The organism is Streptomyces sp. NPDC058284 (assembly GCF_042881135.1).
Taxonomy (GTDB): Bacteria; Actinomycetota; Actinomycetes; order Streptomycetales; family Streptomycetaceae; genus Streptomyces.
Map to the genome: position 1 here is coordinate 1 of NZ_JBHVYE010000031.1, position 93,079 is coordinate 93,079.

81 protein-coding genes and 7 pseudogenes are annotated in these 93,079 nt (G+C 68.8%); 45 read left to right on the plus strand and 43 right to left on the minus strand.

Annotated features, from left to right (window positions below; all coding sequences use genetic code 11):
* Positions 1-165: 165 nt before the first annotated feature.
* Positions 166-1,080, plus strand: coding sequence for a transposase family protein (locus tag ACFVYR_RS31735; protein WP_384259529.1), 915 nt, complete (start codon positions 166-168; stop codon positions 1,078-1,080).
* A gap of 60 nt (positions 1,081-1,140) precedes the next feature.
* Here the strand turns inward: ACFVYR_RS31735 and ACFVYR_RS31740 are convergent, their stop codons facing one another.
* The 3 genes from ACFVYR_RS31740 to ACFVYR_RS31750 all read right to left on the minus strand — a co-directional run bounded on the left by ACFVYR_RS31740 (position 1,141) and on the right by ACFVYR_RS31750 (position 2,400).
* The gene (locus ACFVYR_RS31740; RefSeq protein WP_384259504.1) at positions 1,141-1,473 is read right to left on the minus strand and encodes a hypothetical protein; all 333 of its coding nucleotides are present in this window, start codon (positions 1,471-1,473) and stop codon (positions 1,141-1,143) included.
* Between the two features lie 423 nt (positions 1,474-1,896).
* Entirely contained in the window at positions 1,897-2,025 is a 129-nt protein-coding gene (locus tag ACFVYR_RS31745) for a hypothetical protein (RefSeq protein WP_384259502.1), read from the minus strand.
* Between the two features lie 132 nt (positions 2,026-2,157).
* Positions 2,158-2,400 carry a hypothetical protein gene (locus ACFVYR_RS31750; protein WP_384259500.1) on the minus strand — a complete coding sequence of 81 codons (243 nt, stop codon included), beginning with the start codon at positions 2,398-2,400 and terminating at the stop codon, positions 2,158-2,160.
* 122 nt (positions 2,401-2,522) lie between these two features.
* On the opposite strand from ACFVYR_RS31750, the gene ACFVYR_RS31755 reads away from it, so the two are divergent.
* The 4 genes and pseudogenes from ACFVYR_RS31755 (at position 2,523) to ACFVYR_RS31770 (ending at position 4,535) form a co-directional block, all read left to right on the plus strand.
* Positions 2,523-3,308, plus strand: coding sequence for a GntR family transcriptional regulator (locus ACFVYR_RS31755; protein WP_384259497.1), 786 nt, complete (start codon positions 2,523-2,525; stop codon positions 3,306-3,308).
* A gap of 239 nt (positions 3,309-3,547) precedes the next feature.
* Positions 3,548-3,808: pseudogene (locus ACFVYR_RS31760) on the plus strand (hypothetical protein); the annotation flags it as partial.
* A gap of 28 nt (positions 3,809-3,836) precedes the next feature.
* Positions 3,837-4,142 carry a transposase gene (locus tag ACFVYR_RS31765; protein ID WP_384259495.1) on the plus strand — a complete coding sequence of 102 codons (306 nt, stop codon included), beginning with the start codon at positions 3,837-3,839 and terminating at the stop codon, positions 4,140-4,142.
* Positions 4,143-4,292: 150 nt separating this feature from the next.
* Positions 4,293-4,535 (plus strand): winged helix-turn-helix domain-containing protein, encoded by a 243-nt coding sequence (locus ACFVYR_RS31770; protein ID WP_384259493.1) that lies wholly within the window; start codon positions 4,293-4,295, stop codon positions 4,533-4,535.
* Positions 4,536-4,650: 115 nt separating this feature from the next.
* On the opposite strand, the gene ACFVYR_RS31775 is transcribed toward ACFVYR_RS31770, so the two are convergent.
* Both ACFVYR_RS31775 and ACFVYR_RS31780 read right to left on the minus strand, forming a co-directional pair.
* On the minus strand, positions 4,651-5,790 hold the full coding sequence (locus ACFVYR_RS31775; protein WP_384259491.1) for an ISL3 family transposase: 1,140 nt from the start codon (positions 5,788-5,790) through the stop codon (positions 4,651-4,653).
* Positions 5,763-6,242 carry a transposase family protein gene (locus ACFVYR_RS31780; RefSeq protein WP_389613337.1) on the minus strand — a complete coding sequence of 160 codons (480 nt, stop codon included), beginning with the start codon at positions 6,240-6,242 and terminating at the stop codon, positions 5,763-5,765. Before ACFVYR_RS31780 ends, ACFVYR_RS31775 begins: the two co-directional genes overlap by 28 nt.
* Before the next feature lie 64 nt (positions 6,243-6,306).
* Here ACFVYR_RS31780 and ACFVYR_RS31785 point away from each other — a divergent pair.
* A pseudogene (locus ACFVYR_RS31785) lies at positions 6,307-6,558 on the plus strand (IS630 family transposase); the annotation flags it as partial.
* Between the two features lie 663 nt (positions 6,559-7,221).
* On the opposite strand, the pseudogene ACFVYR_RS31790 reads toward ACFVYR_RS31785, so the two are convergent.
* Both ACFVYR_RS31790 and ACFVYR_RS31795 read right to left on the minus strand, forming a co-directional pair.
* Positions 7,222-7,516: pseudogene (locus tag ACFVYR_RS31790) on the minus strand (transposase family protein); the annotation flags it as partial.
* A 160-nt stretch (positions 7,517-7,676) separates the two neighbouring features.
* Positions 7,677-8,090, minus strand: a complete 414-nt coding sequence (locus ACFVYR_RS31795) for an SsgA family sporulation/cell division regulator (protein ID WP_384259486.1) — start codon at positions 8,088-8,090, stop codon at positions 7,677-7,679.
* A 500-nt stretch (positions 8,091-8,590) separates the two neighbouring features.
* On the opposite strand from ACFVYR_RS31795, the pseudogene ACFVYR_RS31800 reads away from it, so the two are divergent.
* The 3 genes and pseudogenes from ACFVYR_RS31800 to ACFVYR_RS31810 all read left to right on the plus strand — a co-directional run.
* Positions 8,591-8,746 (plus strand): annotated as a pseudogene (locus ACFVYR_RS31800) (ATP-binding protein); the annotation flags it as partial.
* Between the two features lie 65 nt (positions 8,747-8,811).
* Positions 8,812-9,660 carry an IS5 family transposase gene (locus tag ACFVYR_RS31805; RefSeq protein ID WP_384259527.1) on the plus strand — a complete coding sequence of 283 codons (849 nt, stop codon included), beginning with the start codon at positions 8,812-8,814 and terminating at the stop codon, positions 9,658-9,660.
* Between the two features lie 101 nt (positions 9,661-9,761).
* Positions 9,762-10,610 carry a hypothetical protein gene (locus ACFVYR_RS31810; protein ID WP_384259483.1) on the plus strand — a complete coding sequence of 283 codons (849 nt, stop codon included), beginning with the start codon at positions 9,762-9,764 and terminating at the stop codon, positions 10,608-10,610.
* Between the two features lie 647 nt (positions 10,611-11,257).
* On the opposite strand, the gene recA is transcribed toward ACFVYR_RS31810, so the two are convergent.
* Positions 11,258-12,334: a recombinase RecA gene (recA, locus tag ACFVYR_RS31815; protein WP_384259481.1), complete on the minus strand. Its 1,077-nt coding sequence runs from the start codon at positions 12,332-12,334 to the stop codon at positions 11,258-11,260.
* Positions 12,335-13,319: 985 nt separating this feature from the next.
* On the opposite strand from recA, the gene ACFVYR_RS31820 reads away from it, so the two are divergent.
* Positions 13,320-14,009 (plus strand): methyltransferase domain-containing protein, encoded by a 690-nt coding sequence (locus tag ACFVYR_RS31820; RefSeq protein WP_384259478.1) that lies wholly within the window; start codon positions 13,320-13,322, stop codon positions 14,007-14,009.
* A 399-nt stretch (positions 14,010-14,408) separates the two neighbouring features.
* Here ACFVYR_RS31820 and ACFVYR_RS31825 read toward each other — a convergent pair whose 3' ends face one another.
* The 3 genes from ACFVYR_RS31825 to ACFVYR_RS31835 all read right to left on the minus strand — a co-directional run bounded on the left by ACFVYR_RS31825 (position 14,409) and on the right by ACFVYR_RS31835 (position 16,887).
* The gene (locus ACFVYR_RS31825) at positions 14,409-14,945 is read right to left on the minus strand and encodes a DoxX family protein (RefSeq protein ID WP_384259523.1); all 537 of its coding nucleotides are present in this window, start codon (positions 14,943-14,945) and stop codon (positions 14,409-14,411) included.
* A gap of 137 nt (positions 14,946-15,082) precedes the next feature.
* Positions 15,083-15,508: a hypothetical protein gene (locus tag ACFVYR_RS31830; protein WP_384259476.1), complete on the minus strand. Its 426-nt coding sequence runs from the start codon at positions 15,506-15,508 to the stop codon at positions 15,083-15,085.
* Between the two features lie 221 nt (positions 15,509-15,729).
* Positions 15,730-16,887 (minus strand): amidase domain-containing protein, encoded by a 1,158-nt coding sequence (locus ACFVYR_RS31835; protein WP_384259474.1) that lies wholly within the window; start codon positions 16,885-16,887, stop codon positions 15,730-15,732.
* 216 nt (positions 16,888-17,103) lie between these two features.
* Here ACFVYR_RS31835 and ACFVYR_RS31840 point away from each other — a divergent pair, with 216 nt between their 5' ends.
* Positions 17,104-19,191: a transglycosylase domain-containing protein gene (locus ACFVYR_RS31840; RefSeq protein WP_384259471.1), complete on the plus strand. Its 2,088-nt coding sequence runs from the start codon at positions 17,104-17,106 to the stop codon at positions 19,189-19,191.
* A 51-nt stretch (positions 19,192-19,242) separates the two neighbouring features.
* Here the strand turns inward: ACFVYR_RS31840 and ACFVYR_RS31845 are convergent, their stop codons facing one another.
* A complete protein-coding gene (locus tag ACFVYR_RS31845; RefSeq protein WP_384259521.1) occupies positions 19,243-20,490 on the minus strand; it encodes a hypothetical protein in 1,248 nt (415 codons plus the stop codon).
* 339 nt (positions 20,491-20,829) lie between these two features.
* Here ACFVYR_RS31845 and ACFVYR_RS31850 point away from each other — a divergent pair, with 339 nt between their 5' ends.
* A complete protein-coding gene (locus ACFVYR_RS31850; protein WP_384259468.1) occupies positions 20,830-21,546 on the plus strand; it encodes an MIP family channel protein in 717 nt (238 codons plus the stop codon).
* 160 nt (positions 21,547-21,706) lie between these two features.
* On the opposite strand, the gene ACFVYR_RS31855 is transcribed toward ACFVYR_RS31850, so the two are convergent.
* Complete coding sequence (locus ACFVYR_RS31855; protein WP_384259466.1) at positions 21,707-22,684, minus strand: DUF1648 domain-containing protein; 978 nt, start codon at positions 22,682-22,684, stop codon at positions 21,707-21,709.
* A complete protein-coding gene (locus ACFVYR_RS31860; RefSeq protein ID WP_384259464.1) occupies positions 22,681-23,028 on the minus strand; it encodes a GntR family transcriptional regulator in 348 nt (115 codons plus the stop codon). Before ACFVYR_RS31860 ends, ACFVYR_RS31855 begins: the two co-directional genes overlap by 4 nt.
* Positions 23,029-23,209: 181 nt before the next feature.
* Here ACFVYR_RS31860 and ACFVYR_RS31865 point away from each other — a divergent pair, with 181 nt between their 5' ends.
* A complete protein-coding gene (locus ACFVYR_RS31865; RefSeq protein ID WP_384259461.1) occupies positions 23,210-25,486 on the plus strand; it encodes a hypothetical protein in 2,277 nt (758 codons plus the stop codon).
* Between the two features lie 612 nt (positions 25,487-26,098).
* Here ACFVYR_RS31865 and ACFVYR_RS31870 read toward each other — a convergent pair.
* Together ACFVYR_RS31870 and ACFVYR_RS31875 are read right to left on the minus strand one after the other, a co-directional pair.
* Positions 26,099-26,518 (minus strand): SgcJ/EcaC family oxidoreductase, encoded by a 420-nt coding sequence (locus ACFVYR_RS31870; protein ID WP_384259459.1) that lies wholly within the window; start codon positions 26,516-26,518, stop codon positions 26,099-26,101.
* Positions 26,519-26,656: 138 nt separating this feature from the next.
* Positions 26,657-28,207 (minus strand): MFS transporter, encoded by a 1,551-nt coding sequence (locus tag ACFVYR_RS31875; RefSeq protein WP_384259456.1) that lies wholly within the window; start codon positions 28,205-28,207, stop codon positions 26,657-26,659.
* A 112-nt stretch (positions 28,208-28,319) separates the two neighbouring features.
* On the opposite strand from ACFVYR_RS31875, the gene ACFVYR_RS31880 reads away from it, so the two are divergent.
* Positions 28,320-28,793: a MarR family winged helix-turn-helix transcriptional regulator gene (locus tag ACFVYR_RS31880; protein WP_384259518.1), complete on the plus strand. Its 474-nt coding sequence runs from the start codon at positions 28,320-28,322 to the stop codon at positions 28,791-28,793.
* Between the two features lie 586 nt (positions 28,794-29,379).
* On the opposite strand, the gene ACFVYR_RS31885 is transcribed toward ACFVYR_RS31880, so the two are convergent.
* A complete protein-coding gene (locus ACFVYR_RS31885) occupies positions 29,380-29,892 on the minus strand; it encodes a cupin domain-containing protein (RefSeq protein WP_384259455.1) in 513 nt (170 codons plus the stop codon).
* Between the two features lie 271 nt (positions 29,893-30,163).
* Between ACFVYR_RS31885 and ACFVYR_RS31890 the strand changes: the two genes are divergently transcribed.
* Positions 30,164-30,799, plus strand: a complete 636-nt coding sequence (locus tag ACFVYR_RS31890) for a DUF4386 domain-containing protein (RefSeq protein ID WP_384259453.1) — start codon at positions 30,164-30,166, stop codon at positions 30,797-30,799.
* Entirely contained in the window at positions 30,796-31,518 is a 723-nt protein-coding gene (locus ACFVYR_RS31895) for a DUF4386 domain-containing protein (RefSeq protein WP_384259450.1), read from the plus strand. The genes ACFVYR_RS31890 and ACFVYR_RS31895 overlap by 4 nt, the downstream gene beginning before the upstream one ends.
* Before the next feature lie 203 nt (positions 31,519-31,721).
* Here the strand turns inward: ACFVYR_RS31895 and ACFVYR_RS31900 are convergent, their stop codons facing one another.
* Both ACFVYR_RS31900 and ACFVYR_RS31905 read right to left on the minus strand, forming a co-directional pair.
* Positions 31,722-32,468: a hypothetical protein gene (locus tag ACFVYR_RS31900; protein ID WP_384259447.1), complete on the minus strand. Its 747-nt coding sequence runs from the start codon at positions 32,466-32,468 to the stop codon at positions 31,722-31,724.
* Positions 32,469-32,513: 45 nt separating this feature from the next.
* Positions 32,514-33,926 (minus strand): hypothetical protein, encoded by a 1,413-nt coding sequence (locus ACFVYR_RS31905; RefSeq protein ID WP_384259444.1) that lies wholly within the window; start codon positions 33,924-33,926, stop codon positions 32,514-32,516.
* A gap of 405 nt (positions 33,927-34,331) precedes the next feature.
* Between ACFVYR_RS31905 and ACFVYR_RS31910 the strand changes: the two genes are divergently transcribed.
* The 4 genes from ACFVYR_RS31910 (at position 34,332) to ACFVYR_RS31925 (ending at position 40,759) form a co-directional block, all read left to right on the plus strand.
* On the plus strand, positions 34,332-36,200 hold the full coding sequence (locus tag ACFVYR_RS31910; RefSeq protein ID WP_384259441.1) for a potassium transporter TrkA: 1,869 nt from the start codon (positions 34,332-34,334) through the stop codon (positions 36,198-36,200).
* A 158-nt stretch (positions 36,201-36,358) separates the two neighbouring features.
* Positions 36,359-38,269, plus strand: coding sequence for a flavin monoamine oxidase family protein (locus ACFVYR_RS31915; protein WP_384259438.1), 1,911 nt, complete (start codon positions 36,359-36,361; stop codon positions 38,267-38,269).
* A gap of 313 nt (positions 38,270-38,582) precedes the next feature.
* Complete coding sequence (gene uppS, locus ACFVYR_RS31920) at positions 38,583-39,290, plus strand: polyprenyl diphosphate synthase (RefSeq protein ID WP_384259435.1); 708 nt, start codon at positions 38,583-38,585, stop codon at positions 39,288-39,290.
* Positions 39,290-40,759, plus strand: coding sequence for an oxygenase MpaB family protein (locus ACFVYR_RS31925; protein WP_384259433.1), 1,470 nt, complete (start codon positions 39,290-39,292; stop codon positions 40,757-40,759). Before uppS ends, ACFVYR_RS31925 begins: the two co-directional genes overlap by 1 nt.
* Positions 40,760-40,965: 206 nt before the next feature.
* On the opposite strand, the gene ACFVYR_RS31930 is transcribed toward ACFVYR_RS31925, so the two are convergent.
* Positions 40,966-41,307, minus strand: coding sequence for an FAD-dependent oxidoreductase (locus ACFVYR_RS31930; RefSeq protein ID WP_384259430.1), 342 nt, complete (start codon positions 41,305-41,307; stop codon positions 40,966-40,968).
* Positions 41,308-41,465: 158 nt separating this feature from the next.
* Between ACFVYR_RS31930 and ACFVYR_RS31935 the strand changes: the two genes are divergently transcribed.
* The 3 genes from ACFVYR_RS31935 to ACFVYR_RS31945 all read left to right on the plus strand — a co-directional run bounded on the left by ACFVYR_RS31935 (position 41,466) and on the right by ACFVYR_RS31945 (position 45,010).
* The gene (locus ACFVYR_RS31935) at positions 41,466-42,008 is read left to right on the plus strand and encodes a hypothetical protein (RefSeq protein WP_384259428.1); all 543 of its coding nucleotides are present in this window, start codon (positions 41,466-41,468) and stop codon (positions 42,006-42,008) included.
* A 375-nt stretch (positions 42,009-42,383) separates the two neighbouring features.
* On the plus strand, positions 42,384-42,851 hold the full coding sequence (locus tag ACFVYR_RS31940; RefSeq protein WP_384259425.1) for a MarR family transcriptional regulator: 468 nt from the start codon (positions 42,384-42,386) through the stop codon (positions 42,849-42,851).
* Between the two features lie 314 nt (positions 42,852-43,165).
* Positions 43,166-45,010: an APC family permease gene (locus tag ACFVYR_RS31945; protein ID WP_384259422.1), complete on the plus strand. Its 1,845-nt coding sequence runs from the start codon at positions 43,166-43,168 to the stop codon at positions 45,008-45,010.
* Between the two features lie 18 nt (positions 45,011-45,028).
* Here ACFVYR_RS31945 and ACFVYR_RS31950 read toward each other — a convergent pair whose 3' ends face one another.
* Complete coding sequence (locus tag ACFVYR_RS31950; RefSeq protein ID WP_384259515.1) at positions 45,029-47,008, minus strand: amino acid transporter; 1,980 nt, start codon at positions 47,006-47,008, stop codon at positions 45,029-45,031.
* A 447-nt stretch (positions 47,009-47,455) separates the two neighbouring features.
* On the opposite strand from ACFVYR_RS31950, the gene ACFVYR_RS31955 reads away from it, so the two are divergent.
* From ACFVYR_RS31955 to ACFVYR_RS31965, 3 genes are all read left to right on the plus strand, one after another.
* The gene (locus ACFVYR_RS31955; RefSeq protein ID WP_389613374.1) at positions 47,456-47,527 is read left to right on the plus strand and encodes a TetR family transcriptional regulator; all 72 of its coding nucleotides are present in this window, start codon (positions 47,456-47,458) and stop codon (positions 47,525-47,527) included.
* Between the two features lie 4 nt (positions 47,528-47,531).
* Positions 47,532-47,744: a hypothetical protein gene (locus tag ACFVYR_RS31960; protein WP_384259419.1), complete on the plus strand. Its 213-nt coding sequence runs from the start codon at positions 47,532-47,534 to the stop codon at positions 47,742-47,744.
* Positions 47,745-47,837: 93 nt separating this feature from the next.
* Positions 47,838-48,566 (plus strand): hypothetical protein, encoded by a 729-nt coding sequence (locus ACFVYR_RS31965; RefSeq protein ID WP_384259416.1) that lies wholly within the window; start codon positions 47,838-47,840, stop codon positions 48,564-48,566.
* A 322-nt stretch (positions 48,567-48,888) separates the two neighbouring features.
* Here ACFVYR_RS31965 and ACFVYR_RS31970 read toward each other — a convergent pair whose 3' ends face one another.
* Together ACFVYR_RS31970 and ACFVYR_RS31975 are read right to left on the minus strand one after the other, a co-directional pair.
* On the minus strand, positions 48,889-49,530 hold the full coding sequence (locus ACFVYR_RS31970) for a nucleotidyltransferase domain-containing protein (RefSeq protein WP_384259413.1): 642 nt from the start codon (positions 49,528-49,530) through the stop codon (positions 48,889-48,891).
* Between the two features lie 388 nt (positions 49,531-49,918).
* The gene (locus tag ACFVYR_RS31975) at positions 49,919-50,422 is read right to left on the minus strand and encodes a GNAT family N-acetyltransferase (protein ID WP_384259411.1); all 504 of its coding nucleotides are present in this window, start codon (positions 50,420-50,422) and stop codon (positions 49,919-49,921) included.
* Positions 50,423-50,835: 413 nt separating this feature from the next.
* Here ACFVYR_RS31975 and ACFVYR_RS31980 point away from each other — a divergent pair, with 413 nt between their 5' ends.
* Positions 50,836-51,000: a hypothetical protein gene (locus ACFVYR_RS31980; RefSeq protein ID WP_384259409.1), complete on the plus strand. Its 165-nt coding sequence runs from the start codon at positions 50,836-50,838 to the stop codon at positions 50,998-51,000.
* A 407-nt stretch (positions 51,001-51,407) separates the two neighbouring features.
* Positions 51,408-52,052, plus strand: a complete 645-nt coding sequence (locus ACFVYR_RS31985; RefSeq protein ID WP_384259406.1) for a hypothetical protein — start codon at positions 51,408-51,410, stop codon at positions 52,050-52,052.
* Positions 52,053-52,166: 114 nt separating this feature from the next.
* Here ACFVYR_RS31985 and ACFVYR_RS31990 read toward each other — a convergent pair whose 3' ends face one another.
* Complete coding sequence (locus ACFVYR_RS31990) at positions 52,167-52,454, minus strand: hypothetical protein (protein WP_384259403.1); 288 nt, start codon at positions 52,452-52,454, stop codon at positions 52,167-52,169.
* Between the two features lie 186 nt (positions 52,455-52,640).
* The gene (locus ACFVYR_RS31995; RefSeq protein WP_384259401.1) at positions 52,641-53,615 is read right to left on the minus strand and encodes a helix-turn-helix transcriptional regulator; all 975 of its coding nucleotides are present in this window, start codon (positions 53,613-53,615) and stop codon (positions 52,641-52,643) included.
* A gap of 139 nt (positions 53,616-53,754) precedes the next feature.
* Here ACFVYR_RS31995 and ACFVYR_RS32000 point away from each other — a divergent pair, with 139 nt between their 5' ends.
* From ACFVYR_RS32000 to ACFVYR_RS32040, 9 genes and pseudogenes are all read left to right on the plus strand, one after another.
* Positions 53,755-54,150: a RidA family protein gene (locus ACFVYR_RS32000; protein WP_384259398.1), complete on the plus strand. Its 396-nt coding sequence runs from the start codon at positions 53,755-53,757 to the stop codon at positions 54,148-54,150.
* Positions 54,151-54,615: 465 nt separating this feature from the next.
* Positions 54,616-54,786 (plus strand): annotated as a pseudogene (locus ACFVYR_RS32005) (pirin family protein); the annotation flags it as partial.
* 38 nt (positions 54,787-54,824) lie between these two features.
* On the plus strand, positions 54,825-55,166 hold the full coding sequence (locus tag ACFVYR_RS32010) for a GNAT family N-acetyltransferase (RefSeq protein ID WP_384259396.1): 342 nt from the start codon (positions 54,825-54,827) through the stop codon (positions 55,164-55,166).
* A gap of 30 nt (positions 55,167-55,196) precedes the next feature.
* Complete coding sequence (locus ACFVYR_RS32015) at positions 55,197-58,100, plus strand: AAA family ATPase (protein WP_384259393.1); 2,904 nt, start codon at positions 55,197-55,199, stop codon at positions 58,098-58,100.
* A 326-nt stretch (positions 58,101-58,426) separates the two neighbouring features.
* The gene (locus ACFVYR_RS32020) at positions 58,427-58,690 is read left to right on the plus strand and encodes a hypothetical protein (protein WP_384259391.1); all 264 of its coding nucleotides are present in this window, start codon (positions 58,427-58,429) and stop codon (positions 58,688-58,690) included.
* Between the two features lie 683 nt (positions 58,691-59,373).
* Positions 59,374-59,721, plus strand: coding sequence for a hypothetical protein (locus ACFVYR_RS32025; protein WP_384259388.1), 348 nt, complete (start codon positions 59,374-59,376; stop codon positions 59,719-59,721).
* 365 nt (positions 59,722-60,086) lie between these two features.
* On the plus strand, positions 60,087-60,353 hold the full coding sequence (locus ACFVYR_RS32030) for a hypothetical protein (RefSeq protein ID WP_384259386.1): 267 nt from the start codon (positions 60,087-60,089) through the stop codon (positions 60,351-60,353).
* A gap of 84 nt (positions 60,354-60,437) precedes the next feature.
* The gene (locus ACFVYR_RS32035) at positions 60,438-60,614 is read left to right on the plus strand and encodes a hypothetical protein (protein WP_384259383.1); all 177 of its coding nucleotides are present in this window, start codon (positions 60,438-60,440) and stop codon (positions 60,612-60,614) included.
* A gap of 34 nt (positions 60,615-60,648) precedes the next feature.
* Positions 60,649-61,080 (plus strand): hypothetical protein, encoded by a 432-nt coding sequence (locus tag ACFVYR_RS32040; protein WP_384259380.1) that lies wholly within the window; start codon positions 60,649-60,651, stop codon positions 61,078-61,080.
* Positions 61,081-62,742: 1,662 nt separating this feature from the next.
* Here the strand turns inward: ACFVYR_RS32040 and ACFVYR_RS32045 are convergent.
* A complete protein-coding gene (locus ACFVYR_RS32045; protein ID WP_389613377.1) occupies positions 62,743-63,228 on the minus strand; it encodes an MFS transporter in 486 nt (161 codons plus the stop codon).
* 416 nt (positions 63,229-63,644) lie between these two features.
* Here ACFVYR_RS32045 and ACFVYR_RS32050 point away from each other — a divergent pair, with 416 nt between their 5' ends.
* Positions 63,645-65,123 (plus strand): MFS transporter, encoded by a 1,479-nt coding sequence (locus ACFVYR_RS32050; protein WP_384259378.1) that lies wholly within the window; start codon positions 63,645-63,647, stop codon positions 65,121-65,123.
* An 848-nt stretch (positions 65,124-65,971) separates the two neighbouring features.
* On the opposite strand, the gene ACFVYR_RS32055 is transcribed toward ACFVYR_RS32050, so the two are convergent.
* Positions 65,972-68,698 (minus strand): ATP-binding protein, encoded by a 2,727-nt coding sequence (locus ACFVYR_RS32055; protein WP_384259375.1) that lies wholly within the window; start codon positions 68,696-68,698, stop codon positions 65,972-65,974.
* A 134-nt stretch (positions 68,699-68,832) separates the two neighbouring features.
* Here ACFVYR_RS32055 and ACFVYR_RS32060 point away from each other — a divergent pair, with 134 nt between their 5' ends.
* Positions 68,833-69,726 carry a helix-turn-helix domain-containing protein gene (locus ACFVYR_RS32060; protein ID WP_384259507.1) on the plus strand — a complete coding sequence of 298 codons (894 nt, stop codon included), beginning with the start codon at positions 68,833-68,835 and terminating at the stop codon, positions 69,724-69,726.
* A 38-nt stretch (positions 69,727-69,764) separates the two neighbouring features.
* On the opposite strand, the gene ACFVYR_RS32065 is transcribed toward ACFVYR_RS32060, so the two are convergent.
* A complete protein-coding gene (locus tag ACFVYR_RS32065) occupies positions 69,765-70,748 on the minus strand; it encodes a helix-turn-helix domain-containing protein (RefSeq protein ID WP_384259373.1) in 984 nt (327 codons plus the stop codon).
* A 293-nt stretch (positions 70,749-71,041) separates the two neighbouring features.
* On the opposite strand from ACFVYR_RS32065, the gene ACFVYR_RS32070 reads away from it, so the two are divergent.
* Positions 71,042-72,052: an alpha/beta hydrolase gene (locus ACFVYR_RS32070; protein ID WP_384259371.1), complete on the plus strand. Its 1,011-nt coding sequence runs from the start codon at positions 71,042-71,044 to the stop codon at positions 72,050-72,052.
* 22 nt (positions 72,053-72,074) lie between these two features.
* Here ACFVYR_RS32070 and ACFVYR_RS32075 read toward each other — a convergent pair whose 3' ends face one another.
* The 3 genes and pseudogenes from ACFVYR_RS32075 to ACFVYR_RS32085 form a co-directional block, all read right to left on the minus strand.
* Positions 72,075-72,989, minus strand: coding sequence for a helix-turn-helix domain-containing protein (locus tag ACFVYR_RS32075; RefSeq protein ID WP_389613360.1), 915 nt, complete (start codon positions 72,987-72,989; stop codon positions 72,075-72,077).
* A gap of 205 nt (positions 72,990-73,194) precedes the next feature.
* A pseudogene (locus ACFVYR_RS32080) lies at positions 73,195-73,608 on the minus strand (transposase family protein); the annotation flags it as partial.
* 318 nt (positions 73,609-73,926) lie between these two features.
* Positions 73,927-74,262, minus strand: coding sequence for an ArsR/SmtB family transcription factor (locus ACFVYR_RS32085; RefSeq protein ID WP_384259366.1), 336 nt, complete (start codon positions 74,260-74,262; stop codon positions 73,927-73,929).
* A gap of 170 nt (positions 74,263-74,432) precedes the next feature.
* Here ACFVYR_RS32085 and ACFVYR_RS32090 point away from each other — a divergent pair, with 170 nt between their 5' ends.
* Positions 74,433-75,575 carry an FAD-dependent monooxygenase gene (locus ACFVYR_RS32090; RefSeq protein WP_384259365.1) on the plus strand — a complete coding sequence of 381 codons (1,143 nt, stop codon included), beginning with the start codon at positions 74,433-74,435 and terminating at the stop codon, positions 75,573-75,575.
* 569 nt (positions 75,576-76,144) lie between these two features.
* Here ACFVYR_RS32090 and ACFVYR_RS32095 read toward each other — a convergent pair.
* From ACFVYR_RS32095 to ACFVYR_RS32135, 9 genes and pseudogenes are all read right to left on the minus strand, one after another.
* A pseudogene (locus ACFVYR_RS32095) lies at positions 76,145-76,507 on the minus strand (LysR substrate-binding domain-containing protein); the annotation flags it as partial.
* A 488-nt stretch (positions 76,508-76,995) separates the two neighbouring features.
* Positions 76,996-78,228 carry a cytochrome P450 gene (locus tag ACFVYR_RS32100; protein WP_384263656.1) on the minus strand — a complete coding sequence of 411 codons (1,233 nt, stop codon included), beginning with the start codon at positions 78,226-78,228 and terminating at the stop codon, positions 76,996-76,998.
* A gap of 13 nt (positions 78,229-78,241) precedes the next feature.
* Positions 78,242-79,450 (minus strand): cytochrome P450, encoded by a 1,209-nt coding sequence (locus ACFVYR_RS32105; RefSeq protein ID WP_384263653.1) that lies wholly within the window; start codon positions 79,448-79,450, stop codon positions 78,242-78,244.
* Entirely contained in the window at positions 79,447-80,058 is a 612-nt protein-coding gene (locus tag ACFVYR_RS32110; protein WP_384263651.1) for an ATP/GTP-binding protein, read from the minus strand. Before ACFVYR_RS32110 ends, ACFVYR_RS32105 begins: the two co-directional genes overlap by 4 nt.
* The gene (locus ACFVYR_RS32115) at positions 80,036-80,392 is read right to left on the minus strand and encodes a DUF742 domain-containing protein (protein ID WP_384263649.1); all 357 of its coding nucleotides are present in this window, start codon (positions 80,390-80,392) and stop codon (positions 80,036-80,038) included. Before ACFVYR_RS32115 ends, ACFVYR_RS32110 begins: the two co-directional genes overlap by 23 nt.
* Positions 80,389-80,805 carry a roadblock/LC7 domain-containing protein gene (locus ACFVYR_RS32120; protein WP_384263646.1) on the minus strand — a complete coding sequence of 139 codons (417 nt, stop codon included), beginning with the start codon at positions 80,803-80,805 and terminating at the stop codon, positions 80,389-80,391. The genes ACFVYR_RS32115 and ACFVYR_RS32120 overlap by 4 nt, the downstream gene beginning before the upstream one ends.
* A 2-nt stretch (positions 80,806-80,807) precedes the next feature.
* Positions 80,808-82,136 carry an ATP-binding protein gene (locus ACFVYR_RS32125; protein WP_384263644.1) on the minus strand — a complete coding sequence of 443 codons (1,329 nt, stop codon included), beginning with the start codon at positions 82,134-82,136 and terminating at the stop codon, positions 80,808-80,810.
* A 796-nt stretch (positions 82,137-82,932) separates the two neighbouring features.
* Positions 82,933-83,745 carry an SAM-dependent methyltransferase gene (locus ACFVYR_RS32130; protein ID WP_384263641.1) on the minus strand — a complete coding sequence of 271 codons (813 nt, stop codon included), beginning with the start codon at positions 83,743-83,745 and terminating at the stop codon, positions 82,933-82,935.
* Between the two features lie 565 nt (positions 83,746-84,310).
* A complete protein-coding gene (locus tag ACFVYR_RS32135; RefSeq protein ID WP_384263639.1) occupies positions 84,311-85,360 on the minus strand; it encodes a hypothetical protein in 1,050 nt (349 codons plus the stop codon).
* Positions 85,361-85,646: 286 nt separating this feature from the next.
* Between ACFVYR_RS32135 and ACFVYR_RS32140 the strand changes: the two genes are divergently transcribed.
* Positions 85,647-86,021, plus strand: a complete 375-nt coding sequence (locus ACFVYR_RS32140) for a WhiB family transcriptional regulator (protein WP_384263658.1) — start codon at positions 85,647-85,649, stop codon at positions 86,019-86,021.
* A 114-nt stretch (positions 86,022-86,135) separates the two neighbouring features.
* Positions 86,136-86,555, plus strand: a complete 420-nt coding sequence (locus tag ACFVYR_RS32145) for a pyridoxamine 5'-phosphate oxidase family protein (protein WP_384263637.1) — start codon at positions 86,136-86,138, stop codon at positions 86,553-86,555.
* Between the two features lie 103 nt (positions 86,556-86,658).
* Here ACFVYR_RS32145 and ACFVYR_RS32150 read toward each other — a convergent pair whose 3' ends face one another.
* The 3 genes from ACFVYR_RS32150 to ACFVYR_RS32160 all read right to left on the minus strand — a co-directional run bounded on the left by ACFVYR_RS32150 (position 86,659) and on the right by ACFVYR_RS32160 (position 89,910).
* Complete coding sequence (locus tag ACFVYR_RS32150; RefSeq protein ID WP_384263635.1) at positions 86,659-87,000, minus strand: STAS domain-containing protein; 342 nt, start codon at positions 86,998-87,000, stop codon at positions 86,659-86,661.
* 483 nt (positions 87,001-87,483) lie between these two features.
* Entirely contained in the window at positions 87,484-88,200 is a 717-nt protein-coding gene (locus tag ACFVYR_RS32155; protein ID WP_384263633.1) for a helix-turn-helix transcriptional regulator, read from the minus strand.
* Between the two features lie 120 nt (positions 88,201-88,320).
* The gene (locus ACFVYR_RS32160; protein ID WP_384263630.1) at positions 88,321-89,910 is read right to left on the minus strand and encodes an ISL3 family transposase; all 1,590 of its coding nucleotides are present in this window, start codon (positions 89,908-89,910) and stop codon (positions 88,321-88,323) included.
* 596 nt (positions 89,911-90,506) lie between these two features.
* Here ACFVYR_RS32160 and ACFVYR_RS32165 point away from each other — a divergent pair.
* Together ACFVYR_RS32165 and ACFVYR_RS32170 are read left to right on the plus strand one after the other, a co-directional pair.
* A complete protein-coding gene (locus ACFVYR_RS32165) occupies positions 90,507-90,932 on the plus strand; it encodes a hypothetical protein (protein ID WP_384263628.1) in 426 nt (141 codons plus the stop codon).
* A 154-nt stretch (positions 90,933-91,086) separates the two neighbouring features.
* Complete coding sequence (locus ACFVYR_RS32170) at positions 91,087-91,809, plus strand: VOC family protein (RefSeq protein WP_384263625.1); 723 nt, start codon at positions 91,087-91,089, stop codon at positions 91,807-91,809.
* Positions 91,810-93,079 lie beyond the last annotated feature (1,270 nt).

The following is a 93,079-nucleotide window of genomic DNA, read 5'->3' on the forward strand; positions in this document are numbered from 1 at the left end:
CAGACGACAACACCAAGCCCGCATCAGTCACTACAAACGACGCGGGCACAGCCCATGACAACTGCCCAGCAATCAGAACAAGCACCGTTGCAGTATTACGAGTTGGTGCGTGATAGCGGGTGAGGTGTCGTGCCAGGTGGATGGCATGATCCCGCTGTGGCGATCATGGTCAATCGGGCGGTACTGGCGCATCGGCTGTTCACGGGGATCTCTCGGTCTCATCTTGCCTGTCTGGTCGAAGAGTTGGCCGAGCCGTGGCAGGCCGGGGTCGAAGGTCGTCGGCATGCGACGCGGGGCGGGGCCAGGAAGCGGGCCGCGGGTGCCGGCGCCCGCCATCAGCTGGTGTTCGTCGACAGGCTGGTGGCCATACTGATCCATCTGTGGCACGACCTGCCGCACTCGGTGCTGGGCCTGCTGTTCGGTGTCGACCGTTCCACGGTCATCCGGGCGATCGGAGAGGTGCGCACGCTCCTGGCGGAGCGGGGGTGCGCGGTTCCCGACCGTCCCGGCCTGCGGCTTCGGACGCTGACGGATGTATTTGCCTATGCCCAGGCCGAAGGCATCGAGCTGCGGCTGGACGCCACCGAGATCCGGGTCCGCCGGCCACCGGCCGGCCGCGGCGGACGTCGTGCCTTCGTCTCGGGCAAGAAGAAGCAGAACACGATGAAGGCCACCGTGATTGCCGACTGGCGAGGCCGCACGTTATGGGCCGATGCCCTGCGACCTGGGCGTATGCACGACGCCACGGCCGCCCGCGACGAAGGCATCTGCGTCTGCTTCCGGCACTTCCCCGACGTCGAAGTCCTCCTGGACGACGGCTACCTCGGCCTGAGCCGCGACCACCGTGGCCAGGCGATCGCACCGCCCAGAAAACCGTGGCCGGGAGCATTGCCCGGCAGAGTCGAGCAGTGGGAACGGGACCGCCACGGGCACTCGTCCGACCGCATCACCGTCGAACACGCCCTTGCCGATCACAAACGCTGGAAGCAACTGACCCGCTGGACACACCAGCGAGATGTCCTGCCCGACACCTACCGCGCCATCACCGGCCTCGTCTCCGACCGCACCGCCAACATCTGAAAACCGGCCACGGCACAGCCGAACACACCTCACCCGCTATCACGCACCAACTCGTTAGCCTCAGCTCTGTCCAACGGGGACGGACGCCGTAAGAGCCACCGTTCTCACGGCGTACAGGGCGGGTCCGGCGGGCAGTCGAAGGATGCCTGAGCCGGTGGGACGGTCGCACACGGCATCCGTGAGGCCGGGGTCCTGGAGGTCGCCGTGGCGGTCAAGGATCTGTTGGGTGAGGGTGAGGACGCCGAGGGTGAGCCGGACTCCGTTCAGTGCGAGGACAACGGCCCGTCGCGCGCCGCAGTACACGGTGGCGGCCTCGCAGAGCCAACGCGCCTTGGAGCCGGCCAGGACAGCGTCGGGCAGGCTGACACCCCACCCGATCAGAGACTGCTGCACAGTCAGACGGACCTGTAGCGGGAGTTCGGCGTCTGCAGCGGGCAGCGTCCAGATTGTCTGCATGGGTTTCCGGACGGGGCGCAGGCGGCCGTGTGGCGGCAGCCTTACCAGGTCGGGCGGCCAGGGGCGCTCTAAGCTGGGGGACAACTCCGCGTGGAGCGCGCGGCCTTCAGGGGTGCTGTCGGGGGTCATCGGCGATGTCCTCACAGGGCGGGGAGGCTGGCAGCTCCCGGTGCTCGGCAGGGTGGCAAGGCTTCGAGGTGGTGTCGTCGTCGGCCGGACGGCGGCAACAACAGGCCGGCAAGGGGCGACGAGTTGCATGCCTCGTCCACGCTGTCGTCCCGTCCGGCCTTGTGTGTCTGCGAGGGGGGATGGGAGCCGCAGTGCGCCCTCGGAGTGCGTCACGGTGAGGACGATCTCGACTTACCGGGTCTTGCCTAGAGCGTGGAGCACGGAGTTGGCCGCGAGTTTGCTGACGATGAGCTGCCTGTCGGTGCGTGCAGCATCGGGGATGCCCCAGTCGGTGATGTCGCTGGCGACGTGGGTGCGCACTTCGCTCACCGTGCGCGAGCTGGGCCGGGACGAACGCAGGCAGGCAATCGCGGAACAGGATGGAGCGGCGCTGCGGGGTTGCGGTGGGTGTGGCGGGGCGAGAAGACATGGCCCCCGTTTTCCGGGAAGGCGTCACGGTTCACTCACCAGGTCGACTTCAGCCCATATGGTCTCGGTGCCGTCTTTGTGGATGCTGTGGCCAAACTGTTCACCGGTTTCGACGAGTAATCGAAGAAGCCTGAGACGGTCGGGGTCCGCGAGGGAGGCGGGCAGCTCGGCCTCGATGCGGATCCGCCCACCGGTCCGGTTCTGGCTTGGCGGCGTGTTGAGGGTGGCCATGAGCATGGCGACGATGTCGGTGGCCTTCGAGTTCACGGTTCTCCCACCCACGTCGCATCACTCAACGTATTTCTAATGCATTAGGTTGGGGCTGATGCATTAGGTTGTCAACCGATATGCGTGAAAGGGAACTTGAATCACCCGTACAGGGAGTCCGCATGGGCCTCGTCGAGCCGCCGCAGCACCAGCAAGTCGCTGACGACCTGCGCCGTCGACTCGCCGCCGCAGAATGGCGGCCCGGCGACCGCCTGCCGTCCCGGGCTCATCTCGCCCAGCAGTACGGTGTCGGTACCAACGTGTTGCAGAAGGCCGTGGAACGCCTGATCACCGAAGGGGTCCTGGAAGGGCGGGCCGGATCGGGCACCTACGCCGCTCCGCTGCGCGAGCGGCGCCGCATGGTCCGCTCCCGGCCTCGCGAGCACCGCGGCGGAAGCCCCTTCCTCGCCGAGATGGACAAAGGCAGCCGCAGTGGTGCGTGGGAAGCCCATACCAAGGTACGTACGCCGGCCCCCAACGACATTGCCCGCCGTCTGGGGATCGCGACAGGTGATCTGTGCGTACGCACCGATTACGAGTTCCTCGCCGACGGGCGCCCCGCCCAGCTCTCGGTCAGCTGGGAACCCATGGCCATCACCGGCCAATCCCCCATTATTCTCCCTGAGATGGGGCCGCTGGCCGGCAAAGGCATCGTGGAGCGAATGCAGTCGATCGGCGTCACCATCGTGCGAGCTGTCGAAGTGCCCCGTCCGTGCCGAGCCAGCCAGGAGCAGGCAAATCTATTGGGTATCAACCTCGGTGACCTGGTCCTGAGCATCGAGCGCACGTACTACGACGACACCGGACGCGCGGTCGAAACGGCGGACATCACTGTCGCAGACGTCCGCTGGGAAGTCGCGTACGAGATCAGTATCGACCCGCTGGACTCCAAGCTCTTCGCGCCATAGACCAAACACCATTCAATGAGGCGCAGCCACCCCCGACGTCGATGGGGGACGGCGGACCAGTTGCGCCAGGTGTCGTTTGGGCCCGGTACACAGTGCGGGCAGTAGGTGATCGCATCGCCCCAGAACGCGGCACCCCCAGTCGGAACGTGGGTGAGGCATACGTCGCCGAAACTCAGCAACAGGGGCGAACAGGAGCTTCTCGTTCCCTCAAGTACGTAATAGATACCTTCGGTGCCCGTGTGCAGAGGTTCCCCGCTCGCTGCTTTCGGTGGCCGCTGTTCCTTGGTCGACCGCGCCCCGACACCCGCACCGACGGACGCAAAAGCTTCACCTGGACCGACTACAGAGACCTGCTCCAGGCCGCCCACCAGCAGCTCGGCGGCCCGATCGTGCTCATCTGGGACAACCTCAACACTCACCTGCCAGCCGACCTGCGCCGCTACACCGCCGACCGCGACTGGCTCACCGTCTACCCGCTGCCCTCCGTTGCTGCCGCCCTGGCCCGAGCGGTCACCCGGGCCGAAGTCTGTGGCCGACCGGCTGTGCCTGCAGGGCATCCTGTACGTCCGGCACCAGGACATCGCCTGGCAACTGTTGCCCTTGAAGCCCGGCTTCGGCTCCGCACAGACATGCTGGCGACATCTGGAACGCCAGCAACAGGCAGGCGTGTTCGACCAGTCGCACCGCGTCCTGCTCGCGAACCTGAGAGCGGCCAGCGACCTCGACTGGACTCGCACGTGCAAGACGGCTGTACGCCTTGTCGCCCAGGAGGGACTCGGAGCGACGGTGGGGTGGACCGGACGTCCGGCGAGCGTGATGCCGCGTCCATCGTAGATCGGGTGGCGACTCCCGGGCTGCCCCCACCGCGAACTGCGCAAGCGTCGGATCGTCCGGTCGGTGCAGCGGTGGCGACGGGCGTGGGACAAGGACGGTCCACGGGCCCTGCAGTCGACCGGCTCGGTCTCAACGCCGCGGCTGGCTGCGGTGCAGTTCACCCAATTGGAGCGGGAACTGGCCAAGGGGCCCGTCGCGCACGGCTGGCCTGCCCAGCGCTGGACACTCTCGCGGGTCAAGACCGTGATCGGGCGGCGCTGCCATAAGAGTTACACCCTGCAGGGTGTGCCCAAGCTGTTGATCAGGAACGGTACTTCCTGCCAGGTGCCGGCCAGACGGGCCGTCGAACGTGACGAGGCGGCCATCACCGGCTGGGGGGGGAAGGAGACCTGACCGCAGGTGGAAGCACCGCGGCGGCGCTCGACGCCCGGATCGTCTTCGAGGACGAGGCCGGAATCGCGATGGGCTCTGCCAAGATTTCCGTGAGAGGTGACATTGGGTCACTTGCTCAAGCGAGCAGTACCCGCTTTCGGAGCAGCGCGAAGCTGGCTCGTCCGTACATCTGACGCTTGAGCATCTTGATCCGATTTACGTGTCCTTCGACGGGCCCAGAACTCCAGGAGAGAGTCAGTCCAGCAACGACAGCTTTCTCGTCACGCCGTAATCCGTCAGCCAGGGCGACCATTGTGGGAAGCCCGCTGGAACTGACGGCACTGAGCCATTCTTTAAGGTTCTCGCCGGACAGATTGCAAAGCATGCGGGCGAAGGTATGGACGTGGTCGCGGACAGTTGCCAACTCCGGGCAGCGGTGCAGGGCTTCATCGAGTTGTTGTTTCTCTGTCGGGTTCAAACGATCTGGATGCCACATGATCCAGTTGGTCACCTGTTGCGGCTTGAGGACGGGTATTGGTGAACGGATCGATCCCAGAGATGTCCGAAGGGGATGCAGGTAGTGCCGAACTGCTTGTGCAGTACGCCCTGGGTAGCCTAGCTCGCATATTTCGCGATACAGGAGTGAGGCGTTGGTGCAGCCTTCGTTCCAACGGCGAATTAGATAAGGCTTGTAGTCGTCCAGTGGTGTTGTGCGCATCGCCCCGTCGATGAGTCCATCCGGTACCTCTGCGCGGGCATAGCGCCGTGCTGTTGACCGGCCCATTCCAAGTTCCCGGCTGATATCGCTGATTGAACGGCCCCGTGCGAACAGTCGCTGAACCTCTCGGTGGCGTTGACGGGTTCGAGTCGCGAGCCACTTCTCACGGCCGGTGTCAGGGTCGACCGTGGATGGAGGAGCGGTGGCCAAGCGTCTGGTAGAGGGGGCGGTCAGCGCCGGTGGGACGAGGCAGGCGCGGTGGGCGATGACGGTTCTCTCGACAGCGTGCGCGAGGTTGTCCCATAAATGCCAGCGATCAGCTACTTGTAGTGCTTGAGGCGCACCCGCTTTCGCCGCTTCAGCGTAGCCGCCTGCCCGGTCCCTGCAGAGTATTTCGACACCCGGATGCTCGGACAGCCAACTGGCTACCAGTTCTTTCTCTCGCCCTGGCAGCAGATCCACGACCTCGTGACTTTCGGCGTTGACCAGGACGGTCCCGTACTTCCTGCCGCGTTTGGTCGCGAAATCGTCTACCCCGAGAACTCTTGGCTCCAGCAAGGGAGGTCAGGCAATGCAATCACCATGTTGAGCAAGGTGGTTCGGCTGACGGTGACGTGGAGTGCCGCTGCCAGTCTGGCGCCAGCCCGGCCGGCGAGGGCCAAAGCTATTTCGTGAAGCATGGCAGCCAGTGTGGTAGTGCGCCGTCCGTAAGGAACAGTCAGGCCGTCAATCTGTTCAGTAAAGGACCGGCGTCTGCACTCAAGTGCATCGCAGTAAAGTCGGCGCACGGATAGTTGAACAACCACGGAGCGTCCGCCTACGGGAGCGTCATCCAGACTTCGTTGATACCAGCTGTGCACACGAACGGAATTCGCACCGCAGTCTGGACATGGACGCGCAACTTCACGGGCACGCGCATCGACCCGTACTACGCACCCGACTAACGACACCCTCCCCACCAGCACCGCAGCCAGATGCGGGAACAACACACGAAGCAAGTTGTCGCACACACTCGACGATGCCAGCGAAGTGACCCAATGTCATCTCTCACGGAAATCTTGGCAGAGCCGCTCGATGACGCCGCCCGCCTCCCGCACCTGGGCCCGGCGCGGGCACACCTTCGTGATCGGGGCCCGCGGACGCTCCCGATGCAACATCTCCATAACGGCGCTGACCTGCTACAACCCCGGCGAATGCTCCAGGCTGATCTACCGGCCCCGCCGTGACGAGGGTCGGCACGACGGACACAAGAGCTTCGCCTTGACCGACTACCGCGACCTGCTGATCGCCGCCCACCACCAACTCGGCGGCCGGATCGTGCTCGTCTGCGAGTTCAATCTCAGTAGTAGTTCACCGCCATTCCCTGCCCGTCGCATCGAAAGGCAGCATCACGACGACAGCCCACAACTCCAACACCCCGCGGAGGTTGGCGCCTCCAGGCGAGACCTCTATGCCGCGGCGTAGCTGAGGAGGAGATCCTGAGTGCGCTCCAGGTCCCGCTCCGTGCGCAGCTGCAGTTCCAGGTCTCCCGGGCCGTGGTGGCCGAGCCACGTCACGTCCCGGGTGAAGCCAAGGATGAGGTCGACTTCGTTTGGGGTCGGCCTTGAGGTAGACGAGGATCTTGGTCTGCTGCGGCGGACAGACGCTGGCGAAGTTCCGCAGCCGTCGGTAGGCACCGTACTGCTTGTGCTGGACCCGGGCGAGGCCGTCCCCGAGCCCGACCAGGACCTCGTCGACCGCCTGGGCCAGCTTGGCCATCGCACCGTCCTGCTTCCGCACCGGCACCCCGGCCGCACGGAGGCGTACCGGCTTTTGCCGGGGTGGGTGCTCCGACACGGAACCCACGGTCTCAAGGCCGAAGTGGTCGCTGCCGAAGTGCCGGTAGCGGACCAGGTCGATCGAGCGCCGGTGCTCGCGCACGGCATGCGCGTCGTAGCGGGTGAAGTCGTCGGCCACGCAGATCAGCCGGGGTGCGCTCCACAGGGTCTGGGACTTCGCCCGGATCGCCGTCATCGCCTCGTCCAAGGAAGCGGCGAGGGCGGCCGGGGCCTCGACGGGTGCACGTATGTAGCGGTACACGGTCGCGATCCCGATGCCGAACCCGGCGGCGAGCTGGGCGTAGGTGTCACCGCACCCTAGGCGGGCCAGGGCGAGCAAGACCTGACGTGCGGCGGGAAGATGCCACCACCGCGTCCCGATCTCTTGCCGCCGGGCTGTCAGTTGCCTGAGTCAGGAATCGCCAGATGTGGCTGGGCAGATCAATCGAGGACGGGTAGGCACGCATGCGAAGCTCTTGGCGGACACGGGTGATCTTGGTCTAGAACCCGACTACCAGGAGCTTCGTCGTTACGCAGGATAATCCAACTCGCGATCAGCGCAGCCAACTTGGCAAGTGCTCACCGTTGCCTTCCCTGTCGCTGCTGCTCGCTCAGGTCGCTGCCGCCTCAGGCGCCGCCGAGCAGGCGCGAGAGTCCCTGGTCGAGGGCGAGGCTCTCCTCCTGGCCACCTGCGGGCATCACGGCGTACGACTGCGCCAGAAACCGGCACAGCACCATCTTGTCGAACTGCACCAGGGCCAGCCCCTGGTGCGAGCGGAACTCAATGACCGTCCGCGCCCGCCCGCACGGCCAGATGTGCACGTCACCGCCGCCCGCCGGCGCACTCATCCCCTCCTCCAGGAGCTGCCGGGCGAACATCCAGGTGACCTCCGCACCGTCGAGCGACGCCTGCGAGGGGAAGACCATCTGGATGGCCACTGGGTCCTCCGCTGAGTAGCGCAGGGTGACGGGCAGGGCACGTTCGCGACCCGCGGGGGTGATGAGACGGGCACGTGCGGGCTGTTCGAGGGTGACGACCATGAGCGGGGCTCCACTTCTGGTTCTTCTACACTCGGTATGCGGATGCAGTGACTCCTGTGCCTCATGACCCCCGATAAAGGGGGCATTGCACCGACTTCCCGAGATACGTATGCGACTTCCGCCAGTCATCGATCTTCACTTGGACATTCGCTTCTTAGAGTTGGGGACTCTCGAAGTGGAATCAAGAAGGCGCTGCACCATACTGCCTCGTCAATAATTCCTTGCCTCCACTGATACGGACCGAGCGAATCGATAAGCAGCCGAGACCCCAAAGGAATCCACAAATAGGCGAGCGGAGGACATGGACGCCGATCTCGATTCAAGAGCAGGGCCTACGCCAGCTTCCACACGTCAACTTAGTTAATTCTGAGCAAGCCAACGAAGGCCCGGCCGCAGATGAGGGGGCCATGGCGGCCAGCCAGGCCTTTCGAAACCTGATCCTAAGCGGCCTTTCGATCAGGGGCTACCGCGAACATCAAATATCGCGATAGGTAATACCTTTCACGGCGCGGGGCCAGGTCTTCGGGGACGAGGCGCTGGCTACCGCGATCCTTGACCGTCTCCTGCACCACTGCGAGGTCGTTCCGATCAACGGCAACAGCTATCGGCTCAAGAACCGCCTCCAGGCCATCGAGCGGGAAACCGAAGTGGCCTAGTGGTTGTCTGAGAAGCCCCGTTCAGGGCAAGCGGGTTGGTAGTCCCTGCGCTGATGGAGACCGAGATGGCCGGGGAACGGCGCGCGTATCCGACCGACCTGTCCGACGTGGAGTGGGCAGTGCTGGCACCGCTTGTGCCGCCGCCCAAACCAGGCGGGAGACCGTCGAAGCACCCCCGCCGCGAGATCATCGACGCCCTGGCCTACTGGATGCGGGCCGGCTGTGCATGGCGACTGCTGCCGCACGACTTTCCGCCGTACCAGACCGTCTACCACTACTGGCGGCAGTGGCGGATCGAGGGCCGCTGGGAAGAAATCCTCGCCGCACTGCGAGCCAGGGAACGTACTGGCCAGGGCCGTGAACCCACCCCGAGCGCCGGAGTGGTGGACAGCCAGAGCGTCAAGGCCACTGAACGCGGCGGCTGGCACGGATACGACGGCGGCAAGAAGGTGCTGGGCATCAAGCGCCACCTCCTCGTCGACACGTTCGGCCTGGTTCTGGCGGTCTGTGTCAGCCCCGCGAACGTCAGCGACCGCGACGGTGCCGCCGTGCTGCTGGCCCGGTGCGCAGGCAAGTTCCCGCAGCTCCGGCATGTGTGGGCAGATCAGGGGTATCGCGGCCGGGACTTCCTGGACTGGGTCCGTGAGGAAACCGGGATCACCATCCAGATCGTGCAACGGAAGGACGGTGGGTTCCGGCACACCTGGGCCAAGGCGGACGCGCCGCCGCGCGTGGTGCCGATGTTCACAGTGGTCCCGCGCCGGTGGGTCATCGAGCGGAGTTTCGCCTGGCTGGGCCGATACCGACGGCTCTCCAAGGACTACGAGTACCTGGCGAGCAGCCAGGAGAACGCGATCTACCTGGCAACAGTCATGCTGCTACTACACCGCACAGCGGCAAGAACCCAGCCCTGAACGGGGCTTCTCAGACACCCACTAGGCGGAACTCCCTGCCGGTCAGCACTCTTGCGGAAGCCGATGTACTGCGGCGGGCATTGGACGCTCTGTGCCGCTAGGTGGACGGCAAGGCCGCTGCGGCCAAGACAGCGCGGCGCAAGCGGGCTGCGTTCAACGAAGTTCTCAACACCGCTGTAGAGAATGGTTACTTCACGGAGAACCCCCTCAACGGGCTCAGGTGGAACGCTCCGGCCGTCAACGAGGAAGTGGACCCGGCTGCCGTCCCCTATCCGGCTCAGGGCGCCCGCCTGCTCACGGCGGTCGCCGAGTTGCGTGGGCGCGGTCCTCACCTGGAGGCGTTCTTCGGCTGCATGTACTACGCGGCCATGCGACCGGCGGAGGTCATTCACCTTCAGCTCGAGCAGTGGCATCTGCCCGAGACCGGGTGGGGGATGCTTAACCTTTCGGGCGGCGTCGTCACCGCAGGAAAGGAGTGGACGGACGACGGCGCGGTGCACGAGGTGCACTCGCTCAAGCGCCGTGCGGCTACTGCAACCCGGCCGGTGGCCATCCCTCCGCAGTTCGTGCGCATGCTCCTCGCACACATCGAACGTTTCGGTGTGGCGCCGGACGGTCGGCTGTTCCGGAACCAGGTCGGCAACTACGTGGACGCAGCCGCGTACGGCACGACGTGGGCACGGGCACGGAAGTACGTCCTGACGCGCACGGAACTCGCCTTCGGCCTGGCCAAGCGGCCCTACGACCTCCGGCGCGCCGGGATCTCGTTCTGGCTGTACTCCGGTGTGGACCCGGCCGAATGCGCTCGCCGCGCGGGTCAGGGCATCGAGGTCCTCTTCCGCCACTACGCCAAGTTCCTGGACGGAGTCCGGGAGCAGGCCAACCGCCTCATCGAGCAGTCCATGGCGGAGTGGGACCGCGTCAGCCAGGGCGGAGCGTCTGCCGGGTGAGCCGGGATCTGGACCGGAAATTGACCGGAAGAGCTGGTCAGGAACGCGATAGCGGAGGGAGAAACTGAGGGTCACAACGCAAACTGGGCTCTGCGCTGAACGGACCGAGTGGAAGGCGCCTGACGGGCAAACGCCCGGGTCAGGCGCCTTCTTTAGTGCTCCTAGAAGAAGCCGAGCTTCTTCGGCGAGTACGACACCAGAAGGTTCTTCGTCTGCTGGTGGTACGCGTGTGGCGACTGCGTTGATCTGCGAAGACGAGGGCGCTGTCGGTGATGGCCGCCAACTTGGTCCGAGAGTGGTCCGGATCTTGCGCGACGGAACACCTCCGCTCGCGCGGGGGGAACAAGTCCCGGTGTTCCCCGGCCACTTGTGCCTCCAGCCGACTCCCGCCAGGAGAGAGCCATGCCCGAAGTGCCCGGCATCCATCCCCGACGCACCAGGCCGCTCCCGGCCGGATCCTGCCCCGGACGTCGATTCCTTGCCGAGCGCGGTGTTCTCTGTGCCTTGCGCAAGGGCCGGTATCGCCCGGACGCGCACGACAGGTTCGCGGCAAGGAACAGGGGGCGTGAGCGGATCTGGGCCGTAGAACACGCCGCAATGCTGAACGTGTTGGAAGCCTGGCCCCGGCCGGGCCGTGCCTCTGCCTGTCAGGCAGCGTTTCCCGCCGAGGTCCGTGCGGCATCAGGGACCGGGACGGCGCCCGTGTCCTCGGCGACCGAGGCCTTGGCCGGTACCTCGATTCCGAGCTTCTCGAGGATCTTCTTCTCGATCTCGTTGGCGAGGTCGGGGTTGTCCTTGAGGAAGTTGCGGGCGTTCTCCTTGCCCTGGCCGAGCTGGTCGCCCTCGTACGTGTACCAGGCGCCGGCCTTGCGGACGAAGCCGTGCTCGACACCCATGTCGATCAGGCCGCCCTCGCGGCTGATGCCCTGGCCGTAGAGGATGTCGAACTCCGCCTGCTTGAAGGGGGGCGCGACCTTGTTCTTGACGACCTTGACGCGGGTGCGGTTGCCGACCGCGTCCGTGCCGTCCTTGAGGGTCTCGATGCGGCGGATGTCGAGCCGCACGGAGGCGTAGAACCGCAGTGCGCGACCACCGGTCGTGGTCTCGGGCGAGCCGAACATCACGCCGATCTTCTCGCGGAGCTGGTTGATGAAGATCACCGTCGTTCTCGTCTGGCTGAGTGCACTGGTGATCTTGCGGAGGGCTTGGCTCATCAGGCGGGCCTGCAAACCCATGTGGGAGTCGCCCATCTCGCCCTCGATCTCCGCGCGCGGCACCAGGGCCGCGACGGAGTCGATCACGATCAAGTCGATCGCGCCGGAGCGGATCAGGATGTCGACAATCTCCAGGGCCTGTTCGCCGTTGTCCGGCTGGGACAGGATGAGGTTGTCGGTGTCGACGCCGAGCTTCTTGGCGTACTCCGGGTCCAGAGCGTGCTCGGCGTCGATGAACGCCACCGAACCGCCGGCGTTCTGCGCGTTCGCTACTGCGTGCAACGTCAGCGTCGTCTTGCCGGAGGACTCCGGCCCGTAGACCTCCACCACGCGGCCGCGCGGGATGCCGCCGACGCCGAGCGCGACGTCGAGCGCGGTCGATCCGGTGGGGATCACCTCGATGGGCCCATCGGGCCGCTCGCCGAGGCGCATGACCGCACCCCTGCCGAATTTCCGCTCGATCTGTGCGAGCGCGGTGTTCAGCGCCTTTTCGTGATCGGTTCCTGCCATGAGCTTTCACCCGGTCCGATTGAGTGGCACGCCGCACGTCGGAGAACGTGAGCGTCTACGGCCGACAACGGACGCCTCGGAGGCCCCAGTAAACGAACATCCGATCGATTTGCTTGTCCGGTGAAAGGTACCAAACTGCGGGGGAGGGAGGGGGCGCGCACCGGACCGTTCCGGACGCAGGCCGCCCAGCTGTTCGCTTGCCCTCGCTGAACCACGGGTCGTTGAATGTCGTCACCGCTCCCGAGAATGCCCTCCACCGGCTTCGCGGATGTATGAGACCTCGCTCCGGCTGGCCTCCTCGCTGGCAGGAGGCGTACTCATCCCGTCCCGGCACACCCCATGATCATGCCGTCGAAGTACCGCGCGAGCGCCTGCTCGTGTCTCTTCCACGCTGTCGTGCCTACCCCGGAGGCCGGGTGGTGGAGGAGCCAGACCGTGGTGATACAGGCGATGCGGCGGTGTGGACGGTGTCAATGCCACCGACGCCAAGAGTGGTGATGCCGCCTTCGCCCCAGACGGGCGTGGAGTCGGAGTCGGCCTTCCCGAAGGGGAGCGGTGCGGCGGCGAAGACGGCATCGGGTCGACCGCAGACTTCACGGCCGGCGGGCGCTGGGCGTTCGGCCCGTAGGAGTTCGCGACCTGGTCGGGAGTTTCCGGCCCCAGGAAACTCACGTAGCTGGAGACGCCCGGGACGGTTCGCGTGCGGACCACGTCCATCCGCCCGGGTGGGAACGGGCGTCCGTCGCGGCCGGCGTCACGGAACGGGCGACAGGCCCAACCTCGGCGAGCACGGGCGTACCGAGCCCGGCCAGCGCACGCACCGGCCCGTTCTCGGCGTTCCCCACCTCGAGCTCCCCGACCAGGTCGGCGCGACGTACACCGTCGACTCGCCGTCCGGACCGGGAAGGAACCCCACGTCTACCGTCAGCTCGTCCGGACACCGGAACCAGCCCAACGTCAGGCAGCACCCGCCAAGATGGTGCGGATGACGACCACGGCAGACCTCTGGCACCACTACGGCCGCACCCGCGCCGAGCGCGACCGCGCCGTCCCCGATGCCTTCCACTGGATCTGGAGCCAGGATGACGGCCCCGGCTGCGAAGTGCTCGGCGATCTCACGGGACACGTGGTCGGCGACCTCGGCGCCGGAGCCGCCCGGCACGCCGCACACCTGGCCGTCCACCACGAGCCCGCCGCGATCGACGCCATCGACGCCTCCTCCGCGCAGCACAAGATGGCCACCGACCTGTTCGCCCGCCTCGCCCCACGCCTGCGTATCGCCTCGTGCGACGCCGTGCCCCACCTCCAGGCGACGAAGAGCGCCTACGACGTCCTGTACAGCGTGTTCGGGGCCGTCGATTTCACCGATCCGCGCGAGCTACTGCCGGCGACAGCCGCTGCGCTGAAGCCGGGTGGGCGGCTGGTCTTCTCCACCTTGGCCCACTACCTGAACGGCGCTCCGGCCCAACCGGACCTGGTGGCAGCCGACATCCCCACGAAGACTCCAGAGGGCGAGACGGCCTCGCTGCGTCGCTGGGTCCTCCAGGAGCAGGTATGGGTGCAGGCCCTCGATGAGGCCGGATTCACCAGCATCGCCGTGGACATGCTTCCGGCGAAGTCTGACGGACCCCCAGTCGCGGACACGTTGCTGGTGATTGCTGACCGACAGCGCTGACCTCCCCTCTCGCTCCTCTCAAGGATGGACGCCCTTCGCGCTGCCCGAACCGAGCCGTCGCACCGTAGTGCATCGCGCCGTTCCCCTGACCAAAGACCGGAAACGAATCAGAGGATCGGCCGTGACATTCCGCGTGACAGAGACGGAGTTCGCGCGGGGAGCCGCTGCCCGCCCCGGAACTGCCGTCAGTACCGCTGAAACCGCGGGGTCGGGTGCACTGAGCTGTGCGGATGCCTGTTGGGGGCAGCGTATGGCGGCGGAGAACTCGGTGGCTAAGCCGGTCGATTGCCGCGTTTCGAGCCGAGCGCGTCTCGGCCACCGGAAGAAGACGCACGCGGTGAACCTTCGGGGTCTCCCGGCGCCGGTCCGCGCCCGGGAGACCCCTCGCCCGTACAGGGCTCAGGCGCGGAGGGTCACCAGAACGATGCCGGCCATCGCGGCGCCGAATGCCACGGCGGCGACACCGTGGGAAAGCCGGTGTGCGCGCAGTACGGGCAGGAGCCGGTCGGCCGCGAACCTACCGGGTCCGGTCAGTGCCAGGCTCGCGGCGGTGACGAGGAGCAGCAGTTCGAACTCGATGCCGGTGGGGTTGAAGAACCCGCCGCCCCACTTGACGGCGATGACGTTGAGCATGACGCCCACGACGCCCGCCGCGGCGAGCGGGGTGAGCAGGCCGACGACGAGGCCGAGGCCGCACAAGGTCTCGGTGAGCCCGGCAATCACGGCCATGGTGTGCGCGGCCTCGTAACCGTTGCCCGCGAAGAACTGCGCGGCACCGTCCAGGCCGCCGCCGTCGAACCAGCCGAAGAGCTTCTGGGTTCCGTGGGCGGCCATGGTCAGGCCGACCGCCCAGCGCAGCAGCAGGAGCCCGAGGTCATTGCCGGACCGGGAGGGCGCGGTAAGGGGGCCGGTGTCGTTCGGGGACGTGGTGCGCATGCTGGTACCGGCGAAAACGGACATGGGTGTCTCTCCTGTAGGTGAAGGCCGTACGTGGCTGCTGCTCACGAAGGTGCAGCGAAGTGACGCCGACCGGCGCTGTCGGGCCCTGTCGGCTTGCGGGTGGAGAGACCCGTCTACGTTCTGATGATCTGGATTCCGTACAGGTCGACCGACGCGACGTCCTGGTACGGCGTTCCGGCGAGGGCCGGGACGACGTGCGGCGGACTGGGCGGCATGGACGTCGACTTGGGAATGTACGGCGCCCAGTGGTCGGGACACGGCACCACCGCGCCCCGCGGATCCGCCGGCTGCCCCTTGTGGCAGTCGTGGTCCTCGGCCGGGGAGTCGGCCCGGGGCGCAACGGAGACGGTGGTCGCGCTGCGCGCGCTCGCGGGGCCGACAGAAGAGGCATCCGTCGCGCCGTTGATGCCGAACAGGGGAGCCGCGAAGACGAAGACCAGGGCGAGCAGTGCCGTGCGGACGGTGTGGCCCCGGGGCCACACCGTCCGCCTCGTCGTGCCCCGGTCGATACGGGGCCGGCGCCGGCTGCTCGGACTCATGGCGGACACCCTACTTGCCTTGAACTTTCAAGTACAGCCGTCCCCCCGAAGCGGCAGCCCGTCGTCCAGCAGGTGCGGGCCTGCTGGACGACGGGCTGCGAGCGACCCACGAAGGTCCACGCCCCACCGCACCGGTCATCTCACCGATGCGGACGCGCTTGCTCGCCGCGGCGGGGCGACCCGAAGCCGCCCGCGCCGCTCTGCGCTGTCCCCGGTCTCTCTCAGGTGCGGTACGCGAAGTAGCGCGCGTCGGGGTAGGACGCGACCACGCTCGCGAGCGACCTGCGGTAGGTGTCGGTGGAGTGGTAGGTCAGGTACGGCATGCCCTGCCTGTCGCGGTACGTCACCAGCATGGTGTGGTCCTTGGACCCGTTCTTGTCGAAGTCCACCTGCAGGACGTCGCCGACGTCCAGCTGGTAGGCGCTCGCCAGGTTCGGGGCCCGCCGGTTGGACAGCGTGAACCATGCCCATTCGTTCACCCCGACCCAGGACGTGCTCTGGCCCGCGCTCTCGTACCACCAGTTCCGGTAGTCGTAGGCGGAGCCGGGGACGGGCTTCCAGCCGCCCGCCTTCAGCGCCTGGCTCACGAAGTTGGTGCAGTCGCCGCCGGCCCCGTTGAACTTCCGGTAGGCCGGGTTGTAGCTGCGCCAGTACTTCTCCGCGTACTGCGCCATGGCGGAGTAGCCGTAGGCGTCGGCCGTCTTGCCCGAGGGCATCGGCGTGGTGGGGCGCTTGGTCGAGGCCGGTGTGCCGTCCGGGTACTGGTTGCCGTCGTCCTTGACGGTGTTCGTCCGGGCCACCGAGGGCTCGTCGACCGCGACAGGGCCCTGGTTGCGCGAGGTGATCGCGGTCAGCTGCCAGCCGCCGTCCTTCGTGCCGGCGAGCTTCAGCTCCTGCCGGGTCGAGAACGCGGTGGTCTGCGGCCCGCCTTCGCGCACCTTCTTGTACGTGAGCGTCGACGACGCGGTGACCTGGACGGTCGCCGTGCTGCCGGTGAGCGTCGCGCGGTCCACGACGACGCGGGTGTCCGCCTTCGTGTAGGCCTCGCCGAGCTGGGCAAGGCGCTTCTTGCGGGCGCGCAGCGACCGCAGCGCGGCGTCCTCGTCCGTCCGCAGCCGGCCGGACATGCGCGTCGTCACCGCGCCGGCGCCCGGGCCGCCGCGCCCCGCGCGGTCCTCCACCAGTGCCTGGGTGCGCCGGGAGAGGACATCATCGGCGATGCGGGCGAAGGCGGCGAGTGTCCGGTGGTCGGCCTTGCGGGGCACGCCACCGGCGTCCGCGTGCGCGGAGGGCGCGAGCAGGCAGCCGGACGCCACGGCCGCGGCCACACCGGCGAAGGCGGCGGGTCTGTATCTCTTGGGTATCGCTATGGATATCACTGCGTTTCCTCTTTCCTTGCCCGATCACCCCGACCGGAGCACGGAATCTTGGCACAACTGCGGGCCCTTCCCGAACGGTTGTCTCTCTTTTGCGGAACCCGAAGGCACCCGGACCAGGCAGCCAGGGCCCCGCAGGCCGGGCCGCACGCCTCCAACTGCCTCTAATGTGAGCGCCAGAGCGCAGCAGAGGAGGCAGACGGGGTGGGTGGGCGCAAGATGACCGCAGGTCACGGCAGCGGGAGACGGCGGGCGGCACCGGGGGAGCGCCGCGCGGCGACCGGCCGGCGCAGGAAGTCCGGGCAGCGGACCACGGGCGGCATACCCGGCGCCCTCGCCGGGGCGCGCGGACAACTGCGCCGGCTGCGTCCGGCCTATCCCCGGCCGGGCCGCAGCGGTTGGCGCCGGTGGCTGCCTTCGTGGCGCCAGTGGCTGGGCGCTTTCCTGTACCTGGCCCTCGGCTTGACCGGCTTCGTCACGATCGCGTACGCCACCACGGACATACCGGACGACCTCAACTCGTTCGCCACGCAACAGGACAACGTGTACTACTGGTCCGACGGCAGCGTCATGGCCCGCACCGGCTGGGTCATCAGGCAGGAGATGCCGCTGAAGAGGGTGCCGCCGAAAGTCCGGGGCGCCGTCCTCGCGGCCGAGAACGCGAGCTTCTACTCGGATGCCGGCGTCTCACCGACCGGTGTCCTGCGCGCGACGACCGCCGCGCTCACCGGAGGAGAGACCCAGGGCGGGTCGACCATCACCCAGCAGTACGTGAAGAACGTCTACCTCAGCCAGGACCGCACCCTGTCCCGGAAGTTCACCGAAGCCCTGCTCGCCGTGAAGCTGGACAACCACACGAGCAAGGACAAGATCTTCCAGGACTACCTGAACACGAGCTGGTTCGGGCGGGGCACCTACGGCATCCAGCGCGCCTCGCACGCCTACTACGGCAAGGACGTCGCGCGCCTCAACCCCAGCGAAGGCGCCTTCCTGGCCTCTCTCCTCAAAGGCGCCGGACTCTACGACCCGGCCCTCGGCAAGGAGAACCACGCGCGGGCCGTCGAACGCTGGAACTGGATCCTGGACCGCATGGTGGCAACCGGCCACCTCACCCAGGCCGAGCGGGCCACCTACAAGAAGTTCCCCGAACCCACGAAGTCGGGCTCCGGCGACATCCCCGGCGCGCGGACCGGGTACCTGGTGGAGCTGGCCAAGCGGAACGCGATCAAAGCCGGGCACATCAACGCCGCCGAGTTCGACCTGGGCGGCTACCAGATCCGCACGACCTTCGACCGCAACCGCACCAAGGCCTTGACCGCCGCCGTCCACCGGGCCGAGAAGGACTTCGACGCCGAGCGGCGGCCCGACACCGACCAGCACGCCAGGATCGGGGCGGCGAGCGTGGCCCCGGACGGCCGGCTGCTGGCCGTCTACGGCGGCCGCGACTTCCTGAAACAGGGCTTCAACCAGTCCAACGCGACGACCATTCCAGCCGGTTCGGCGTTCACCCCCTTCGTCTATGCCGCCGCGCTCGAGGACGGCGTCAAGCGCACCCGGGAGGGGAGCCGCACCCCCGTCTCCCCGGCCAGCGTCTACGACGGCGACGACAAGATCGCCGTACGGACGCCGGAGGGGCCCTACTGGGACCGCAGCGGCAAGGTGGTCAAGGGCCGCAACGAAGGCGGCCGCGACTGGGGCCAGGTGACCTTGCGCCAGGCTGTCGCCGACTCCGTGAACACACCCCTGCTCCAACTCGGCCTCGACGTCGGCCTGGACCGGGTGGAGAAGTACGCCCTGCGGGCGGGACTGCTCGCCTCCAGCCTGGGAGAACGAGTCCCCGTGTACGCACTCGGGGAGAACTCGACGCCCAGCGCCATCCGGATGGCCGGCGCCTACCAGACCTTCGCCGCCCACGGCATGCACACCGACCCCTACTCGGTGTCCTCGGTGACCCGGGCCGGGGACGCCGTGCCGCTCGCCGTACCACGACCCGCCCGGGCGATGTCGAAGAAGACCGCCCAGGCGGTCACGGACGCCCTGCGGGCCACCATGACCGACGGATCGGCCAAGGCGGCGGGCGCGGCACACCCCGCCGCCGTGGGCAAGACCGGGACGACCACCGCGAACACGGCGGGCTGGTTCGTGGGAGGCACCCACGACGAGACCACGGCTGTGGTCGTCTACCGCATGTCGCTCAAGGACCTGGTGCCCCTGCCGCTCAAGGGGCTGGGCGGCGACACTCCCACCACACCCGCCAGCCGACGGGCGGTGGATCTGTGGAACCACTACATCGAGGCGCTCACCTAGCCGCCGATCAGCCGCCGACCAGTCGTCGGCACTGTGCCGCAGGCCGCCCCGCTACCTGATGAGCGACTTCCACTTCGGTGCCTGCGCCGGGTCGAGCAGGCGCAACCGGTCCAGGACCTTCGGGTCCTGGACATCAAGCCAGTCCGCCAACTCGCGGAACGACACGCAGCGCACCCCCTTGCGCGGACACACCTTACGCACCACATCCTCGACGGCGCTCATGTAGATGCCGCCGTTCCAGTCCTCGAAGTGGTTGCCGATGAACATCGGCGCCCGGCTGCCGTTGTAGACGCGGTTGAACCCGTTCATGTACGACGCGGCAACCTGCGCCCGCCACGCCGGGAACCTCGCCGGGTCGCCCTGGGTGCTGTCACCGGACTGGTGGTAGAGGAAGTTGAAGTCCATGGAGAGGACCTGCACTTCTTTGCCCTCCAGGGGCAGGAGCTGCAGAGGAAAGTTCCACAGGCCCCCGGCCTTGGACGGCCATATCTGGAAGTCGCCCGACGAACTCGCGTCGTAGCGCCAGCCGAACGGCCTGGCCGCGGCCAGGAGGTTCTTCTGCCCCTCCAGACAGGGCGCACGGCCGCCGACCACTTCCCGGTCCGGATCGAAGGGCAGGGGCCCCTCCTTGGTGAACCCGGTGTTGGTCTTCCACTCCTTCATGAACGAGTACGTCTGCTCGATCTCGCTCTTCCACTCCCCGACACTCCAGTCACCACCGCCCTTGGCACCGCAGAAGTGCCCGTTGAAGTGCGAACCGATCTCGTGCCCGTCCTTCCAGGCACCGCGCAGCTGCTCCAACGTGGTCTGAATGTGCGGAACGGTCGGATACGAGATGGCGGCCGCCCCCGGGTTGTGCTGCGGCGGACGGTAGAGCGACTTCCTGCTCTCCGGCAGGAGGTAGATCCCGGTGAGGAAGAACGTCATGTGAGCCTTGCTCTCCCGCGCCACTTGGCGGAAGTGGGAGAAGCGGCGGTCGTCGCCCTCCAGCGCGCCGTCCCAGGAGAAGACCACGAACTGCGGCGGCTTCTCACCGGGCTTCAGCTTCTTGGGCTTGAGCTGCCCGTGCTGCGGTCCGGTGTACGAGGTGGAGCCGTCCCCCAGCACCCGCACCTTGCCGTCCCACTTCTTCTCCCGCTTCTTCGCCCGCTTGGCCGCACGCGCCTTCTGCGCCGCACTGCCCGAAGCAGCGGACACGGTGCGCCCGGAGCCGCCCCCGTCCCCGGAGGAGTCCGCCAGAGCGATGACCCCCGTGGTGGCCGCCCCGCCCAGCGCGATCACGGCCGCGATCACGGCCATCTGCTTGCGCCGCCGCGCCTTCGTACGCGCCTGGCGGGCAACACGGGCCCCGGCCCGGGCGGGTTCAGTGCCGTCGGGTTCGATCACTGTGGTCCCACCCCGTGGTCCAGCGCGGCAGGACCACGCGTGAATTGTTTGTATGAATATAGGACTGACGGCATGGCTGTCCGCACCCCGGGTCGCCTGTAAGGCCTCGCTGGCGCCGACAGGGGGGCTGCGGAGCCGGTCCGTCACTCGAATGGGCGTACGTAACGGGCTGCGGCCCCGGCAGAACAGGTGGGAAGAGGCGGGCGGGCAGACGATGGCGAGGGGGACCGGCAAGCCTGCGAGGTGGTCGCTGTGCAGATCAGAGCGGTGGTATCGGAGTTCCTCGGGACGTTGCTCCTAGTCTTCTTCGCCGTGGGGTCGGCGGTGCTCTGCGCGGAGTTCATCGGCACGCTCGGCATCGCGCTGGCGTTCGGCTTCACGCTGCTGGCCCTCGCATACACCCTCGGCCCGATCTCCGGCTGCCACGTCAATCCGGCGGTGACGCTCGGCATGCTCGTCGCGCGTCGCATCGACGGCCGCACCGCCGTCACCTACTGGATCGCGCAGTTCCTCGGCGGTGTCGCAGGCGCGGCCCTGCTCTTCCTGCTCGCCAAGCAGGTGCCGGGCCTGAAGACGAGCGAGGCATTCGGCAGCAACGGCTACGACGACCGCTCCGAGGTCGGCATCAACCTGGGCGGGGCCTTCCTCGCGGAAGTGGTCCTGACCTTCCTCCTTGTCTTCGTCGTCCTCGGAGTGACGCACCGGGTGGCGGTGACCGGCTTCGACGGGCTGCCGATCGGCATCGCGCTGGCCGTCATCCACCTCGTCGGCATCCCACTGACCGGCACCTCGGTCAACCCCGCCCGGAGCCTGGGCCCCGCCCTGTTCGCCGGGGGAGCCGCGCTGTCCCAACTGTGGCTGTTCATCGTGGCCCCCCTGGTGGGCGGCGCCATCGCGGCTCTCGTGCACCACGTGACCCACCCCGCGGGCGAGGAGCGGGTCATCGCCGACAAGGCGTCCGCCACATGACCCAGGTCGTCGGCTGATCCATCGCCGAGCACATGCGCACCAGGGTGGCCGCTTGGGCAGCGCCGTGTTCCGCTTCGACCACGGAGCCCAGTACGGATCCCGCACCTTCGCCAACTTCTGCGGCCAACTCGGGGTCACACGGTCGAGGGGTGCGGCCCGCTCATGCCGGGTGCCCGCCCGACCTCTCCGTACTCAAGGCGTTCAGGAGGCCGGCGCCGCGTTCGGCGTCGTCGACGCTGACGGCGAAGTCCTTGCCCTTGGCCCGCACGACCAGGCACTCCCCGCCGCGCAGCATCACGGTGGTGCCCAGGCCGCTCAGCCGGTAGCCCCATCCCCCTACCTGTGCGGGAGTGCGGTGCTCGGCATGGGCGGACTCTATGTCCTGGATGGCCCAGTGCCGGGCCGGCCAGCCGAGCGGGCCGAACGACACCTTCATTCCTCGCTTGCTGACGCGTACCTGTACGGAAGAGCAGCCGAGCACGGCGAGCGAGACGACCGCGAACGGGGTGATCAGCCCTGCGTGCAGAGGGATGAGACCGCCGACACCGGCCGCGGCGATGGCCACCGCGGCGAATCCGGTGACGGCTGCGGTCGCGCGGAGCCACTGGTTGGACGTGCGGGAGAACCACGCGAGCTGCTGGTCCGGTGGAATGCTCATGCCGGGTCCGGGAGTCTGCTGCCGGCCAGCGGTGGGGCGGTGGGTGGCCAGGAAGGCCAAGGCGCCTGCTGTGATGGCAACCGCGATGGCGGCCATCACCCAAGGTGTCACCGAGTCGGCCTCGTGCCAGTCGGACCGGTCCAGACTGGCACGCACGACAGAGGCCTGTCCGCCGACCAGGAACACCCCTCCTGACGCCAGGGAGACCCCGGCCCAGCCACGGGCCGCGCCGTTCGAACGCCTCGCCCAGAACACTACGGCCAGCACCAGAACCAGCCAGATCAGTGCGGGGAAGAGCGCGGCCGCCCACAGCGGCATGGACCCGTCGGGCTCCCCGCCCACACTCCAATGCGTCGCCAGTCTGTCCGGCAGTCGGCCGCTTGCCGCCAGCGGCATGCCCAGCAGCAGTGCCAGGACACCGGCACACCAGCCGGCGCCCGCCCAGGCTGTGCCACTTGCGCGCCTCACGCGCTCGTTCACACGTCCCCCTTGATCATTTCAATGATGTCGGCCTTGCTGTAACCCTCGCGAGCCGCGGCTGCGACCAGAGCACGTACCTGCTCCAACATGACGGAGCGTCGATCGGCGCCGTCGGCCACGGTCACACCGCGGCCTCGCCTGAACTCCAGGACTCCTTCGTCCCGCAGGGTCCTGAGTCCGCGCAACACGGTGTTGGCGTTGACGCCCAGCGCCTGGGACAGGTCACGAGCCGGGGGCAGTCGGTCGCCCGGGCTGCACTCTCCCTCTGCGATGGCACGACGGATCGCACCCGCCACCTGCTCGTGCAGAGGGCGGGGATCCGAGGTGTTGAGTCTCAGCAACATGATGCTAATGACACTAGCACCATTATGTCCGACCCGGTAGGCGCTCAGCGCGGAACGCGCTACAGCGCCCGGTCACTGACGAGTCGGCCAGGGGCCCGGAGGAGGCCGGCCCGCACCGGGCCCTCGGGCAAGCGGCACGGGTTCAACTCCCTTGCTGTGCAAGGCGAGGCATCATGGGTCCATGTGGCGTCGCGGGCGCGCCGGGCGGGTCTCGGCGATGGTGTTCAGTGTTGTGGTGTGCGTGGGCGGGTTGTGGTGGGCCTGGCGTGCACAGGCTCAGTCGGATGACCCTGCCGACGTCGCCGGGGTGTGGTCCTTCGGTCTCACGATCGTCGGCGCGACCACGGCGGTATGGGGCTTGTGGGCCGCGGTGCGGGGGCTACGGGCCCAGCGCACGGCACCGGTGATCGCGGAGGAACTCACACGGTTGGTGGTCCGGGGGGAGGGAGCGCAGTACCGGCAGATGCTGGGCAGCGGACTCGCGGCCCCCGACGGGCGGATCGACCTCGCATTCACGGTGACGGCTACCGGCGTGAGCGGCACGCGACCGGACGGGACGCTGGAAGGGATCAGCGACTACTACCGTGCCCTGCGACCGGGGCGAATGGTCATCACCGGCACACCCGCGGTGCGGGGGGACGGGCAGCCCGGCGACGACGCGGGCACGGGCAAGACCGTCCTTGTCATGGCTCTGATCCTGGGGCTGACCAAGACCCGCGCATCCCTCGATCCGGTGCCGGTCCGCCTGATCGCGGCATCGTGGCCCGGCACGACAATCCGTGACTGGCTTCGGACCCATCTCACCGACACCTACCGCTTCGCACCCCGCGACGCCCGTCTGCTCATCGACGCCAATCTCGTCCTGCCGGTCATCGATGGTCTGGACGAAATGGACAGCGACGCGGCACCCGGCTACACCTCTCAAGCGGCCCGGCTTCTCCGCGCCATCGAGAGCTTCGAGGACGGCGGTACGCACTGTCCCGTCGTACTCACCTGCCGCCATGCCCACTACCAGGCATTGGTCGACGCTGAGAGCGAACCCCGCGTCGTGGCACGTCTTGCCCTCGCACGGGTCGACGCGGCACGCGCGGCCGGATACCTCCGACAGCGCGTCGCCGTCACCGATCGAGCCCGCGCCCGCTGGCAACCGGTCCTCCAAGCGCTCGACTCCGTGGCAGCCGCCGGAGCCGTCGACCTGCGGCCGGCCCACGCGGCGCTGGCCCGCACCTTGGACACGCCCTGGCGTCTCACCCTGGCCGCCACCGTCTTCGAGGAGCGCGCTCCTGACGGGCGGTACCTGCGAGACCCCGCGGACATGCTCTCTCTTGCCACAGATGGGCACTTCTACGAGTACCTCCTGGACTGCTACGTAGGAGCCGCGGTGGCCGCCCGGCACCCCGCGGCCGATTCCCCGCGAGCGCCGGGAATGTCCGGCACCGGGAACCGGCACCGACTGGAGGCCGACACCGCGTGGCGCCACCTCTCGGTCCTTGCCCGCTACCTCAACACGAACGCGGGCACCGAGGGCGGCACGTCGCGCGTGGTCGCAGGCCGCACGCTCAGCAGCACCGATCTGGTTCTCCATGAACTGTGGCCCCTGGCAGGCCCCCACCGGGCACGCTGGATCGAACGGGCTCTGGTCACGCCGCTCGCCCAGGCCCTTCCCCTCACGCTGGAGCTCCTGTTTGATTTTCACTCCAACGTGCTGACAGGCATGTGCGTGCTCCTCTCCCTCGCCCTCGTGGTGATCTACCGTCCGGTATGGCCCGGGCCGTACCGCGTCGACATCGGCCGTCTTCGGACCCGGGCGGGGCAACGCACCCTCGCACTTGGTCTCGCGGTCGGTTTCCTGATCGGCCTCCTGGTCAGCATCGTGATCGTTCTCCTACTGCTGAACTTGCGTTCCTTCTCGGAGCACGCCCAGAACACCCTTGTCTTCACGGGTGTCTTCGGGGTGGGCGTCGGCCTCACGGTCGGGTTGATGATCAGGACAGAAGACACCGCGATCGAGCCGCGCAACCTCGTTCGCGGCGACCTGGTAGCCGGATTCGTGTCCGTACTGGTGTCGGTAGTCATCTGTGGGTTCATATCCATGCCTGTGTACGGGCTCGGGTTCAGGCTGGGTTACGACTTCCTGAAAGAACACGGGCTCGGGGATGACGCACCCGGATTCCAGCTCACGTTCACACTCGCATGGATGCTCATGATCGGGCTCATGTTCGGCCTCCCGGTCGGGCTCCTCGCGTTCGGACTACCAGCCATGGGTGGCTCGGCGGCGCTCCGGCACTTGGCGTTCTTGCTGAGCACGAGGGGGCGTCTGCCCTGGCGACTGGGCCGCTTCCTCGACGCCTGTTACGAGGCCGGAATCCTGCGAGTTGCGGGCACCGCGTGGCAGTTCCGGCACCGCGAACTCCAGGACCACCTCGGGGCCCGGCCCGTACCCCCACACCGCCCCTGAAACGGCCAACTGCGGTACGTCGGCCGCACCACAGTGCCGGATGTGACTGCGTGTCAGACCTTGGGTGGGACGCTCTGCCGGGGCGGGGCGGATGGTGCCGGTGAAACTCTGGGTCGACAGCGGTTTGGGCCGCTGGCCGAAGTGACGCCAGTCCGGCGATCGCTTGGACGGTGTCGTCGAGGAGTGGTCCTGGGGTGACGAAGGATGAGGACGGGAGCGAGTTTTCCAAGCACCGACTGCCACAGTGATCACGGCCCAGGTAGCGTCGTCGGGGAAGTGACGCGAGTGGGAGGGAGAGGCCACGTGGCGTTGGTCCATCGCGAGGAGTTCGCGGTCCTGGTTGAGCGGTTCTTGCTCTGGCTGCAGGATGCCGACGAGGACATCATCGACGACTGGTCTGAGGTTGGGCAAGCGCCGAACAGGGCGTGCCGGATGGGGTGGAGCGGTTCCTGCTGCAGTTCTGGCCGGTGTGAGGCTCATGTGGGCGGACGCGGTCCCCGCACGAGCCTGAGAGCCTGATCATGAATCCGTCGTCGGGTCCGTCGGATGGGAACAGACCACACGGGCCCAGGCGCGCTTCGCAACTCGCCCCGCTTGTAGGGCCCTTCGCCGTCACTGGGCGAGTACCTCCGTGTTCTGGCAGGCGACAAGGCGCCATTGCCCGTCCTCTTTGGCCATCACGTAGAGCGGGGTGCCCGCGTTCCCGATCGGCTCCCCTTCCAGGGTCCAGTACTGCGCGTGTGCCTTGACCGCGGCGACGTCGGGGCGGATGAACAGCACGTCCACCACCTCGTACGTGGCTGTCGAGTCCTTCATGGCCCCCGGCAGCACCTGGTGAGTGAAAGACGAGATCTCATCACGACCGGTGAGGCGCTTGCCATGGCGCGTCGTCCAGATCGCATCGGCTCTGAACAGGCCGACGAACTCCTCGGGCAATTCGTTCTGCTGGGAATGCTCAAGCCTGGCGATCACGTGCTTGATCGCTGCAATCTCGGCTTCCTGCGTCTGCTGGTCAATGAGTGTCGTCTCCATGCCGGTCATCATGGAACCTCAACCGCACTTGAGAGCAAGCCCCGACCAAATGTCAGCCGACCCCCAGCTCGTTGGCGCCGACGGCTGGACTGGTCCAAGCGTGGATAGAGGGTGCAGGCGTTGGTCTGTGGTCGGGAGTCAGCCGGCAGCCTGCTGCGCTACGGCCTGTTGTTCGGCGTCGGCGCGGGTGGCCGCCAGCCGGTAGGAGTCGGTGACGGGCTCGGTGGCGATGCCGTGCTGCTCGTCGTCCGAGCGACCCTTCTTGGGCAGCAGGAAGGTGATCGCGAAGAAGACCACCAGCAGGCACGCCTGGACGATCAGCGCGCGGTGGAAGCCGCCGGTGAAGTCCCCGGTCTTGGCCCGGGCGAAGAAGACCGAGCCGAAGACCGCGACGCCGACGGAGCCGCCCACCGCCTGGACCGCCGACAGGACGCCGGAGGCGGATCCGATCTCGTCGTCGTCGACCGCGGCCAGGATGAAGCTGAACAGGGCGGCGATCACCATGCCGGCGCCGACGCCCGCCACCGCCACACCCGGAGCGATGTCCCAGATCGAGAACGAGGCGGCGTCGAGGCCGTCGAGCTCGAACCACAGCACGGCAGCGCCGGCCAGCTGGACCAGCGGTCCGATCTGGAGCACCTTGCGGCCGATCTTGTCCGCGAGGAACGCGCCGCTGACGGCGCCGCCGATCGCGGTGCCCACCGCGAGGGGCAGGTTGCCCAATCCCGCGCCACCGGCGGTGAAGTGCCGGCCGATCTGGAGGAACAGGGTCAGCACGAGCTGGGTGCCGATGAGCCCGCCGAAGAACAGGGCGATGCCGCCGAGGCCGACGGTGAAGGCCGGCTTGCGCAGCAGGCCCGGGGTCACCAGCGGCTCGCGGCCCGCGGCAGCGGTGCGGCGCTGCTGGAGGGCGAAGAGGGTGAACCCGATCACTGAGGCGGCCATGGACAGCCACGTCCACAACGGCCAGCCATTCTCCTGCCCCTGGTTGAGCGGCAGCACCAGCAGGGCGCAGGACGCCACGATCAGGGCGGCGCCGGTCATGTCGACCCGTACCGTGCGGTCGCCCGCCTTCTTGGGCACGAACTTCGCGGCGACGATCAGCGCAGCGATGCCGATGGGCAGGTTGACCAGGAACACCGACCGCCAGCCCAGTCCCGAGAAGTCGCCCTCGATGAGGAAGCCGCCGAGGACCGGGCCGATGATGCCGCCCAGGCCCAGGACGGGTCCGAAGAACGCGAAGACCTTGGTGAGTTCGGGGCCGGAGAAGTTCTCCCGCAGCAGACCCAGCCCCTGGGGCAGCAGCATCGCTCCGGCGGTGCCCTGCAGCAGGCGGAAGGCGATCAGCAACTCGATGTTCGGCGCGCTCGCGCACAGCAGGGAACTCGCGGTGAAGGACGCCAGGCCGATCAGGAACATCCGGCGTCGGCCGTAGCGGTCGCCGAGTCGGCCGCCGAGCACGAGGCCGGCGCCCAGGGTGAGGGCGTAGCCGCCGATCACCCATTGCAGTCCGGCGGATCCGGCACCGAGGGAAGTCTCCAGGTCCGGTCCGGCGACGTTGACGATCGAGGCGTCCAGGAGATCCATGATCTCCGCGACGATCATCACCGCCAGAATCAACCATCGCCATCGGTAGGGCTCGGTCGTCTCGGGGGTGGGGGACGGGGTACGCACGCTGGATGCCTCCATGGTGAAGTAATTCCACCATGAAGGTAAAGTGGCGAAGGTAGGTTGTCAAAGCGGGCGGCCCAGCTGGGCGCCCGGGAGGAGAGAAGAGGTGGCAGGCCCGGTGGAGGAAGCGATGGGCGACGACGGTGTCGCGGTGCGGCGCGAGCGTCTGATGGAAGGGCTGCGGATCTACGGTGGCCATTACGCCGAGCTCAGTCGGCGCTTCGCCGCCTGGCTGGGCCTGCACTCCACCGACGCGACCGCGGTCCTGGAAATCGCGGCCGCCGAAGAACGCGGGACCCCGCTGTCACCGGCCCGGCTGAGCGAGCGGATCTCCCTGTCCACCGGCGCCACCACCGCACTCCTGAACCGCCTCGAAACGGCCGGGCACATCACCCGCACCCGCGAGCACTCCGACCGACGCATCGTCACCCTGCGCAGCGGCGCACACATCCAGGAGCGGGCGGACGAGTTCTTCGGCCCGCTCGCCCACCGCCTCGACGCCGCGATGTCCCCCTACCCGCCGCGGCTTCTGGAGCAGTTCGAGCAGTTCATGACCGATCTGAACGCCACCATGGACGCCCACCTCGCAGAGCGGAGCCGGTGACACCGTGTCCCTCCGGCGTCCTCGAGGGCTCGCCGACGCTGGACGGATTTCCCTGGGGTTTCCGGCGGGGCATACGGTCTGGCCGCCGCCGCCTACGACGAGGGCGGCGCCGGTGGTGAAGGCGGCGTCGTCGGAGTGCAGCCAGAGCGCGGTGGAGGCGATCTCCCCGGGCTTGCCCAGGCGATCAGGGTGCTGCGGCGTCGGAGACCGTACCCGCCGAGGCAGTGGATCGCGCCCGACGGCGAGACAGCCGAGAACAACGGCTTCAGCGCCTCGAACGTGAACGCGCGTGGCTGTACCAACGCAGGGGCGATCCAGAGCGGCAGTTTCCAGTCGCGCAGCCAGGCCTTCGACATCAGCGAAGCGCGGCGGCACCCTCATCCACACCGACGGAGAGGGCGAGGCATTCCGGTGGAAGATGCCCGCCAAGGACACCGGGTCTGAGCCGGAGAAGCTCAAAGCGGGGCTCGAGTAGACAGCCGGGCCGCCGGCCGTCAGTTGACGCCGTTGGCGAACTTGTACAGGCCGGGCTCGCCCTGGAGTGGCCATCGCGGTGGGGGAGTGGTGGTCCTGCAACGGCCCCGAGCTACTCCTTCCCCGGCTCGAAGTCTTCCAGGAAGTAGCTGTCGTGTCGGACGCGAAACTGCTTGAGCTCTTCGCGACCGCGCTGCGCCACCTCCGCGACCCGCTCGAAGTACTCCTCGCGTGGGGCGCCTGGGGAGAAGAGCATGAGCATGGACATAGGCTCGTCCGTCACGTTTTTGAAGGCGTGCAGGCCGCCGACCGGAACGTACAGGAAGTCGCCCGTGCGGCCCGTGACCCACTTCTCGCCGTTGTACAGCTCCAGTTCGCCGGAGAGGATGTAGAAGGACTCCGACATCGCCTTGTGGAAGTGGGTCTTGGCCCCAGCGGACCGTGCACCCAGCTTCACCTTGTACAGACCGAATTCGCCGCCGGTCGACTCGTTGGTGGCGAGGTAGTGGGTAGAGGCGAGCCTGGGCATCCCACCGAAGGATCGCTGTTCTGGTGGGTGGCTGTGGCGCTCCGGAGGGCGGCCGGGGGGTGGTGGCGCGACAGGCGCTCGGAATTCAGACTCCACTATGTGCTCGCCATGGCCTCTGACCTGTGACTATGGTGAAAATGACCGCAGCTCCGGAGTGCGGGACCGATACCGGGGGCAGGCCCGGGATGATTCCTCCCGCGCGGGCGACGCATATGCCCACGAGGAGAGGATAGTTGGGGGCCAGAAGCACACTCCTCGGGTAGCGGGCCGTCGCTTGATGGCTTCGCGGTCGCCGACTTGTGGCCTGGGCGCAGCACGGCTCATGTTCCAGGCCCCCGGGTGGGCTGCGTGCGGAAGGGGCGCAAGCGTGCCGTACAGGAAGACCGCTGTGCTGGTGGGGTTGTTGTTCCTCTCCTCGACGCTCACCTTTGCCGTCGGCAGCTCGCTCCTTGAGGACTACTTCTCCGGCACGGACTCCGGAGAGGGCAGGCTCCTCGCGGGCGTGCTGCTGGAGAGTTGCACGGGTCTTGCGGTCGCCGGGATCGGCGTCGTGCTGTTGCCCGTGCTGCAGCCGCACGGACGGCGCCTCGCGGCCGGGTATCTGGCTCTCAGGTGCGCGGAATGCGCTGCCATCATTGCGTTCGGCTGCTATTTCCTCGTGAGTGAGAAGGAGTTGTCGGATTACGAGCTGCTGGTCTACGTGGTCTCCGGGGCCGGCGGTCTGGTTCTGTCCTGCCTCCTGCTGCGTTCCGGGCTGGTCGCCCGGTGGCTTGCGGTACTCGGACTCGTGGGTTATGCCGTGCTGCTGGCGGGAGCGGTGAGCGACCTGCTGGGGCTCGTGGACATCAACTCCGGTGCCGCGTTGGCCTTCCTCGTTCCTGGTGGCTTGTTCGAAGCGGTGCTCCCGCTGCTGCTGATCTTCAAGGGGTTCCGCCTCGTCGTGCCGAGACCCGGCACGGCCGGTCGTGAGGAGCGGCCGACGCCCGAGGGAGCCCGCGGATGACCCCGCCCAGCGGGACCTCGGGGGCGGTCCGCGACGCCGCTCTGGTCGCGGGAACGGGCATCCTGGCCATGGCCCCGTTGGCGGTATTCGCCAATTTCGGCGTGCTGGAGAACCTTGTCACCGAGGGCGACGCGGCACGAACCGCCCAGGACATCCGCGCCTCCGAGGTACTGTTCCGCCTCGGCGCCGTCGCCCTGCTCCTGGTCGCTGTCCTGGACGTGGTGGTGGCCTGGGCACTGCGGGTCTTCTTCCAACCGGCGCACAAAGACATCGCGACGCTCGCGGCCTGGTTCAGGCTCGCCTACGCCGCCGTGCTCCTCGTCGCCGTCACCCAACTCATCGGGGCGCTGCCCCCGGCCAAGGACGCCGGGCCCCTGGGGGCGTACCGTGCGGACCAACTGAACACCGAAGCACTCATGCGCATCGATGCCTTCCACGACATCTGGGACGCCGGGCTCATCTTCTTCGGCGTCCACCTGCTGCTGCTGGGATTTCTCGCCTTCAGGTCGGGCTACGTCCCCCGGGTGCTGGGCCTTCTGGTGGCCCTCGCGGGGCTCGGCTATCTCGTGGACAGCCTCGGCGCCTTCCTCTCCTCCGGATACTCGGCCGAGGCGGCCGTGTTCACGGGCGTAGGCGAACTCATCCTGATGATCTGGCTCCTGACCAAAGGCAGGAACATCGGCTCACAGCTCCCCATCCAGGCCGAGGCGGCGCCCTGAGGGGACATTCTGCCGCGGGACCCGTCACACCGGCTCACCGCCGCCCGGCGGTGGCCGAAGCGATGCGAGCGGTGTCACTCGAATGGCTCTTGAGTCGTGGCAGCCGAGCCGAAGGTCAGCGGCTGCTGGGCCGTTCGGTATCGCGGGGTGGACCGTTCAGGTGGGTGGGCTGTTTCGGTCCTGAGGCCGGCCGGAGGCATCGGTTACGCGCTGGGGAAGTACCGGTTGAAAGATGAGGAGTCGACTGCCATGGGGCCGGTGAACGGCTGGTCCAGCTGGTAGATGAGCAGCACAGTCAGGGTGATCAGGCCGGTGAGACCCATCACCATGACGACATGGGTGACGCTGCGCTGAATGCCGAACATGAACATGAAGGCGATGGTGAGCAACCCGCCGCCCAGCAGGCCGAACCACAGGACCGGTGACAGGCCGTTACGTGCGTCCGCCTCCCGGCCCCGGCGCGCGTCCCCCATCACCCAGAGCTGGGTGACCACTTCTCGCATGGTGACCTGCTCCATTGCTTGCGCGTCACCGGGCACCCGGTTCGCAGCGCGCACGTCCTGAAGCAGGCGCCAGCCTTCCTGCCCCGGAGGTTCTCCTGTCGCCATGGCCGGGAGCTCGGTGCGCACCGCGTGGTGTACATACTGCGTCACGCTCTCGCGCAGGTGCACCGCATCGGCCCCGGGCAGGCCGTCGGCGAGCTGGTAGATCTCGTGGGCCGCGTTCGCCTCGTTCTGGACGTGCTCCTCCGCGCTGGACCTGCCCTCCCAGACAGACACCAGCGACAGCCCCAGCAGCAACGCGTACAGGACGCCGACCATCATCGCGATGTACTCGGCCACGTCCTCCCGCGGTTCGGCGTCGGTGTTCGGCCAGTAGCGGTGGCGCAGGAGCACGCCCGCGGCCGCGAGCATGGACACACCCAGGACCAGCGCGATCGTTTCGGTCATGAGTGCTCCTTCTGCGTACGGTGCGGCTACCGGGGTGTCCGTACGTCACTTCGGACGCGAGCGGAGCAGGACGGCTGCCAGGACCGCCGGAAACACCACGAGAAACAGGATGGCCACCAGGCCGGTCCCGGTGGGCCCGTGTCCTGGACGATAGAGGCGGTCCAGGAGCTCCACATCTTGGACGGCTTGTGGGGGACGCACCGGTGTCACGATGGAGGTATCCGGGTCCAGGAGCGGCGGCGGGACCACCGCTTCCAGGAGGGGCGGCCGGACTGCCGTGGCTGGAGGTCGCGGGAGAGCCGGTGGGGCGAGGGGGGCTTCCGGGGCCGCCGGGGCCTCCGGGGCCGCCGGGAAGAGGCCCGGTGGCGCGAGCGGGGCCGCCCCTGGGGGTGCGGGGAAGGGATCTCGTGGCGCAGGCGGGGTCCCTGGTGGGGCGAGGAAGAGGCCTGGCGGGGTGAGCGGGATCCCCGGGGGCGCGATGAGGAGACGCGGCGGCGCGAGCCGGGCCTCCGGGCGAATGGGGAGCGGGCCGGGCGCGGGCGCCACGGGGGCAGGCCGCGCGCCAGGGGGAGGAGGAGCGGTCCGCTGTCCGACCCGGGCTCCGCGCGCAGGGGGAGGGGGTGGCGGAGGCCGAACAGGTGCGGCCTGCAGGGTGAACCGCACCGAGGAGTGCGCCGTGAGGCGCGGGGGAGGGACCAACGCGCCGGTACGTCCTAGCGTTCGGGTGAGGTCGTTGCCTTCGGCGAAGCCCCTGCTCTCATAGGTGCCCGGTGCCGCATGAGCGATGGACCGGCATGACGCGGAGCGCCCGGGAGCGATCTGCGGCACCACCGGGTGGCCGGCCCCGCAGTCGATGACCTTCGCCTCCGGCAGCGCGTCGCTTACGCGGACCTGGTGAACGGTCAGGTCCCCCCGGTTCGTGACGGTGTAGTGGAGGACGCCCTGTTGCGGAGCCACCTCGACCGTCTGGACGAGGGCCAGGGCTCCTCCGACCCCCCGGTACCCCGCCCGTGCGCGGGCCCGGGACTCCGTGTTCGAGGCGCGGACATCGCCGACGGCGGTGACGTCCGCAGCCTGGACGCCCGGCCTGGCCGGTGTCTCGGCCGCGCACGTGGCCGAGCTGAGACCACGCAGCATCGCCACCGTGCCGCGTCCTCCGCAGTTGACGGCCACGCCCCGGGGGAGGGCGGGGTCGGTCACCCGCACGTTCAACAGGTCGGCTCCCGTGCGGTTGAGCAGGCGGTAGACCTTGTGCACGGGGTCACCGACCCGGATGCCGGGATTGAGTGCCCCGGCGCCGGGCCGGGAGTTGACGGTCACTTGCAGTGCCAGGCCACCGTTGCCCGCACCGTCGGCCTTTGCGTGCCCTCCACCGGGCACCATGACAGCGCAGGCCAGAATCAGCAGTGCGGCTACGTGGAAAAGCCACATGAACCCCTTCTTCCAGCGGATACGCATGCCGCCATGCTCGACGAGGACCACATTTCACATGGAACGGAACGCGCCTTCCGTGTCCGTTGCGGTGTGATAATCACCCTCATGGTCTCGTGCGGGTCTTACCTGATCGGCGCGGCGGACCCCACCGCGAGCCCCGCGAGCAGCGCCCTGACGCCTGCCGCCCGGCGCGCCCTTCCGCCACTGCCACTCCCACAGGGCGCCACGCGCTCGGCCTCTCGGTGGTCGGCGTGGGGCGGATGGATGAACGAAGTGGTCTGACCGGGCGATCGTGCCCACGCCGAATGATCAACCCTCGGAGTGGGGAGCAAGCTGGACTGAGCTCGGGTGGCGGAAGGGACGCGGGCCGGGGCCGAGGTCAGGGGGGCGATGTTGCTTCAGCGGTTGCGGTACAGGTTCGACAATGTCATGGCGCGCGGGACGCCGGCACTCATCGGCGTACTGGCTGTTGCCTGCTGTGTACTCGTGTTGCTCAACGGGGCGCTGTTGCTGTTGCTCGCTCCCGCGGAGGCGCCTTCGGAGGATGGCAAGTCGTGGCTATGGTCCGGTTTCCTGCGGGTCATCAGCCCAGCGGTGGTCGCCAGGGACAGGGGGTCGACTCCGTTCCTGGCCGCTGCGGTGCTGATGGCTTTCGGCGGCATCTTCCTGATGAGCACGCTGATTCCGGTGATCAGCGCGGGGCTCCAGAACCAGCTGGCCCGCTTGCGCCGCGGCCGTTCGGTCGTGGTCGAGAGCGGGCACACGGTCGTGCTGGGCTGGTCTCCGCACGTCTATACCGTGCTCTCCGAGCTGGTGGAGGCCAATCGCAACCAGCGCCGTGCGTGCGTGACCATCCTCGCGGAGAAGGACCGTCCGGAGATGGAAGCCGCGATCCGGGAACGGGTGGGGAATACCGCCACCACCAGGGTTGTGTGCCGCAGCGGTGACCCCACCGACCCGGTCGACATCGCGATCGTCAATCCGTCGAGCGCACGCTCGATCATCGTGATCCCGCCGGAAGGCGACGATCCTGACATCGCGGTCGTCAAGTCACTGCTGGCCGTGGGGAGCAGCCGGACTCCGCGGGGCCGGGGGCGGAATGGGCAGAGCGCTCCGGTGATCGTGGCCAGCGTCCAGGACGCGCAGAACCTGTCCGTGGCGCGACTGGCCGGCGGCGCCACCTGTCATGTCATCAGCGCTCAGGGGTTCATCTCCCGGTTGATGGTGCAGATGGGCCTTCAATGCGGGCTGTCCGCGGTCTATACCGACCTGTTGGACTTCGAAGGCGATGAGATCTACATGCAGCCGCAGCCCGAGCTGGTCGGACGGACCTTCGGTGAGGCACTGATGGCCTACGGAACCTCGTGCGTGATCGGGTTGATGGACGCGTCCGGCCGCGTACGGCTCAACCCTCCCCACGACACGGTGCTCCGCGCACAGGACCAGATCGTCGCCATCAGCGAGGACGACGGCACAGTGCTCCTGTCCGAAACGGTGCCGGTCGTCGACGAGACGGCGATCTCACCACCCGGTGTTCCCGCGCGGCCGGGCCGCCCGGTTCTGATGATCGGCTGGAGTCGACACGCGCCTCACATCGTCCGCCAGCTCCAGGCGCAACTTCCTGCCGGGTCCCGGGTGGACGTGATCGCCGACACAGACCTCACCGGCGCCGAGAGAGTGCTCACAGGCGCTGGCGAGGGTGTCCCGGAGGTGTCCTTCCGCCAAGCCGACACCACCCGTCGTGAGGTGCTGGAGTCCGTCGACCTGGGTGCCTACGACCACGTCATGGTCATCTGCCCGAATGAACGGGACCCGCGCGACTCGGATGCCCGCACTCTCACCACCTTGCTGAAGCTACGCGATCTGGCAGCTCGGCACTCCCACGATTTCTCCCTCGTCACGGAGATCGCCGACGACCGCAACCGCGCCCTGGCCCGGGCGGCGAAGGCGGACGATTTCATCGTGAGCAGCGAGCTGGTGAGCCTGTGCCTTGCACAGCTCTCCGAGAATCCCCATCTGGGCCAGATCTTCGACGAGCTGTTCGGACCGCAGGGCGTCCAGATCAGCCTGCGCCCCATGGCCGGCTATGTACGGACCGGGGTGGACACCGACTTCTACACGGTGACCACTGCGGCCTCCCGGTGCGGTGAGATCGCCATCGGCCACCGGATCCACGGCCGTGCCCAACTCCCGCCCGACTACGGGGTACTGATCAACCCCGACAAGGCGGAACGCGTCAGCTACACCAAGGACGATCAGATCATCGTCCTGTCGGCAGGAACACGCGACGAACCCTGAGCGCGGCGGGCAGCAAGTTGCCCAGACCCAGAGGCGGAGCCGGAGTTGGAGCCGGAGCCGGGGCCTGAGGAGAAGGGCGTATGGCCGACCGGGTGACCCGCGCTCTTTGGTGTGGTGTCCCGGCCAGGACAACACGGTCGCCGCGCGAGGCTGTGACCATGAACGCACAGCCTTCCAGACGCTCCCTCATGGCCGCGGCCGGCAGCACCACCCTGACCGCCGGCCTCGTAGCCTCCGCCCCCCAGGCGGCCGCTGCGTCCGCTCTCGCGCCGACGGCGCCCAACGCATCGGACAGGGGCGCCGACTGGCAGACCTGCCTGGCAGTCGCCCGGGCCATCCTCGTCCTCGACGAGAACAACCGGCCCCTCACTCCCGCGTACACCGACATCCTGCTCGGCGAGGGCCTGCCCCGCGGGCGCGAGAGCAAGAAGGTCCTGGTCATCGGGGCCGGTCCGGCCGGCATGGTGGCCGCCCACCTGCTGCGCGAGGCCGGGCACGACGTCACCGTGCTCGAAGCCAACGCCAACCGGGTGGGCGGGCGCATCAAGACCTTCCGCACCGGCGGCCATGAGAACGCCGAGCAGCCGTTCGCCGACCCCGCTCAGTACGCGGAGGCCGGAGCGATGCGAATCCCCGACAGCCATCCCCTGGTCACCGGGCTGATGGAAGCACTCGGCCTCGAGCGTCGCCGTTTCCACCTCATCGACGTCGACGCCTCGGGAAGACCCGCGAACCGCACATGGATCCACGTCAACGGCATCCGGGCCCGCCGCGCCGACTACCAGGCCAGACCCCGGCGGATCAACCGCTCCTTCGGGGTCCCCGCGCGGCACGAGAACACCCCGGCTGCCGACCTGCTGCGCGCGGCACTGGCACCGGCACGGGCACTGGTCGACGGCAAGAGAGGCCGCGCCCTCGTCGAGGGCTGGGCGAGCGTGCTCCACACGTACGGGCACTGGTCGATGTACCGCTACCTCAAGGAACGAGCTGGACTCGACGAGAACACCATCGACCTGATCGGTACCGTCCAGAACCTCACCTCACGCCTGCATCTCTCCTTCCTCCACAGCTTCCTCTCCGCGGCCCTGATCAGCCCGAGCACCGCCTTCTACGAGCTGCCCGGAGGCACCGCCACTCTCGCCGACGCCCTCTACGAACGGGTGGGCGATCTCGTGCACCTGGACCGGCGCGCCGTGCGCATCGAACACCGGCCCGGCAATGGCGTCACCGTGCACACCGTCTCCGAAAGCCGCGCGAGCCAGCCCGTGACCGAAGAGTTCACCGGCGACGAGGCGATCATCACCGTGCCCTTCGCCGGACTGCGCCACGTCACCTTCACGCCCGCCATCTCCTACCGGAAACGGCGTGCCATCATCGAAATCCACTACGACGCGGCCACGAAGGTGCTCCTGGAGTTCTCACGCCGCTGGTGGGAGTTCACCGAACAGGACTGGAAACGCGAACTCGACGCCGTACACCCCGGTCTGTACGAGGCATACCGTGCCGGGAAAGCGCCTACGGACGGCTCGTTGCTCGGCGCCCACCCCTCCGTCCCCGACGGCCAGGTCCCCGAGCGCCAGCGCATCCACTACGCAGCACACCGTGCCTCCCAGCCGGACCAGCCCGAGGCGGCGCGGGTCATCGGCGGCGGCTCGATCACCGACAATCCCAACCGCTTCATCTATGAACCCTCCCACCCCGTTCCCGGCAGCCCCGGGGGAGTTCTGCTCGCCTCCTACAGTTGGTCCGACGACGCCCTGAAGTGGGACGCCTACGACGACGAGGAGCGATACCCCCTGGCACTCACCGGTGTTCAGGAGGTGTACGGCCAGCGCACCGAAATCTTCTACACGGGCAAGGGCCGCACCCAGTCATGGATGCGCGACCCCTACGCCTACGGAGAAGCATCCGTCCTGCTTCCCGGTCAGCACACCGAACTCTTCCCCGACATCCCTGCCTCCGAAGGCCCATTGCACTTCGCGGGCTGTCACACCTCCCTCAAGCCCGCATGGATTGAAGGGGCCCTCGAATCCGCGGTCCGCACGGCACTGGAAGTCCACACCGGATGACAGCGGACGCCGTGACTCGGACGTACGAACCATGGGTGACGGTTACCTGTTCCGCTCGGCCAGGCCCTTTCGCGCTGCCAGACTCCCGGAAGGGAACGCGCCGGTGGGGCGTGCGCGGAGGCGGGGCGGGGGAGTCGGGGTGGGCGTGGTCGAGGGCGGTGCGGCCGGTCGTGTCACTCTGGACGGTTCGGAGCCAGGAGCGACGAGCCACGGCGTCTCGCACGCACACGCGGCAGCGGAAGACCGGCCGGCCGAACGGCACCACGGCGACGGACCCGGCGAGCAGCGGCGGGGCGAGGGGCCGCCACGTGCGATGCCGCGACACGTGGCTTGTGTGATGGACGGTAACGGCCGTTGGGCGCAACGGCGTGCACTTCCCCGCATCGCGGGGCACCGGGCCGCAGAGACCACGGTCATCGACATCATCGAGGCGGCGCGGGCTGCGGGCGTCGGGTGGCTGAGCCTGTACGCCTTCTCCACCGAGAACTGGAGTCGCCCCGGCGCTGAGGTCGACTTCCTGATGCGTTTGGTGCGGCGGGTGGTGCGCAAGCACGCACCGCTGTTGCTCGCACGCGGCATCCGCTGCCGCTTCCTCGGAGTCTCGGACCCACGCATCCCCCGTGAACTGACCCAGGACTTCGAGGACCTGGCGGCGCTGACCACCGACAACCAGGGGATGACACTGACGGTCGCTTTCGACCACGGTGGGCGCCAGGACATCGTCGAGGCCGCACGGTCGCTGATCCGCAGCAAGACGTCTGCCGACGAGGTGACCGAGCGGCTCTTCGCAGCCCACCTGCCGTTCCCCGACACCCCCGATGTGGATCTGGTCATCCGCACCTCCGGCGAGCAGCGCATCTCCAACTTCATGCTCTGGCAGGTCGCCTACGCCGAGTGGATCTTCCCCGAAGCGCTCTGGCCGGACTTCAGGGCCTCAGATTTCCTCACCTGCCTGCATGCCTACCGGCACCGCGACCGCCGCTTCGGCGGTGTGCCGCCCCGGACGAACGGAGACCCATGATGACCGTCGAAAGTACGGGAATGGTCGACGAAGAGCCCCTGTTCGGCCCGCAATCACGGTTCGGCTCCTTCTTCGACGACCCGCGCTGGGCGCTGGCCATCATCCGCGCCACCGTGCTGGAAGCCGCCCATCCACAGATTGGCGCCGCCCTCGTCGACAATTCCACCTTCGTCGCCCACCCTTGGCGCCGACTGCGCAACACCTCCGTCAGCATGCGGCGCATGTTCGGCGGCGACCCAGCGGCACGCGAACGGGAAACTGCCCGGCTCAACCGGCTGCACGCCCGCATGAGCGGTACGGATTCCCGCGGCCGTGCCTACGACGCGATGGACCGCCCGACTCGGGCCTGGGTGGTCGCCACCCTCTTCGAGAGCACCGTCACCATGTATCGACTCAGCGGCCAGCCGCTCGACCAGGACACCATGGAGCGCATGTACGCCGAGTACCGCATGTTTCTTGCAGCGCTCGATGGTGATGCCGCAGAACTCCCCGAAGCACTCACCGACTTCTGGCGGTACTTCGACCGGGTCGTCACAAACGAACTGGAGAACACCGAAGCCGCCCGCATCATCCTCTACCACCTCTTCGACCATCTGCCCGCCCCGGCACTGCTGGATGGCGCCCCGACACTGTGGGCGGCCGGCCGCGCCGTCGTCGGCCCGCTGCTCGGCGCGATCACCGTCGCCTCGCTGCCCGAGCCCTACCGGCGCCGGGCAGGCCTGCCCGAGATGCCCGGCGCCCACACCCTCATGCAAGGCGCCTACTGCGCCGCCGGGCTCACCCGCTTCCTGCCCCAGGGCTGGATCAACGCCGAGAGCATCACCGAAGTCCTCTCCCTCACGCCCGACAGCGACGACCCCCGCGCCCGGACTGTGGCCGCGCTGCACGCCCGCATGAAACGGGCGTCAGCCCTGCTCCGACTTCTCACACCATTGGGCGGCGACACCGACAGCAATCCCGCCCCGGAGGCTTCGACGGGCGCCGGTGCAGTACGACGCTCGGCGGAAGAGTTCTTCCGCAGGGTGCTCGACCAGACCGGCGACGGTCACATCGACTGGCCCGACCTGGCCGCCATGGCCCGCGAACTCTCCACTCGCCTCGACCTGGACGAGCCGGAGGAGACCCGCCTCTACGACGCCTTCGCCGCCTGGTGGCGCGAGCTCCAAGCCGACCTCGACACCGACGGTGACGGCCGTGTCAGCGCCGACGAGTACGCCGCCGCCATCCCCTCCCTCGCCGGACCTGCGCTCATCCGCGTCGCCGAGGTGCTCTTCGACGCAACCGACAAGGACAGCAGCGGAACCATCGACGCCGACGAGTATCGGACCCTCTTCCGCACCGCCTTCCACCGCGACCTCACCATCACCGACGGCGCCTGCGGTCGGAGCGCCTTCGTAGGCGACTTCCTCTCCTTCATGTCGGGTCGCCGCACGGGCAGTCCGTACGACCCCGTCCTCACCGACGCATGAGGTCCGACCGACGAGTCACGTGAGTTGCCAGCAGTGCTCCGCCCCGTCGCGGACTGCGCGGGTGCCGCCGTCGACCGCGATGGCGGACGCCCGCAGGTTTTCAAGCGTTCCGTCGAGCAGGGCGCCAGATCACGGGCGTCGCCGCCGCCGTCTGCTGCTACAAACGACTCGTCCGCGTCACCTCCGTGCCAGGTCTTGAGCCGGGATCAGGCAGTGGGCGCGGTGTTGATCACCCAGTGAGTGAAGGCGGCGTAGCGCTCGGCGGACTCAGCGGCTCCGTCGGCGTCCTCCATGCCCAGGGTGCCGCCCACCGCGATGTGCGGGGACAGGCCATGTGCGGCATCCCCGATCAGGGCGACCCGGTCCGTGGTCCAGCGCCGCAGCTCGGGGACGAGCATGATCTGGTTCTCCAGGATGGATTCCTCCGGCGTCGCGGCGATCATCTCCAGTAGCTCGTCGTGCCAGCCGGACTCGGCCACGTTTCGGGCCCGGAGAAGTGCTCGGTCCCTCTTGCTGCCGACCAGTTCACCGGCGTCGAACTGGGGCACGGGTCGCCGAGATTGCTGCGATCGCCACCCGGTTCGGCTGCGACGCGGCGGCCGACCGTGCCGACTCCCTCGCAGCGATCGAGGCGGTGATGCTCGGCGACCACGCACGCGCCGCCACCCTGTCCCAAGCGGTCTTGGACCGGCACCGGTGCAGCCCGATGGCTCAACCCATGCAGTCGGCCGGGTTTGTCCGCAGCCTGGTGTATATCGGCGAGGGTCGCATCGACGAGGCCGTCACCGTACTGGACCACGTCATGGCCGACTGTGATCGGCACGGCGAGCAGTGGTCGCGCGCCTTCGCCGACTACATGTGTGCGCGCGCCGAGTTGGCCCGCGGCCGGGTGGAGGCCGCGTTCGAACACGGCCGGGCCTCGTGGCTCACCAAGCGTCGCCTCGACGACTCGCTCGGGATGGCCGTCGCCCTGGACGTCCTCGCCGCCGCCTCGGCAGCGGCCGCGGACGCCCGGCGGACCGCCCATCTGCTCGGCCTCGCCCAGCAGATGCGGGACACCCTCGGCGCACCACAGATCGGCGTCTCGGAGTGGATCGCCACCCGACGAAGCTGCGAGGAGCAGGCCCGTCGGGCTCTGGGCGACGACGTCTACACCATCGTCTTCCACAACGGCTACCGCACACGTCAGGACGACCCCGACGCACTGACCCCCGAAGGGGCGGCGTCCGGGCCTCAACCGGGTCAGTGAAGGTTGGGCAGGACTGCCGTACGCAGCCGCTCGTACGTCCGGGCGAGCCGCCGGAGGGGAGGTGTCAACTCACCTCCGCCGTCGACTCGGCGCTCGCGCGGACCTTCGGTTTGCCGGCGGGACCGGCTTCGCCGGCAACTCGGCCCCCTTTGCGCGGCCACTGTTAGCCCGTCAGGTGACCGCGAGCCGTCCCACGGTCGTTCCACGAACCTGATCAACGTCATACCTTCGGGGCGAGACAGGGACCGCGGTGTTCGTTCCGAAGACGTCCGGAAGATCACCTGCTTGCCCTCAACCGCACTTGAGGTCATACGGTCCCCTCACGACCTGCACGGCATGCAGGCTCCGCATCGAAGTACCAGGAGGGAACACCTCATGACGACCCAGCAGATCCCCGACGCCGAACTCGCCGGACAGCCCGCTGCCTACTGGACCGGTGTCGCCTACGAGGCGCTTATCGCGTACACCCGGGCCCAGCAGGCCGAAAAGGGCTACACCCAGCCTCAGTTCTGGCTCCTGCGCAACCTGTCGGAGAACGACATCTCACCCGACGGCAAGGGAATGACCCTGCCTGAACTGCAGGCAGCCATGGCCTCCTACATACGACCCGAGGACGATCTGGCTGCGGAGAGCGAGGTGCTCCTGGAACGCGGCTGGCTGACCCGGGACACCGAGGACCGGCTATGGCTCACCCAAGAGGGGGAACAGGCCCGAGTCGACCTCGCGCGCAACGCCCCCGCAATCCGCGCCGCCCTCCACGAGGGCATCGACGACGCGGACTACGTCACCACGTTGAAGGTGCTTCAGCAGTTGATCCGCAACGCGGGCGGTACGGCCGCCTGACGGGCCCAGGGGCCGGGCAGCGGCCTGGCCCCTGGCGACCAAGGCACTGGTCTCCTCATCGCGCGCCGCAGACACACTGTGAGTGGCGCTTGGGACAGCGCCGTGTCCTCTTCGGAGGCTTGTTGGCCCGCTCCGCCCCGCGTCTGCGCCTCGGCTCGACGAACCTGTCATCGACGGCCAGCCGGCATCGGCAGCGTGGCATCAAGGGGACGTAACGACTCTGCCGCATGGCGTCAAGGAGGCGGAAAGACGGATCGGAGACGGCCGGTTCGGACCGCAGGCTGAGCGGACCAGTCTTGAAAGGGATCAATCCGATGGCCGTCCTGACCACCTCCAATGCTGCCGCTCCGAGCGCCGAGGAACCTCCTGATCCGGGCGCCCGGCACCGGCTGACCACCGTCACCGGCCTCGCCGCGCTCTCCCTGGACGCGATGGCCTCCGTGGCGTACGGGCCTGAGGCCATCGTCCTGGTCCTGGCTGCCGCGGGCGCCCATGGTCTTGGCTTCACCCTGCCCGTCACGCTCGCGATAGCCGGCCTGCTGGCTGTCCTGGTCGCCTCCTACCGGCAGGTGATCGTGGCGTTCCCCGACGGGGGAGGCTCTTACGCTGTCGCCAAGGCGCACCTCGGCCGCCGTACGAGCCTGGTCGCCGCCGGTTCGCTGGTCCTGGACTACGTGTTGAACGTGGCCGTGGCAGTGACGGCCGGTGTGGCCGCCCTGACCTCGGCCTTCCCCGGGTTGTACGGCGACCGGCTGTGGATCTGCCTCGCAGTCCTGGCTCTGATCACGGCTGTGAACCTGAGAGGGATCGTCGACTCCGCTCGCGTGTTCATCGTTCCCACAGCGATCTTCATCGGCGCGATCCTCGTACTGGTCGTTGTCGGCTTGTTCCGGGATGCCCCCGTGTCCACCGCGGCCTCCTCCGGCCATGCCTCCGTGCTCGCGGACAACGCCACCACCGTTGGCGCTCTCCTGCTGCTCAAGGCGTTCGCCTCCGGCTGTTCGGCGCTCACGGGAGTGGAGGCGATAGCGAACGCGGTGCCCTCGTTCCGTGCCCCGGCAGCCAGGCGGGCGATGCGTGCGGAGGTGGCGCTGGGTGGTCTCCTCGGCGTGATGCTGATCGGCCTGTCGGTGCTGATCTCCCGCTTCGGTCTCCAGCCTGTCGAGGGCGTCACCGTCCTCGCTCAGCTCGCCGACGCCTCCTTCGGCCACGCCTGGGGCTTCTACGTGGTGCAGTTCGCGACGGTGGTGCTGTTGGCGCTCTCGGCGAACACGTCGTTCGGCGGTCTGCCGGTCCTGCTGAAGCTGCTGGCCCGCGACAACTACCTGCCGCACGTCTTCGGGCTGAAGGCGGACCGCCAGGTGCACCGGCACGGTGTGGTGTGGCTGGCCGTGGTCTCGGCGGTTCTTCTGGTGTTCTCCGGCGGTGACACCAATACGCTCGTGCCGCTCTTCGCGATCGGTGTCTTCGTCGGGTTCACGATCGCCCAGACCGGCATGGTGCTGCACTGGCGCGGGGAGCGTGGACCCCGCTGGGTGGGCAAGGCTCTGCTCAACGGCCTGGGCGCGCTGCTGACCGGGGTATCCGCGATCGTCGTCACGGCCACCAAGTTCCATGACGGGGCATGGCTGATCGTCATCGCCCTGCCGCTGCTCGTCGCCCTCTTCGAGCAAGTCCACCGGACGTACGGACGCATCGGTGAGCGTCTCGGCATCGGCCGCATTCCGGAGCCCCCGCGCCAGCAGCGCTCCCTCATTCTGGTTCCGGTCTCTTCCCTGACCCGTCTGACCAGCGAGGCACTGACCGCCGCCGTCTCCCTGGGCGACGAAGTACGGGCAGTGACGGTGTGTCACGCCGACGCGGAGGACCGGGCGGCGACCGAGGCGCTGGAGCGCGACTGGGCGTTGTGGGACCCGGGAGTGGAACTCGTCCGCCTGCCGTCCGAGCGCCGTACGCTGGGCCGCCCCATCACCGCGTACGTCCGGGCCCTGGCCGAGACCGAGCCCGGCACCCGCGTCACCGTCCTCATCGCCGAGACGGAACCGGAGCGGCTGTGGCAGCGCCTGCTGCAGAACCAGCGCGGCGCGGTTGTCGCCCACGCCGTACGGCGCGACACCGACGCGGTCATCTGCCGGCTGAGGTTCCGCATCGCCCCGTAGCCGCCCGGTACTCGCCCGTCAGCCGACGTGGACGCGGGGGCGGCGCTCGGGGTCGGTCTCGTGTTCGCGGAGGATCTCGCGTGTGACCGGGGCCGTGTCGCCGCGACCGAGGAGGAAGTAGCGGAACATGTGCTTCAGGGGGCTGCCTTCGGCCCAGGCGAAGTAGCAGTGCGGTTGAACGCCCGTGGCGTCGCGCAGGGCCAGGAGGATCGCGGCGATGGCGTTGGGGGCGGCAGGGGCCTCGGCGCGCAGGACCCGGTAACCGTCGACCTCCACTCCATGGACGGAGAGGGCCTCGCTGAAGTCGGAGGGATCCACCACGTCGATCTCCAGGAACAGCACGTCGGCCCGGCCGGGGACCGGGTTGTTCCCGCGCTGCTCGCGCTCCTTGTCGCTGTACTCGGCACTGTCGCCGGCCTGGCGGCGATTGGCGATGATGTTGATCGCGTTGTCGTAGGCGAGAGTTTCGGTGATGAAACGGCGGGCGGCTTCGTCGAAGATGATGCGGTCTGCGCGCAGCTCCGTGGTGCGGGACACACGGGAGACCAGCGAGACGAAGATGATGCCGACGATGAAGAAGCCGGAGATGGTGATGCCGTGCGGCTTGTCGACGATGTTGTAGACCAGGGCGTAGAGAAGGACGAGGGTGAGCAGCGCGAAGCCGACGGCCATCGGTCGGCGGCCGCCGCGGGCAACGGAGATGGTCACCGCGAAGGCGCCGGAGACCATCATGGCCAGGATGCCGGTGGCGTACGCGCCGGCCTGGGCGTCCACGTCCGCGTCGAAGGCGATGGTGATGAGGACGCACAGGGCGGTGTAGACGATCACTACGGGCCGTACCGCGCGGCCCCACTCGGGGGCCATCCCGTAATCGGGCAGATAGCGGGGGACGATGTTGATCAGTCCCGCCATGGCGGAGGCTCCGGCGAACCAGAGGATCAGGATCGTGCTGATGTCGTAGACAGTGCCGAACGCCTCTCCGACGTGCTCGTGGGCCAGCCAGGCCAGGGCGCGGCCGTTGGCGGCGCCGCCGGGCCGGAACTCCTTCTCGGGAATGAGGACGGTGGTGACGAAGCTGGCGGCCAGCAGGTAGACACTCATGATCAGGGCGGCGGTGGTCAGCAGCTTGCGGGCGTTGCGGATCCGGGACCGCAGCCGCTCCTCGTCGTCCGCGCCGTCCGCGGACACCAGCGGCATCATGCTCACCCCGGTCTCGAAACCGGACAACCCCAGTACGAGCAGGGGGAACGCGAGGAGCGCCGGCGTCACCATGTCGCCGAAGCCGGCGCCGCCCCCGGCGAGGGCATCCGTCCAGGCCGAGAACGCCCCGGCAGTGGTGAAGACGTGGACCAGGCCGACGGCGATGACGACCGCGTTGAGCGCCAGGAAGATCGCGACCAGCGGAATGGCCACGCGTACGGCCTCGTTGAAGCCGAGCAGGAACACCCCGCCGAGGACCAGCAGCAGTACCACCGTAAGGGCCACCTCGTGACCGTGCAGGGCCTCGGGGAAGAAGGGGTTCTCGACCACGTGCACCGAGGCGTCCGCGGTCGACAGGGTGATGGTGATGATCCACGACGTGGCCACGAAGCCGAGCAGGACCAGCACGAACAACTTGCCCCACCAGAACGGCAGCAGATCCTCCAGCATCGCCACGGAACCGGCTCCGTTCGGGCTCTCCTTCGCCACGCGCCGGTACATGGGCAGCATGCCCAGCAAGGTCAGGGCCACGATCAGCAGCGTCGCCAAGGGGGAACTGGCACCGGCGGCGAGCGCGGCGATGGCCGGGACGTAGGCGAGGCTGGAGAAGTAGTCGACACCGGTCAGGCACATCACCTTCCACCAGGCGTGCGGCTCGGAGTGTCCCTCGCCGGCCGCCGGCCCGACGGGCTGCACCTGGTGGCGCAGCATCCAGCGGGCCAGGCGGCCGGTCGGCTGTGCCCGAAGGGCGGGGTTTTCCACTACTTCGGACATGGCTGGGCCGTTCACGTTCTTCATGTCCCCCATCAATGTCTCCTCGCTCCGCGCGCACCGGTAGGCAATACCGCAGTGACACCCTGATGACGATCACCGAGTATGCGGCCTGCCTGTAGTACCCCAGTGGCCGCGCTGTACGTGTCGGCACACCGACAGAGGTTGGCCGTCCACGGCGGGGCTGCCGCGCCGGGCTACGGCCGAAGGATGATTTCGATGGCGAAAGCAGCCTTGAGCAAGCACACGCCGATACCGAGCAGCCACATGACGGCAAGGACCGCGCCGAGCGTGATCAGCCGAGCGCGATCAGGGGAATGGCTGCGGCAGCAAGTCCGTACATGGTCGGGCACATGCCGCGGTCCGTCGTAGCCGTCGGCGTCGAAATTGTGGATCATGTCCCGCACCAGGTCCGCGACGGTGGGGTGGCGGGGTCTTCTCCTCACGTAGCGGATCGCCGCGGTGGCAATGCAGATGTTCACCGAGCGCGGTTTCGACGCAGTGACGGTCAACGAAATCGCCGAGGCCGCCGAGGTGGCAGCGTGAGGCATTGGCGCAAGTCCTGGCCGACGAGTACGGCCCCACGACAGCCGCGCTCATGGCCGCTCAGATCGCCGCATCCTTGCTCACCCGTCAGGAGACTTACTTCCAGCTGCTGCTGGGCGGTGCCTCTGCCCAGGACGCCGGCCGCGCGCTGTCACGGGACGTCGAGCTGGCCTTCGACCTGCTGGAACACGGACCCAACTATGCGGAAGGGCGCTGATGTGCGCGCGCGAGGCATCAACTACGACACTGGAACCTTCCCGGCCAACGTCGCACCAGAAGGACCTTCGACCCGGCCGGAGTCCGGCACGACATGACCGTGATCGCCGAGACCCTGCACTGCGATGTCGTACGCATCTCCGGCGGCGACGCCGAGCGACTGAGCACCGCAGTCCGGCACGCCGAAGCCCTGGGGCAAGGCGGCGCGCAGGTGGTGCTCGTCACCGGCTGCGAACTCAGCGCCTTCGCTCACGGTTTCCTCCCCGGGGACACCTACCTCGACCGTCTCAAAGCCATGGCCACCGCCGACATCCACTGGTGGACCTCCCTCGGACCGGTCCCTGAACGCCTCAACGCGATTCTCGCCCAGGCCACGACGACCGTCCGCGCCCACTTCGGCGGGAAGGTCACCTACGCCTCCGGTCCCTGGGAGCCTGTCGACTGGGCCCGGTTCGACGTGGTGGGCGTCGATGCCTACCGAACTGCGCAGAACGCCGACACCTTCCGCACCCACCTGCGCGAGTTCTTCTCCCACGGCAAGCCCCTGGTCATGACCGAGTACGGAACCTGTGCCTACCGCGGTGCGGGCGACCTGGGCAGTATGGCCTGGCAACCACCGCACAGAACGACGCCGGACGAGGACGAGCAAGTGCGCTACCTCAACGAGCTGCTCGACATCTTCGAGGAGGAAGGCGTCGACACCGCGCTGTGGTTCTCCTTCGCCAACTACGACAAGCTCCGCGACCGCGACATCGCCTCCTACGGCGTCGTGCGTCTGCTCGACGAGCCCGCTGGGAGCCGAAAAGGGTCTTCCACGCCATGAGCACCAGACATCTACGGCCGAACCTCCGATCCGACTGACGTCATGTTCCGGAACGTCGCAGGCTCTCTCCCGCCAGATGAGGCACTCAGCCACAGCGACAGGGAGGCAAAAGCTCCCCGATGCGGCACTGGCTCAAGCCCGAACCGTTGAAGACGGAACGGCTGGTCGTGCTCCAGCCCGTCGTCCGGAGCAGTGTCAGACCGCGCGCGCCCGCGTCGACGAGCAGCGACACCGCGCGCCCCGACAAGGCGCTGCCTCTGATCCGCCGAGCTGGGCGGCGCTGGGCAGCCAACCTCAGTTGAGCGAGTGCACCAGTAGCCAGCTACAGATCCGCAATCCAGGGATGCCCCGGGTGTACGCAGTCGAGTAGCTCGGCCAGGGTCTCGCGCTGAGCTGGGGACAGGTGGGGGAGGGTCGCATCGAAGTCTGATTGATCTTTTCGCCGGGCGTGCTTGGCCTTGAAGAGCAGGACCAGTTCGGGCGCCAGATACGGGATGCCGTCTTGAGTGTGCTGGATGATGTCGCTGTAGGGAAGCCGGATCCTCTCATCGCGTCGGCAAATCCAGGTGTCGCCGTCGTGCGGTTCGCGGAACACGTCGAGCAAGTAGTTGCCGGTGGCCGGATCGCGGAGCCAAGTCTGATGTACGGCGGCCAGCACCTCCGTTGTGGCGTCCTCCCAGATCCGGCCACTGCCTGCCGCGTCGAAGACGTATCCGGGGAAGCGGTAGCGGACCTCGGGAAAGCTCGCGGCCGGAATCGCGATCTCGAGGTCCCCATGAGCGCGCGTCTGCCGCCCGCGGAACAGGTCCAGCGCCCAGCCCGCAGCCACGTACCAGGGCGTGCCGATCCCGGCCAACTGGTGCGCGACCTCACTCGGGGTCCAGCAGGAAGACCACCTGGCGTGGAGGGCTTCGATCTCGCCGGGTGACAGTCCGATGCCGCCGCTGGGCAGTTGCTCGCTCACCGCAGGAATCTATCAGCGGTCTTGAAGAGGGCCCCAGGCCACGATCGATGAACCAGGCCAGCGGAATCTGGGGCCCAGACGGTGCATGCCCCCAACCCGTGCGCGCTGCCACCGAGAACGCCGGCCAACGAGCGAGTTTCCCTTCCCGCGGAACCGAGATTCTGTGTACCTGCGCGCTTCAGCCCACGAAGTGCAGCGGGCATGCAGCTTCTCAAGTCAACATGCTCGGGCACGTACAACAAAGACACCAGGGCCTTCAGCACTCGGAATGGGATCGCACCCTGAGCTACCTGAAGGCCCTGCTTTCACGCTCCGAAACCACCGCAGCCACCCGACCGAGACTCCCGTTCGATCGACAGCCCTCGAGATAGGTACGGGCAACAACTGCTTAAGTGGCGGGATGCTCGGGCAGGGCGAGCCAGTCCGACCAGGAAATCTCGCGGCCGAGGAAGCGTGGCTGCTCGAACGGCCAGTCAGCGGCGATCCACTGCGGTACCAGCGCGTCGAGGGCCTGCTCGACCTTGCTGCCCACCAGCTCGTTCACCACCCACCAGGAGATTTCGCCGTCCGCGCCAGCCCTCTCCGGCGGGTCGATGTAGACACAGCCGAGCAGGGCTGTCTCCGCCGCATCGAACAGCGCGTAGTTGAAGGACTGGTGCGCGGCGATCTCCTTCTCGTGCCGCAACAGGTCGGCCTGGTCGGCCTCGTAGGTCATGGTGGCCGAGGGCCAGCCCCAGGCCGGGCCGAAGATGGTCCACAGCCTCTCGCGCGAACCCATCACAGCCGGATAGTCGAGCGGAGTGTCCGCCTCCCGGATCGGTCGCAGGTGGTGGTTGCCACTCGGCAGCGGTACCAGGACGGGGTGAACGAAGTCATCGGGAAGCCAGCTCATAGCGCCCGACCGTAGCAGCGCGCGGCCGCCCGCTCCGGCATAGCTGCCACCGTCACCGACCTCGGCTTCTTCCACGATGGCTGGTCGTCGACGCACTTCCGCACGATGAAGTTGAGTGGTCACCGAAGAACCGGCAGTTGTGCGACCCCCAGCGGCCGACCATGGCCGACCACGCTCGTGTCCGGTGGGCCGGGTCGGCGGCGCTGGGAGCTAAGCTCGACTGGGAGGATTAACGAGGTGTACGCGCTGCCTTCAGGGAACGATCCCTCACTCCAAGACCCCACCGCTCCGGTGCTCATGTTCACGAGCTTCCCGTAGACACCGTCGCGATCCGAGACGATCGGCACCCACTCCCTGCGCCAGGACCGGTAGTCAGTGTCTCTGGACGGTGTCATTTCCTCCATGGCCGTCTTGTGGCGGTAGACGCGTTCGACGTCCACGAGGCCCAGAAGGAGTCCGCCACTCGGGATGACTCCGGGGCGCCCCAGCGCCACAAGACCCGCTCCGGCATGATGCTGCCGACCTGCATCGATGTCGTGAGTCAGAAGCCACTGCCGCAGCTGCTCTGGCAGCCTTAGGCCCATGCGCAGTTCGGCCTTGCAGGTGGCCGCCTGACTCCCCCTGCCGCCGAGAGCCACGAACACATTCGGGGCATGATGTTCAAGCCACCCGGTCACCCGGGCCCAGGTCTGCCGTGCGTCTCCTGCCCTCTGATGGCGCACGGGCAGACCGTGACGACCCCCACGTGCACGCCGAGCATCCTTGCCAACGCCCGCGAGCCGACCGCACCTACACCATGCCCGTGAGGGGGAGGTTGCGCCTTTGCGTGTTCATAGGTGGCCTCGAAGCCGTACGCTTCACAATTCCACGTGGGTTACTGATGTCGCGGGTGCGGGAAGCCAGCCATCGTGATGCGCGCAGGACATCCCAGATTGAGGGCTTAGCCCCAACGCCAAGCTGTTGCAATTTACCTGATGGAAGGTCAATGAACATGTCGAACGCCCAGCCGGTAGTCACCGGAGTCCAGGCCGAATATGCCGCCCGCGTCGCCGCGCACCTGGACGCCAACCAGAAGGAGCAGCAACGCCTTAAGACTGAGTTGGCTGCACTGCAGGAGCAGTTGCAGGCACTTGAAAGCGACCACACGGTCCTGCTCAACGTACAGAAGGCCCTCGGTACTTCCGAGGCGTCTGCGGGCGCCGGTGAGAACGACCCGGTCCGCAAGAAGAAGGTGCCGGCCCCCAGGGGCGGCGCGCGGAAGTCTGGTGTCGTCCAGGCGACGAGTGCCGCAGCCATCGGTAACAAGGACCAGGCGGCTAAGGACGCCAAGAACGTACCCAAGGCTCGGAAGAAGTCCGCTCAGCCGGCATCGGGACCGACGCTGGTCGAATTGATCAGCAACCACCTTGGCCAGCAGAGCGAGCCTCGCTCCGCCGCCGAGATCACCGCCGCCCTGGCCCAGGCCAATCCCGGTCGGAACATCAAGGCCGCCGTCGTGCGCACCACGGCGGAGAACCTGGTCGCCAAGGGCCGGGCCGAGCGCACCAAGCAGGGTTCGGCGGTCTTCTACACCACAGCTTCCCCGGCCGAGTCGGCCGCCGTACAGCACTCAGAGGCGCCCAGCAGCTGAGCCTGCAGACCTGAGTCCCGGCCCCCGGGCCAACCCGTCGGGGGCATCAGGCCGAGTCGAGCACTGTTCCAGGCATTCCCCTGTGTTCGTAGCAGATCCAGGGTAGGTGCGCGCCTAGAGAACGTCAGCGAGTGTCAGGGTAAGGGCCAGCAGCCCGAAGGCTGCCGGTGTCACCGCGAAGACGGCCATCAGCGGCAGGAAGCCGAGGAGCCCCGGGCGAATTTTGCGGCCGACCCGGATACGGCCATGGGGGCGGGTCAGTTCCGTTTGCAGGTCGAGGCGTTCAGCGGCGCGGCCCGATACGACCACTCCGGCTCGGGGCGCTCGCGACATCAGCGCCCGACGAACGAGTGCGTCGACGGTGTCGTCGCCGCCCTTCAGCCTGTTCAGGATGAGCCGCACGCCGTGAGTAGCCGTCAGGAGCAGCCGATCGTCCCCGGCCGCGCCGCCCTGGTGCCTTCACTGGCGACGCGGCAGAGGGTACCCGGAGCTCCCCTTTCCCTTGCGAGTTCGTCGACGGCGACCCTTCCGTCAAGGCCGTGCGCCTGGAAGAGGAAGCTTCACGATCCGGAGCGGGACACGGGTCGCTCAATCGGGCGGCCCATAGCGGGCAGCGACCGCGGCGGCGCGGTTGCGTAGGGAGGTGCGCAGCCATTGCGGGGCCAGGACCTCCGCGTCGGTGGCGTACTGCCACAGGGCCCACTCGGCATGTCGCGCATCTTGGAAGATCACGTCCAGCCGCAGCCAGCCGTCCGCGTCGGCTTCCTCCGCGCAGACGGCCAAGGCGGTGCCGACCAAGTGCTCCCGTCGCTTCGGGTCCACCCGTACCAGCACGGCGACCTTGTCGCCGCCAGTCCGGAACTGCGCGTTGCGTTCCTGCCAGGCCCGGTCCAGGTCAACGGAGTACGGCCGCTGCGCGGGTTCGTCAAGTTCCTCGGCGGCCAGCACTCGGGACAGGCGATAGGTGCGATCCTCGCCATCTCTCTTGGCCAGCAGATACCCCTGTTCGCGTACGGTGACCAGGCCGATCGGGTCCACCGTGCGCCACTTCGGGGCCTGTCCCACCGCCGCATACTGAACGCGCAACTTGTGTCCGGAGAGCACCGCACACCGGACCTCGGCCACGATGGCGTCAGGCACTTCCTCGGCCGCTGCGGGGCGTGAGAGGAGGTCCTTCTCCGGGTCGATGAGTAGTCGCTGCGCCGCATCGGCTGCGGCGTCCCGAAGCCCCTCGGGCAACGCGTCGACCACCTTGAGCATGGCCGAGGCGAGGGCCGAACCGAGGCCGAACAGCTGCGCTCCGCGCCGCGATCCGGCCACGAGCAGGGCGAGCGCCTCGTCGTGGTTCAGCCCGGTGAGCGCTGTCTGGAAGTCGGGTAAGAGTGCGAACCCGCCGTGCCGACCGCGCTCGGCATAGACCGGGACGCCTGCCGCGGACAGTGCCTCTATGTCGCGCAGCACCGTGCGGATGGATACCCCCAGCTCACCGGCCAGTGTCTCCGCGGTCATCTGACCGCGCTGACGCAGCAGGAGCACCAGGGAAACCAACCGGTCGGCGCGCATACGAAAACCCTAACCAAATACATGACCAAGGGTGTCATGTATTGCTGGAATGCTCCTTTGTGCGACGTCGAAGCCCGGCGGATGCCGCGCTGTTGGGCGTACGCACTTCAGTGAACCGAATGGACGGAGCGAGTCGCTAATGGAACGTAACGCGGTCAACCCGGTGACATGGTCGGTCGAGATGGGCTTCAACCAGGGTGAGGTCGTTTCCGGGCACTCGCGGACCCTGTACATCTCGGGGCAGACCGCGATGAGCAAAGAAGGCAAGCCCGAACACGACGGTGACATGGGGGCGCAGCTGGCGCTGAGCATCGACAACATCGAGGCGGTGCTCGCCGAGGCCGGCATGACCCTTTCGAACCTCGTCCGGCTCAATGTCTACACGACCGACGTCGACTTGCTCTTCCAGCACTACGGCGCGCTGGCGGGCCGCCTCGTCGCGGCCAAGGTCGCGCCGACCACCACCATGCTCGGCGTGACCCGCCTGGCGATCCCCGGCCAGATGGTCGAGCTTGAGGGCACCGCCGTCGAATGAGGTGAGTCCACATCCTCCGCTGCCCGCGCCGGACCACGGACGCGGGCAGCGGAGGATGTGGTGGATGTGGTGGATGTGGTGGATTCCGAGGGCCTTTGCGGTCCCCGTGCTACCTCTCCTCTCCGCGGACGGCACGGCGGATCTTGATGAGGCGCTCGCGCAGGACGCGCTCCCACCGTGCTGCGTGGGGCGGTAGTAGTTCTGAGGCCCGGAGGCAGCCGTCCATCACCTTGTGGTCGAAAGCCTCCATCCGCCGGCTTCCCAGTGCGAAGGAGATGTGGTGCTCCAGCGGGGAGCCCAGGTGCCGCAGCGAGGAGTCCTCCAGGTGTCGCTGGCTCTCCCCTCCACTCCGCCGCAGTGTCGGTCTCGAACCTCGACGCAAGGGCCTGTCTGCTAGACGGTCTGCTGATCGTCCGAGAGCGGGGGCGCCTCTGACCTGCGCAAAGAAGCCAAGTACTGTCTGAGTGGTGGAATTTCATCGGCCGCAGTCACGAGGACATCGTCGAGGCCGGACAGACGCGGGAAGCGACGTCCGACCGCTTCGGCGAGGTCGAGGGCTGCCCCGGCGTCCGCCTCCCCGCGCCCGCCTTTCCCAACACCACCATCGCCCCGCGTAAGAACCCGGCGCGTACCTGACGCTGTTCTCCGGCGCTTTTCTGAAAGGCAGTACGACGATGACGCAGCCCGAAACGCCCCCGACCGTCCGGCGTGTGGATGCCAGGCACCGCTACGAGATCCTCGTCGACGGCGGGAGCGCGGGCTTCACCGCCTACCGCGACCGCGACGACCGGCGCGTGTTCTTCCACACCGAGATCGACGACGCCCACGCCGGGCAGGGCCTGGCCTCGATCCTCGTACAGGAGGCACTGGAGGACGTGCGGAGCGCGGGCCTGCGCGCCGTACCCGTCTGCCCCTACGTGGCGAAGTTCCTCAAGAAGCACGAGGAGTTCGCCGACCTCACCGAGCCGGTGACCCCCGAGGTCCTGGAGTGGCTGGACGGTGTGCTGAAGCGCTGAGCACTGAGCGCTGACGGCAGGGGTGGGGCCATGAGCGAGGGAAGCACGACCGGGACCGGGACCGGGAATGGGACCGGGACCGGGGCCGGGACCGGAGCAGGCCTCGGCGTACCGGAGCTGACGGGACGCGACACGCAACGCGCGGTCATCGACGCGGCCCTGGCCGGCATCGCCACCACCGGGGCGTCCGTCATCCTGCGCGGCGACCCCGGCACGGGACGGACGGCCCTGCTGGGAGCGGCCGAGGCGACGGCCCGCCGGACCGGTCTGCGGGTGCTGCGGATGACCGGCGCCGAGGCCGAGTCGGAGCTGCCGTTCGCCGCCCTGCACCAGGTCCTCTGGCCCCTCCTCGACGACTCCGAGGGTCTCTCCGAACACCAGCGGCACGCCCTGGAAAGCGCATTGGGCGTGCGCGAGAGCGTCCCGCCCCAAGGGTTCACGGTCGCGGGAGCCGCCCTCACCCTGCTTGCCCACGCCGCCGCACGCCAGCCACTGGTCGTGCTCCTGGACGATCTGCAGTGGGCCGACCCGTCCAGCGTCGCCGTGTTCGGTTACGTACAACGGCACTTGGCTCCGCTGCCGGTGGTCGCCATCGCGGCGACCCGGCACACCGTGACCGCGACCGGCCGCGACCGGCCCGCCGACCGCGAGGAGCACGACGCCACCGCCTGCCCGGCGGGGCAGGTGATCGACCTGCCGCCGCTGGACGCGCCGCAGGCCGAATTGCTGCTGCGCACCCTGCACCCGTCACTGCCCGAGGGGGTGCGCCGCAGAGTTCTGCGGGCGGCCGCGGGGAACCCGCTCGCTCTGCACGAACTCCCCGAGCAGGTGAGGCGACTGGCCGCCGGCCGTGTCGAATCCCTCGCGAGCCCCGCCCCACCACAGATGCCCGAGCCGTTCGACACGCTGCCCGTCGGGGAACGCCTCGGGCGGCTGTACGAGGACAGACTGCGCGCCCTGCCCGACGCCGCCCGCAACATCCTGCTCGTCGCGGCCCTCGGCGACGCCTCCACCCGGCACCGCAGCGTACTGCGGACCCTGGCCGACGCCGCAGGCCCGCCCTGGTACCGGATCGAGGAGCACATCGAACGCTCCGGGCTCGCGCACATCGACCCGGAGCGGGAACTCCTGGAGTTCCATCACCCCCTGGTGCGCGCCGGGCTGGCGCACCTCGCGTCCCCGGCCGAGCTCCGCGCCGCCCACCGGCTGCTCGCCGACGCCCTGCCCGAGAGGGATTCGCGGCGGACCCTGCACCTCGCGGCCGCCGCTCTCGGCGCCGACGCCGAACTGGCCGCACGGCTGCACGCCGAGGCCGACAGCATGTCCGCCCAGGGCGGAGACGCCGAGGCGACGGTACTGATGGCGCGCGCGGCCGGACTCAGCCCCGATCGCACGACCAGGACCACCCGTCTCGTCGCCGCGGCGGCCCTGGCCGTACGCGCCGGTCGCCCACACCTGGCGGCGCAACACATCGCCGAGGCCGAGGCCACTGCACGGCCGGGCAAGCCCGAACCCGCCGCCCCGTACGCCTTCGCCGTCGCCTGCACCCGGCTTCAGCTCGACGCCGACCCGCGTCCAGCCATCGAGCTGCTGCCCGCAGTCCTGGACGCGCCGGTCCCACCGGACGCCGCGGACCAGCACGCCGCCCTCATCGGACCGATCCTCTTCCTCCTTCTCCTCGCGGCCGCCCTCACCGGGGACGAGCGGGCGTGGGACGCCATCGACCGGCACGTGACGCATCCCGCCGCGCCCACCGGGGCGGAGCTCTGCCGACGGGCCTGGTCAGGCCCCCGCCCATCCGTCCACGAAGTGCCGCGGCGGTTGCGTGAGACCGTCGCGGCCCTGCCCGCGGACCGCGAGACCACCGAGGCATGGCTGCTGCTCTGGACGGCCGCGGCCGTCGACTCCCTCGGCGAGCACTGCGCGCTCTGGAGCGCGTTCGCACGCCGCCACGCGTACGCCACCCAGACCTTCACCGACAGCCTCCGGGCCCACGACGACTTGCTGCACGGCAACTGGGACACCGCCCTGGCCGCCTCCCGCGCCGGCGCGCGGACCGCCGCGGCACACGGCTACGCGCTGGCCGAGACGCTGTTCCTGCAGACCACAGGACACATCCTCGCCGCCCGCGGGGACCAGGCAGGGCTCGCCGCGCTCGAACCGGTCCTCGGCGCCCGCGCGGGAGAACGCCGTCTGTGCCTGGTCACCGATGCGCTGCACGGGATGCGGACGCTGTGCGCGCTCGGCCACGGGCACGCCGAGGAGGCGTGGCGCCACGCCTGCGCCCTCACTCCGCCCGGTGCGCTCACGGACCGCGGCCCGTGGCAGCATCTCTCGCTCGTCGACCGGGTGCAGGCCGCCGTCGACAGCGGGCGGACCGAGGAGGCCCGGCGCCATCTGCGGGCGGTCCACTCGGCCGGCCTCGCCCGTATCTCGGCCCACCACACCTTTCTGGTGACCGTCGCCGAGGCCATCGCCGCCGCCGACGACGAGGCGGACGAACGGTACGCGGCCGTGTACGCCCAGCGGAATGCGGAGACCTGGCCCTTCCCGCTCGCCAGGGCCCGCCTGGCGCACGCCGTGTGGCTGCGCCGGCAGCACCGGCCCGAGGAGGCGAGCGCGCACAGCCGTGCCGCGCTCACCGCGTTCACGCGTCTGGACGCCGCACCCTGGGCCGCGCGGGCCTCCCGCGAACTCGCCGCGGCCGACGCGGACATCGAGGCGGCCGACCGGGCAGCCGGGGGCCACCCGCTGCTCACGGCACAGGAGACACGGATTGCCCGGCTCGCGGCCCAAGGGCTCACCAACCGCCAGATCGGCGCGCGCCTCTCGCTCTCCCCACGGACGATCGGCGCGCACCTCTACCGGATCTTTCCCAAGCTCGGGATCACCACCCGGGCCGGTATCGCGCGGGCTTTGGAAGCCTCTGAGTAGCTCGGGGAACCTCTGCCAGTCGGCACCGGCGAGCAGCCCTGTCCGCGGTCACCCATGCCAATTGCGCGTCTGCCGACGCGCCTCGTGCTGCCCCCCCCGCTTTCGTCGCCAGACTGGAACAGCGGAACGTTCTTGATGGCCCGTAGAACGATGCCCCAAAGGCGAGTGGCAGCCGCGATTGGTGGACGCCCGCGCCGTACGCCTCGGGTGCGTCGGCGAAACCGCGGTACAGAGCTTTGCCCAGGCTCCGCCCCGTGATCCCCGACAGCGTCAGCCACTCAGCTTGAGATTCAACCTGATGGGCAGTTCGCGCTTACCGTAGGCGCGTGCACCATATCGATACCGAAGTCCTTGGGTGGGAGCTCATCGGCTGGGACGGCGACGAGCAAGCCGTTCATGTCACTGGCCTTACCCGAGTCGAGATCCTGAGTATCAGGGACCTGTTCCCCGGTCGCGACGACGACCTTCTTGCGACCGCGGTGTATGAGGTTCCGCCCGTGCTGCACTCGGCAATGCGGAGTGCCATCCCGCACCTGGAGTGCCGTGAGGGTCTTGAGTACCAGATCGGTGGTTTCCGCCTATCAGCCTGAGCTTGTCGATCCGCCAACGCGTCGGGACTTCGAGCCGACCGACCTCGCGGAGCTGCGCCGTGGTCACCGCGGCGACGTCGGCGCCGGGCTGGAGGCGGACCGCCTCCAGCACCTCTCCAAGAGGTACGGTCCCCACTCGGGGTCAGAGAGATCAACATGGGGAACGGCCGGCGTGACAGCCGCGAGTACGTCGTGTCGGCGACCGAGCGGAGCTGGGGTCCGGGTGGCAGGGATCTCCTGCAACCAGGTGACGTCGCCGGGCAGGCGCAGGAGGATCACGTCCCAGCTCATGAGGGCCTTGCGGAGAGGACTTGAGTAGCGGTTACTGCCGGCTGCTGTCGGTACGGATACGGCGAATTCATGGCAAGGAGCCTGCAGCATTCAGCTCGGGAGGCACGGCCAACGATGCCGGAGATGTCCCTGATGTCGAGCGCCTGGTCGCGGGCTTCCTGGATCAGTGCCCAGAGCTGCTCCCTGTTCATGGCCGTGAGCATGCCATGACGCACTGACACTGGCCTTCGGCAACGGTGACTGTCAGGGGACACGGCCGCCGTCCTGACTTGGTGCCTGTCTCTGAACCTTCGGGTGCGGGGTCGGTAGCCGTGCAAGCTGGCCGGGATCGGACTTATGCCCCCTGGGCGAAGCCCCCGAGGATGGCCGGAAGTCTTCGAGCGGGGGAACTGATGAGGCGTCCGACAATCGCTGTGCCCGCGGTCGGTCTGCTGCTGGCTCTGACGGCCTGCCAGTCGGGGGCGACATCCGGCAAGGTCCAGGGCACCGACGCCGAGTTGGCCTGTGCGGCCATGAGCCGGCTGCCGGAACGGATGCCCGATACCGACGGCGGGCAGGCATTCGACGTCGCGGTGGCCCGCCTCGTCGGCGCCGAGGAACTGGCCAGGGCGGCCGCCCTGGCGGACGCCAAGTTCCAGCCGCTGGCCGACGCCCTGAGGAAGGCCCAGCAGTTGCTCAACGTGACCTCCGACGCCCAAAGGGCCGAACCCGCCATCAAGAAGGCCCGGACGTACTGCTGAGTGCCTGTTTCCGAGCCCTCGAACTCTGCGGGGTCGGTAACCTGGCGGCCCCACCCCGACACATGGACGGATTTTCATGATCATGTGGCTTCCCCGGGGGCGCACGCGGCTCTCCTGGTGAGCGGATGCAGGCCGGAGGTCCTGGAAAACCAAGGACTTTCGGCGGAAGCTCGCGGAGCTGGATCTCCATAAGGTCTTGACTGGCCGTCAGACGACGTCGCGGCGGCAGCTGCAGATGTGGCGTCGCCTGGAGGGTGCGGGAGAGCCATCGGGCTTGCTGAAACTGCGTTCCTCTTGGCCTTCGGACGACTGCCGCTCCCGGCTCCGCGTCTGACGTTGAACATTCCTCCCACTACAGGAGAAGCATGCGCGTTACCACAACGCGTCGTTCATCTCTGGCCTGTATCGCCGCCGTCACCAGCGGGGCGCTGCTCGCCACCGTGGCGCCCACCGCCATGGCTGTCGACAGCGCTGACACCCCGGCCGCCGGCAGGGTCGCCGCGGACCGGTCGGCGTGGCCCGCGCTCACTGTGGAGCAGCGGAAGTTCATCGAGGACGGGATGGGTACGGAGGCCCGCGCCGAGATCTCGAAGGCCATGAGCGAGCAGCCCGCCGGTGCGAGCGGCTCGTAGACCCGGGCGTTTCCCATAGCGGCGGTCGCCATCGGCGCTGCGGCATGGTGCGCGAAGGGTGCGGTAGCGAGCATCCCCACGTCGGTGCTCAGCGATATCGCAGCCGGCAAGGCCTCCAGCAAGAAGGCCTATGTACGCAACGCCGTCATCGGATGCCTCGGTGGCGAGATCGGTGGCTGGGCCTGGAAGGTTCTTCCGAACTGGGTGAAGAACAAGGCCGTCAACATGGTCATCGCCTTCGTCATCAAATACATCCGCTGAAGCTGCCCCCTCGACCGAGACGCAGAGACACTCCATGGCCTACATGCTCATCTTCGGCTGCTTCTGCGTATTGGGTGTGGCCAGCCTTCTGGCCGCCCGCGTCGGATACCGGGGTGAGGCCTGTGACAGGGCCACCGGGTACGACGTCCCAGCGGCGGTGGCGGCCGACCCTGCTCTCAGTAGGCGGGCCAATCAGCTGCTGGCCTTCTGGTGCACCGGCGCGGCGCTGCTCAGCGTGGCGCCACTCGTGCCGATCGGCAGTGTGATCTTGAGCGGCGGCGGGAAGTCAGTTTCCGCTTGGGAGCTGGTGGCCTTCGCGCTTTACGGCATGGCCGTAGTGCCTGCCCGACTGCCCATCGGCGTCCGCCCCTGCCATGGCGAGAGCGTCGACTCCTCCATCGACCGTTTGGCCCGCGTGAACCATCTCACCAGCCGACCTGCGGGCCTACCTTCGCGAGCCACCTGAGAGTCCTCGTGGACGTCTCCGGCCTGAGCGACTGGCTGCAGTCAGCGGCCGGCCAGTGTTCGTTCTCAGCCTCGCGCTGTCCGGCCTGGTCTGCGAGGGATGCAAGGAGCCTTTGAAGGACACCGGCAAGGGGCGACCTGCGCGATGGTGTTCACAGCGGTGTCGGCAGACGTCCTGGTCCGAGCGCCGTCGAGCGGGACGGCCACGCAAGCCGAAGACGCCGGTGGACTCCGTCTGCGAAGAGTGCGGTGACCTTGTCCAGCATAATCAAGTAGTGAGCTGTTGCTCGTCGTCCTGTCGGCGAACCGCGCGGGACCGGCGCTGGCAGTGCGAACGCTGCGGAACCCGACTGATCCCCTACCCTCGAGGGCGTCCACCGCATTGGTGCTCGACCTACTGCTGTCAGGCCGCCTACGAAGACTGCCAGCGCGCCGCCAAGGCGCAGCAGCAGCCGACGGCGGCACCACTCAATGTTCGGTGAGAATCGCTCAACCTTCCCTACGTTGTTCTGCGGGACCGGACGAGCCCTTCGTATGGTTGGCCCACCCGGGGGCGTCGGGTGTGGCTTTCAACCTTCTGCCGCTTGTGGCTGGCATCGATTGGCCGCCTGACGTACCACGACATCTCCCGGATTCGGATACGCAACCACCACGGCCAGGGCCAGTGGATCGAAGCGACCTGGAAGCCGTGGTCGCTGTTCACGGAGCTGACGGCGGGGTGTTCTCCGAGATGGGAAGCGTGCTGGTTTCGGCGTGGGGAACGTGGGATGTCAGAGCGGCGGATCCGGATATGGGTGGGGATCGATGTGGGCAAGGGCCATCACTGGGCGGCGCCCGGCCCGAGGTTCTAGCCGAGGCACAGCCGTCCAGCCGCCTCACGCCGGGCCCTTTCGACAACCCTCCGCACCGGGGACGCCTGCGGAGTCCTGACAACCCTCCGCAGGGCCCGAGATCTACGCAGGGACCATGGCCGGGTAGTTGTTGTCCACGTCCACCCAGTGGCCGGGAACCGCGCACCACACGGTCGAGGTGCCCGATCTGCTCCCGCTCACGGTGTTGCCGTAGTGCGTGTAGGGCTGCGGAGCGCCGAGGCACACGATTCTGGCCCGCCAGTTGGCCCCTGTCCCGCTATTGCACTGGAAACGCCAGCCGGCATGTCCGGCACTTCCCGTGACGGGCCCGCCGTTACAGCTCAGGGCGCCGGCCGGGGCGGCCGACGCGGCAGGAACAGCAAGAGCGACCAAGCCGCTTGAGGCCAGGGCAAGTGACGCGGTAGTGGCGGCAATACGTCGGTGCAGGCGCATGGGCGTTCTCCCTCGGGAAACCGTGTTGCGGTCGGGGCGATCTTGCCACGCGCCAACTCCGATTAATCGAACAAAACAAGTCAACTTACTCCATGCGCTGATCTTCTCATCCTGAGTGCCAGGCGATCTCGCTGCTATGAACGGGGCGACGGAACGATCAGAAGCTTTGCCTCGTCACGAAACCCGATCACCACCGGCCATTACTTTCACGTCGCAGGACAAGAAGAGATCACTTAACCTTCGCTGAGAATCACTCAACTTTCACTGCGAAAGGTCATTGGCAAACGTCGCGACGGCCTGGCAGCTCCGGGCGGTGGTCCGCAGGCGGAAGGCAGCCCAGGCGCAATCGGCCCGCACCTCTACGCCTGCTTTGGTCCCGAGACTCGCGGCGGCGGGCCCTGCGCGCTGTCGTGCGGAGAGACGGTACCGTCCATCTGCTTCCAGACCGGGAAGATCAACGGGCACAGCGTGGCGAGCAGATACACACCGCCAACCTTCAGCAGCGTGCAGGGCAGGCCGATCGAATCCACGAGGAAGCCCGCAGCCAGTGCGCCCAGCGGAGTGACCAGATGGACCGCGGCCGTCGACGCGCTCAACACGCGGCTGCGCAGTTCTTCCGGCACCGTCTCATACGTCACTGTGGCCATGGCGGGGTTGAGCACACCGAAGGCGAGACCCTCAACCGCCATGGTCACGGCCAGCGGCGCGATGGTGTTGGTGAAGGCGGCGACCACAAAGCGCGGCAGTCCCCCGATCAGAATGGCGATCGTGAACACTGGCCACCGCCGAAAGCGGCTGCCCACCGCCCCAAAGGCCGGCGCCTCTCCAGCCGCAGCCGCCAGAATCGTCCCGAGAGCCTGTTCGGAAGCCTGACGGGTTGGGCCTCCGGCAGTGGTCTGTCGGCTCCTGGGTGGCGGCCGGGTGCGGTCCTACGCATTCTGATGTGCGAAGGGCCACGAGATGTCATATGGTGGTCAGGCCTTTTCGTCGGAGGTCTCGGCGACCGAAGTTCCTGTTCCTTACGTATCGATCTTGAGGTGACGACCTATTAACCAGGCCATGTAGCCGTCCGCGTTCCCCACGTGCTGTTCTGTCGCACGTGTCCGGGGGCGGACGTCGCGCTGGCCTGAGTTGCGTCACCCTCCCCGTAGTTCTCTTTCCCGGGTGCAGCTCTGCCGTCTGCCCCGGGTTTCGTGTTTTCCGGCCCCGGTGCGGCTGTCGGCAGGGCTTCCCGATTCCTTTGGATCAGGAGTTTCCCGTCGTGTCTTCCTCCGCGCTCGGCAACGAGCCGAAGCACACCACCCAGCCCCCGACCCAGTCCACGCCTGGACTGTCGAAGATGGGCCTGGCTGCCTGGATCGCCCTCTTGGTGCTCCTGGGCGCCGAACTGATGGACATGATCGACCAGTCGGTCGTCCTGACCGCCCTGCCCGCAATACAGGAGTCCACTGGCGCCGGACCGGACGCGGTGCAGTGGCTGACCACCGGCTACTCACTGCCCATCGCCGTCGGGCTGATCACCGGCGGACGTCTCGGCGACCTTTACGGCCGGCGCAAGATCCTCCTCATCGGCACCGTCGTGTTCACCACGGCCTCGCTGCTGTGCGGCCTTGCTGCCGGGCCAGGCATGCTGATCGGAGCCCGTACCCTCCAGGGCGTGGGAGTGGCCATCATGATCCCGCAGATCCTGGCCACCCTCCATGTCACCTTCGAGGGGCAGAACCGCAGCAAGGTGTTCGGTCTGTACGGGGCCATCATGTCGCTCGCCAACGTCCTGGGTCCGGTGATGGGCGGTCTGCTGACCGAGGCGGACCTGTTCGGGCTGTCCTGGCGGCCGGTCTTCCTGGTCAACGTCCCCGTCGGCCTCGCCGTGATCCGCCTGGGCCGCAGGTTCATCCCCGAGTCGACCGTGAAGAAGGCCGACCGGCTCGACCTGACCGGCATGCTGCTGTCCGCGCCGGCCATCGTCCTGATCGTCTTTCCGCTCACCGAGGGGCATCTCCATCACTGGCCGCTGTGGTGCTTCGCTCTGCTCGCCGCCGGGCTCCTCGTGCTCGGTGTCTTCCTGCGCCACCAGCAGCGCAAGCAGGGCAACGCCCCGCTCGTGGCCCTGTCTCTCTTCCGGAGTCGACAGTTCTCCGGCGGCATGGCGGCGCAGCTGATGCATGGTCTTCTGTGCGGGCTGTTCTTCATGACCTGGACGCTCTACCTCCAGCGCGGCCTGGGCATGAGCCCATTCCATGCGGCCCTGGCCTTTGTGCTGCTCTCCCTCGGAGAGCTGGGCGGTGCGACGGTTGTGGCGAAGAGCGGCGGGCGCTTCGCCCGCCGGTTGCCCCAGGCCGGAGCCCTCATCACCCTGGCCTCGATGTCTGCCTACGGGCTCCAGATTGACGCGGGCCAGGCGGACCTGACCCTGCTGACGATGACCGCTCCGGTGGTTTTGATCGGCTTCGGCCTCGGCATGGTCGGCGGCCCGCTCGCCGACATGGCGCTGGCCAGGGTTCCGCACGAGGACGCCGGGTCGGCCTCGGGCCTGTTCAATACCGTCATGCACCTGGGCATCGCCCTCGGTACCGCGCTGACCGCCCTGGTGTTCTTCGCGACCACCGGCGGCTCGCTTGACGCAGGGCTCAACCGTGACGCGTTCATCGGCGTGCTCTGGTGGGTCGGCAGCCTCCTCTCCCTGATGTGGGTCCTGCTGTTCTGCCTGCCCAAGCAAGTAAACGACCAGGCCGATTGAGTCACCCGCCAGGCCCCGGCCACGATGCCGGTCGGGGCCTGGCCCCAGCCCCTTGTTTCCTCGTTCTCGTAGTCTTCGGCGGCACAGAGGTTGATGAAGGGACCGCAAGCCAGGACCGCGCCGCTGGCACGCTGCTGCACAGGCCGCGGCCCCGGAAGTAGACATCGGTCCTTGAAGGGGGCAGGGCGGGCCACGTCCCCGTCCTTGATGTCGCAGCCCTCGGCGCGGAAGCGGGCCCTCGGCGCGGGCGCGAGTAGCGGGCAATCCGCACATTGGAACACCCCGCTGTACCAGCACTCGCACGTCCTCCGGCTGGTGGTTGAGGAGAGCGGTGGTCAGGCGACCGTGGTGGACCGGTGTCGGGATGGATCTGCTCGTGGAGGCCCGAGCAGCGGCCCTCCGGGTGCGCCAAGCCGCAGTGGCCTGTGCGCTCGCAACGGCCGCCTGCCCGCTCAAATCGGATTCGCGCGCTGATCTCGGTCCAGTCGCGCGGGTGCCGGTGCACGTTCCCGGGACGGATGAGCACGGCGGCTCCGCTACTCGCCCGGCGGAGGCCACGGAGGCCACGGAGGCCACGGAGGCCACGGAGGCCCGGCGTTGCTCGAAGGCTTCGAGCAAGACGTATGGAGGCCTTCGGCTCTCAGAGCCTGTCTTTGAACCCCCGGCTGCGCCTCGACGCCCGGCACGCGCCCTCGGCGCACGGAGTTCCAGGACAGGTGGCTCCGCCACATGACCTGGGACTCCGCACTCCGATCGCACGCTTCCCCAAGCTCTCGGCTCCGCTCGAGCAGGGGAGGCCCCGCTGCGCCCGCGCTTCGCGCGGACGACGGGGGTTCAAAGACAGGCTCTCAAGGCTTCGGCAGCGCCCGCCCGAGCGCCGCCCGCGACGTGACCCCCAACTTCGGGAAGATCCGGTAGAGATGGGCGCCGACCGTGCGGGGTGACAGCTGGAGCGCGGCGCCGACCTCCTTGTTCGTGAGGCCGGTGGATACGAGGTGGGCGACGCGCAACTCCTGCGCGCTCAGCTCGTCGGCCGAGGCCGATGGGCCGTCCGACGGGCGGCCCGCGGCCCGCAGCTCTGCCCGGCACTGCTCCGCCCACGGATCCGCGCCCAGCGCCTGGAAGGCGCGGACGGCGGCGTGCAGCGTTTCGACCGCCTCGGCACGGCGGCCCCGACGGCGCAGCCCCGCCCCGTGCAGCAGCCGCAGACGCGCCATGTCGAAGACCCATTCACCGGCCCCCGGCACCGCGCAGGCCGCCGCGTACGCCGCGTCCGACTCCGCGTCGTCCGCCGTGAGGGCGGTCGCGGCCGCCAGCAGGAAGGCGTGGTGCGCGGAGACGGAGTCCATCCGCGCGGCCCGCCCCGCCGCGACGTGGGCGAGCGCCTCGGCCCGGCGGCCGCAGCGCAGGCTCGCCACGACGAAGTCGAAGAACGGGAGGTGGAACCATGCGAGGCCGCGCGGCAAGCGGCCCGGAGCCATCATGCGACGCAGCAGGAGGTACGCCTCCTCGTGCCGCCCGTGCGCCAGGGCGGCCAGGGCGTCGAGACGGTCCAGGTGGTCCGTGACGAACCGCATCCGTGCCGACGCCGCCACCGGCCCGATCCGCGCCCGCACTTCGCGCAGCCCCCGCTCGTCGCCCCGGCCCGCCAGGAAGTGCGCGTAATAGTGCCGGAAGAGCAGGGCGTTGCAGTGATACCCGAGCTCCTCCGCCGTGTCGGCCTCGCGCAGGCACTCCTCGGCGGCGTCCCAACGGCCCCGCAGGAACGCCTGATGGCACCGCGCCTTCGCGACGGCCCCCTGGGTGGCGTACGTGTGCTCGTCGTCGAAGAGCCGCCGCAGCTCCTCGTCGGCGGCGTCCACCGCCGACGCCGCCCAGAGCAGCAGCCAGGCGGCCGCGGTCTCCCGCCGGGCCGCGACGCGCGCCACCAGCGACCGCAGTTCCCTCTCCGCGCCGTGCGCCGTGCGCGGCGGGTCCGCCCACGCGCGGTGGCACAGGCGTACGGCGGGGGAGAGGTGCTCGTGATGCCGCTCGAGTATGTCCCAGCCGCGCGGGTCACCCGTGTAGGCCGACGCGAGCAGCAGCTTGAACGCCATCTGCTCGACGAGATCGCCGAAGGCCGGCGCGCCGGGCGCCGTCAGCGCCTCCAGTGCCCCGGGCAGCAGCTCGTAGGACGAGGCGAAGTCCACGTGGTGGCTCTGGTCGACGTACACGACCGCGTAGGCGAAGAGCGGAGCGATGTCCTCCGGCACCGGGCAGCGCCGGATCTCCCTCAGGAGTTCCGCCGCGTACGCGAGCCGCCCGCCCCGCGCCGACATCACGGCGGCCCATGTCAGACGGCGGGCGCGGTCGCCGGGACCGGTCCCCAGAGCGGCTGCGCGCTCCAGCAGCATGGCTCCCTCCGCGTCACCGCCGCGCGCCGCGATGCGGGTGCCCGCTTCCTGGAGGCGGGCGGCCAGCCGTTCGTCCGGGCCTTCGGCGGCGGAGGCCTCGTGCAGGAGCCGACGTGGGTCTTCCTCGCGCAGCCGCTGCGCCAACAAGCGGTGCGCGGACCGGCGTTCGGCGTCCGAGGTGGCGGCGAGCACAGCGCTCCGCACCAGGGGGTGCCGGAAGACCAGCCGCCCCGCGGCGTCCCAGCGGGCGAGCCCGCTCGACTCGATCGGGCCCAGCACATGTTCGGCGCCACCCTGATCTCCCCGGCGCACGACATCGCCACCGACGGCCGCCGCGTCATCCAGCGCGGCGAGCAGCAGGACACGTACCGCGCTCTGGGGCAGCGACCGCAGCCGCCGCACGAACACCTCCTCCAGACGGCTGCCCAACGGCGATCGGTCCGGCAGCGGTACGACGCCCCTGTGATGCTCGTCCGCAAGCCGGCCGGGCAACTCGGCCAGAGCGAGGGGGTTTCCCGCGGCCTCCGCAAGGATCCGCCGGACGGCGCCGGCGGCGAGCCCCGGGTGCCGGCGTCGCAGCAACGTCCGCGCGTCGTCGCCCGACAGCGCCTCGACGTCCACCGGGTGGGCGGGCCAGCCCTCAAGCGCGGAACCGTCGGACCGGCTCGCGCACATCATGACGACGGGCAGAGCGACGATCCGCTGGTGGAGGAAGACGAAGACGGCGGCGCTGGAAGGGTCCACCCACTGGAGGTCGTCGACGACGATCAGCACCGGGCCGCGGCGCGCCTGTTCGGCGAGCAGCGCCAGCGCGGCCGCGCCCACCATGAACCCCTTCGGCGGCAGTCCGTCGCGCAGCCCCAGGGCCCGTTCCAGGGCGAGCCGCTGGTGCGGGGGGAGCGCGTGCGAGTTCTCCCGCAGCGGCAGCAGCACATGGTGCAGCGCACCGAAGGCGATGCCGGACTCCGATTCGCTGCCCACCACGCGCAGGACGGTGAACCCCTCCCGCGCCGCGCGCGTGGCCGTCCACTCCAGCAGCGCCGTCTTCCCGATGCCCGCGTCACCGCGCAGCACCGTCGCCGACCCGCGGGCACCGATGCGCGCGTTCTCGAGGGACCTCTCCAGCAGCGCCTGTTCGCGCCGACGGCCGACGAGTGTCCTGTCACCCTGCCCGCTGCCCATGACTCTCCTCCGGTCGCCCTGCGACCACCGTGGCACCGCCGCGATGCCTGTGCGTGCACGGCTCGTGCCCCGGCCCGCAGGGAAGGCCGTACGCTCTCGTCAGCCGGGCCCGACCGCATCAGGCTGGCCGCGTGATGACGACCACGCCCACCCCCACCGCCACCACGGGGGACAGCTCCGCACCCCGCACGCTCGGCTTTCTCCGCATCCGCACGTTCCGGGGAGCGGCGCGCCCGGTACGGCACGTGCCCGATGCCGACGCCGTCGCCGACCCGTATGTCCTGCTGGGCCTCCACACCGAGGGGCGGGCCACGCTCGCCGGGCCGGGCAGCACCGAGGTCTGCCTGCCCGGAGACGTCTTCCTCCGCGACGGAGTGCGGCCCTTCACCCTGGAGGAGACGGAGGATTTTGAACTGCACCTGGTGCGGGTCCCGCGCCGCGCCCTGGCCCTGACCGACCGGGAGGCGCGTGACCTGGCCGGGCGGGCGCCGTTCGCCGACGGAACCGTCGCGCCGCTGCTGGGCCCGCTCCTGAGCGAGATCGCCGCGACCGAGCCCGGACCCCCGTCGCGGACCGTGCTCCGCTCGGCCGGGGCGATCGCCGACCTCGTGGCGCTGCTCGCCGTCGAGGACGTCGGCCCTGGCTCCCCGGAGGACGGCCAGGACCGCGAGGCCCTGGTCCGCAGGGTGCGCGCGTACGTCGACGCGAACCTGCGGGACCGGAACCTGACACCGGCCACCGTCGCCGAGGCCCAGCACATCTCGATCCGCTACCTGCACAAGCTCTTCGAGGGGCGGGGCAGCACGGTCGGCCGCTGGATCCAGCGCCGCCGCCTGGAGGAGGCCCGGCGTGAGCTGGCCCGTCCGGCACGCGACGACATCACGGTGGCGGCGGTCGCCAGACGCTGGGGTTTCGCCAGCGCCACCCACTTCAGCCGCAGTTTCCGTACGGCATACGGCATGTCGCCGAGCGACTGGCGCGACGGCCGGACGGGACCCGCCGGGGAACCCGGGACCGGCCGCCGCTGACGGCCCGTCAGGCATGTGCCCCCGGGGCGTCGGCACCGTCAAACACGCGCCCCCGGAGCATCGGCCGGCCCGGGCATCGCTGTCCGCCGCCACTGCTGCGGCGGACAGCCGTAGACGGACTTGAAGGCGCGGCTGAAGTGCGCCGGGCTGCGAAAACCCCAACGGGCGGCGACCACGGCGATGGACGGACTGCTCCGGCCGCGCCGCGCGAGCTCCCCGGCGCACCGCTCGACGCGCTGACGCTGGATCAGTCTGCCGACGGTGACGTCCTCGGCCTCGAAGAGGCGGTGCAGATAGCGGACCGAGATGAGGTGCGCCGCGGCGATGTGTTCCGCGGACAGTTCGGGGTCGCCGAGGTGCCGGTCGATGTACTGACGGATGGCGACGACCAAGGGGTGCCTGTCGTCCTCGGGCGGCCCTTCCGTGTCCTCGGCGAGGTCCTCGACGAGCCCGGCGACCAGATCCGTGACGAGACCGCCGAGTCGTTCACCCACCGGGGCGGACACTCGCGGGGCCGAGGTCTCCAAGTGCCCGAGCAGGGCGGGGAGTACGGCCGCGGAGCCCGCGGGCGGGGGGATCACGCGGGCCGTGAGGGATCGCAGGGGGACCGAGGGAACGTGCAGCGCGTGCAGGGGCAGCCGCAAGAAGAGGGTCCGGGCCGTGCCCCCGTGCTCGACGGAGAAGGCACGGCGCAGGTCGATGAGGGTCGACTCACCCGGCACCACGGACACACCGCGCCCCTCCTGGACCAGCCGCACCGTCCCCTCGCGGGGGACGAGCAGCGCCACCGCTTCGTCCGTCCCCGGCGCGGTCGGGCGGGGGCCGCGGACCAGCCGCAGCGGCCCTGACTCGCAGGTGAGCATGCGGACGTATCCGAACTGCCGCAGCGTCACGGACCCCTCGGCGCGGCTGTCGGCGTCCTCGGGTGCCACGAGGGGAGCGAGCCAGCGCGCGAAGGCGGACTCCACGTCGGTCGAGGTCTCGGTGCCCGGCGACACGGCCGTTTGGGATCGAGCGCTCACGGAGGGCTCCCTTCAACCGTCCCCGGGCCGGTGCCCTGTGCGTGGCAGAGGGGGACGGTCACCCCTGGTCCACGGCCCATGACAGTGAGACTGGGCCGACAACCGCGGGAGGCGTTAGGTCATATGACTGTCTTCCGCCTCCACGTCGGGCGCACCGCCCGAAGTGTGCACGCAGCGGCATGGATCAGTGGGACTGCTGGTCCCGTTTCCGGCCGATGTCGTCCTAGGGTGAGTACTCCGAGCCGGCGGAGCCGCGAACGGCCCCGCGATCCGCCCCCTGCGCAGGAGTTCCCGTGGAAGCAGATGTTCCGGCCGCCGGGGAGACACCTGTGCTCGAACGGCGCACGAGGGCCTTCGCCGAAACGTACGCCTGTCCCTCCTCGCCCCGTTCCGGGACCGGGTCCGACGACGGGTCCGCGTCCGGCGACCCCGCATCGGCCAGGTCCCGCATGGCCGCCCTGTGGGACGGCGGCGGCACGGACGATCCGGACGTCGAGGAGGAGTGGCTCGCGCTGCCGGGGTCCGACGGAAACCGCATCAGGGTACGGATCCTGCGCCCGGCCGGTGCCGACGAGCCGCTGCCGGTCGTGCTCTATCTGCACGGCCTCGGCTGGATGCTGACCGACGCGTACGCGCACCGGCTGCTGCTGGCGGACCTCGTGCTCGGCGCGGACGCCGCCGTGGTCGTCCCCGAGTACGACACCCCGCAGGACGCCCGCCACCCGCACGCCGTGGAGCGCGCCCACACGGTGGCCCGCTGGGTCGCCCGGCACGGCGCGGAGTGCCGCCTGGACGGGGCCAGGATGGCGGTCGTCGGCGCCAGCGCGGGCGCCCAACTGGCGGCGGCGCTCACGCTCGTGGCGCGTGAGCGCGGCGGCCCGGACTTCCGGCACCAGGTGCTGGTCTGCCCGGTGACGGACGCGGCGATGGACACCCCGTCCTACCGGCGGTTCGCGGACGGGTACTTCCTCGGCCGCGACGCCATGCGCGGCTACTGGCAGCAGTACGCGCCGGACCGCGAGAGCCGGGCGCACGGTGCCGTCTCGCCGCTGCGCGCACCCGTGAGCCGACTGCGCGATCTGCCGCCGGCGCTGGTCCTGACGGCCGAGGCCGATGTGCTCCGCGACGAGGGCGAAGCGTACGCGGCCCGGCTGAGGGAAGCGGACGTGCCCGTCGTCTCGATACGCTACCAAGGCACGATCCACGCCTTCGTGCTCTTCGACCTGCTCCGCGGGACCGAGGTGTCCCGGGCGGCCCGCATCCAGGTGACGGACACACTGCACGCCGCCCTGCACACGGCCTGAGTATGCTCCCCGACCGCGCTCCTCAACCGCCGCCGGAACCCGCGACGTCGCGGTGCCGGCGCCACTCGCTGGGGGAGGTGCCGTACGCCGCCTGGAACCGGCGGCTGAAGTGACTTGGGCTGGTGAACCCGCACCGGGTGGCCACCGCCGCGACGGTCAGCCGGTCGTAGCGGGGCGCGGTCAGCATCTCGCGCGCCTTGGCGAGGCGCTCGGTGATGAGCCACTGCTCCAGGCTGATGCCCGCGTCGTTGAGCAGGGCGTAGAGCTTGCGTACCGAGACGGCGTGCTCGCGCGCGATGTGTTCCGGCGTCAGGTCACGGTCGGCGAGATGGCGGCGGGCGTACGCCAGGATCCGCGTGAGCAGCGTCTCGTCCATCGCCGAGCGGACGGCGGGGGACTCCTCGGCGTGCGCGGCGGAGAGGAGCAGCGCGCGGACGAGCTCGGTGGTGGCCGTGGCGAGGGCTCCTGCGCCGGGGTCGCCCTCGAGCCGCCCGGGATCGCGCCAGACCCCGCGCAGATGGGACAGGACCAGGTCGTACATGGGGCTGGCGCGCAGTTGCAGCGAGGCCTTCACCACGGCGTCCACCGGTATGTCCAGGCGGTCCACGTCGAACATCATGGACTGGGAGGCGCCGTCGCCCGACCAGCCGTAGACCCGGGGCGACAGCTCGTGGAACACGCAGATATCGTCCGGTCCGAGGACCTGCTGTCGGCCCGCGATCTCGGCCCGGTGGACGCCTTCGGACTGGAGCGACACCGAGATCACGGGCCGGCTGCGGTGGTGGCGCACGTGCCGGTCGTTGCGGCGCACCTCGAAGCCCGAGTTGCGGGTGGAGAAGAGCCCGAGCCCGCCCACCTGCCACAGCTCCATGCGCGCGTGGATGCCCGTCTCCGGCTCCTCGTGAACCACTTCATTGGGCACCAGCGAGTCGGTCAACGCGTGATGGAACGCGTCCGCCCGCTCGCGTGGCGCCACCGTGGACAGATCGACGAGCAGCACAGAACCCCCAACACGATTACCCCCATGAAGCAGACATTCTGCCTCATGGGGAAGGGGTGCTCCGCCGGACGCCGCGGCGCATGGCCCGCCACCGGCAGGACCACGTTGGACGGCCGTCCTTCGAGGGCCCGCAACAGGGAGCTCCTGCCGGGTCGGCGATCACCTGCACGTTCATGCCGTGCTTCTTGTGTTTCCCGGAGTAGAAGGGTCGGTCGGCGGCGATCCGGTCGATTGGCAGCAGCGTGCCGTCCAGGATCACGAACGCCTTTCCGGAGGCTGTCCTCACCGCCTCGGCGAGGGTTGGAGCCAGAGCGGCCAGCATGTCGACGGCCTCAGCGATGTACCGGTAGGCGGTGGTGGTGCCCGCGCCGAACCCGGCGGCGAGCTGAGCGTAGGTATGGCCGCATCGCAGGTGAGCCAGCACGAGCAGTGCCTGCCGTCCGGCGGCCAGCCGGCGCCATCGTGTCCCTGGCGCAAGACGACGTGCGGTCAACTCACGTGCGAGGAAGCGCAGAGCGGAGGTGGACAGATCCACCCCGGCTGGGTAGACAAGCATGCGGAAAGCTCCTGGCAGGATGGCTTGTACCCGACACGCACCCGTCTACCAGTAGCTTCTCTACGCCCGGACCCCGCCCTTACCTCCAGTGGCTCTGCTCCGAGACGCAGGTTGAGGACACCTCGATGGGTGTTGGCGTGAGGGAGCCCGCGCGGAAGTGCTCGGCGCCGATCACGAGCGCGGGACGGTGGTCGAAGCGACACCGATCCATTCGTGTCCGCGTCGTGCCCGGCTACCTGCGAGCCGGGCGCGAACTGGACCCGGTCGAGCTTGCGGCTCAGGGCCGACTCGGACTCCTACCGGTGTGCTCAGCTGCGTTCAGCGAGGAGCAGTACCGCCCGGGGACTCTGCGCCCAGGAGCGCGAGGAGCCCGGGGAATCTCTTCTCGATGTCCGTGCGTCGTAGTCGGATGCCCTTGCGGTTGCCGTAGTCGATCTCGTCAATGAGACCTGCCTCGCGCAGGACCCGGAAGTGGTGGGTCTGGGTCTGCTTCGAGATCGGAAGATCGAACGAGTTGCAACCCCGCTCGCTGTCGCTGCGATCGGTGGCCAACTCCGTCATCACCGAACGACGGTGCTCGTCGGCGAGGGCACGAAACACCGTACCCAGATCGAGTGCATCGGCCTCCGGGCCGTCCAGGTTCCTCCCGGCCACGCCACACCTCCTTCAGGTACGACTTGCATCGTACCTGAAGGGCGTGCTCCACTGAGGTACGAAACTTTTCGTACCTTGGTCCGGTTGTGCTGCCCCGTGCCGCCGCCCCCTGAGACCAGGGCCGGCACTCGCCGGGGACCTGGTCATCGACACTCCGAGAGGTCATCGTCATGAAGAAGCCCGAGGTGCTGATAGTCGGTGCCGGAATCGCAGGGCCCGCACTCGCCTACTGGCTCTCCCGGAATGGATACCGGCCGACGGTCGTCGAACATGCCCGGCAGCTGCGCTCCGGTGGCAGCGCGATCGTCGTGAAGGGGCCCGCGGTCCCGGTCGCCGAGCGCATGGGCATCCTCCCGCAGCTCCGCGGGCTCGCCACCCGCAATCGGTCGCTGACCCTGCTCGACCCCGGCGGCAGGCGGATCCTGCAACTCCCGCTCACCTCGGACAAGGCGCCGACGGTCGAGGTGACCCGAGCCGACCTGTCCGAGGTGCTCCACCGGTCGGCGCAGACCGAGGCCGAGTTCTTGTTCGACGACACGGTCACCGCTCTCGACCAGGATGAAGACGGCGTGGACGTCACCTTCCGGCGGTCCGCGCCACGGCGCTTCGACTTGGTAGTCGGTGCCGACGGGATGCACTCCACCGTACGGCGCCTGGTCTTCGGCCCCGAGCAACAGTTCGCGAGCGACCTGGGCCTGTACGGCGCGACCGTCCCGCTGGAACCTGACGCCGTCGAGGACCCGACCGAGATGACGATGCTGACCGTGCCGAACCGGATGCTGGTCCTCCACCCCTCGCGGACCACCCCGCTTGCGATCTTCACCTTCCGGGCCGCACAGCCGGCACCCCACGACCGCAAGAACATCGCCCTTCACAAGCAGACCGTGGCCGACGCCTACGCCGACGTGCGGTGGCGGGCACCGGAACTCGTGGCGGCGTTCCTCGACCACCCGGCTCCGTTCTTCGACCCCCTGACCACCCTCCGGATGCCCTCGTGGTCCCGCGGACGGGTCGTACTGCTCGGGGACGCGGCGGCGGCGACAGCCCTGCTGGGCGACGGGTCCAGCATGGCGATGGCGGGCGCGTACGCCCTCGCAGAAGAGCTCGCCGCCCATCCCGGTGATCACGCCCGCGCCTTCACCGCCTACGAGTCGCGGCTCCGCCGTGAGGTAGGCCCGCGGCAGCGACGCGTCGGCCTGCTCTCCAGGCTCATGGTGCCCCGCACCCGGCCGGGCCTTGAGGTGCGCAACGCGGTGGGCCGCGCGGTCGGTCGCACGAACCGGATCGCCTCTCGCGAAGCCGCGAACCGGTAGACCGGGCGGGCACCAACCGCTCACCGGTCGATGCGCAGCTCCGCGGTAGCTCTCAGCCGTGTCGGCGCCGCCATGCCCGACGAGCCCGGCGTGGCAGGCCATCGCCGATGCGGCAGGTCGGCTGCTGGCGGCCTCACCCACCGTTCCGGGCGCTCGCCACGACACGGGTGCTGCCGGTGACTACACCCCCCGTGACGCGGAGGTGAAGTGCTGGACGGACAAGGTGTATCGAGGGGCCGACGGCACCACCCGGGCGCCCGTCCGCGGTCGGCATCTCAAGCTGCGGCGACGTCGGCACAACAGCAGCCAGGCCGGAATCCGTTGCCTCGGCGGCCAAGCCATGGCCGCCCTGAAGGGCTGGCGCCTCCCGCGGAAACTCCGCTGTAGCACCAACCGAGTCACTGCCATCGTGAAGACCATCCCCGCCCTCCGTCACGCCTCAACCTGAGGTTGGAAAGGGCTCATTGCTCAGGACTCGCGGATGCGTGGGTTTTCGACGGAAACAGTGCTCACGAAATCCGGTGCGGTGCATCGTCCGGCGGTGGTGCGCACTTTGCTGTGCTCGCGACTTACGGGGCGGCGGTCGGTGGCGTGAACAGCGTCTGGACGGTTTCGGTGGTCAGGTCTCGCAGCCAGGTGTGGGCGCGGTCGTCGTCGTAGCGCTGGTGCCGCAGGTACAGGGGAACGCCGGGCAGCGGGAGCGGAGGCGGCAGCGTGGCCAGGCCGAGTTGTTCCCGGGTCGCGCGCGTGACCGCGTCGGAGAGGGTGACGACCAGGTCGGTCTCGCGGGCGAGTTGCAGTGCGAAGGCGGCGGTGGGCCCGGCGGCGGCGACGCGTCGCTCGAGGCCGCGTGTGGCCAGGGCGTCGTCGATCGGATCGCGCAGACGGCCGCGCCGCGAAACGGTGAGATGCTCGGCGGCTGCGTAGCTCTCGGCTCAGAGCCTGTCTTTGAACCCCCGTCTGCGCCCCGACGCCCGGCACGCGCCCTCGGCGCACGGAGCCCCAGGACAGGTGGCTCCGCCACATGACCTGGAACTCCGCACTCCGATCGCACGCTTCCCCAAGCTCTCGGCTCCGCTCGAGCAGGGGAGGCCCCAATCCGCCGCTGCGCCCGCGCTTCGCGCGGACGACGGGGGTTCAAAGACAGGCTCTCAGCGGGCGTTCGGTGAGCGGATGGCCGGGTCGGACGGCGACGACCAGCCGGTCCGTGCCGACGAGGCGGTGGCGGATGTCAGGGAGCGTCGGACCTCGGCGACATCACCACGGCCCGCGCCACCGAGGCCATGGTCCGGTCGTACCCCACATACTGCGCCGACACGGCTTCAGGCCCTTCGCCGTCTCCCTCGCCCACTGACCACAGTTCCGTGCGGTGGCCAGCCGGCCGCCACCGCACGGTGACGGCCGGTGTTCCGCGCCCCGGTCAGACGGTGGCGGGCCGGAGCCGGACGGGCAGGGTCTGGTGGCCGTTGCTGATCAGGGAGCCGAGCGGCTTCAGGTCGGCGGCGGGTACGGCGAGTTCGAGCTGCGGGAACCGGTCGAAGAGCAGGCGCAGGGCCGTGATGACTTCGAGCCGGGCGAGCGGGGCTCCGAGGCAGAAGTGGACGCCGTGGCCGAACGCCAGGTGCTCCTTGACCGTGCGGGTGATGTCGAAGTCGTCGGCGCTCTCACCGTGCCAGTCGGGGTGGCGGTTGGCCGCGGCGTAGGACGCGAGGATCGCCTCGCCCCGGGCGATCCGCTGGCCGTCGGGCAGTTCGATGTCGCTCACCGCGTACCGCAACGGCAGGTGCTTGACCGCCGGTTCGAGGCGCAGGGTCTCCTCGACGGCGTCGCCCCAGTCGACCTTGCCCGCCCGCAGGAGCGCGAGCTGATCGGGGTGGGCGAGCAGCTGCGTGATCGCCTGGTCGATGACGTTGACGGTCGTCTCGTACCCGGCACTGATCATCAGCAGCAGGGTGTCGCGCAGCTCGTCCTCCGAGAGCCCGCCCTCCTCGTCCTCGTCGCGCGAGGTGATCAGGAGAGACGTCATGTCGTCGCCGGGCTCGGCGCGTTTGGCGGCGATGAGCAGGCGTAGGGCCTCGTACAGCGCCTTGGTGTTGGCCTCGGACTCCTCGGCGGTCAGGGTGGTGTCGAAGACGCCGTCGACGACGTGCCGGAAGGCGTCCTGCTGGCTCTCCGGAACGCCCATGAGCCCGCAGATGACCGCTATCGGCAGCGGGTAGGCGAGGCGCTCGCGCAGGTCGACGATCTCGCCGGGCGCAAGAGCGTCGAGGTCGTCGAGAATGCCGGTGACGACGTTGTCTATGTTCTCCCGCAGCGCGGTGACACGGCGGTGGCTGAAGGCGGGCGCGACGAGGCGTCGAAGGCGCCGGTGGTCCGACCCGTAGGCGGTGAACATGTTCTCCACCGCGATCCACAGGGCGAGCGGCCACCGCTGCACCGTCTCCTGGAACTCCGGCCAGTGCGCGCGGGCGTCCTTGGAGACGCTCGGGCTGGTCAGCAGCTCCTTGAGGAGAGTGGGATCGGTGACGGACCAGGCGTGCACGCCGAGGATGTCGACGCGGACCGCCTGGCCGTGCTCCCGCAGCAGGCGGTGCTCGTCGTGCGGGTGGGCGCCGGTGGGGTCGAGGATGATCGGCTTCGTGGGCGTGGCCATGGTGCGAGTCCCTTCAGACGGATGCGGCGGCGGGGAACAGGACGGGCAGGGCGCTCAGTGCCCGGTGGAAGGGGCCGGGACGCCAGGTCAGCTTCTCGGGCGGGACGGCGAGGTCGATCTCCGGCAGCGCGTCGAGCAGATGAGTGATGGCCGTCTCGGCGATGAGATAGGCGTGCGGGCGCGCGGGGCAGGCGTGCGGGCCCGTGCTCCAGGACAAATGGGCGCGGTTGCTGGCGATGCGCTGGTCCCCGAGGGCGGGATCGTTGTTGCAGGCGGCCATCGAGATGACGACCGGCTGGTGCGCCGGCAGCAGGAAGCCGTCGACGTCGACCGGGTGCGGCGGGTAACTGATGCAATAGTTCGCCAGCGGCGGGTCGGTGTACAGGACCGTGTCGAGGGCCTCACGGACCGAGGAGCCACCGGCGTGCAGGTCCCCGGAGAACTGGTCGTCGATGAGGATCCGCAGGACCGTGTTGGCGATGAGGTTGGTCAGGGGTTCGATGCCGGCGCCGTAGAGCGTGACGAGCTGGTGGGCCATCTCCACGTCGTCCAGGCCCGCTTCGTGTGCCAGGAGCCGGGAGGTGATGTCGTCACCGGGTCGGCGCCGACGCAGGGCCACCAGGTCGGCGACGGCTTCGGAGAGAATCTGGTTGCCGCTCGCGGCGTCCACCCCCTCGAAGATCTTCGCCATGCCGTCGGCGATCCGGCGCCCCATCTCGTCCGGGCAGCCGAGCAGGGCGCTGAGGACGCGGAAGGCGATGGGCCAGGCGTACTGGCTCAGCAGATCGGCGCCCTCGCAGTCCCGGAACTCGGCGATGGTGGCGTCGGCCACCTGCTCGACCACGGTACGCAGCTGGTGCTGGTCGGCGGCATGGATGGCGGAGCTGTTCGCCGACCGGTAGCGGGTGTGCGCGGGACCGGAGGAGCGCAGCGCGTTGGGACGGTGCTCCATCATCGGGCGGACCGGGCAGGTCTCGGGAACGGACTGTTCCCACACGCGCGGATCGGCCGGGAACCGCAAGGGGTCATTCAGGATGCGCCGGGCCTGCGCGTAGCCGATGACTAGAGTCGCCGGCACTCCCGGGATGAGGTCGACCGGGACGAACGGGCCGAATTCGTCCCGCATCCGGGCGTACGCGGCATGCGGGTCGGCCGCGAACTCGGCGCCGTGCAAGGCGATCCGGCGCTCCAGGGCCGCGTCGGTCGAGGTCAGGCTGGTCACGGGCGGGGCTCCAAAACGGGTGCGTGCAATTCGGACAGGTACTCGCAGAGAGTGATCAGGGCCAGCACGCTGGAACTGCCGTCCCGCGCGTCGCACGTCGTCAGCGGCGTGCGCGCGTCCAGATCGAGGGCCTGGCGGATCTCGGCCAGGTCGTAGCGCGGCGCCTCGTCGAACAGATTGACCGCCACGGCGTACGGCGTGCCCTGCTCCTCGTGCAGCGCGAGGATCTCGAAGGACGCTTCCAGGTTGCGGGTGTCGACCAGGACCAGGGCGCCGAGCGCGCCCTCGGTCAACCCCGCCCACATCGGGCGGAACCGGCCCTGGCCCGGGGTGCCGAACAGGTACAGCACGAGGGCGTCGCTCAGGTGCAGGCGCCCGAAGTCCAGGCCGACGGTCGTGGTCGTCTTGCGCGGGGTGCGCGCCAGGTCGTCCACCCCGGCGCTGGCCTGAGTGATCCGCTCCTCCATCCGCAGCGGCGGGATCTGGGAGGCGCTGCCCACGAACGTCGTCTTGCCGACGCCGAAACTCCCCGAGATCACGATCTTCGCGGACCGGGTCACGCCGGGAGGCACATAGATGAGGCCGTCAGACGAGGGCGCGGAGACCACGCAGTACCTCCTGGAGCAGATCGGTTTGGGGTTGGTCGTCACCGGCGGCGACCGGCCGGGTCAACAGGCCCTCGTCGATGAGGGAGGAGACGAGGATGCGGACCGTGGAAGGAGGGAACTCCAGGGCGGCCGCGATGTCCGCGACCGCCAAACCCCCGCCGCCGGCGTGGGTGAACAGGCCCATGACTCGCCGGGCGTCCGCGCCCAGGCCCTCACTTGAGCCGCTCGCGGCGAGCAACACGGTCTCCAGGCGCACATCCGGGTCGGCGCGGACCCGTCCGTCGGTACGGACGTAGGGCCTGACCAGATCCGGGTCCCGCCGCGGCCCGCTCACGTCGTCGGCAGGCCTTCGCCGGAAGGCTGCCGCGCGGCGACCTTCATCTCGTGGCCGACACGCTGCGCCAGCTCCAGCATGTGATGGGTGATCAGGCCGATGTCGGCGTCCGGACCGGTCGTCTGCACCGACAGCATGGTGTTGCCCCCGGCCTGGGTGATCAGGCCCACGTGGTTGGTCAGCTCGATCAGCGCCTGCCGGGTGCCACCGCCGCCGGTCTCCTCGTCGTACGCGAGCGCGGCGGCGCGGACGGCCGCGGTGATCGCGGCGAACTTCTCCGCGTCGTCCTGGCCGATCCCGGACGTCCGGGAGTGCAGCAGACCGTCGGAGCTCATCAGCACCGCGTGCCTGACGCCGTCGAGGGACCCCAGTGCTCGGTCCAGCAGCCAGCCAAGTTCGTTGCCGGTGGTCACGGTCAGGCTCCTTCGTGCGTGGTGGTCGAATCTTCGGTGCGTGCGCTGCGCGTCCCCTTCGCCCAGGCAGCGGCGATGGAGGGGCGGCCCGGCGCCGCCTGGCCGCCGGAGGATGCTGCCCGCCCGCTCGCGGGAGCAGTCGTCCGCGACCGCACGGTCAGTCCACTGGCGGTGGTGCGCCTGGCGGCGACCGGTTCGGCCTGCGGCTGCGGGACGGCGGGCGGGGGAGGGGTGGCAGCGGTCAACAGGCTCTTGGGGATGAACATGTACACACGCGTCCCCCCGAACGGGTTCGGTGCCTCCAGGTCGATACGGAACCCGTAGTCACCGGCGAGAGCCGCCGCGGCCCGCAGGCCGGTCTGCGGATGGGCACCCAGCTGATTGATGTCGTCGCGCTGAACCCCGGTCAGAATCCGCCTGGCCCACGTCAGCTGCTCCTCGTTCATGCGCAGGCCGGCGTCGTCCACGATGACAGAGACGCCGTGGTGCCCCTCCTGGAAGGCCACGTGCACCCGCGCGGAGGAGGGGGAGTAGCGGACCGCGTTGTCCAGCAGCACTGCCAGCGCGTGCACGATGGGCCCGACCGCACGGCTGGTCACGGTGACGCCGAGCTCCTGGTGCTCGACCCGCTCGTACTCCTCGATGCTGCCCATCGCCGCCCGCACCACATCGGTCAGCGGGGTGGCCGGCCAGCGCCGCGACAACTTGCCGCCGGACAGGACGACATAGTTCTGGGCGACGAGCAGCATCTGTTGCGTGGGGTGGTCGATGCCCACCAGCGTCTCGTACGCCTCATCGCCCTCGTGCCGCCGCACACCGTGGCTGACGCGCTGACTCAGCTTCGACGCCATGCCCACCATCGCGGAGGAGACGGCCCGCACCGCTGCCCGGCTGGCGGCCTCGGCGCTCTCCCGCGCGCGGGCCACCTCGTCCTGCGCGCTCTTGCGGACCTCGTCGATCTGACCGCTCGTGCTGGTCTGCGCGTCGTACTGCACCTTGCGCACCGTATGGGCCGCGGAGTCGGCAAGACCCGTCAGCCGCTGGGCAAGAGCCGTGTTGACCAGCGCCTCGGGAAGCTCGATGTCGACACCGTGGCCGGTGCCCAGACGCTCCGCCTCGGCCCCCAGCCGGGGAATCACATGGTCGGCGAGCTGCGCCAGCACCTCCTCGGTGGCACGCTGCCGCCCGGCGACCTCCTCGACCTGTCCACGGAGGTGGTCGCTCGTACGGCGCTCGCCCCGGCACTGGTCCCAGAACCGCCAGGCCGCACCACCGGCGGCCAGGGCCAGAACCGAGGGCACCACGGTGGTGGCCTGCATCAGGTCTGTCATCACGTCCTCTACAGATGTCGGGGTCAAAGGGGCGTCAGCGTCAAAAGAGGCGAGGGATCCAGGCGCCGCCGACGGGTCGATACGGAGCGACGGCGGTAGGAACGAGAGGGACCGGCCGCGGCCGCAAGGCCACCCTGCCCGAAACGGAACCCACCGCACACAATCGGCCACGGCGCACGACCGGAGCGAGCCCACCGCCCGGCGGCGACTCGGAGTACGGGCCGTTCACGAGTGTCCTAGAGCGGTCGGGACCCGGCGCACCGGGGCGGAGCGGAAACGGTCGACCCGAAAGGGATCACCGAGCCGGAGAAGCCTCCGACTACGCGGGAGACGACGCCGGTTGACACGTGAAACGGAAGGCCGACCGGAGGGGAGACGCGACGGCCGGGCCGAGCCAGTGGGCGCGTCGAGCCCACGTCGAGGACCCGGCCTGTCTCACCGTACTCATCAGCACTTCCTGGTTTCCCCTCGATCACAACAGACTTTCGGCAGCGCACATTTTCGGCCAACTGGCTAACAGAAAAAGCCAGTTGCCTGTCGCTCGCAAACATATCCTGTCGTAACTACCGACCGTTTGGCCAGGTGGCTACAGGTGACGAGTGGATCATGTGAAGGACCGTGCCGACACCGTGCACCTGACCGGTCCGCGCCCCGGCTCCGAGGGGGAGCCGCTCCTTGGAACTCCAAGCGGAATGCTCCGGGCGGTGCCCGGCCGGCCGCGGCGCCGTGTACGCCTGGAGCGTGGTGCCCAGGTGGCCCGCCCGCTCGCGGTGGCCGTCCGCTCGTCCAGCCGGAGTCACGGCTTCACGGCCACCGCGCCGAACTGGGGGAGTACGGCCACCGAGTTCGCGTCAGCGCGCCATTGCGAGCACGAGACAAGGCCGGGAGCGAGAAGGTTCAGTCCTTCGAAGAACGCGCTGATCTCTGCGCGGCTTCGGGCGGTGATCGGCGGCGTGGCGTTTTCGTTCCAGAACTTCATCGCCTCGACGTTGCCTTCACCACCGAGGTCGGAGTCGGTGGTCGGATGTGTCACGGCGAGATAGCTGCCGGAGGGCACCGCGGCCATGATCCGGCGCACGATGTCCAGCGCTTGTTCCGTGTCGAGGATGAAGTTGAGGATGCCCAGCATTATGACCGCGACAGGCCGCTCGAAATCAAGGGTTGCTGAAGCACCCTTGATGACGCTGTCCGGGTCGTGAACGTCGGCGTCGATGTAATCGGTGGCCCCCTGCGCCGTGCCGACCAGCAGGCTGCGGGCGTGGACGAGCACGATGGGATCGTTGTCGACATAGACGATCCGGGACTCGGGCGCGACCCGCTGGGCGATCTCGTGAGTGTTGTCCAGGGTCGGCAACCCGGTCCCGATGTCCAGGAATTGCCGCACTCCGCAGTCGGCGCTCAGGAACCGGACCGCACGGCCGAGGAAACCGCGGTCCGCGCGGGCCACGTCTCGGATCACCGGGAACATCGTGGCGACCTGTTCACCGACGTGCTGGTCGACCTCGTAGTTGTCCTTGCCGCCGACCCAGTAGTTCCACACCCGCGCGTTGTGCGCGACCCCGGTATTCAGTCTGCCCGACACGTCCGACGAGTGATGGCCCTTACTCATGTCATTCCCTCTCCGCATGTGCGCATGCCGCGTCCCGGACGTGTAGCCGGCGTGGCGACGACGCCCCAGGTGGTCATTGTGGCGGCCGTGGATCACGGTGTCCGCGCATTCGCGGGTTCCGAGCGAGGGCCGGGCGTAACAGCGTCGGTACGGGTGGTTCGCCTACCGGCGACACGGAGCATCGCGCCGCAGCCTGCCCCTGGCCCAGAGAGACCCGATCACCATGCCGAGAACGCCCATATACGTCGTGAGCGGACGGTCGTTCGCGAGGAGCCCTGGGAGGGTCACCACCGCGACGATCAGAATCCACCCACAGCCGACAACCGTCAGGTCGGCCGAATCCGGACGACTTCCCTCTTGCCTGCGCACCCGGCTCCTTTCCTCGTCGATGACAAGGCCCGGTCCGGCCCAGTCCTGCGTGCCCGGTGCGTCAGTCCCCCGCTGCAACAGCGTGTAGTACTGGTCCGAGCGCCCCATCCGTGCCCTCCCGCGCTGGTGCGATGCGGCGACGCCGGCGCCCGCCACCCGCAGCAGTGTGGCGCGACAGCTGCCCGTGCCGCGCCCTTCAGTCCCCGCCACCGTCCCCACCTCCGTCTCCTCCGTCTCCGCCGTCGCCCCCGTCTCCGCTGTCGGAGCCCCAGCCGTCCGAGCCGCCCGGCTCGTTGTCGTCGCTGCCGCTGCCCAAATTGCTGAACCAGGGGCGGTCCCAGGCGTCGTCGGTCGCGACCGGTTCGCCGGCGTCGGCGTTCGGGCGCTGGAACCGGAAGCGGGCCGTTCCCGTGGTGTCGCCCAGGCCGAAGGCGGCAGCGAAGGCGTGGACCATGACGGCGTCCAGGGGGTCCGGGCTCTCGTAGTGCACGGGCGCCAGGGGCAGCAGCACCGTGCCGGGATCGAGTTCCGGGCGGCGCGGCGGTCGCTGTATCAGGGCGACCCGCCGCTCGTCACGCAGCAGCCAGGAACTCGCGTGGTCCGCCCGCCGCAGCTCCCAGACGCCCTGCGGCGACCGCGCCTGTACATAGCTCTTGGATTTGCGCAGCTTCTTCTTGAGAGCGAGAACGGCCGGTACGTCCCCGACGGTCATCCGCAGCCCGTGCGCCTGGTCAGCGGTGCTGCTCAGGAAGCCGTGCGGCGCCCGTATCCGTACGGGCGGAGCACCCGGTCCCCACACATCCACGCGCACCAGTCGGCGGTCCACCGCCACGCTCACCTGCCCGGCGGGCCCGTGAGCGTACCGCCGGGCCATCCACAGCGGTACGCCCTCCGCCCGTGCCTGCTCGGCCAGGGCGTTCAGCTCCGCGGACCCGCCGCAGCGTCGCATCGCCAATTCTCCGAATTGCCGCGCGAATTCGGCCGCCCGGCGCACCTTCACGGGGAGGGTGGTGCCGGTGACGCGCGTGACCGGAACGATGCCGCTGCCGACGGCCAGCCGGTCCAGCGGACGCTCGGAACCGCCGCCGCCGAGCCAGTGCCCGCGCTGGAACGCCTCGGCCATGGCGGGTAGGTTCAGCTCACTCAGCGGCGTGATCTTGCCGCCACGACGCAGGTCTTCCTCCGTCAGTTCAACGGTCCGCGCCAGCGGATTCCACGATCGTTCCGTATAGAGCACTTGGCTCACGCCGTCCCCCATGTCCGTCCCCCATGTCCGCGCCCCGTGCCCGCCCCGTGTGCGTGCGGATGCCGGTGCAGCACTGTGACCAGCCTATCGAGCCTCAGGACGCACTCGAACGGTGTCCGGTTTCCGAGGCCTGGACACCGTCGGCAGCAACGGTCCACCCCACTGACGCGGCTCCGGTCCAGCAGGCGCCGTATGCGTTCGTCAAGTCCCCTTCACCCGTAGGGATTGCCCCGGTATGACGACGCCCCATGCCCCGCGCGCTTGCCGTACCGTTTCCGACCTGCGCCTGCCCAGGGGAGAGCGGCGGGCCGGAACGGGAGAGGACGGCTGCGGAGTGGTCGGGGATGATCAGAAGACCTGGAGTGCGCGAGCGGTCTGCCGAACCGCTGATCCGGACGACCTGTTCGCCGAAGGCGCGGCCCAGAACAGGGCCAAAGCCATCTGCACCGGCTGCCCGGTGCGCACCGAGTGCCTCGCCTACGCCCTGGACGACCGCATCGAGCACGGAATCTGGGGCGGCATGACCGAACGGGAGCGACGGGCCCTCCTGCGGCGGCGCCCCCTTGTCACGTCCTGGCGCCGCCTGCTGGAAGCCGCCCGAGCGGAACACGAGCGGATCGCGGGCGCCGACGAAGAAACGTCTCTGGGCGCCACAGGATGACACGACGTCATGGTCTCTGCGGCGTCCCTGCGGCTTTGGTCGTAGGTCGCAGGTGGGTGGTCAAGCGATGAGCGGCGCCGGAGAATTGGAGACGTGGAATCTCCTGGGTTCGATGTGGACGCCTTCCTGCAGCAGCCCCTCACCGCGCGCATCGCGACGAGCGGACCAACGGTGCGCCCCGTCTGGTTCCTCTGGGAAGAGGGAGTCTTCTGGACCCTGACAGGCCGTTGGACCCGGCTGTTCGACCGCGTGAAGGAAGACCCGAACGTCGCCCTCGTGGTGGACGAGTGCGATGTCGCGACCGGGCGTGTACGGCAGGTGATCGCTCGGGGCCGGGCCGAGCTTGTGGCCTTCGACGTACCGAGAGGGCGGCGCAAGCTCACCCGCTACTTGGGAGCGGACGAGACTCTGTGGGACACGCGTTTCGTGCGCTACCTGCACGATGATCCGGGTGAACGAGACACGATGTGGTTGCGTTTGCGGCCTTTCTCGCTCACCGCGACGGATCTCAGTTACTCCGTCACGGCTCGGTGACCGCCCTAAACCATGCCGTCCACCGAAAATCACCAAGCCAAGCCAAGCCAAGCCAAGCCAGGCCAAGCTCACGCAGTCGCGGAAGGCTGCATTTCGGTGCTGGTCAGAATGCGCGCAGGGGCAACCGTCCCCGTAGTCCGGCTCGTTCGATGGCCGTGTCGGCGACGGTTCCGGTCCAGGCGATGGCGACCGTGATGCCGACCGCGTCGAGCGCTTGGCAGATGCCGAGCAGGGTGAACAGGCCCGCGTTGTCGCAGTGGGTGAGGGCGGACAGGTCCAGCATCAGCCGGCGGCTACCGCGGGGGCGCGAGGCGACCTGCACGATCGCTTCGCGCAGTACGGCGGTGGTGTCGAGGTCCAGCTCTCCGGACAGGCATATGAGCACCACGGACCGGGCCGCCGGGACATGGCGGATCACTAGCCGGGCCTCGGTCTCTTGATCCATGTCCGTAGCTTTCCGTCTCAGCCCGCAGGCGGCGCGGTGTCCGCGCGGTGGTCAGCGAAGATCTTCCGAAGGTCGCGCACAGCAGGGCCGCGTCAGCTGGCTGCCGGAGGGGCGCGGCCACCTGTTGCAGCTGCACAGTGGGGCCGCCTGCGATGGTCGGCAGCACCCGCGCGTGGTTCGTCAAGGACGCCCACGCTTTGCCGCCGCTGAGCATGGCTCGACTCCCCGTCTACGCCCGTCGCCATGTCGTCGCCAACACCAGCGTGGCGTTACCGGAAAGCTTCCTCGCTCATCTTGTCGCATGGAGGCCCGTGAGGGCTACTGAGAACGAGTTTGCGGACGCGAGGGGGGGACTCCAGCGCGAGTGGTGCTTCGACGCGTGTGGTGCTCCGTCCGCGCGGGTGATCGGACGACGGTCAGACACCGTCGTACCGCGGCGTACTCAGGACGGTCCCTGAAGCCTGCTGCCCAGAAGCCTGCTGCTCAAGACAGACCGGCGATGAGCTCTTCACGGCTACTGGCGCCCGTCTTGAGGTAAATGGCCTTGAAGTGATCGTTGGCGGTGTGGGGGGACAGGCCGAGGCGACGGGCGATGTGCTTGACCGGCAGGCCTTCGAGTGCCTGCTCGATGACCGCCTTCTCCCTTGGCGTGATCCTGTACCAGGCAGAGACCGCAGGCAGGAGCAGAGGGGCCGAAGCGCACTGGATGGTGATGGCCACATCCCCCTTGCTCGCTCCACCGAGACCTTGGGCGTGCAGCACGATCCACCCTTGAGGCGTGGGGATGCGGGAGACGGCCGGCCCGGCAGCCGGCCGGGCGAGATGCGTCATGTTCAGCTGGGTCCCCACGAAAGCAGGGTCGTCGTCGGTTTTCGGAGCCGTGCGAGAGAGCCCCAACTCGAGCAACCAGTCCTGCCCGGACGGGGTCATCGACCTGATCCTGTCGTCGGCGCCGATCACCATGACGCCAGGTGGAAGAAGTTTCCGGCTGGCCGGCCGCAGACCCTTGCTGCTCACGAATTGCTTCAGCGCGACTGCCAGTGGCGTCGCAAGACGGGCGGCGTGCACCGACTCGGCGGCCGAGAACGGCCGGTTGCCCTGCTCCCGCAGCAGAATCAGCATCCCCAGTGGCACACCCGAAGCCACCAGTGCTACGCGCATCTCGCTGATGATGCCCGCGCCGACCATGACGTCATGCACTCGCGCGCTGTGCCGGAAGTCCGGATGGTCTGCGTTGAGGACGCCGACAGGGGACGGTCCGGCGGCCAGGTGTCGGCGTACTTCTGTGGCTGGCCCTGGCAAGATTTTCGTGGGTGGAGATCAGCCCGGGGACGCGATCCGGTTGGTGCAGCGTCGTCTCAAGTGCGCGATCAGTACGACGCGTTGACGCAGTAGTGGGACGCCGGCGCGGCCGCTCATGATCCGCTTCTGGAGCTTCACATCTGTGACACGGCCTTCGTTCATCCCGGAGCTGTAGGGAGTGGTGATGCCCTGGACCGCCGCGTCCTGGTCCTCGCGGATGCCCTTCGCTAAACCCGCCAGGGTCGGGTGTCCGCAGGTGGCGAGCTTCTCGAGCCAGCCGGGCAGCCCGGTGGCGTCGCGCTGGTCGACCATGGTGGCGAACTCGCGGACCAGTGCGTGGACGTGTGCCAGTTCCGGGCAGTGGCTGTACAGCAGCTGCAGCTGTTCCTGGGCGTTCAGGTGCCGCCGTGCGGGTGGGGTGATAATCCACCGGGCGACCTGGAGGGGCAAGGGGGCGCGGGCCTGTGGGGCTGGTGTGCCGTTCGTCTCGCGCCAAGGTGCGACGGCGGTTTTGACGCGTTGGTAGTGCCCGCAGTAGCCCTTGGCGGTCAGCTCCTGGTGCAGGATCTTGGCGTTGTGCTCGCCCTCGTCCCAGCGTTGCCGCAGGTAGTCGAGGTAGGGCGCGAGGGCGGTGGGCGGGCGGAGTTGGGTGCGACGGACTACTTCCTGCCAGCTTTCGGCGCGGGCGTACTTGTGCACGGTGCGCCGGTTCAGGCCGAGCTCACGGGCGATTGCGCGGATGCTGCGGCCCGTGCCGGTGTGCTCGTGGACGGTCTCGAACAGGCGTTTTGCGTGGCGCCCGGCTCGCGTCGTCTCCAGCGTCACTGCGACGTCCGCGGAGGGCTGTGGCTCCTCATGGTGCTCAGCCGGCGGCGGGACGGCGGCTGCCAGGCAGGCGCGGTGCGCGACCGCGACGTCCTGGACCCGTCGCGAGAGCCCCTGCCAGAGGTGGAAGAGGTCGCTGACCTGCACTGCTTGCGGGGCGCCGTCGGTGATCCCCTGCCGGTAGGTGAGGGAGCCGTCCCGGCACACGATTTCCACCCCGGGGTGCTCTCGTAGCCATGCGGCCAGTGCGGCGGCGTCGCGCCCCTCCCACAAGGTGATCGGCAGGCGGGTGTCACCGTCGACAAGCAGGGTGCCGTACACCTCTGCGTACAGCGCGAAATCGTCCACACCCAGCACTCGCGGTGTCACGGTGGTCGGCAAGGGCACTCTCATCAGCTGGAACAGCACGCTGGTTCGCGACAACGGCGCGCTCAGCAACCCCAGGAGCCGAGCACCGCCCCGGCCAGCGAGCAGGACACCGACCGTCTCAACCAGGTCCTGGAGCAGCGGGGTACGGCGCTGGTAACGCACCGTGAGTCCGTCAACCTGCTCGGCAAACGTGACCTTCGCACAGGCCGGGTTCTCGCAGTACAAGCGGCGCACGCTCAGCTCGATGCGCATCGGCTGGCCACCGACCGCCCTGTCGGCGAGATGGCGTACGTAGCGGCTGTGCACCCAGTCGTTGGTGATGCCGCAGCCCGTACACCGAGCAGGGCTCCTGTCACGCGTACGGGCATGAACGATCACGGCAGGGCCTGTCGCGTCGACGGAGACAATCGTCACGCCCGTCAAATGCGGTAGCAGGGAGGGAAGTTCGACAGCACACAAGAAGAGGATGCCCGGTGCCGGGGAGTTCGCGCCCTACGTCCCCGGGCTGATCTCCACCCACGAAAATCTTGCCAGGGCCACGTCCGCGTGTACGCCGACACCAGGCTGGCGAACGGATATGGATGGGCGTCGAGAGTCGTGTCGGTCCGCAGTCGATGTGCGGTGCCGAGGCGGTAGCCGCGTCGGCCCGTGTGGAAGCAGCCGGCTCCGCTGGCGGGGTCGAGGCCCACCAGCAGGTACCCGTCGTGCGGAATGATCCGGGCCAGCTGGTATGAGACCTCTCTGCCCAGATCAGTCACGCTCACGGCCTCGGCCGCGCGTTCCAGGACGGTACGGCAGATCAGATCCAACCTCGCGGCCATGCCTCGAAGGTAGCGGATTTCAACCCCCCAAATCCTGGGATATCCAGAGCTTCACCACCGGTTCACTATCGGGGATGTCCTCATCGGGTACCGGGCTACCGGGATGAACACCAGCGGTGGGAACCACTGGGTCCGCTCAGTGCCGCTCAGTGCGGGGACTGTGACCGAACACCATCGAAGGGAACTCCCATGCGCACCAAGCTCGCCGCAACCGGCCTCGCCCTCCTCCTGGGCATCGGCGGTCTGGCCCTGGCGCCGGCCGCCGGTGCCACCACCGTGGCCCCGGAGCATCAAGCGTCCCTCACCGCCGCGCCGGGGTTCTACGCCGGCGGCACGTGGCAGCTCGTGCAGAGCAACTCCACGACGACGACGCTCAATGTGACGCAGGACGACAACGGACGGCTCTTCGGAACCGCCTCCTACTCCAACGTCGTCGGCACCATCGAGAACGGTTCGGTGGATGGGCCCAACATCTCGTTCACCATCGGCTGGTCGAACGGGCTGAGGGGCCGCTACACCGGCTCCCTGGGGTTTGACCGCCGGTTGTCCGGCACAACGTTCGATCTCACCCACCCGGGCAGCCAGGCGACCTGGTTCACCCCGCGCACCTTCTAGCGCCGAACCGCTGATGGCCGGTCGCTAGTGGCGACCGGCCATCAGCAAGGGCCGTTCCTTAGTGTCAGGGGGGGGCGACTGCGAGGGGCGAGCCCGGGGGTGTAGCGGAAGGACTGGCAGGCGGGGCTGACGGTGGGGCTGCGAGGATGCGGTCATGGAGCAGATTCTGAGTCGACAGGAAGCGTCGGACGCGGTTCGGGATTGCGGGTGGCGCTACCTGTTGGGCGCCTTGCGAACGTCGGTTCCGGTCGGGTCGTTGGCTCAAGCGATCAGCTTGGCAGCGGACGCTGTCGCAGTGTGTGGCGACGATGCCGATCGTCATCTCCAGGTCGATGTCCGCCCTGATCTGGCCGTCTTCACTCTTCAGTCCTTGGACCACGCGGCGGTTACTGCTCGGGACATCGAACTCGCGCGCCGGGTCTCTGCCACCGCTGAAAAGTCCGGGCTTCTGCCGGAGCCGGGAATCGGAACGCGGGCACCACGGTCCGTCCAGATTCTGGAGATCGCAATCGATGCCCTGGACATCGCCGGGATTCGACCGTTCTGGAAGGCGGTGCTGGGCTACGCCGATGAGGCTGGAGCCGAGGGTCCGGAGGATCCGCTCGTCGACCCGGTCAGGCAGGGCCCGGCCATCTGGTTCCAGCAGATGGACCGCGCGCGTCCGCAGCGGAATCGCATCCACATCGACATCAGTGTTCCGCATGACGAGGCACGCCGCCGGGTCGAAGCCGCGCTGGCAGCGGAGGGCCGGCTCGTGTCCGCGAGCCGTGCCCCTGCCTTCTGGGTTCTGGCCGACCTGGAGGGCAACGAAGTCTGCGTCACTACTTGGCAGGGCCGGGACGGCTCCCCCAACGTGCCGGTGACAGTCACTCGTTGAAGTCGGGCCGAGGAGGGTTGCCTCGCCGTAGTGGACCGCAAGCTGGTCACATCTAGCGGCCACGGCATGATGCCTTTTGAAGCGATTGATGCCGTAGTCGGGTGAGCTTGGCATCGGCTCGGGAGTGTAGGGCGGCGAAGAGCCGCTGTACCACCGCCAGCTCTACTTCAGGCACACGCCCCCGCCCGCCACAACGACCGCCCTGCACAACGGTCAAGCGACTTGCTCCGGTGAACTCTCGCAGAGGGGCGGCACCTAGCAGCGGCGGGGCTCGGCCACTCTGGCTTGCTATCCACAGTGTCAGTAAACCGCGTCAGCGGTTTTGTCTTGGCTACGCGCTTGGCTGTCTTGCTGGCTCGGTCGGTATTTGTTTCGCGCCGTAGCTCCCGTTTTAGGGGTTATGTGCTGTCTTCCATCTCCCTTCTCTACCCGTATGGCCTCCTCATCTGCCCGTATGGTCCCTTGGGGTTGCCCGCGTGGCTCCCGTTCGTCCGCACAGCGCCCCGTTTGCCCCTTGGCGGTGGGGTGGAGGGGTGGTGGGGTGGTGGTGGAAACCAGCTACGCGGTTTTCTATTGACAGGGGGTGGGGGATCGTTTTGAATCGGGTGGCGGTAAGGGGGCTGGTTTGCCTCTTCCGGTAGGGGGAGCGGGGGGTGGGTGTGGTGGCGGGTTTGGGTGTGGTGTGGCCTGGTTGGGGTCGGTTTGTGCTGCCGGTCCGGGCGCCGCCCGTGTGCGTGTAGCGTCCGCGCGGGGTTCGCTGTCCGTGTTGCTTGTGCGGCCTGTGCGGCCTGTGCGGCCTGTGTTGTTTGTGCCATTCGTGTTGTCGGTGTTGCTTGCGGTGTCTGCTGGTGTGGCGCGCGTGCCGTGTGGCCGTTCGTGTGGCCGGTTCCGCCGTGTGCTGCCTGTACTGCTCGTGCTGGCTGTTCTGGTGGCGCTGGCTGTTCTGCCTTCAGCGCCCGTGCTGCCCGCAGTACCCGTACTGGCTGTGCTGGCTGTGCTGCCCGTCGGTGCCCCTTCTGCCCGTAGTACTCGTACTGCCTGGAGTATCCGTTCTGCCTGTGCTGCCTGTGTCGCCCGCGCCGCCCGCAGTGCCTGTATCGCCCGTGCCGCCCGCAGTGCCTGTGTCGCGTGTGCTGCCTGTGGTGTTGGTGGTGGGGGTTTGGCGGTGTCTTCTGCGGCTGGTCGGTCGGGGTTGGGGTGTTGGGGGGGGTGGGGGTTGCTCGTCTGGGCCGGCCGGCTGGTGGGCTGGTGTGGTCGGGGTGGGTGTGGG

Bases quoted from the DNA above. Each gene is read 5' to 3' on its own strand.
- ACFVYR_RS32125 (WP_384263644.1), bottom strand. From the start codon at position 82,136: ATGACAGACCTGATGCAGGCCACCACCGTGGTGCCCTCGGTTCTGGCC.
- ACFVYR_RS31865 (WP_384259461.1), top strand. From the start codon at position 23,210: ATGTGGCGTCGCGGGCGCGCCGGGCGGGTCTCGGCGATGGTGTTCAGT.
- ACFVYR_RS31845 (WP_384259521.1), bottom strand. From the start codon at position 20,490: ATGGCCGTGATCGCGGCCGTGATCGCGCTGGGCGGGGCGGCCACCACG.
- recA (WP_384259481.1), bottom strand. From the start codon at position 12,334: ATGGCAGGAACCGATCACGAAAAGGCGCTGAACACCGCGCTCGCACAG.
- ACFVYR_RS32015 (WP_384259393.1), top strand. From the start codon at position 55,197: ATGAGCGAGGGAAGCACGACCGGGACCGGGACCGGGAATGGGACCGGG.
- ACFVYR_RS31950 (WP_384259515.1), bottom strand. From the start codon at position 47,008: ATGAAGAACGTGAACGGCCCAGCCATGTCCGAAGTAGTGGAAAACCCC.
- uppS (WP_384259435.1), top strand. From the start codon at position 38,583: ATGCCGCGACACGTGGCTTGTGTGATGGACGGTAACGGCCGTTGGGCG.
- ACFVYR_RS31825 (WP_384259523.1), bottom strand. From the start codon at position 14,945: ATGCGCACCACGTCCCCGAACGACACCGGCCCCCTTACCGCGCCCTCC.
- ACFVYR_RS32000 (WP_384259398.1), top strand. From the start codon at position 53,755: ATGGAACGTAACGCGGTCAACCCGGTGACATGGTCGGTCGAGATGGGC.
- ACFVYR_RS31945 (WP_384259422.1), top strand. From the start codon at position 43,166: ATGGCCGTCCTGACCACCTCCAATGCTGCCGCTCCGAGCGCCGAGGAA.
- ACFVYR_RS32090 (WP_384259365.1), top strand. From the start codon at position 74,433: ATGAAGAAGCCCGAGGTGCTGATAGTCGGTGCCGGAATCGCAGGGCCC.
- ACFVYR_RS31840 (WP_384259471.1), top strand. From the start codon at position 17,104: ATGACCGCAGGTCACGGCAGCGGGAGACGGCGGGCGGCACCGGGGGAG.
- ACFVYR_RS32170 (WP_384263625.1), top strand. From the start codon at position 91,087: ATGGAGCAGATTCTGAGTCGACAGGAAGCGTCGGACGCGGTTCGGGAT.
- ACFVYR_RS31870 (WP_384259459.1), bottom strand. From the start codon at position 26,518: ATGGAGACGACACTCATTGACCAGCAGACGCAGGAAGCCGAGATTGCA.
- ACFVYR_RS31915 (WP_384259438.1), top strand. From the start codon at position 36,359: ATGAACGCACAGCCTTCCAGACGCTCCCTCATGGCCGCGGCCGGCAGC.
- ACFVYR_RS31910 (WP_384259441.1), top strand. From the start codon at position 34,332: ATGGCGCGCGGGACGCCGGCACTCATCGGCGTACTGGCTGTTGCCTGC.
- ACFVYR_RS31900 (WP_384259447.1), bottom strand. From the start codon at position 32,468: ATGACCGAAACGATCGCGCTGGTCCTGGGTGTGTCCATGCTCGCGGCC.
- ACFVYR_RS31875 (WP_384259456.1), bottom strand. From the start codon at position 28,207: ATGGAGGCATCCAGCGTGCGTACCCCGTCCCCCACCCCCGAGACGACC.
- ACFVYR_RS32165 (WP_384263628.1), top strand. From the start codon at position 90,507: ATGCGCACCAAGCTCGCCGCAACCGGCCTCGCCCTCCTCCTGGGCATC.
- ACFVYR_RS31735 (WP_384259529.1), top strand. From the start codon at position 166: ATGGTCAATCGGGCGGTACTGGCGCATCGGCTGTTCACGGGGATCTCT.
- ACFVYR_RS31880 (WP_384259518.1), top strand. From the start codon at position 28,320: ATGGGCGACGACGGTGTCGCGGTGCGGCGCGAGCGTCTGATGGAAGGG.
- ACFVYR_RS31895 (WP_384259450.1), top strand. From the start codon at position 30,796: ATGACCCCGCCCAGCGGGACCTCGGGGGCGGTCCGCGACGCCGCTCTG.
- ACFVYR_RS31940 (WP_384259425.1), top strand. From the start codon at position 42,384: ATGACGACCCAGCAGATCCCCGACGCCGAACTCGCCGGACAGCCCGCT.
- ACFVYR_RS32030 (WP_384259386.1), top strand. From the start codon at position 60,087: ATGCGCGTTACCACAACGCGTCGTTCATCTCTGGCCTGTATCGCCGCC.
- ACFVYR_RS31925 (WP_384259433.1), top strand. From the start codon at position 39,290: ATGACCGTCGAAAGTACGGGAATGGTCGACGAAGAGCCCCTGTTCGGC.
- ACFVYR_RS31805 (WP_384259527.1), top strand. From the start codon at position 8,812: ATGGCCGGGGAACGGCGCGCGTATCCGACCGACCTGTCCGACGTGGAG.
- ACFVYR_RS32150 (WP_384263635.1), bottom strand. From the start codon at position 87,000: ATGGATCAAGAGACCGAGGCCCGGCTAGTGATCCGCCATGTCCCGGCG.
- ACFVYR_RS31820 (WP_384259478.1), top strand. From the start codon at position 13,320: ATGACGACCACGGCAGACCTCTGGCACCACTACGGCCGCACCCGCGCC.
- ACFVYR_RS32010 (WP_384259396.1), top strand. From the start codon at position 54,825: ATGACGCAGCCCGAAACGCCCCCGACCGTCCGGCGTGTGGATGCCAGG.
- ACFVYR_RS31830 (WP_384259476.1), bottom strand. From the start codon at position 15,508: ATGAGTCCGAGCAGCCGGCGCCGGCCCCGTATCGACCGGGGCACGACG.
- ACFVYR_RS32130 (WP_384263641.1), bottom strand. From the start codon at position 83,745: ATGAGTAAGGGCCATCACTCGTCGGACGTGTCGGGCAGACTGAATACC.
- ACFVYR_RS32025 (WP_384259388.1), top strand. From the start codon at position 59,374: ATGAGGCGTCCGACAATCGCTGTGCCCGCGGTCGGTCTGCTGCTGGCT.
- ACFVYR_RS32100 (WP_384263656.1), bottom strand. From the start codon at position 78,228: ATGGCCACGCCCACGAAGCCGATCATCCTCGACCCCACCGGCGCCCAC.
- ACFVYR_RS31795 (WP_384259486.1), bottom strand. From the start codon at position 8,090: ATGGTCGTCACCCTCGAACAGCCCGCACGTGCCCGTCTCATCACCCCC.
- ACFVYR_RS31935 (WP_384259428.1), top strand. From the start codon at position 41,466: ATGGCTCAACCCATGCAGTCGGCCGGGTTTGTCCGCAGCCTGGTGTAT.
- ACFVYR_RS31965 (WP_384259416.1), top strand. From the start codon at position 47,838: ATGACCGTGATCGCCGAGACCCTGCACTGCGATGTCGTACGCATCTCC.
- ACFVYR_RS32040 (WP_384259380.1), top strand. From the start codon at position 60,649: ATGGCCTACATGCTCATCTTCGGCTGCTTCTGCGTATTGGGTGTGGCC.
- ACFVYR_RS31860 (WP_384259464.1), bottom strand. From the start codon at position 23,028: ATGTTGCTGAGACTCAACACCTCGGATCCCCGCCCTCTGCACGAGCAG.
- ACFVYR_RS31975 (WP_384259411.1), bottom strand. From the start codon at position 50,422: ATGAGCTGGCTTCCCGATGACTTCGTTCACCCCGTCCTGGTACCGCTG.
- ACFVYR_RS31985 (WP_384259406.1), top strand. From the start codon at position 51,408: ATGAACATGTCGAACGCCCAGCCGGTAGTCACCGGAGTCCAGGCCGAA.
- ACFVYR_RS31755 (WP_384259497.1), top strand. From the start codon at position 2,523: ATGGGCCTCGTCGAGCCGCCGCAGCACCAGCAAGTCGCTGACGACCTG.
- ACFVYR_RS31995 (WP_384259401.1), bottom strand. From the start codon at position 53,615: ATGCGCGCCGACCGGTTGGTTTCCCTGGTGCTCCTGCTGCGTCAGCGC.
- ACFVYR_RS32060 (WP_384259507.1), top strand. From the start codon at position 68,833: ATGACGACCACGCCCACCCCCACCGCCACCACGGGGGACAGCTCCGCA.
- ACFVYR_RS32055 (WP_384259375.1), bottom strand. From the start codon at position 68,698: ATGGGCAGCGGGCAGGGTGACAGGACACTCGTCGGCCGTCGGCGCGAA.
- ACFVYR_RS31905 (WP_384259444.1), bottom strand. From the start codon at position 33,926: ATGCGTATCCGCTGGAAGAAGGGGTTCATGTGGCTTTTCCACGTAGCC.